The sequence below is a fragment of the Paenibacillus terricola genome (assembly GCF_014779765.1).
Classification (GTDB): domain Bacteria; phylum Bacillota; class Bacilli; order Paenibacillales; family Paenibacillaceae; genus Paenibacillus_T; species Paenibacillus_T terricola.
Window position 1 is genome coordinate 980,415 of the sequence record NZ_JACXZA010000002.1, and the last position, 102,054, is coordinate 1,082,468.

A 102,054-nucleotide genomic window follows, 5' to 3' on the forward strand; every position below is an offset into this window, starting at 1 on the left:
CTGTCTCGCCTGGCGAATTTGCATCTTCATTGACGGTCTCCGGCGTGTAGCCTATTGCACCTGACAGATCCATTCTGCCTGCTCCGCTCGTTGTGAGAGAATGCGCCGCCAATACGCCATTAGGCATTTTGAATGCATCAGATAGAATAACATCCTCCGCGAAGATGGACAGATGGCTCGTTGATATGAAGCTGCTTCCGATATCGCTGCCCGCACCAATCGCCAAGCTGTCTTCCACACTTATAATGACGGTATTATCGCCGATTGCACACTTTTGGAAGCTCTCGAGCGATTGAGATAGCAGGGTCGCATCAGCAATCGATGACGCTTTCAGCCCGCTGCTATTCATACCCGTTCACCACGTGCCCAATCATGTTTCTGACGCTCATGCAGCCGCTTCTCCGCTTCTGTCTTCTCGGTCGAGTTGTCGCCTCGCTCTTGCTCATTGTCTTTGCGATCCTTCTCCGCTGATGCCCGATCCTGCTCGGCCTCCTGCTGGTCCCTCACTAACTCAGCAATATCACCGTTCAACTTCGTCTGCTGATTCAGCAAATCCTGATCCTGCGGCTTCTCCTTCAGCGCTTGTTCTATCTGCTGCAAATCTTGCTGCTTCTTGCTGATTTCGGTTGACGTTTCGGTCACTCTCGTATCCGCTGCCGACAGCCGCGATTGGATGTTCGAGCTCTCCTCCGCAAGCCAATGTCTTTTCTTCTCGAGAATGGTGCTTCTTATAGCTGCTGTGAAATAAGTCTCGCCCGTGCTCGACACTTCCGTCAGTTTCTTATATTTCGGATCGGCAACGAGACTCGACAAGAGACTGCTCATTCCTTCAGCTCCGATCTCTTTCACTGCTGCAGTGTAGCGAACATCCGTCGAGGCCGACAGCGCAACATCGTTCTCGAGACTTTTCTTCATCTCTTCCAGGAACTCATAAGTTTCAATCTGCTTCACCAGGCTGTCGGTTTCGTTCTTGAACGGATGATCGATCGATTGGAGCGCATTAATCACCTCTTGATTAATTCGGCTATCCAATCCCTTCCCGACGTATTCCCAGTCCAGCTCGTTGTTGATGTTCTCGGCAAAATCAGTATAGGTGCGCAGATCATCCTGGATGACATTGTTCGGAGGCAGTTTCGGGTCTGTCGGCTCGAAGGTGTTGTTGTAGATCATATCGTCGACCGTGACTACGCCAATCGACTTCTTCGTGACCCCATCGATAAGGAACGTTGCACGTCCTTGCGGCTGCAGGAAATCAAGCGCGATGCCGGACTTGCCCGTAACGACCAGATTGATGCTCTTGTAATCGCGTACGGATGTCGCCTTGAATGCGCCATAAATTGTCGTCTCGAACAACGCATTGCCTATTGCTCGGTTGAAGCTCGCATCCTCCGAAGCAAAATAAAGATCCTTCAGCGTTACTCCTTTATCGAAAGCGTCAGGCACTTCTTGCTTCGCCTCGTTGAAGATTTGCATCAGGATAGAGTCTTGCCTATCATCGAACGAGAAATCAACTCCAAGCAGCGGTTTGTTCAGCGTGAAGAGAAACATCGAGCGCAGCTCGCTTGCCTTCGTGCTCTTCCATTCCGGCTTCTGACCTGATCGATACTCGAAATAATGGACGGTCTGATTCGGCGGTACGGAAGCATCCTGGTACTGCGATACCTCTGGAAATTTCGTATCGACCGGTCCATCTGCGTCGAGTGATAAATACAACCCTTGTGTTCCAGTCGACTGGCCATTCACATCGGTTCCCCGGCCGGTCCATCGATTCCAGATATCATCGTCAAGCTTAGTCCAAATCGTACGTCCGCCGTTCTCGAACTGCGGTTTTAGATTCCGATAATTAACGAACCGATACATCGGACTACCCGTATCGAGTTTGAATGAATACTTGTCGAGCAGAAACTTCTGGTTCTGGAATTTACGCTTGGCGACCGTACTCGTCACATCATATAGTTTGGGAAAGCCTAATTTGGGCATGCCAATAGCCTCCTATTATCGATCGGTTTCTGAAATGGATATCACCTGAAGTTCTTTTCCGTCAGCGACTACGCCTTCGACACAACGTTGCCTACAAGCAGAAAATCAAACGGCGTCTGCACGCCTGCCTTCGTGTCGAAGTTGATCACGGTCTGTCCTGGTGAGACGAGATTCGTTGTGCTGAAGAAATTCAAGCCGCTGAAGGCGATCTGAATCGATGGGATCGTCAGCGTCATATTGTCCGAATAGTACGGAGGTGCCGACTCCGAGCAATGGTTGACCGTTTCCCAGAAGCTGCAGCCATGGCTCTTCACCTCAATAGAGAAGTCACTTCGGCTAACCGACAGTTGACCGCCGATTTCATCATCGGTCGACAGCGTCAGCGCAGCAGGATCCTTATGCAGGGTGATGGTCAGCGTCACCTTGCCCCACGTCCCTCCGTTTGAGCCCATCGAATACTCGCTCCAGCTCGAATCCGCAGATCCCTGCCATTGAAGTGACAATTTATTGTCCTGAATCGCAAGGGTAAGTGGCCAATCATTGAGACTAATGCTTAGTCCGTCATAACTGTGTCCGCCGAAAATATAAGTACCGGAATCCCCATCCGACAAGACCGACGCATTCTTGCGAAGCTGCATCGAGATTCCGTCAGATACGGGAAGGAAGGTGACGCTGAAGCCATTGTTCGTAAGCTGCGGCTGTAGGAATACTTTGCGAAGGAGAGGTTGGGACAGGACAACACTAGCGGTATACCCTTCTGGGATCGGGTAAACGGTGCTGCCCCCTGGTTGGAAATTCGGGGATCGATCGCCAGGATCATTGCCGCTTTCAACCGTTTGGATATATAAGCTGAGTACACCATCCGAATTGTCATCTGCTGCTGTATGGAAGATGAACGATTGTGGCGTTAACACGCTCGCCCCATCTGTTGGCTTGCTGTTGTTCACAGCTGCGAGTGCATAATCGATCGCATTCACATTGTCTTGAAAATATTGCGAGATTGCAGGAAGAAAATACGTTTCCATTGGATCCTTATCACTTGGCTCTGGTACCGGTTGAATGAGGAAGTTGGCCCCTTTCTCATTGTTGAAGTGAATAATGACGTGGTTGTCATGGACATTGCCATCACTGAACGTCACGATATTGCCTGCCTCGACAACTTCGCCTGTCGTTCCATTGATTGCTGCGAGCGGAACATTCGCTTGAATGCTGTATTTGCCCCCGGGAATCGTTGTTGTTCGAACCGGAGGGCTCCCCTTCGGACCAACGGAATATGAGCTGCCGTCCAAGATCGGCATCGTCAGCGTTGCTTGTCCCGTCACGCCGCTCGTGAATGCTAGAATCGGTGTGCCGATCTGTATGTCGTAGCTAATCGTGATGTCGACACCATAGAGCGGGTCCTGCCGATCAATGCTTTGCTTGAAATGATTAACTAGGCTGCCAGCCTCATACTGCGATTTTAGAAAAGCATTCAGTTGAACCACGTTGTACGAGCACACGACATCCCACCCATTCGTCGATGGGCTGTTCTTCATCTGAGTGACCAGATCTGATAACTGTGGATAGTTCACGTAAGATTTCCTCCTTTATGAGTTAGAATTAGTAGTTACATGTAGTCGATGCTATATGTACGCAAGTCTAGGACACGCTATGACAGCCGTATAACGAAATAAGTCCTGTCGTTATGCATTTGGGATCAAGGACAAGTAAGGTTCAGCCAACTAGCAAAAAAAGAAGACATTTCCTCTCGTCTCGGAGGACATGTCTTCTTCTGTCTTCGTACAAAATGATGCCTGAAGCTGGTACTAGAGATGCTTCGTACAATTATACAATTGGCATTCCCACTCGTTATTCGTATACGTCAGAATCGTCAGAGCGGTATTGTCTATGTACGTCTTCGAGAACAGGCGAGGCAATAAATGCTGCAAGGTCATTCCGATTAATGCACCATGACTTACGAGCAGAACTCGTTGATCTGGATGCTGATTCACCATATGCTCGAGAAAAGAGATTCCCCGCTTGGCAACGCTCTGGCGTGTTTCCATCCCGAGATCCAGTTCATGATAGTGAGCGCCCCAACGAGCGATACGGTCTTCTTCCGTTGTACCTTCCATTAATCCGCAATCGATTTCACGAACACGTTCGTCCGTGATAACCGTAGCAACTCCTAACGACTGCTGCACGAACTCAGCTGTTTGCCTCGCACGAATCAGATCGCTTGAATAGAGTACGTCCCATTCACCATATGTGAACCGCATCGCTAATGCTTCAGCTTGCTTCATGCCATCATCATTTAACGGGATATCCGATACACCCTGCGCCCTGCCTTGACGATTCCACTCCGTAACACCATGCCGGATCAATCCGATCGTGGTTGCCATTCCTTCCCCTCCATACCGCCGATCAACCGAAGAACAAATCTAGAATGTTCGATGCTGCCGACGATTTCTTGTTATAGAATTCGGAATAACCGCAATTCGTACAATACACAACGACAAACTGATTGTGCTGAATGTCAAACATTTTGGAAAGCCCTGTACCGGTCATCGCAACCTCTTTCGTATTGGCTTCCTTGCCGCCACACTTAATACAGCCTTTGTCACTCATTATGCAATCCCTCCAATTCGATTGGTACAATTGCTCATGGTCTAACTATATTACCGTTCTTCTTGTTCTAACCCTTGCTGGCCCAATTCGGAATATGAGACCGGAAGTACGCATAAAATCCCAATCTGTTATTTCGACATGGCATTAATTCTGTCCTACATTACTCCACAAATTATCTTATAAGTTTAAAACCTTCTTAATTTTTTTGAGCCATTAAGGTGAAAAGTAAGTCCCTGTAGGTGTTCCATGATAATTCAGTTCATTAATTATTCGAATATCGATATAATTAGATTTTGTTACTCCGGTAGGTCTTCCCACTTATTTCCATCACCTGCACTCAAACCCGATACTTTCCAATTGGTACCATCATAACTCACGTAAAATCCTAAATCATCAGCTGTAAATCCCAGCACTGTATGGTTTTCTTGATTTATTCAGGGCCCTTATAATTGAATTCTGTGTTGTGTTCGCTGAATAATATATTTTTGTCCCTTATTGGAGAATGATAGATGTTCTTGTCTTTTACATCGACAATTATATCTATCATGAAAACAAAAAAACGCCGCAGTTATGCGGCATCGATATAAGTTATTTGTCATCCTGCCATTGTTCACGCTCGTGAATATCACGTCATGTCATGATGCTCAACCGATGAGCAGCGGCATCCCATTTCGCCTTGATCTCAAGAGATGCGAGCAGCTCATATGGAATTGTGATGCTGCCTGCTGAACTGCCGATGCTGCTCTTCAGCTTCAGCGGCTTACCGTTCAGATCGATCGTTACATTACCCGCATTCCGGTGAATGATTACAGTAGAATTGCCTCGCGCAAGCGTCACAGTTCCATCACTCTCAACGCTGAAACGAATACCCAGCTCCGCTGCGAGCAGCTTAATCGGGATTTGTACCGTCGAGTCGGATTCATACGCTGGCACAATCGTATCCACCAGTGTCCCGTTCAATTCGATATCGACACCTGAATGCAGCTGCGCTGGCTTATACACCATTCCGTCTTGCGCAGAAGTCGGACTGCCAGTCTCGAACCATTTGTTCGCGCCCCATCCCCACACATGACCTTGGCTATCCAACGCAAGCTGGTGATAGCCGCCGCGACTAATAGCAGCGACTGCGGGAAGTCCGTTCACCTTCACAAGCTTTCCATTGACGATATTGTACACCACACCCGCATCCGTTAGCAGCAGATTCGAACTGAAGCTGCGAGCTTTTACGCTTGTGAATACTCGCGCTGGTTTAGCTGCATACGTGATCGCAAGCTTGGAGGACTCGGTCAGCTTCCACGACCACATGGCACCCTTCGCATCTACCGCGTACCCTGTGTCCCATATCGAAGATACTTGCTTCACATGCGACAAGCCCTGCAGCTTCAATGGTTTACTGACCATCAAGTTACGTTTCTCATCAAGCTTCGCGTACCATGCGTAGACGCTACCGTCCTTCACGATCGCATAGTTGACCATACCTTGCGTGGAAATGGCGGTTACGTTCGTTAGTCCGGCTATCGACGTGCTCTTCACAGCGGCAAGATCGTCTCCGCCAAGCCGCGCCCATGAAACAACTGTCCCATTCTTCAATAAAGCGCTGGCTATTCCGCCATATGAAGAGACGGATGCCGCACCTGTAATACCCTGCACCTGCCTAGGAAGAATGGAACTCTGGTATACGAATGGGTCTCGCCCCCACTCCCATACGGTTCCGTCAGACTTGACGCCAAGCTGGTAGCCATCTTGGCCATCCAACGAAATATTAGTGACGTTAGTCAACTCTGGCAACCGAAGCGGGTACGGAAAGCTCGTAATCGTCGCCTTCTTCTCGATGCCCATCTCGCCCCACAGATTACGTCCCCACGTCCACACCGTTCCATCACTGCGCAAGCCAACGGAATAGTATGTACCCGCCTTCACTTGCTTGTAGCTTTGATTCAATAAGGATGAAGATGTGTTATCCGCCGCTGATGCTGCGTTGGTTGGTTGAACGATCATACACAGCATCGCGCATACAAGCACTAAGACAAGCATGGATTTGCGCTGTGACCGGTCGACTTGAACTGGATGAAAAATATGCTCTCACTCCTCTTCTTCTATTGTCCATGTAGACGAGTGATAGATTTATAAGGTTGCATCTTCTTCCGTTCCATACGGCGACAAAAAACGAAGAGACTGCTCGCTCACCGATTGTGAACGAAGCAGTCTCCTATATCGCTAACCTTATTTCATACGTTGGCGCTATCGCGCTCTCTCTATTGGTTCAACTGTTCCCGCCATCTATACTTCGGCTGCCAGCCAAGCAGTTGTTTCGCCTTCTCATTGTTCAGCAGCGTCTCGAATCCCTCGAGCGGCGTCCGGAAATCATTGACGTCCGGATATCTTGCCGCCATCAGATCACGGCTCTTCACATCCATGCTCGTCTCATCCGACGCCAAATTGATAGCTACGGAACCAAGCCCATCCGTCTCAATCGCCAATCGGCAAGCTTCTGCCGCATCACGCGTGTCGATATAACTCCACAGGATACGGTCGCGCTCCTCAGGTTTATTGATAAACGAAGGGAATCGCTCATACCATTCCGGCGGAATAACGTTACCGAGTCGAAGTGAAACAACTTGCATGCCCGTACGCCGATTGAACATATCAGCAGTCGCTTCATTCACAACCTTGGACAAGCCATAGCTGTCTTCCGGCAGCTGTGGATGTGCTTCATCCATTGGCACATACGTCGGACCAAGCGGATTCACGGCAAAGCAGATGCCATAGGAGGATTCGCTGGATGCGATAACCGCCTTACGAATGCCAAGACCTGCCGCTGCTTCGAGCACATTGTATGTTGACATGACGTTATTGCGGAACGTAACTTCCGGCGGCACCATGCCCGCTCTTGGAATCGCAGCCATGTGAACGACAGCATCCGCGCCTGCTAGCGCACCATACGTTTGTCCCAAATCCTCAAGATTGACGATCAAGGTAGGACATAGCTCCTCTTCTGGCAGACGGGTATCAACATTCAACACTTCATATCCTTGCTCGACAAAATGACGGACGACCCAGCGTCCGAGCATCCCGCTTCCACCTGTTACGACGACTTTCTTCTTCGCCATGCTGCTCTCTCCTTTATGCGCTCATGCTGTCTTCCAATTCATTATGCGAGAATTTCCTCAATCCGGGCAAGTACGTCTTCGCTCAGAACGATACCCGATGCTTTCGCATTCTCCGTTACTTGCTCTGGGCGGCTTGCGCCGATCAATGCGCTTGCCACGTTCTTCTGACGCAAAATCCATGCAAGAGCCAGATTGCCGACCGAAATCTCAAGCTCAGCCGCCACGCCTTCAAGCTGGCGAACCTTAGCGATACGCTCTTCCGTAATGCCTTTGCGCACCCACTCGAGTCTTGCCGCACGGCTATCTGTTGGAATATCCGATGCCGAACTGTATTTGCCCGTCAGCAAACCTTGTGCAAGCGGCGAGAATACGACCTGTCCGATGCCAGCACGTTCACCGAGCGGAATGACTTCTTTCTCAATATAACGTTCGAACATATTGTAGATTGGCTGATTTACGACAATACGATCCATTAGCTTGCGATCTGCAATGCCAACCGCTTCCGCCATCTGCGATGCTTGCCATTCGCTGACGCCGACATAAAGCACTTTGCCTTGGCGGACCAGATCGTCAAGCGCGCGCAGCGTCTCTTCAAGAGGCGTATCATTATCGTAACGGTGGCAGTAATACACATCGATATAATCGAGGCCAAGCCGCTGCAAGCTCGCATTCGCTTGCTCCGTAATATGTTTGCGGGACAAGCCGCGGTCATTCGGTCCATCGCCCATCTGGCCGAATACTTTGGTCGCCAGCACATACGATTCACGCGGATATTGGCGAAGCGCTTCGCCTACGACCTGCTCAGCCGCACCCCTTTCGTACACATTAGCTGTATCAAAAAAGTTAATGCCCAGCTCGTAAGCCGTCTTGATCGCATTGACTGCGTTCTCGCGTTCCACATAACCGCCATATGTAAGCCAGCTGCCCAGGCTGATTTCACTGACTTTCAGACCTGTACCGCCTAGTCTCCGATAGTTCATTGTTCGAATTCCTCCCATTGAACGATAATGTGTTTCTTCAAGCACTCTTATTCTAGAATAGTTCCGAGCCAATTGTAAGAACTGAAATAATGTTCATTAGGGGATGTAGAGGGTAGCAGCTATACTTCAGTATAGCTTGTTCCAGCTTTCGAAATTGGTCAGATGAGGACAACAAAAAAGCTGCCGGGCATATCCGACAGCTTTCTTTGTTAGATGAACTCTTGCGATTAACGGGAAACGTCTACAAGACGTTTGCGGTCCAGCATCACTTTAATATCTTTGACCATCTGAACAGATGCCTCGATCTCCACTTTACGCGTTGATACGCTCTCTACGCTGCAGCCGATCGGAATACCCTTCTCCAGGCCGAACTCGAACAACTCCTCGAAAATCTTGGTCGTCAGTTGAATCGACTTGTCCAGAACATCTGATGAATACTTCAATTCATTCTCCAACCAGCGCGGAATGCTGATGCCTAGCCACTTCATGAACTCCAGCGTCTTCGTCGAGCCGCATGGCGCAAGGTTGAACAGGATCGGAACCATCTCGATCTCATTCTCCTTGCAGTGATGGTAGTAGTCGGACAAGAAGTTCTTCGAAGCTTCAATGTTATAAGTTGCTTGCGAGATGAAGTAGTCGCAACCTTGCTTCACCTTGTTCACGACTCGCAGATGTTCGTCGTTCTTGACCATATGACGTTCCGGAATGATTACGCCGCCGAACGACAAATTGTCATTGTTCTGCTTGCTGATCCGATAAGCATCGGCAAGTTCGAGCTTCACATCTTGCTGACTGGACGATGCGCCAACATACACCGTGTAGCGCTGTTGGTCCGTATCCTTGCGCACCCATTGCGTCAATTCATTCTCTGAATATTTGCCGACGCAGCGGTAAATAATCTTAGGGACTTCCAACGCGTGAAGATATTGCTTGCTGTACAGCTCCGGATCAAGCATCGTCGAATAAGGGAACGGACGCTCTTGATCAATCCGATCCGACTCTTCTTGCACGTCATACAGAATCAATGCGTCTATATCAAGACCTTTCAGTCGATCGATCTGCTTCTGTGCGATCTCCGCAATCTTCTCTTCCGTATTATCTTCCTTCGGCGGTGACATGCCGTACGTCAAAATGCCGGACTGCTTGTTCAATATCATATCCTTCAGCATCTCTTCACATCCTTAGCCAATAATCGCTCGTATAGCAATCTATGATCCTATTATTTATTTAGTATATTATACACGATACGGAAAGGATGAGCCCGTTTTTTCTTTAATGCGATAAAATACAGTCCAAATTGAGAATAAGAACAGCAAACGACCGCCTATTGGCAGGCGGCCGTTCAGACAGGAATGATTATTCCCAGTTGACGTTATGATAAACTTGCTGGACATCCTCGAGGTCTTCGAGCGCGTTGATGAGCTTCTCGAACGCTGGAATCGACTCTTCCGGCAGATCCACATCGTTCTGCGCCATCATCGTAATCTCAGCTACGACGAACTCTGCAATACCTGCAGCTTTCAACGCTTCTTGAACAGCGTTGAATTGATCCGGCTCTGCGTACACCATGATCGTCTCATCTTCTTCAACGATATCGCGAACGTCTACGTCCGCTTCAAGCATAATCTCCATCACTTCATCCAGCGATTTGCCTTCAACGCCGATGACTGCCGTCTGATCGAACATATAAGCAACGGAGCCGCTTACGCCCATATTGCCGCCGCTTTTATTGAAAGCTGCACGGACAGCAGGTGCTGTACGGTTCACATTGTTCGTCAGTGCGTCAACGATAATCATCGAGCCGGAAGGACCAAATCCTTCATAACGAAGCTCTTCGTAAAGCTCGTCCGAGCTGCCTTTGGCTTTCTCAATTGCGCGGTCGATAATGGCACGAGGCACGTTATACGTCTTCGCACGCTCCAGCACGACTTTCAGTGCTCCGTTCGATTCGGGGTTAGGCTCACCCTTCTTCGCTGCTACATAAATTTCGAGACCGAACTTTGCATAAATTCGGCTTGTATTTGCGTCTGATTTTGCTTTCTTCTCTTTGATATTGTTCCACTTACGACCCATGCTGCTCCCACTTTCTTCAATGTTCTTTACTCAAATATAAGACTTTATAGGTTGTTTGACTATATATGAGCTAATATTTCTCCGGAATGAATCTTACTACGCCTGCTAAAAAGCGATAGTTGTTTCACCTTGTATTATAACGAAAAAAGCTTGATCTGGACAAGCCATACGTAATTCTCTTACCAGTCACGGCTAATTAAGCGTGGTGCTGCCACTCTTAATGTTCACTGCCTTACGGGAGCTGCTTGGATTGAGCGATCCATTCCGCAATTCGTTGTGCCGTCTGTTCTCCGTTCGCTACACAATCCGGAATGCCAACGCCATAATATGAGCAGCCGGCAAGCAGAATGCCAGGATAAAGCTCATCCATTCCTTGCTCCAGCTCGGCTACCAGTTGAGGATGGCGAATATGATAATTCGGCATCGTATTATTCCACTTCGTAACCGTCCAGTGCAGCGGCTCAGCATCGATACCTGTCGCACGCAGTACGTCTTGACGCGCAACATTCAGCAGTTCTTCCTCTGGTTGGTTGATCATCTTCGCATAGACCGAACCCGAGCTCTTATAGAAAAGCCTCATTAACAACTGACTGGATGCTGAGGTATGCGCCCATTTGCGGCTTGTCCATGTGCAGGCGTCGCATTGAAGCTCACGGTTATCGGCTGCAATGAAGCCTGTACCGTCTAGCGGCAGCTGGCCATCTGGCGCATCGAATGCAATATAGATGCTGATGAGCGAGCTGTTGCGCAGCTGATCAAAGCTGCGATCAAGGTCCGTGCTATGTAGTAGAGACTGGGCTGCCGGACTAAGCGTACTCAGTACGACGTAATCCGCATCAATCGTTTCTACGCCATCATTGAGCGTAATACGATACGCTTCTTGCTCGGAGCCCTTAGACATACGGTCGATACTCGATACCCTCGTGTTTTGGCGAAACTCAACCGCACCTGCAAGACGCTCTTCCATCCGATCTATGATCGTCGACAGGCCGTTTCGGAAGGAATAGAACTTCTTCCCCCCGCTCTGGAACTTGGCGCGGTTCGCATTCAGCCCTTGGATGATGCTTCCATATTCGTTCTTATAATCAAGCAAATAAGGCAATGTCGATGCCAGCGTCAGTTCGTAAAGGTCACCGGAATATACACCAGACAATACAGGAGCGATCTGCTTCTCCACAAGCTCCTTGCCTAGGAAAGCCTCGAGAAAATGACCGATCGAATCTTGTTTCGTGAAGCTCTCATTCGGCGTATATAGATCCTTCAATGCCTCAACCTTGCCTTCTGCCGATACGAGCGTACTTGTCGCCAGCGATTCCACCGACATCGGGATGCCGAAAATCGCATCCTGCGGGATGAGCTTGAGCTCGCCATCGGCAAATATATACGATTTGCCGGTCTCATTGTAGACGATTTCGTCCTGAAGTTCGAGCTCTTCGAGCAGCGGCGCCATATTCGTCTTACGAGCCACAACCGAGTCTGCCCCGCTTTCCATGATGTAGCCGTCACGATGAACCGTTCTTATTTTGCCACCCAACTGTTCACTTGCTTCGACAAGCATGATCCGGGCCGCAGATCCGTCCTGGTTCAATTGCTTATGCAAATAATAGGCTGTGGACAGCCCAGTAATGCCGCCGCCAACGATGACGATTGTCTTCAATGCAACCACCTCGAATGCTAATTCAGTTAAAACTATCATATCAGTTCAAGCATCCATTCGACAAATGAACCAATTGTTACAATTACTCAACGCAGAAGTTGATATAGGGTATTTGTGTAACTGAATAGCTGCTATTTCTGGATGTGGAACACAAAGGCATCCGATGAAGTTGGCTGTTTGCTGCCCCCTTCTGGCTCCACGGTTAGAACGATATGATGCGCTTTGCCTAGCGCTTCGCCTTTCAGATACAGATGGGCACGATCGGCCTCATCCTGCTGCAGCAAGCCAAGACTTGCATGGCCTTCTTCGTCCACAGCCCATGCCTGCACATCCTTCCCCTCGCTGGATAATACACCTTCAAGAAGCACTAACAGTTCTAGCGAGTTGTCGTTATAATACACATACCCTTCTCCCAGCTGTTCGTTGTAAGGATGTACCCGATAGCTTGCAGTGCTTGGATCCGACATGAACGATACGGCATTCGGCTCATAGTGCGCCACATATTGCGTCCGCTGATCTTCGGGCCGTTCATTCTCGAATCGGGTGATGCTCCACACACACAATAACAGCAAGATGCCTGCAGCTATGCCTGCCATCCATTTGCCCTTCGACTGAATGCCATTCCGCAGCCGCAAGCGTACACCTGTCGCTCGGACCTGGCGGCGAAGACGCTTATACACCTCGTTCGATGGCATGGATGCTTCTATCGGTGTCGACGATGACGTTAGATCCACTTGCATAAGCGGCGCCCATTGTTCGACGATTTCACGGCACTTGTGACAAGTGAGTAGATGCATCTGCATCGCATCTTGCTCCTCCGGCCGTTTGGAGCCAAGCAGCCAGTCGATCCAATCCTCTTCCCGATACATCCGTTTGCACATAGGTGATTCTGAATGCATGCCGCTCATCGACGTACCTCCTTCGGACCATTATCCGGCTCTCTCGCCCAGCCCCGCTTCTCCATCTGTTTGCGCAAATTGCTTATTCCATAACGGACCCATGATTTAACCGTTCCGAGCGGCACATTCCACGATTCAGACATTTGCCGCTGCGTATGTTCGCTGAAGTAGCTGCTTACGATCGCTTGCATTTGTTCGGAAGGCAGCGCCTCCAGCGCGCCATGCAAGTCCTGCTGCTGCAGCCGATGGATGACCAGCTCCTCCGTCAGCTCCGGTGATGTGATCCGTTCTTCCTCCGCCTCATCCGTATGCTGCCATCGACTTCGGACACGCATTCGATCCAAGCATCGACTTCTCGTAATAACCGCAATCCATGCCGTCATTGAGCCTCGACTTGGATCATAGCTGACACCTCGCCGCAGCACCTCGAGGAATACGTCGTGGCATATGTCCTCAGCCTCCATCCGATCTGCGAGCAGCCGAGCAGCGATCTGCATGACTAACGGCGCAAACTTCGCGTAGATGAGGTCGAACGCTTCTGTCGAACCTTCGCACATGGCGCGAAGTGCCTTGTATAAGTCATCATCTTGACCGCTCATGCTGATCCACCTTCCTTCTAATCCCGATTCATCTAGATCTATACATCGTTGTATCAGAAAACAGATCAATCGGAAACAGAAATATTTTTGTGAAAGAGTAGATCCAAATCGATGCCTCAACCGTACCGTCAATGAACGCTGCACAAGAGCAGCACTCATTCCATTAACACGCGGGAGGGATTCGCATGCTGCAAGCATGCCGTAAGTCGAGCTTTACAAGGATAGCTGCCGTATTTGCAGTCGGATTGGGGGTCATGTCATCTCCGTTAGTGGCCTTGCCAGTCCATGCAGCAGCGAATGTCGAGCTGTACACGCCGTACATGTCGCTATCCGCACCACCGGGAGACTCGATCTCTTATCAGATTGATCTGATCAACCATGGCAGTTCAACGCAGACGGTAGACTTGGGCTTTCAAGAGGTCGGCAACAACTGGAAATATGATCTCACCGCCGGCGGACGCAAGGTTAGCCGAATCGCTGTCAAAGGCGGTGAAACGCAATCCCTAAATCTAGAGCTCGATGTGCCGCTCGAAGTGAACAAAGGCGACTACAATTTCCAAGTGAACGCTGGCGGTGAGGTGCTGCCAATCTCGGTTCAAGTGTCTGAGCAAGGCACTTTCCGTTCCGATCTGACGCTCGATCAGCCGAACATGCAAGGTCACACGGACTCCACCTTCACATACAGCGCAACGCTCCGCAACCGCACAGCCGACAAACAAACCTACGCGCTGGCTGCTCAAGCCGAACCAGGCTGGGACATCACGTTCATCGATGGCAGCACGAACGTCACAAGCGTCGATGTTACTCCGAATGGAGAGAAGTCTGTCGAGATCAGCGTCAAGCCGCCAGAATCTGTCGCTGCGGGTACTTACAAGATCCCAATTGCCGCATCGAACAACAGCACGTCTGCGAATGCTACGATCGAAGCGGCGATTACCGGCACATACGGGCTGAAGCTCAGCACGCCGAATGATCTGCTCAGCACAGATGTAACAGCTGGTTCACAGCGCAAGCTCGATCTAATTGTAACGAACACAGGTTCTTCCGAGATGAAAAATGTAAGCCTGTCGGCCGATACCCCTTCCGGTTGGGAAGTTACGTTCACTCCTTCGAAGGTGGATACACTCGATGCCGGAGCAGTGACGCATGTGCAGGCAACGATCAAAGCGGATAAGAAGGCGCTCGCTGGCGATTACGTTGTAGGAATGACGGCTTCCTCTCCCGAGAAAACAGCAAACGCAGATTTCCGGGTAGCTGTCAAATCGTCAACGCTGTGGGGCTGGATTGGAATTCTCATCATCGTTGCGGTGGCAGGAGGTCTCTACTTCCTGTTCCGCAAATTCGGGAGGCGCTAAGCGTGGAGACATCTATCCAAGGGGCGGTATCGGTGACAGAACAGCTTGAGCCGATTATTGAGCTGAAGCGACTGACGAAACGTTACGATACGCAGGTCGCCGTTAACGGATTGAATCTCACGATTGGCAGAGGCGAAGTGTTCGGCTTGCTTGGTCCGAACGGCGCGGGTAAAACAACGACGATTCTGATGATGCTCGGATTGACGGAGCCTACAAGCGGAAGCGCTCGTATCTGCGGGCTGGACCCCGTCCGTCAAGCGCTGCAGATCAAGCGGCGTGTCGGCTATATGCCGGATGACGTTGGCTTCTATGACGATAGGACAGCAATCGATAATCTGATGTTGACTGCTAGATTAAATCGGATCCCCACTGCAGAATCATGGTCTCGCGCACAGGAGCTTCTCGAGCTGGTCGGCTTACAGGAAGTTGTTAATAAGAAGGTCGGTACCTTCTCTCGCGGCATGCGGCAGCGGCTTGGTATCGCAGACGTGCTAATTAAACGACCCGAGGTCGTCATTCTGGATGAACCAACGCTCGGGATCGACCCTGAAGGCGTGCGAGAGCTGCTGAATCTGATCTCCGATCTGAGCCGCAAAGAGAACATAACAGTCCTCCTCTCCTCGCATCATCTTCATCAGGTTCAGCAAATTTGCGACCGTGTCGGACTCTTCGTCCGCGGTGAACTTATCGCATGCGGCGATATTGAGTCGCTGGCTGAACAGTTGGACGATGAGGGAACGGTAACGGTGGAACTGGAAGCAGAAGGCTGGAACGAGGATCTCATTCATCGTCTGACATATCTCAGCGGCGTAATCGCCTATCACGGCCCGCAGCGCAATGAATTAGTAGGCGGCTCGACTTCTGCATCTGCTACACTGATCTGCAGCCGTGACCTTTCTTCCGAAGCAGCACTGGAAATTATACAGAGCGGAGCACGGTTGAATGCTATAAGTCGGAAGCAATATGGTCTTGATGATATTTATCACCGCTATTTCGAAGGAGGTGACCGAGGTGGGCGAAACAGCAGCAAGTCCTAATTTTCTAAGGCGCATATTCACAAGCAGCCAGCCGCCGCTGCAGAAGCATGCTCGATTGGAGAGGAATGCCACTCGAACAACATCACCATTCTGGGTAATGGTGCAGAAGGAGTTCGGCGATCATATGCGCAGCTGGCGGTTTATTATTCTGATTGCCATTATAGCTCTTGCTTGTATAGGCTCGATCTACACTGCGGTAACCGCGCTTCGAGATGGTGTCAAATCGGAACAAGCCGATAACAGCTTCCTGTTCCTGCAAATGTTCACCGTATCGGATGGCACGTTGCCTACATTCGTGACATTCGTCTCCTTCCTCGGTCCGCTTGTCGGTATCGCACTCGGATTCGATGCCGTCAATACGGAGCGGAATAAAGGGACGCTTAGCCGTCTACTGTCCCAGCCGATCTATCGTGACGATTTTATCCTTGCGAAATTTACGGCATCTCTGCTGCTTGTCGCCGTCGTCCTGTACTCGCTTGGTTTTCTCGTTATGGGATTGGGGTTATTCACGATTGGTTATCCCCCGACGCCTGAGGAAGTGATGCGGGTCGTCTTATTCCTGTTCGTAGCAACGGTTTATGTAGGCTTCTGGCTCAATCTGGCTATTTTGTTCTCTATTCGATTCCGACAGGCAGCAACTTCCGCTTTGTCAGGCATTGCGCTCTGGCTGTTCTTCACGATCTTCTACAGCATGCTGGTAGGCATCATTGACAAGGCGACAGCACCGGCAGATTCGTCTGCCCTGTCCATTCTGCTGCGACATGCTAATCGGATGCTGCTGCTCAATCGCCTGTCGCCTGCCTACCTGTTCTCAGAGGCGACCAGCACGCTGTTGACGCCAGGGGTCCGCTCCCTTGGTCCGCTAACGACGGCACAAGTAATCGGCGCGATCTCAAGTCCGCTCTCGCTCATGCAGAGCATCCTGCTCTCTTGGCCGCAGCTCGTTGGGCTGATTGCAGCAACGATGATCTGCTTCGGCATCTCGTACGTGCTGTTCATGCGGCAAGAGGTACGTTCGAAAGGATAACATTTAGATAAAAGCTCTATGAGCATCGTAGGTAAGGTGCCAACGATACTCATAGAGCTATATATTTACTGAACTGCCCCTCAACCGTTCATGGCAAGCAAGATAACCCCTGCCGTTATGAGAATCGATGTGCCAATTCTCCGCTTTCCTTGTGGTTCACGAAGCAGCATAATGCCCATCAGCGTTCCGAACACTGTGCCGATCTCCCGCATCGGAGCGAGTTGCGCTACTGGCGCAAGCGATAATGCATACAAGAACAGCATATAGCCGCCTGGCGCTATGATCCCGCCCAACAGGATCGTCTTCCAGTTGATGCGAAGTTCAGATTTCACAGCATGCGAACGAAATGCCGCCCATCCTAGCAGCAGCGCATTCCCGATATTCGTCGCTTGATTCAGCATAACGGCAGGCATATAATCCAGCGATATTTTGTCAACGATAATATAACTCGCTATGCATAGACCAACAGCTAACGCCAGCAGCGGTGCCTTGTAAGCGGCCTTCGTCGATCCCTTCATTAGCAAGCGCAAATTACTTGTCACGCCTACACCGAATAGGATGAGGACGACGCCGAACCAACCAAGTGCAGTCAGATGCTCACCAAGCAGCGCCGTTCCGAGAATCGGAACAACGAGCGGGCTGGTTCCCCTCATTATGGGATACACTTGCGAGAAATCACCAACGGTATAGGTACGTGCAAGCAGCAGAACATAGATGCCATGAAGAACCATCGACAGAAGAAGCATGAGCGCTCCCGTTCCTGTCATCCGGCTCGTATCCCACTCTATGATGGTAAGAGGAGTAAAGATTAGTACGGCAACTAATTGGGTCAGCCACAGGAATGACACTTTGTTCGAGCTGCGCTTCGTGTACAGGTTCCAGATGGCATGCAGCAAACCTGATAGCAGGACGAGCATAATCGCAATACCGTACATACGCGGACCCCTTTCGCCGCGAACACAACCAATCAGCTAATAATGGATGGTTTCAACAGCTGTTCATGAATATCGCCATACGATTTGCTTGAATCCGTTGGCGTGGCTTGAATAACGGTAATAAGATCAAGCTCAGGTACGACATTAATCTCTTGACCGCCGTACCCTCTAGCTCCGTATCCGTCGCGAAGAAGAACCCACAGAAATCCATAGTTAGGGTTCGAAGGTGCAGTTATTTCACGAATGAACTCCGGCGATATGATCGTTTGCCCATCAAAGATACCATTCCCATGCATGAGCAGGCCGAACTTAGCAAGATCACGCGCGGACAAATCCGATTGTACTTCGCCCTTCATCACATTGTAAGAAATGCCGCAGCTGCTCTCAGGCCATCTTCCGCTCTGGATCTGCAGCGGTTCGTACAAGTACTGCCTGGCAATCTCATAGGCAGGTGCACCTGTAGCACGACTGATAACCGCCGACAACAGGACGACATCGAACTCCTTGTATTGAAAGCTCATTCCCGGCACGCTAGCCATCTGAACATCAGCTAGATGCTCCACCCAATCCTTCGATCGGAGAAGCTGTGTCATCATCGGACAGTGATAATGCACGCCTCCGTTCCAGTAGATTCCCGACGTCATCGTCAATAAGTGTCTAATCGTCATAAGTTTATGATAAGGATGAATCGATCTTCCGAATGCAGGCAAATACAAGCTTACCGGATCATCGAGACTGCCAATCAGACCTCGATCTAGACAAATGCCAGTCGTCAGTGCCATGATACTCTTCCAGATCGACTTAATAGGGTTGCGGCTATCTGCATGGTACCGATTATAATAGCTCTCCCATACAATCTTCCCATTGCGCACAACCAATACGCAATTCACTAGCCGATAACGATGCTGCTTCAGGTAGTCATCCAACTGCATCAGCACTTGCCGATCCATACCTGCTGCTTCAGGCGAAACATGCTCCCACTCGAAGCTCATGCTCTCACCTTCCTTAAGTAGCTGCCGATGATCGATCGCTCATGGCTGATGAGCTCAATCGGCGTGCCCGTGGCAATGACGTTACCGCCCTCTCTGCCGCCGCCAGGACCAAGCTCAATCAGATAATCGCAATTCGACAGGACCGATGCATCATGCTCGGTAACGATAACCGTACTGCCCGCGTCAACCAGCTGCTGCATGAGTGAGATTAAATGCTCCGTATCCGCAAAGCTAAGACCTGTCGTTGGTTCATCTAGAATATATACAATATCTTTGCTGTTAGGCTTGCACAACTCCTTCGCCAGCTTGATCCGCTGCGCTTCGCCGCCCGATATCGTCGGCGTCTTCTGTCCCAGCGTCATATACCCCAATCCAACGCGTTCAAGTGTAGACAAGATAGCATGAATCGTTCGGTCATAAGCTTCGGATTGTTCATTACCGAAAAATAAAACTGCCTCAGATACACTCAGCTCTAGAATGTCTTTCACATTAAGGCCATCTAATCGAATGCTAAGCGCTTCTTCCACATAGCCTGTGCCGCTGCACAACTCACACTTGACGTCGATGAAATTGCCAAATCCGATATGAAAATGGGTAATTCCTTCCCCTTTGCAAGCTCGACATCCCCCATCGCTATTGACCGTAAACAATCCTGCTGAGTAACCGCTATCCGCCGCTTGCTCGGTTCGAGCGAGCAAGGCACGAATACGATCGGCAATGCCCGTATAGGTCGCAGGACAAGAGGTCTTGTTCCTCCCAATCGGCCGCTGATCCACAACGATACATCGCTTGATATGCTCCGTTCCACTGATCACCGTGTCATTCGTTTCGAAGATGAAATCGTTATCCTCTTCATACACCATTCGGCCGCGAAGCTGCCTCTTCAAGAGCGGCACTAACGTATCGTGAATCAGACTGGACTTGCCGCTTCCTGAAACGCCGGCAACGCCGACCATTACGCCAAGCGGAATGGAGACGGTAATATCACGAAGATTGTGCAAGCTGGCATTCGAGATGGTGAGCATTTTGTTCTCGTCAACCGGCTTATAGTGCTGCTTAACCATTAATGAGCGTTCTCCGGATAGAAAAGGCGCCGTGCGGGATGTTCCACAGGTCATGAACTGCTTCAACGTTCCTTGGAATATCCGCTCTCCTCCGTTCACACCCGCTCCTGGACCAATATCAATGATATAGTCGGCTGCTCGCATGAACTGCTCATCATGTTCAACTGCGACGACTGTGTTGCCGCGTTCAACCAGATTGCGAATGATACGTATCAGCAATGCTTTCTCTGTCTCATGTAAGCCAATTGTTGGCTCATCAAAGATGAAGATGATCGAATCCATCTCGGCGATAATATAAGATGCAAGAAAAAGTCGCTGAATCTCGCCGCCCGATAAGGTAGGAACTTGACGCGACAAGGACAAATGATGAAGCCCCACATCGGACATGCAGCTAAGCTTCACAATCATCTCGTTCAGTAACGAACGGGCTGAAGGCATCTCTTCTTTGAAGGATTGAAGTATGTACAGCAGTTCACCGATCTCCAGTTGCTCCAACTCGCTGATTGTCTTGCCCGCAATGGTCATATGGATTGCATGCTCGCTAATGCCATGACCGCTGCACTTCGGACAAGCTATACGGTCCGCTTGAACGCCCCACAGCACAACGGCTTTGTCCGCACCGTTATGCCGGCTGTACTTGCTTGTGACATGTTTGTACATATCATGAAAAATAACGACAGCTCCGCTGAACCCGCTTCTTCTGCAGCCATATTTGAATAACAGCAACACTTCGTCAGATAACGTACGGATTGTATCATTCACATCAATATCATGCAGCTCGCAAAACTTCTTGAAGCTGCTCCGATAAAGACGATGCCTCGCAATGAAACCGTCGAACAACGCCTTAATCGGCTTGTCCAGCGGAATAATCGCTTCTTCTTCCAGTTGATGATATTGGCCGGTGCCCAGACATTTCACGCACATGCCCTTCGGAGAATTCCGCAGAAAATATTCCATCGACAGCGGTTCTCCATCATCGAATGCGGGATCTCTATGCCCGTATGATGCGAACAGGACCGCGAGCAGATTCCCGATCTTTGTTCGCGTGCCGACTGTGCTCCGCGGATTGGATTGACGAATAATTCGCTGCTCGACAGCTACCGTAGGTGACATTCCCGTTATCGAGTCAAAATGAGCAGTCGCGTCCACCATAAACTGCGTACCTGAAAACATCAAATAACGCCGCTTGCCTTCTTCAAATAACGTATCAAATGCAAGCGATGACTTACCGCTACCGGAAACACCTGTAATAACCGTAAGCATGCCCCGAGGTATTCTAACGTTCATATTCTTCAAGTTATGAATTCTAGCGCCTTGTATCTCAATAAAAGTCTGCACAAGAATCCTCCCATCTCCGGTCTATCTTCCAGTTCTACCAATATATCGTACATACGTTCTCGTGTAAACCATAAATTAGCAGTAAGTGTTATAACGAATGTTGCAAATAGGCTTGTCAGTCAAATCACTACTGTGCTATTGTATTTGGAAATATTTGACGGAAGGTGAGCTTATGAGCCAACAGTCTACGAGTCCGATATTGTTGACGATTCCTGAGCAATTCGAGAGCAATCGATTAGTTATTCGCGCTCCGCAATGGGGAGATGGCGCAGCTGTGAATGAGGCGGTAGTCGAGAGTATTGAGGAGCTGCGATTATGGCTTCCTTTTGCCCAGAGCATCCCTACGTTGGAGGAGTCGGAAATTGTCATTCGGGAAGCTCGACTGCGGTACTTGGATCGTTCGGATCTAAGACTGCTCATCATCCATAGGGATACAGGCAAGCTGATTGGCAGCAGCGGACTGCATCGGATCGATTGGGCAGCGCGAAAGTTCGAGATCGGTTATTGGCTTCATTCGGCGTATACGAATCAAGGCTATATGACAGAAGCTGTGCATGCGATCACGCATTTTGCGATTCAGGAACTGGATGCCAATCGGATTGAAATCCGCTGCGATCGGAACAATGAACGAAGCGCCGCTGTTGCAAGGCGAGCAGGTTTCACGCTCGAGGGAATTCTTCGCAATGAAACGACAGATATGAATGGACAATTGCGAGATACGATGGTATTTGCCAAAGTGCGCGGCATCGAATATTAACGATCCAAGCATGAAAGCGCTTTTCCTTACCCAACGTTAACGTTCAAAATATGTTATACTGACGCTACTACATCACGACATTATTGCATCTTTAAAGGAGAAGGATCGCTTGAAATTTCAACAATGGGTTGCACCGGAACAATATAACATAAGCTCCGAAATCGACCGCCATAAATCGGACAAAATCGCGCTTCGATGGACGGATGATCATGGCAGCAACGGATCGATTACATACGCTGAGTTATTAAAGCAAGTTAATAAGTTGGCTGGCGGTCTCGACCGCATCGGTCTGGTCAAAGGCGACCGCGTGCTTGTTATGGTACCAAGACAAGTCGAAGCTTACGTCATCTATATTGCCTGCCTCAAGCTCGGTCTCGTGATCATCCCGTCCTCCGAGATGCTGAGAGCGAAAGATCTATCCTTCCGTCTGAATCACTCGGAAGCACGAGCAGTTATTGCGTGGGCTGACGGAACGCGCGAAGTGGATAACATTACGGAAGAACTTCCTTCTCTTCAATATCGGATTGACGCAAGCGGTCAACTGACAGATGGCTGGGTCTCCCTGCACGAACTGATGGACGGTCAGCCAGAAGAACGAGAAGCGGTGCCGACCCATCGCGATGATATGGCGATTCTCGCCTACACATCCGGTACGACGGGCAATCCCAAAGGTGTCGTTCACAGCCACGGCTGGGGTTATGCGCATCTTCGCATCACCTCTTCTTGGCTCGATATTCGCGATACGGATCTCGTATGGGCAACGGCAGCGCCGGGATGGCAGAAGTGGATCTGGACGCCTTTCCTATCAGTCCTTGGCAGTGGTGCTACTGGCTTCATCTACCAAGGCGCGTTCAGTGCTGAACGTTATCTGGAGCTTATCCAGACCTTCAAGGTAGGCGTTATGTGCTGCACCCCGACGGAATATCGAATTATGGCTAAGCTGGACACGCTGGGCAATTACGATCTTTCTTCACTCCGCAGCACTGTATCCGCGGGCGAACCGCTCAACCAAGCAGTCATCAATAAGTTCCAAGAGCTGTTCGGCTTTATTATCCGTGACGGCTATGGGCAGACCGAGAGCACGCTGCTCATAGGCAATTTGAAGGATGAACCGGTTAAGCTTGGCGCTATGGGCAAGTCCATTGCTCCGGGTCTCGTTGAGATTATTGACGAAGAAGGTGCGCCGCTGCCAACAGGCGAAGTTGGCAGCATTGCTGTGCACGGCGAGATGCCAGCTCTCTTCCATGCTTATTACCGTGATCCGCAGCGTAAAGGAAATAACATGGTTGGTTCGTATTTCATTACGGGTGACCGCGCGAAGCGTGATGAAGACGGCTACTTCTGGTTCCAAGGCCGCGGCGATGATATTATTATCAGCTCCGGCTACACGATTGGACCATTCGAGGTGGAGGAAGCGTTGCTGCGCCACCCTGCGGTGAAGGAATGCGCCGCAGTCGCTAGCCCCGACGAGATTCGTGGTCATGTCGTGAAGGCATTCATCGTTCTGAAGGATGAATCATCTGCGTCGGATGCGCTGGTGAAAGAATTGCAGGATCATGTGAAGTCGTGGACTGCTCCTTACAAATACCCGCGCCGGATCGAATTCGTCAGTGATCTGCCGAAGACGAACTCGGGCAAAATCCGCAGAATCGAGCTGCGCGAGCGTGAAACACGTAATCTCGGCCATTAAGATTGTCAAATAAACAGAACCGCCGTATCGCTGGGCTTTGGCGCTCAGCAAACGGCGGTTTTATAATTTTATAGACTAAGGAGTCGGTGTTATCTGAATGGTTCCGATATAGGATTGCTTCCGGTCTTCCTCGGATGTAAACAAAGCAAGAATGGTAGTCCCGTCAGGTGACCATTGTAAGCTAGAAATACGTGCATAGTTCTGCGTTACAAGCTTCGTACCGCTTCCGTCACTGTTTGCTAATGCAATTCGTGTGCCTTCTACCTTATCGTCTACACCTTCCCCTATTGCCCCGAGCAGATAAGATAGTTGTTTACCGTCTTGTGAAAAGCTAAGATTGGAAGGTCCGAAACGTGCGCTCTGTTCATCGCCAGCATAATAGACCTCTCTCACCGGTTCATCTGTTTGACTTGGCCTATCCGCTGCAAGTCGTTTATTCGTATATTCGTCGAAGCCCGTTGGCCATGGGATATTGGATTTCAACTCACCGTTCGGTCCGTACACTTTGAACGCTCCTTGATCGCTAATAAACAAATGATTCATTACCGGGATGATGCGGCTGGACAAGTAATCGAAATCGGACGTGTCAACGAGTTGATATTCCTTGCTTGTCTCCAGATTAACGATTTTCAGACCAACAACATCATCGAATCCATTGTGAGCGAGTATGGATACTCCAGGCTCTAGCCATTCGATATACCCCCAGAAACCAGACTCATAGGGTAGAATGGTTATCTTATTGGAAATTAAGTCGTACTTCGCCAGTTCATAACGCGGACCAGCTCCATCTCCTAGATTGTCACCTGTATCATGAAGGAATAGGAATCCGGAGGAATCTGGCAGCCATAATGGAATCGCATCCTTCGCTCCAGTTGTCCACTGCTTACGGTTACCGCTTGATAATTCCGTTCCCCAGATTCCTTGAATACTATCGTCACTCGTTGGTGTTGCCATCCAATTACCGTCGGGACTTTTCTCAATATCATCAACTCGAACAACCTTCTGCTGTTGCAGGTCCATCTGATACATATGGTCAATAGGCTCGTTCTTACTATAGGTACGCCATTGTACGCTGCCGTTGTCCAACTGGCTCAGACTATACCCAACAATCTGCTCGTCTACACTGCTTTCTTGCAGGACAGATATTTCCCCGCTCTTCAATTCAATGCGAACAAGCTTAATATCGTCATAGCCGTTGCTGCTGATCGCTGCTATCACTTCATGCGTGTTAATTGCAACGAAACCAGCGCAATACAAGCCGTTAAGTTCAAGTTTCGTGATCGTATCGAACCCTATGTCTGCTATCTTGTTACCCGAAGAGTCAGATGTTTGCATTGTTGGCTGGACTTGACTTTCTGCTTCTACGTTGGACTGTTCCGCTGTTTCGGATTCAGGCGCAGCATGGACTCGGGTTAATGGAATAGAGTCTGTGCTTGACACACCTGCTTCATCTTTCCTGCTGCTGCAAGCCGCCATCATGCACAATAACAAGAGTAGTAAAACTAGTCCAATTCTATTGCGATACATAAACGCCCACCCCATCAGTTAACATTTCGTTCCATATTGTTAAACGTATGGTGGTTCATAAGAGTTGCAGTGTTAATGTGAGATTCGAATTACAAACTGTGAACAATAGATCGATCGGTTAGGAAGTAATTTTATGCAGCAAGGATTTATCCATCCTGCAGCAAGTGCATCAGCAATGCCTTCTGCACATGCATCCGATTCTCCGCTTGCTGATAGATAATCGACTTGTCCGATTCGATCAGTTCTTCCTCTATCTCGTAATCCGGATGGATTGGCATGTCATGCATGATATACGGTGAATAGCCTTGCAGATTATCCCGATTGATCTGATATGGCATCATCATCTCTACTCTCCGTTTCTTCTCGTCCCCATACCGTCCCTCTTGGAAAAACTCCATGTCCACCCACGTATCCGTATAAACAAAATCAGTTACTGGTATCGCATCAGACAGTTTATTGACACTCTCTACGTAACCGCTGTTATATGCGTCTTGCATCAGTTGTTCATCCCATGAAGGCTCATTAATAATAGGCGTTACTAATAGCAACTTGATGCCAAGTGTTAAACATCCAGCGACTAGCGAATTGGCTACATTGTTATGGATTCCTACGTAGGTCACCGTTATATCCGAGAATGTTCCCGCCACTTCATAGATTGTCATCAAGTCCGCTAATGCCTGACACGGATGGTAGCGATCGCAGCAGCCATTGATAACGGGGACTTCCGCATATTTCGCTAGCTCAAGAAGATCCTCGTGTTTCTTCAATCGTGCCATAACCGCATCGCAATTCCTCGAGACATATCGAGCCTCGTATTGGATAGGCGAAATGCTGAAATTGCTCTGATTCCAATCCAGCGTTACCGCATAACCACCCAACTGCTGAATTCCCGATTGGAAGGATAAGTTGGTGCGTGTTGATGTTTTCTGAAAAAGCATCAGCAGCCCCTTCCGATCACATATATGTGCATATAGATGCGGGTTCCTCTTAATCTCGATCCCCTTCAGAATAATCGACTGCAGCGTATATTTGTCCAATTCTTTCAACGATAGCAAATGCTTCATCTTGTTAACCCTCTTTCGTATATTTATACACAATAATGAATATATATACGATAATAAGGGGCAAGGAGATAAGTGTCAACGACTTAAATCTTACGTTTCTGATTTCAGACTAAAAGAAACCGCCACATTGGGCGACTCATTGTGAACTAATGCTCCTCGTTACTATTACGATTATCGAGCACCTGTTGTAATTCATTATCATTGTCTTCACATGCCCAGAAACGATTTCCGTATGGATCAAAGAACATCATAATTCGGCCAGGTCCGCCATTGCGATGTATTTCTCCCACAGCTACCCCGCTGCGAATCAAATCGGACTGCAGCTGCTCGATGTTATCCGTTGTGAATTGTATCGAGTAATGTGGATTCAGCTTAACGTTTCCTGTGTACCATATACTGTTCTCGTCCTCTTCTTCTCCGAAGAGTCCAATCTTTTGCCCATTTGCTAGTTTAAGGCTGGCAATGCCCATCTTCCATATAAGCTCGAATCCTAGAACGTTCACATACCATTCAACTGCTTTCTCGTATTCTTCCATATTCCCCGACTTCGTAACCGGAATGCCTACGACAAATTCCTTCACAACGTTACCCACTGAAGTTCCTCCCTTGATAATAGAATTGTACAATTGTTTTAATAATGGTAAATTATCCAAACCTATAATACCGAATATATGTTCCCCTGTAAACCTTAATTCTCAGAGATGATCGTCATGAATTTACGCACCAAAATGTCTTTTCATTCGCAACTAATTTAAACCCGCTGGACATAGCTGTTTTAATTGAATTGGTATTCTTATTGTTGCAACAATACTTAACTACATGCCCATTGCTGATTAAATAATTAGACATTGCCGCAACATTCGAGAGAGCGTAACCTCTTTGTCTGTAATCCTCATGGGTTTCAAGACCAATGTCCACAACCGTAGGAGATTGTAATGGCGCGTTATTGCAGCCTACGATGGATACAATTTGGTTTCCGAATACAGTGCCATAATAAACGTTATCTGGCGCTAGTTCTTCATAGGAATGAGTAATGTTAGTATTTGCTGTATCGGACTTGAATGGAATGGTTGAATCTTGAATATTCGAGAATGGTATATTAACTTCTTCGCCTAAACCAAAGATAGACAAATATTTCTCTTTCGCCTGATTCCCCAAATAAGGAGTCAAATTGAATCTTTCAACTTTATCAGTCAAACAATCGAATAGGTAATCGAAAGCTTCTTCGCCGAAGAGCTTGTCTGCAAATCGGTGATAATAATCCCTCGCGAAGTCTATATAATCAGATATGGCTGAGAATACAACTTCCCCGTCTGCAAATTGAATATACTTTAGTGGAACATATGCATCTGACAATGAATAGTACATTCGTTCTTTGTCGTTTCCAATATCAATTTCATTAAATATGACCTTTGATTCCGTCAAATCGTCTAGTACATGGTAAGCATTCAAAATTTCTGATTTAATCTTTGTAACAGCTCCATCATTCGGAAAGTTATTTTCACTCATTTGATACGATCCCCCTGTTATCTCTCTAGGATTTGAGCAGCTGCCGCGGCATAGTACTTCACTAATTCATTCTCTCTGCTTCAATTGTTACTTAAAATAAGTTCTGCGACACATTGATGTACTCCAGCTGTTTCATACCGTAAAGGAATTTCGGCTTCCGCTTGATCATACACCTTCCCACATTCAACATTCGCAGCTGTTTCAGATTCTCTAGTTCGCGCGGCAGCTCTCGGATTGAGGAATATAGAATCGTAAGCTGCTCCAGTTGTTCCAGCTCTCCAATCTCAGGCGGAATACGGCTCAGGCTGATCTCTTCCTTCGGTTTTGGTTGAAACCCGGACCGATTCGAGCTCGCACAATGGATGCTAAGCTCCTTCAGGTTCTTCAGCTTGGCTATAGATGAAGGTATACACTCCAGATCAGCCGTCGAGATTCTCAAGCGTTCAAGCTTGCTTAATTCGAACAAACCTTCAGGTAGACGATAGAGATCTTGTTCAAAAACTTCTAAATCACATAACTCCGTAAGTTCCCGAATTCTATCTGGCAGCTCAGTTAGTCCATGTCCACTTATATACAGCCAGTCCGTTTTATGCTTGATAGCATCATCAAGTAGACGATCCAGGTCCCGGTGTACCTCTAATTTCAGAAAAACCCCTGTTACCCGATCCATTAATTCGATGGCTTCTTCCTCCGTTATATCCATACCATACATACGTTCATGAACAACTGAATAAAGGTAGTCTCCTCCGCCTTCCTTCACGAAACACAGGTCTTCCGGCAGTGCGGGATACGTCCATTCCGATAGACTGCTTGCCATTTGCTTTAATACATTCCCGCTTTCTTCGCAGCATCTATACAAATAGTAGGTTCCCGCGGTATAAAAGGCATGACTACGATAGTTTTTTCCCACTTGCATAACTTCATCAATGTCTTGGATAATAATGGTCTTCATCAGGTAAGGTTCCAACGCTCCAAGTACACTAGTATATTGGCGGGGTTGTGTCACATCAGCCGGAAGTTTCTCCCCAAGCACAAAACATTCCGAGTTCCGTATCGCCAGGTCGATTATCAGCTCGTAAGCTTCGCCCTTAGGGTCTGTATACATTCTCATCGCGTAAATCTCCATTTCCATTGGGTGTACATAATAGCCTTATTGGCATAGTACCATAAACTGGAACAAGACGGTCCTTTACTTCCCTAAAATATCACTAACGAACTTTATCAGAAACTAAAAAAGCTTACGAACATTCGCGTTCGCAAGCTTTCTTGTTATATCATGTAATCCGCTTCCCAGCTATCGATAATATCGCTCCAGAAACGAATCCTCTTGATGTTGTCGAACTCGATTTCCTCGTACTTCTTAAACCCGAACTCAACTAATAGGTACTCATACAAGTTCTCACCATAGTAGATGATGTCCGTTTGGTAGACTGACAAGATCGGATTTCCCGCTTCGGAAGGTGTCTCTGGGATATAGCGATGTGCATAGATAGGAATCAATCTCGGCGCTGTGTGGTACTCCACCTCGCATATGTTCTTCGCCTGTGCTAGATCAGCAGGCTTCGGTCCCCATTCATACATCCAGAATCGGTTGTTCTCCACATCGGTCAGCATGCCTTCGAGGCACCAATTCATACGTTCACGAATGCGTTCGGTATTTTGCGCACTGCTATCTCTCCAGTTAATAAACTTGTCTGAGATCGGCAATGCAAGGGATAAGAACTGTTTGAGGTCCGGTGGAAAATGAAACCCGAACCGCTGCTCGATCGCATCAAATTCATGCTTTGTCAGACCATCCGCAAACCGAACACCCGCCGTTTTCATCTGATTAATCAGTCCGATATAATCCATGATTATCCCACCTTCTTCATCTTGTTGTCCTGCCCCGGCTTAATCGCTAGCTACAGCGGCAGTAGTTGTTCCATGCGATATAAAGAACGGTAAAGCAGTCCTGCATTCTCTAAGTTCGTTCTGCCCGCTTCTTCCCGCTCGATAACACTTACAACCGACTCGACTTGCGCGCCATATTGTCGTAGATCCTCTGCGCTAAGTAAGACCTGTCCACCTGTCGTTACTACATCTTCTATCATACATACCCGCTTTCCTGCTATATCTGTCCCTTCTGCAAGTTTGCAGGTGCCATATTCCTTCGCTTTCTTCCTGACGAAAACAACCGGTAAGCCCGTTCGCAATGAGAGTGCCGTTGCCACAGGAATACCGCCCATCTCAAGTCCAGCCAATACCTCAGTACCATCCGGTATCATAGGTGTCAGTAGTTCTGCGATTGCCGCCAATAGGGTAGGATTGGACTCGAATAAGTATTTGTCAAAATATTGATCCGACGTCTTGCCCGAACGCAATTTGAATTCGCCAGTAAGGTGGGCCGCGTTATAAATCTCTACTGCCAGCTGTGCTCTATTCATTGATATCCCCCATTCGTTTATTCCAGTATTTGTGCCATTGAACAGAATACCGATTCCACTGAGGGATGTCTAACAAAAACATTTTTACGAGAGACATAGAATATTTTATTGCATCATTCTATTATTACGGGGGGTTCAATCGGATTAAACAAGAACGGATCTCCATTCAGAAAATCTCGGATGATCGCTTGCGCGTACGGCTGTTGCTCAAGAAGACCTGGGATTTCCCTTGGATCAGACACATGATTACAGTAGTTCTCGATCATGATCATGACGAAGAAGCAGGATAACGTCTCTTCTATATGATGCTGTGGACCTGCAACACCCTCATAGCCTTCCAATAGAATTCGGCGTTGATGCGGATACAAACCAACCATCGTGCCAGCGAGATCGTACAAGTAATAGCCATAACCGCATCGGCCCCAATCAATCGGGAATGGCACATCACCTTGGAAAACAACATTCCCAAGATGGAGATCAGCATGAATGAGTCCATAGTTGTCTTCGTTGGGTATCAACGCTGTTAATAGAGCTTGTATTCGAGCAGACGCCGACTGATACATCTCCCAGCCTTTAACCGACAGGAAACGATCATAGAATCGTTCCAGCTTCCCCATATCTTTGATGAAGCTGTCCTTCCCCCAAATAGGTCGTACACAATCAGCCGGAGGAGCAAAGTCTGCCGTCGCCTGATGCAGCCTCGCGATCATCATCCCCAAATTCCTGATCTGATCATCGGTCGATCCGCCGCTCAATAGCTCGCCATCCAACCAGCGCATGAGGGTCACATACAAAGTGCCTCCTTGCTCCGTTGTATAGTCCAACACATACGATCCTTGGCGTGAGGCGTGACCTGTAGGAACCGTAATGCCATCGCGAACTGCTATTGCATTCAGCAATAACAGCTCCGATTGAATCTCCTCTCGCGACATCCCATTGGTATGCACCCGCAACAAGAAGCGGTTATCGGTTTCCGTCTCGATCCGGAACGTTATCGTATCTGATTGTTGGATGAAATGAATTTGCGTCCATGCTAGTTCATATGCTTGCAGTGCAGACAATGCCGCTTGTCTAGCTTGTGCCAAGAGCACTTGCAGCTCTTCTTCCGTTCCCAATTGCGTAGAATGAATCATTTTATCGATCCCCTATTTTTCTTATTAATAGAGTCTTAACCAATCTATCGGCACTGTACGAGTGCAGCCCTTCGGACGCTTTCCTGCGTCCAAGGCGGAGCCTTCGGGTGATTCATAATTTCATCGTAAGTCAGCCAGTGTACTGCTTCTACCTCATCGGGGATGACGCTGTATGCAGTACCGCTCACATAATCACACAAGAACACCATATTAATGACGTTACGGCCATCCCCTGTAACGAAGGACGAGCTATACACGAACGTAACCTTATCGGCGATCTCAACGCCAACCTCTTCTAGTACTTCTCTCTTCACAGTCCGTTCCACTATTTCCATGCCCATATCCGACAAATCGACCTTGCCGCCAACGAGTGACAACGTCCCTCCAGCATGCTCTTCCTTGATGCTCCTAGTAATCATCAACCACTGATTGCCACGAAGGATCGCGGCTTCTACGTTTACGATGAAGATGGATATCACTCCTTAATATCTCATCAGAATCTTACTCCAAATCTCGCACATTCCTCTTCATAGACAACTTGTGTCTCTTCATATGTTGGCTGATCTAGGAACACTACGCGCCCCACTTCCATCTGTAGAAAATGTCTCGCCAGTATTTGAACATGCTCCGCAATGCTCTCCATATCCCAGGCTTCAGTGAGCTTGGACCAAACATAGATATAGGTTGGCTTGTGGCCTTGCTCATTCATAGGTCCAGAATGTTTCACCTGATACTCTGCATCCCCATCGTCTTTTGGATAAAGATAGCTGTAATCCATTTTCTTATCTCCATGGATGAACGCTTGGATATCCTCCAAATACTTGTTGTCTTCATAAGATTCATTGTCACTGAGTTCTTCGTTTAAATGATGAATTAAACAAGGCAGCGTCCATAAATCGAAATATGCAACTCGATTGGTTTTCTCCTGATCTGAATAAAGCGTGATCTCATCGTTGCAGCTTTTATTAGTAAACCCATGAACGCCCCACCAAAACGCCCAATGACGAATATGAACATAAATCGTGTTAATAAAAATCACCCTCTATATTTATTGAACAGATAATCGGAATCACATTGCGAATAGTCGGACAAAAGGTTAAACTGAGACATCCTTATTAATGAACATAAACAAATGGGTACATCCCACCACAAAGGAGCGTGCAACGATGAAATACCGTCGTCTGGGAAGCAGCGGACTAGAAGTTTCGGCTCTGGGTCTAGGAACGAATGCCTTCGGCAAACGCGCAGATCAAACCACTTCTATCCAAATTATACATCAAGCTATCGATAGTGGAATTAATTTCATTGATACCGCTAATATTTATGCAGGTACAGAATCCGAACGGATCATTGGCGAAGCGCTGGTTAACAAACGGCATCAAGTCGTGCTAGCTACCAAAGCTGGTTTAGTAAGGGGCACTGGGCCTAATGAAAGCGGCTCTTCCCGCATCCATATTCAACAGGAGCTCGAACAGAGCTTGCGCCGACTCAACACTGACTATATCGATCTGTACCAAATCCATACGTTTGATCCCTACACGCCGCTAGAAGAAACGTTGCGCGCACTGGATGATATGGTCCGCTCAGGCAAAGTGCGCTATATCGGCGCATCCAACTATGCCGCCTGGGAGCTCATGAAAGCACTGAGCATTAGTGAGTTCAAAGGATTAGCTCGATATACCTCCACCCAAGTCAGCTACTCTCTTGCCGATCGAACACCTGAGCTTGAGCTCGTGCCGATGTGTCTCGATCAAGGCGTTGGCATTATCCCTTACTTCCCTCTGGCTGGAGGCATTCTCAGCGGCAAGTATAGTGCAGTCGATGCCATCCCCGATGGTTCTAGAGCAAACACGGATCCAAGCTTCAGCAGATTTCTTAGCGAGCAGACGATTACATTAGCACGTGAAGTAGGTGAGGTCGCAGGAAATCTCGGAACCAGCACGAGCAGACTCTCCCTCGCTTGGCTTATGGATCAGCCGGCAGTCTCTACCGTTATTGTTGGTGCGACCCGCGTAGAGCAGCTGCAGGATAATTTGAAAAGTTTGGATCTGACGCTTACGGAAGCTACGATTCACCAATTAGATGCGATTAGCAGCCCGTTCGTGCATGGCAAACCGTTCGCCATCTATCGGTTGCCAGTGAGATAATCGTACATAGCATTAGCGAACCCACCTCCAAAGGTGGGTTTTGTATTGTAAAATCTATCGATCATATCCCTACCTCAACCGCAAGTTGAATCCGCACAAAACTCAATAATTCGGTTATTGTTCGTTCCATCTCGTTCCAATAAAATGAATGTACAAGAAGGAGCGTGAAGCATAATGAAAGATAAGCTGGCAAGGAACATCAGCATTTATCGCAAAGAACGGGGACTCACACAGGAGGAGCTCGCGCAGCACCTTGGTATCTCATTCCAAGCGATATCCAAATGGGAGAATTCGCAATCCATGCCTGACATTACGCTGCTCCCGGCACTTTCGAAGATTCTAGAGGTGAGCGTCGACAAGCTGCTGGGTTATGTCGTGCAGGATAAGAAAATTACGATTTATGAGGATGAATATCAGACCGAAGAATACTACTGGGGGACTGAACCGAACCGGGCGTGCTATCAGGTGCTGCAGCTTATGCCGCCTACCAAACCTCTTAAACTGCTCGATGTCGGCTGTGGCGAAGGCAAAGACGCTGTATTTTTCGCGCGGAATGGCTATGAAGTGAGTGCCTTTGACGTTACAGATGCAGGGATTGAGAAAACAAGAAGGCTTGCTGATCGAATTGGCGTTCACTTGAATGTCTTCAAGGCGGATCTATTAGAATATCGGTTGGATACGCATTATGACATCATTTTCTCCAGCGGCGATTTGCATTACATCAAACCGGAATATCGGACTGAGATTTTCGCTAACTATAAACGTTTTACGAACGAGAACGGCATGCATGTGTTTACTGTGTTCGTGAACAAACCTTTTATCGCCCCGCCTCCAGAGAAAGAAACGAACGCATATGCGTGGCACTCTGGTGAACTTCTGGCGCATTACCATGACTGGCTGATCAGGGATAGTGCGGAGATCGTCTTCGACTGCAACTCATCGGGTATCCCCCATCAACATGCAATGACGAATATGGCTGCGCAAAAAGTTCCATCGGTACTTAGACCATGAGTTTCCGAACCGTTATTTGTGATATTCCGTGTTTACAAGTAGATCCTTCAACGAAATCCAAAGGGACTATTTTGGGAAAGTCGTTATTCAAGGCGCTCAGGAAGCTGACTTACTCGTGTCTGAATTGGCTAGATCGGATGATCCTATTGGCATAGTTGGTCATTCAACAGGTGGGTTTATTTCAGCAGGAGCTTTCTCAAGTAACCCTCGTCTGCAAGCCTCGATCGTGATCAACGGTTCTTTTGCTTGGGTTAAAGCCGAAGAGTTATTTCGTGAGAAAGATGGAAGAAGCCCAATGACTTCAAGTGAAAGAAGTTCCTTAGAAGATCATGATCCTATGTCACACTTGAAACTTGATAATAGTAAAGGGCTCCTACTCCTTCATGGCAAAGAAGACGCAACCATTCCGATCGACAGCCAGAGATATTTTATGAACAAGATGTCACAATCCAATATACCTTCCGATACCTTGAAATTCGTTGAGTATTCGAATGTGAACCATCAGATTACGGTCGGAATGCTCGAGAAGTCTAAGGAATGGTTGGATAAAAATCTGTGCAACTAGATGTTCGAAATATACTTCATATTTTCTTTCATCCTTATATTGATTAGAAACGAGAATAGAAAGGACGACGATGACAACAAGAAACAGAAAAAATATATAGTAGTTATTTTTCTTCACTCAAAAAACCCCTTTTCAGGCGTCCAAAACATCCTCTACTTTTCATCTGAAGTTGCAGTTACATTCCAGGTGTTGAACAGAGTATAGAAATGCATAACCTTGTATCTATACTATCTTTCCCATCAATACGGCCATTCCGTCGACCATGAGCTCTTTATTTGCGCTTTGTAATACGTTTCCTATTCTGTCTTACCCAACGCTTCCCATACCTTTGCTCTAATCACAGGCAGCCTTTGCTCCTCGAATGCAGGGTGCTCCTTAAACCACCTTACATTAAGCGGTGAAGGATGCGGCATCACATAGGTCGGCTTGTCGCCCAGGATATGCTCATTAAACACTAGGTCGATGAAAGGGATGCCCGGGAACAAATAATTCGCAGCCTTCGCTCCAATGATGACGAAGATCTTGTTATCAACGAACGACATCTCCGTCGCCATCCACTTCTTCGCACATGATAATGGAGGTGGCTTGTCCCCTCCTTTGCCATTCTTGCCAGGGAAGCAATGCGCAATGGACGTAATATAGAAGTTGTCCTCATTGTAGAATTCATCGTCCGTTATTTGATACCATTGATATTTCAGCTTGTCGCCAGACGGATCGTTGAATGGCCGCTTCGTCAAATGTACGTTTTTGGAGGGCGCTTGACTGATCTGCATGATCTTCGAATGCTGTGTGCCATGAAAAATTGGACTAGGCGTATGCCCAAACTTCTCTGCGCAATCCCGACAGGCAAGAATACTTTCTTTCAGCTCATTAAATTCCATAACTTCGTTCCTCTACGATTGTCTCGCTTGAATGTTGGTGGTGAATTCGTATGATTTGAATCCGCCGTTATCCGATGAGTGTGTTAAGATATTCCCGTCCTCAGGTATTCCCTCAAAATACGCTCCGATACACCCCGTCGTACATCTGTGTCCAGAAATCAATATATTCAACTCTTCATTCCTGTGCTGTGCATCCAGCTCTCTCATGAAGTTAAACACTCTTGCGATGAATGCGCGAATATCTTCAACGCCATTATAGAAATTTGAATCGGGTACGACGCCGTCAAGCTTCACTTCGTTTCTCGTTAATCCGTCCGCATCACCGAGATCAAATACATCGAGCCGGTCATCCACGATTGCCTTCAAACCTGTTGCGATCTCTGCTGTTTCGATCGCTCTTGCTTGAGGCGAAGAGAAGACATAATCAAATTTAACATCTTGGAGCGTTACTCTCAAATGTTCGGCTTGGCTGATTCCGAGCTCATTCAACGGCAATCCCTGCCTGCCTTGCAGTTTGCCCTCACGGTTCCAATCCGTCTGTCCATGTCTGACGACGTAGATCATTTCGCTTCCTCCCCTTAGCCTGCGTTATCGTACAGATGAAAGGTCAACATCTCCAATGTATGAAGGTTCATCCCCTTAATTTTTTTAATCATAACATGAAACGATTTGATTAAAAGACCAAATGTAAATTTCTTCAATTCGAACCAAACAAATAATGCTCCTCAACGATTCCCATCGTCGAAGAGCATTGTAATTGTTAATGTATTAATTACCCGTATATTCAAACCAATCGAAGTCCGCTACATTATCGCTTACTTGTCCATTGCTGCTGGCATACATGCCAAGGCAAGCGCCTACGAAGCCGCCAGCCACGTCTGTGCTGAGAATTCGGCCGTCCACGTTCTCGGCAAGCGGCAGATACTCCTCTGCTTGCGCTCCATAGTAGAAGGAGTAATTCTGCTCATGTGCTTCGATTGTCAAATACAGCTTGTCCGCAGCGACTGCCTGTTCAGCCAGCACTTCGTCTTTGCCGTCCGTACATTTGGTCAAGCGAATAACCTTCTTGCCGCCCGATAGAAGAACCTCGCAGCGGAAATGGTATTTGCTGCTCTGCAGCAGCACGACACCAGCCGACTCATGCTCCGTGCGCGGCGAGAACTCCAACACAGTACGTGCGTTGAAATGAATGTGCTGTTGGCGTCTGCCTACGAAGCTCGGTTGAACATTCTCCTTGAGCGTCTGCGGACGCAGCTTCAGTCGAAGATGGCCAGGACGTTCTTCGAGACTCATGAATGGCTCTCTTGGCGTGCGAAGGAGCAGCCACTGCATGCCAAGCTCCGTTGCATCGAAGTTGTCGCAAGCCGGAGGCTGTATCCACCGCTGCTCCGGCAGGTTCGGACGCACCTCTTCCATCTCGACAATGGATTTGCCCGGTTTCACGACTGGCCAACCTTCCTCCCATGTGAATGGAACAAGGAATGTCTCGCGGCCAAGGTTGCGATAATATCCGCCATATGGACGGGAAGCAAGCAGAACCATCCACCACTCGCCATTCGGCGTCTCTACAATATCGGAGTGACCAACGTTGACGATCGGGTAGTCGTTGCCCAGATGACGGTGTGTGAGGACCGGATTTTTCTTATAACCGACATACGGTCCGAATATATTTTCGCTTCGAGCAACGGAAATGGCATGATCCGGTCCCGTGCCACCTTCCGAGATGAGCAGATAATAATAGCCGTTGATTTTGTAAGTATGCGGGCCTTCCGGCCATACGGCATCGCGCAGTGCACCACGCCATAACGAATGCGTCTCGCCGACGAGTTTCATCGTGTTCAAATCAAGCTCCTGGATCCATATCTCCCAGTTGCCGAAATATTGAGGACCCTCAGGTGCCGGGCGTGTACCAGTGTAGTACGCTTTGCCATCCTCATCGAAGAATAAGGATGGGTCGATCCCTTCGGATTCCAGCCAGTATGGATCGGACCAAGGCCCGGCAGGATCGGTAGCCGTAACGATGAAGTTACCTTTCTTGCCAACATTCGTATTAATGACATAGAATGTGCCCTCGTGGTACCGAATCGTTGGTGCAAACACACCTTCGGATGGCCTCAAGCCATCTAGATCAAGCTGAGACGGCCGGTCCAGCACATGGCCGATCTGTCTCCAGTTCACGAGATCCTTACTGTGAAAAATAGGAATTCCCGGGAAATATTCGAACGTCGAAGTGACCAAATAGTAATCATCGCCAACTCTGCACATGGACGGATCAGGATAAAACCCAGGTAAAATAGGATTTTTGAACGTTGTCATCCTCTATCACTCTTTCTGGTTTCAATTTATCCTTCGATGATAGACTGTTCAAGCTTCACCAACAACCTGCCAAACTCTAGTACATGCATGACGAATTATAGGTTATACCCTACGATCATTAGACATTGAAGGCAATAAGAGCACCTTCCCTTTCTGTCCTCGTTGTTCGGCCGCGCTTATCGCTGCGTGGTATTCGTCCAGCTCGAAACGTCCTCTTGCTTGTTGAATCTTTATCTGATTGTTCATCAGTAAGTGGAAGAGGTGTTCAAATGTGGAGTGCCACTGCGCATGCGAAGCTTCTTGCATCCACCTTTTAAGCCAGTATGGTTTTACATTAATGGAAGGAAGCTGCCTATTCACATTCATCCAATCAATCGAAATACCCGACAACAGACCAATGCTCAATACGGTTCCGCCAGGACGAATGCAGTTCATCAGATCTTCGGCATCCGCCCCGCCGATACTATCAATCCCCGCCGTTGCTCCCACCCCAGACGTAATCTCCATTACGCGATCTCTTATAGAACCTTGAGATGAGTCAAGCACCTGCCAAGCTCCGAGCGAATGCAACTCTTCGGCATGTGCGCTGTTGCGCACAATTGCAATTAACTTGAATCCGATGAGACGAGCGAATTGAGCAAATAATCGGCCAATCGCAGATCCGCAAGCATTAACGAGAAGCACGTCTTCATGCGTTAGCTTAAGTTCATCCGAACAAATCACCCACGTCGTAACGGGGTTGATATACATTTGACTTGCTGTCTCGTCATCAACAGAATCGGGAACCGGAATTGCATATTGCGCCTTAGTGGTGACATAAGCCTGCCAAGTGCCTTCACCCCGCAAGGGCAGCACCCGGCGGCCTAATAAAGAAACGTGATTTGGTGATCCAACCTCCTCGACAACCCCAACGCCCTCATATCCGGGTATTGCCGGCAGATGGATACGATGCTTGTAAGCGCCTCGTATCGGGATTAAGTCAGAGGGATTGATCGGACTGGCTAACATTCGAACCAACACCTCATCTTGATCAAGTGAAGCAGGTGCTCGATTCACAAGCTGGAGGACCTCCCGAGGATCGCCAAAAGAATCATAGCGTAAAGAAACAAAAGGATGAATGATTGCTCTCTCCTTGCTTAACGGTTCAATTCCATACCAGCACAACCGCCGCTTCTACTATACGCTGCTTGCTTCCTTGAACTTATCAAGACACGCCTTGCATATGCAAGATACATCAATTTGATCTTTCGGTACGAGCTTGAAGATCTCCTGCGGGAAGTACTCCTTGCTGCACCAACATGCATTCGGATTACCCGTGACATTCCCGCATCGATTGTCGCTGCTGCAGATTGGGCATTTGGCCGCCGTTTGATCGTTCATGTTTCACACCTGCTTTTATCATAATCTACTAATCCTATCATACTTGTACATTCAATTTGTTTCCAGCAGGCTCCAGTAATTTGACTGAATCTACCCGAGCGTCCTCCAGTCCCGCCACTCCCTGCGATCATTCACTTCATAAATTTCATTCTCGCGATTGACGAATCGGTGAATATACAGCTCTCTGCGAATCGTCGCGAAGTCTTCATTCAGCGGCTTAATGAACGCATTGATCTCCTTCTCTGTATAGATCTTATCGGCATCCAGTTGGTTCGTCAGATGCTCCAGTACGATCAACTTCTTCTTCAGCTGTGCCGGAAGATGTTTAATGCAGCACTGCTCGGTTATAAAACTTCGGAGCACCGAGCGCTGCAGCTTCTCGTTTGCGGTTATCCCATTAGCGGCTTGTTCTGTCATATTGATACCTCCAACTATCGAAATTCGATATTCGTCTAATTAGATGATATTCAAATTAGATTCGGGTGTCAACAATTGTATGCGTCGAGGTTTGACTTAATTGTATTTACAGAATGCAAACAAGCTATTATTATAGGATTACAACTTGTACACAAGTATACTTGTAGACTTAATAGAGGTGAACACGATGAAACTAGGCATGATAGGTCTTGGCAAAATGGGTTATAATCTCGTACAAAATATGCTCCTTCATCAGCATGAAGTCGTTGTTAACGACGTGAATCCTGATCCCGGCAAGCAATTAGCGGAGCAAGGCGCCGAATTTGCCGCATCGATCGAAGAACTCGTTGCGAAGCTGGCCTCCCCTCGTATTGTATGGATCATGGTCCCTGCGGGCTCAATCGTCGATCAAGTAATCGACAAGGTCATTCCGATGCTGGAGATTGGCGATATCATCATCGATGGCGGTAATTCGCACTATAAACAATCACTCGCTCGTGCTGAGAAGCTTGCCGCACACGGCATCCATTTCTTCGATGTAGGTACGTCGGGCGGTACGAATGGCGCAGCGCATGGCGGCTGCTTCATGATTGGCGGCGACCAAGCTGCGTTCGCGACAATCGAACCTATTTTCCAAGACATAGCGGTCGAACGTGGGTATCTGTATGCAGGCAAAAGCGGCAGCGGTCACTATCTGAAGATGGTTCATAACGGCATCGAATATGGCATGATGCAATCCATCGCAGAAGGCTTCGAGCTGCTGTCGAAGAGCGAATTTGACTTCAACTACGAGCAGGTTGCGCGTGTGGTCCAATGGCTCGGTTATTCGCAGCTGGCTGATGGAACTAACGGAGAACGCGTTCTCGAAAGATGCGAACTTGGACGGCATTCGCGGCGTCATGAAGAGCTCCGGCGAAGGCAAATGGACGGTTGAAGCCGCGCTTGATCTCGAAGTCAGCACGCCGGTCATTGCGCTGTCGCTCCTGATGAGATACCGCTCGCTTGAAGCGGATACGTTCCACGGCAAGGTTGTTGCTGCGCTTCGCAATGAGTTCGGCGGCCACGCTGTTGAGCGTGCAGAATAACAAACATCCGTTCTCCTCATAGAATCGTTATGCGAATCTGTGTTAAAATCGGTAAATACATACCGTTCTTAACCGTTCGAAAATGATCGATATAGGAGAGTTGACTTATATGCGTTATCCTACTGCTTGGCTGCAAGGGTCTTCCCTGGGGGAATCCATTGCTTGTGAATTAAGACTGCAGATCATCAATGGCACGATCAAACAAGGCGAGAAATTGTCCGAGAATCGGATTGCTGCAGATTTTAACACGAGCAGATCCCCAGTGCGGGAAGCGCTCAAGACATTGTCCAACGAAGGACTTATTCGTCTGGAACGGATGGGTGCCGTTGTACTCGGATTGAGCATACAAGATCTGCAGGAGCTTTATGATGTCCGATATCTGATTGAGAGCTTCGCCCAGCAGCGTCTGGCTAATGGAAACCATGATTCACTGCTTGCGAACCTGAAGCAAATCATTGATAAAATGGAGCTTGCCATCAAATACAATGATGCTGTCGAGTTCTCGCATCTGGATTTCCGTTTTCATGAGGCGATGGTTGTAGAGGCTCAACATACACGTATCCACCATCTATGGAGAAGCATCCGTCATATTGTGCTGACTGTCATGCTTATTACGACGGACGTTGTTTTCGCTGAAGGGGAACGTAAACTTCTTCAAGTGATCGAGAAGCATCGAGGCATTATCCAAGCATTAGAGTCAAGAGATGTGAATGTGATTCAGAAGGTTGTGCAAGACTACTTCGCAGATTCCAACATAACGCTTCATAGCAGCATATCGTAATCGTTGTTGGCGCGGTAAAAAAGGAAAGCGCTTGAATTAAAGCGTTCGTCCACGTTGTCGACAAGTATACAATATGCGACTCATTTATTTTGTTGAAAGCGTTCTATGATGGAAATGCTGAAAGTGATATCGATCTGGATAATAACAGGAGGCAGCATCATGAACACGATATTTGGCTTCAGTCACAATGTTACCTTGTTAATATGGGCATTGGTTTCCATCGTATTTCTGGTTGTGCTTATCGCGAAATACAAGTGGAATCCATTCGTCACTCTGCTTATCTCCTCCCTGCTGTTAGGTTTCCTTGCGGGGATGAAGCCGGATGAAGTCATCAAATCCATAACCGGCGGGTTAGGCGGCACTTTAGGAACGATCGCCATCGTCATCGGTCTTGGTACCATGCTTGGCAAAATGATGGCGGAATCAGGCGGCGCCGAACGGATCGCGACCACAATGGTCGATCGATTCGGGGAGAAGCGCGTACACTGGGCGATGATGATCGTCGGTTTCATTGTCGGTATCCCGGTATTCTTCGAAGTCGGGGTCATTCTTCTTATCCCGATTGTATTCATCGTAGCTCGCAAGACGAGAATGTCTCTGCTGCAGATCGGCATTCCTGTTCTCGCTGGTCTTTCCACTGTACACGGGCTCGTTCCGCCCCATCCGGCACCAATGATCGCAATTGATGCGTATCAAGCGGATCTTGGCAAGACGATTCTGTATTCGATCATCATCGGTCTCCCTACTGCTATTATCGCGGGACCTGTGTTTGGTAAATTCATTGGCCGAAGAATTCAAGTCGAGCCGCCAGCCAACTTGGCTGAGCAATTCACGACCAAAGAAAATCGCAATCTGCCTGGCTTCGGCATTACGTTGTTCACGATTCTGCTCCCTGTTATCTTGATGCTAATTGGCTCCATTGCCAACATCATCGATCCAGATGCAACCAGCCAATTCACGGTATTCTGTGAATTTATCGGCCATGAGATTATCGCTCTGCTGATCGCTGTCGTGTTCGCCTTCTTCTCGCTTGGATTCGCAAGAGGCTTCTCGAAGGAAGATGTTTCCCGCTTCACAAGCGAATGCTTGGCTCCTACGGCGACTATCATTCTGATCATCGGTGCAGGCGGTGCGTTCAAGCAAGTATTGATTAACAGCGGTGTCGGTGGTGCGATTGCGGATATTGCAACGCAAGCGAACGTGAACATTATCTTCTTCGCTTGGTTCGTTGCTGCGCTCATCCGTGTGGCAACAGGTTCAGCAACTGTAGCAATGACGACGGCAGCGGGCATTATTGCACCTGTACTCGGTCAGAACCCAGACACGAACGTTGAGCTTGTAGTGCTTGCAACGGGCGCTGGCTCCCTCGTGCTCTCCCATGTCAACGACGCCGGTTTCTGGATGGTGAAAGAATTCTTCAATATGACCGTTCCGCAAACGTTGAAATCGTGGACGGTGATGGAGACGCTGCTATCGGTTGTTGGCCTAGTATTGATTCTTCTGCTTAGTACGGTAGTATAAGAAGAGGAACTGGGCAATTTTCACAGGAAAGAGGGTTCATCCATTGAGTCAGCCTTACTATATGATTGGCGTTGATATCGGAACAACTAGCACCAAAGCTGTGATGTTCGAAGAAAACGGGAAGGTTGTAACCAAGGCGGACGAGGGTTATCCCTTGTTTACTCCTTCTTCTTCTGTAGCGGAGCAAGATCCGGATCAGATCTTCGGCGCTGTCGTCCACGTATTGAAGATGGTTATGGCGCAAAGCGGCGCGAAGCCGGAACAAGTGATGTTCGTCTCCTTCAGCTCGGCGATGCATAGCGTCATCGTCGTCGATGCGGATGGCAAACCGCTGACGAACTGCATCACTTGGGGCGATAACCGAAGTGCTGCTTGGACGGAGCGTCTGAAGCGTGAGATGAACGGGCACGAGATCTACCTGCGGACAGGGACACCGATTCACCCGATGTCCCCTCTCTCCAAGTTGATGTGGCTTCGCCACGATCAATCGGACTTATTCGAGAAGGCTTATAAATTCATTTCGATCAAAGAGTATGTATTCGCGAAGCTGTTCAACGAATACGTCATCGACCATTCCATCGCTTCCGCAACGGGGATGATGAATCTCGAGAAGCTGGATTGGGATGAAGAAGCGCTGTCGCTGGCAGGTGTTACGAGCGAGAAGTTGTCTAAGCTTGTGCCAACGACTCATACGCTAAGCGGGATGTCTGCTGTCTACGCTGAAGAAATGGGACTTGCTCCTTCCACTCCATTCGTTATAGGAGCCAGCGATGGGGTTCTTTCCAACCTCGGAGTGAATGCGATCAAGCCAGGTGTTGTCGCGGCGACGATCGGGACGAGCGGTGCCATTCGCACGGTTGTGAATAAGCCAGTTACCGATCCGAAGGGCAGATTTTTCTGTTATGCGTTAACGGAAGATCTGTGGGTCATTGGCGGTCCGGTCAACAATGGCGGCATGCTGCTCCGCTGGGCAAGAGATGAATTCGCGGCATCGGAAGTCGAGACGGCTAAGCGGCTCGGGATGGATTCTTATGATCTCATCATGCAGATCGTAGAGAAAGTAGGACCAGGAGCAGACGGTCTTCTATTCCACCCTTATCTGACCGGCGAACGTGCGCCGCTGTGGAATCCAAACGCGAGAGGGTCTTTCTTTGGTCTTAACATGCACCATAAGAAGGAGCATATGATCCGCGCTGTACTGGAAGGGGTTATTTTCAACCTGTACACGGTATTGCTTGCCATGGAGGAACAGATCGGACGCCCGACTCGAATCCATGCAACAGGCGGGTTCGCCCGCTCGTACCTGTGGCGTCAGATGATGTCGGACATTTTCGACCAAGAAGTCGTCGTGCCCGAGAGCTTCGAAAGCTCGTGCCTTGGCGCTGTTGTCCTTGGCCTCAAGGCCATCGGCCGAGCTGATTCGCTTGAGATCGTGGCTAGCATGGTCGGCTCCACTCATCAGCATCAACCGATCAAGGAGCATGCCGATATCTACCACCAGCTTCTGCCGATCTACATTCAGATTCCTCGCAAGCTCGAAGCCGAATACGAGGCAATCGCGAAGTTTCAGGAACGGGTTGTGAAATAGCTAGTGTGAATGCAGAACAGTCCACCAGTAGGAGGTGGACTGTTTTTTTTACGTATTGACAATATGATGGTTGGTAATCTTAGGATTACGTAAGAAGTTCGTTCGCATGCCTACTCTTCTCAGATCCTTTGCTTTCGATCCCAAGCAGCTGCAGTTGACTGCCTAGCATTGTTCTGATGCCATTCGATTTATCTAATAAAGTTAAATAAAGTAACAAAAAATTTGCATTGTTGAGCGTTTCCAACGTTTTAGCGACCATCTTGATTATTAGCCCCTTGTAGATGTTATTGTTTGTTGTTGCGGTTTGTTTCAACAGCTTCATTATCGCAGCTAATTTTAAACTCAGTTAAAACCATTCACGACCATCCTCAATTACACGGCAAAGAGCAGTCCACATCGAATGTGGACTGCTCTGCAGTTTACGGTTGTTCCTCAATAACCGTTTACCTATTTAACCAGAGATGCAAGAATGACTGCCAATTCTTTTCTCGTTAGCGCATGAGCTTCGCTCTCATTGCTTGCACTGCTATAAGTAATGCCTGTGAATGCAGCATATCGAGTCAGAATCAAATCCATTTGTTTCGATGTAATGCTCGAATTCGGCAGGAAATGTCCGGCCCCATCACCCAACACAATCGCGTTCGTAGACGCCCATCCGACGTATCCGCTGTACCAGCTGCCCTGCTTCACATCCTGGAATGTTGAAGTATCTGCTTGATCAACACCGAGCAAGCGTCCAAGGGCTGTAACGGCTGCTGCACGTGTAACGCTTGCTGAAGGGGAAAAAGTCGTACTGCTCGTGCCAGTCAGAATACCTTTGTCATACAACGTCTTCACGGCCGCATAGGCACTGTCAGTTGGATTGATATCCGTGAACGGCAATCCGCCAATCGTAAAGGAATATTGCGATGTACCTGTATATTCCGCATTATCAGACACGACTGCAACCGTAAGCTGGTACGTACCATCTTCCGTTGGGAGCGTCAACGCATCAATGCCTTCCGATAAGCGAATCGAAGACGAGAAGCTCTCCGATGGAACATCCGTAATGGTAAGCTGAATATCTTCGGATGGAACATCGGCACTAGCTGTTATTTTATTCAGCACAAGCTTCCCGTCTGATGCAACATTCTTAACGCCGCTCCCATCATTCACGCTGAAGGTAACGCGTTTCTTACCGGAAGCTTCAGTAGAAGCCGAAATTCCTGAGAAGCTGTGGACCGTATTCGTAATCGTGAACGCTGTAGAGCCTTCTGCGTTAGCTTGATCTCCTGTTGATGGTTGCGGATTGAAGCCGCCTGTGCCATTCGATGAGCCATCGCCTGTCGGAGGTGTTTCGCCCGTTGGCAGCGTTCCGTTGTTTGTACGATCCGGAGGTGTGAAATTACCGTCCCCCGGAGCAGCGACATCTCCTCTGCCGCCAGGTCCCATACCGCCGAAACCGCCGCCTCCCATCATGCCGAAGCTGTTTCCTGTATATTGCTGTTCAACACCATCGATAAACACATGGTATTCCTTATTCTTGGCAAGTTCAGATGATGAGAAGGTAACACTTTGGAACGCTTTCTCTGCCGTGTGGTTTAGCAGCTCGTTGCCTTCGGCATTCTTCAGCGTGATCACGCTGCCGGCTTTCTGCGTGGAAGCGAATGCGAGCTCAATAAAGGTCTGCTTCGAATTCGTACCTGTAGCATCGTTGCGAGTACCAAGGGCAACGACGGTCCCGCCATTAATCGCGATGTCACTATCGGCATCGATGCCCCCGTCTGGACTGCGATCGTTCGCCATTGTGACGATGGAGCCGCCGTTGATCGTCAAGTAACCATTAGAATCGATGCCATCGCCTTCTGCACCTAAACCGGCATTCACATGAAGATAACCGCCGTTGATCGTCGTAACCGAGATTCCGTCTTCGTTCGTATTAATACCATCATCCTGTGACTCAATGTAGATCTGGCCGCCATTGATGGTCAGATGCAGTTCAGAGTCTAGACCTTCATTCTCACCTGTAATATGCAGCTCGCCTGTCCCTTTCGTCTGACCGGAAATATTCATCGACATGCGGGAGTAGAACGCGCCATCGTACTTATGAAGCTTCTTAGTCGTACCTTCCTTATAGATACGAGCGACATAAGAGCCATTCACTTCATTCACGGAGCCATCGGCAAGCACAACCTGTGCTCCTGCATTCGTCAGATCGGTAATACCTTTCGTATCTTGATCATCGCTGTATGGATCATACACATTGTAGAAAATAACCGCAGGAGCGACAGTTGACGTAATATCAACGCCATCCATAATTAGCGTTACTTTCGCTGTAGGATCAGTCTCTGCTTCTTTACCTAGGTCGACAGCGATTTGTCCAGCAGACAGCGTACCGGATAGACGATATGTACCTGGCTCCGTTATCGTAACAACCGTATGCTTGTCCGCTTCACTGCTCTCATGTGCGTCAGCCGCGGTTCCTTCCCCATAAGATGAGTCATGTCCAGCTTCATAATAAACAATATCTGCACCGGTATAGACGGCAGCTGTAGAGGACGTCGAAGCAGCCTGACCATCTACTGTTACCCCATTATCGGATAATGATATGCTCGTTACGTCACCAGTAGCATCAGCTGCTGCAGCTATATAAGCCGTGGATGAGAGTGTGAGCGCTAGCGCAAGTGTGGTTGAAGTTAATTGCTTAATCATAAACTTAGGACACTTCCTTTCGGATTTGATGTCCCAAGTGTAAATGCGTTTACTTAAACGAAACTTAAATATTTGTAAAGACCGCTATTCGGCGTAAAATACGAAAGACTCCTAACATCCATGTCATTCAACATGAGGAGTAGGAGTCTTTATCACATAGGTGTTTATTAACGACAATCCACTGCGAATTCGATTACTAGCTTTCTGTAATATAGCTCTGGTCTGAATTAGTGTCAGTATGGCTACACGGCATATCAGTCATTAACTTTTCCCGACATAATACGATTCCGTTGGTCCCAAGTAGCTCGCAGCAGGCTTCTTGCCTACCGGATAGATTACAAGCTTCTCGAGTACGAAGCCAGGACTTACCGCATAAATCCGAAGCTGATTTCGTCCTTCCTGGCAGACGATCTGGCTTATGTGGCGTCGAATATTGTCCAGCACGCCAGTAGCCCAATCCCGATTGTATTCGCTCACCTGTTGTCCCCTGACAATCGTGTTCCACACTTGAATTTCGCCTTCGTTCGCTTGAATGCCATAGTGCAGCGTATTGTCTGTCGTTACCGGATTCGAAGGCTGCATATACAACTTGACCTCATAATCGCCAGCTTCTTGCACAACGAATTGGTATTCCAGATAAGGGGCATCTTCGCCCGCTGTGAAATATCGCGTAGTCGGGAACACCTTCATCGCGGATAATGTTCTGCCATACTCCTCGATGAGCTGGAAGCCGGCCGAGTCTTCCTCATACTGTCCCGCATCTTGCTTGATGCAATAGTGCTCAGCCTCGATAGATATATATCCTTCTGTATCGACGAAAATTCCATCCGGTAAGCCGCTCAGATCTGGCAGTTGGGCATCCACGATAATCGTGCAGACGCCGCTAGGAAGCTTTACCTCGATCTCCGCTGCCGATTCGTCATTCATGGCATTCCGGTCGAGCCGAACCGTTATCGTCTCCGATGTTGTATGGATGCCGTCTAATTTTCCCGCATAACTTGAGCATGTCACCCATGACGATTCACAAGTAATTTCGTATGAAGCATCCTGATCGCTGAGACTATAGATCGTGAAGGTTGCCTCCGTTGCATCCGGGCGCTTGAAATCTCTCATATAAAGCTTGTTCAGATGCCAGCCGCTGCCCTCGGATTGCAAGGTACTGCCGTCCAAGGACACACTTAATCTTGGCTTTCGGGCAGGAATGACCTGCATCAGAATCGGATAACGGCATTCGTCTTCATTCCACTTGGTGAAGCCAATATGCTCGGACAAGCCCATGCCATACCACCGCGCTCCATCAATTGCATGGAATTCATCCACGAGTTCCTCATCCCTCTGCATGCAAGCACGGATTTGCTCAGCCAATTGGTTCGCTTCCATCCGATTCAGCCTAGCCGCGTAATGATTCTTACCTGCCAACAGATGCATTCGCTGCAAATTCAAATTTCCCATCGCCGGATAATAGACTAAGGAGAAGAAAGCTGGCATTGCCTCTTCGTTCATCTTCGCATGCAGCGCATTGGCTTCAGCCATAAGCTTATCAATCTCAGACAACAATCTGTCTGTCTCCTGATAATGGACCGGATGGTAGACGTCCGCGTTCATCGCCTCGGCTTTGCGATTATGCGTAATCCGCGTATACCCGTCAATAATTCGATGAATGGCCTTCAGTTCTTCTAAATCGCAGAATGCACCGAATTGCTGCTCGATCCACACACGGGTATAGTCATGAGTCTTATTGATTGCATCCGTTCCCCAACGGTCAAAGTCGTACGCCAGATCCAGGAAATACGCGAGCGGAAACTCTTGCGTGGCGATATCGCCTACATTGACGACCCACAGCTCGCGGACGCCAAAATCATAGGCCATGCTCATCTGCTCCCACACCTTCGGCAGATAGCTGCTATTGATCCATTCATAGGAGATCGGGCCGCCATGGTAATCGAAATGATAATACATGCCATATCCGCCGGGATGTGAGCGCATAGCTTCCGTCGGCAGCGTTCGAAGATTGCCGAAGTTGTCATCGCAGAGCATCAGGATAACATCCTCCAGCTCTTTCGATCCGATCAGGCCCGGCGTCTGCTCATCTCCATAGAAGAACGGCTCTACCTCTTTGTACAGCGCCAGCATTCGCGGCACTTGATCCAGGTTCGGGTTCACATGCTCTTTGATCAAATGATTCTGGGTCCGCAGCACGTCTCGCAGCAGTTCGATATTATCGGCAAAAGTAGCTTCCTTCCCCATGATCGCAGTATCGGCTTCGCCACGCATCCCGACTGTAATGACGTTATCGAACTTACCGCTCCGCTTCAGACCGTCTGCCCAGAACCTGGTGATCCCTTCTTCATTCGTTCTGAAGTTCCACGCATCGCCATAGATCGAATCCTTGCCTCTTACATATTTATACTCTTCGCCTTGGCGCAAGCACGGCTCATGATGGGAAGCCCCAACCACTACACCGTACTCGTCCGCTAGCTCCGCATTGGCAAGACCCGGTCCGTCATCGTAAAATCGTGCCGACCACATGGCTGGCCAAATATAGTTGCCCTTCAGGCGCAGCAGCAATTCGAACACATGATCATACGCCTCCGCATTAAACCCGCCGAAACGCTTATGTACCCAAGTGCCGAATGCCGGCCATTCATCATTAATGAAGAATCCTCTATAGCGCACCGACGGCTCTTTGGAAACATATTTGTATCCATTGTCCAGCGACCATTCTTCTAGACGCTTAGGCGGCACATTACTCCAATTCACATAGGGTGATACGCCAAGCATTTCAGACAGACGGAATAAGCCATATATCGTCCCCCGCTTATCACTGCCAGCAATGACGAGCGCACGATCCACTCCATTACCCGGAGCTTCTACAACTTGTAATAAATAAACCTCATTCTTCCCGCGAAGTTCGTGGATATCAATCTTGCCACTTTCGGACAGGCTGTCCAAGATTGGGCTTTTGTCGATTGTTCCATAGATGACCGCACAGGAAGCTAATTGACTCCATTCGTCTGTTGATGTAGGTCGAACGCCAAAGACCAGATCTATATCTTTCTTGATCTTCTCTGCAATGCTGCGAACACCAGCGTACGCTTCCTTTTCCTCAAAAATGAATATGCTTTCATTAATTACATTCTGATTTATTGTAAAATTCATTATTGTTCTCCTTGTATTCAGTTGGGCGGTTTATTCCGCGTATTTATTCCTAATTATACAATCAATTGCGTCATTTTCATTTGTGATAATTAAACATTTATATCGATAAATTAAAGAAGATTGATTTGGATTTATTGGTCGGCAATTGGAAATAACAAGATTATCTTTATTGGAAATAACAAAACGGCTGCCCTGCTTAAGGAAGGGCAACCGCTTCTATTATTTACGACTGTTATCGCATGCCTCTGCCGCCACCGGCACCACCGCGTCCTCCGCCGCCTCCGCGCGACACGGTAATTTCCGTGATTTTCTCGCCATTGACCGTAACGTCGCCGCCATTAAGCTGCGCAGTACCATCCGCATCGAAGGCCGAAGCTCCCTGCACCGTAATGGTGCCTCCATTAATATAGATATCGCCGTTGGCATCGAATGCATCCGTATCGCCGCTTGCCATGTTCACATCAATCGTACCGCCATTGACTTCAATCACGACATTGGAATCCACCTTCTGCGAGGCATTAATGCCATCATCCTGTGCGTTTATCGTAATCTTGCCATCATTGATCTTGATATAGTTGCCTTCGATGCCTTCTTGGCATGTCTCGATGTTAATGGTGCCTCCATCAATTTGAACGATGCTGTTGCCGCGAATGCCATCATCGGCAGCGTTAATATTCAATGATCCGCCATCCATATAGATATACCCGAGGGAAGCATCTTCTTCGTTCTCGCTATGCAGCGCATCCTTGCCGGAATCGATTGTGATCGTTCCATCGTGAATACGAATGGAGTCGTTGGCTTCCAATGAATCTGCAGCGGACTGGATGCTGTATTCCCCTCCAGTGATTATGAGATCATCCTTCGACGAAATCCCGTTTCCTTGACTAGACACGATGTCCAAGCTTCCGGTTCCGTTCATGGTCAGATCGGCTCTTGAGAAAATTACCGCATCCAGATTGGTCTCACCATCTGCCGTGTAAGTACCGGTTACCTGCATATCGTTCTCGCTGTCTGTAGAGGTCACGAACACTTTATCCGCTTCCTTCACATAGATGGCAGGCGAATCATCATTCATAATGCTTACGCCATCTAGAACGATTTGAACCTTCGCATCCTCAGGTGCATCAACCACTACCGTTGCATTCTGCGCCTCGCCGCTTAAGACGTAGACACCCTCTTGATCCAACGTGATATCTTGACCGCTTGTTAGCTTAATCTGCTTAGCAGCTGTTAAATCCGCCGTCTGCTCCAGATCACGATCGCTGAACATATCCGTTGTATCAAGAGCAGAAGTTTCCGTTGGTGCTGCTGTTGTTGCCGGCGTTTCGCTGGTTGATGCAGCAGATTGTGTTGTTGCAACAGAAGTTGTCTCACCGCCGCTGTTAACTTCTGTCTTCGAGCACCCCGCAACAGCTACCGCAACCAAAGCGGCCAATGTAAGCGCGCTTAGTTTTATTATCTTATTGGATTTCATCAATCAACACTCCTTGTATATTCTTAGTGATTCATATGATCTTTACTGGGCTATCGCTTTGATGACTTGCTTCAATCCTAATAGAGCTCACTTAAATCAAACTTAAATGAAAAGAGGAAAGATTCTATTGTGGAGTAAAATAAGCCAAAGCAAAAAAACCTCAGACCTGTTGTCTGAGGGAAACACAATTCATTTTTCAAAATATATGTTTTTAGACTTTGAGTGCTACCTGAATAAAAACACTATAGTCGAAACGATACATTAATCTCTGTTACTCTTCCTTCAATCTGTATAGTCGTGTCATCTCCTTAATTCTTGTACAAAGTTCCGTCCTGATCGCAGTCGGCTCCTGCACTTCAACCAGCGGGCCATAGCTCAATATATTCTGAATCGCTTTCTCTTCCGATGAAAAATACGCTTCGAGCGTCAAGGTACCGTCCGGATTGTTGATCGCTTGCTGGAAGCCGAATTCGTCTAAAACTCGGCTTCGGGCAGCCGGTTGAAACAGCAGCATAGCCCTTACCTTGGAGAAATCCGCCCGCCCCATGAACTCGCGTTCGATATCGTGCAGCGTATAGTCCCTACGCTCGAATAATTCCTCAAGCTCCGTCATCCGAAGAATTCGGCTCAGACGGAATACGCGGAAAGCTCCTCTTGTTCGGCAATATCCGTAGAGATACCACGTATATGCCTTGAGGAAGAGACCCATCGGTTCAATCGTTCGATCCGATTCATTCCCCTTGTTATCTAAGTAACACATATGAATCAAATGCCTATCTTTGATCACCCGTCGCAGCGGCCCAATCTTTGCCTTATCATTCGGATTGGGCTGAAAATCAAGATTGACATGATTATCTGGAACGCTGCTCGGTCGCTCGGGCATCATCGCTCCTATTCGTTCGAGAAGACCATCAAGATCCGAGCCGTCTGTAGCAGAACGTGCCCCGCGCAAAGCCGTCACGATGGCCGCGAAGTCGTCCAAAGATAGCAGTTGCTTATCGATTCGGTAGCCGGACATAATCTCGTAACCTCCATCAGAACCAGCGAAGGACACAATGGGGATGCCCGCGAGATTGATCGCTTCCATATCGCGATATATCGTACGGAGGGAAACCTCGAACCGCTGAGACAGCTCCGTTGCGCTGACACGTGTTTGATTGAGCAAAGCCATCGTTATCGCGAGCAAGCGGTCCAGTTTCATTCCGGGGTCCCCCCTTAATTCATCCCTATCTTTCGATTCGACCAGTTTTTATCTTTCGCCGTACGTCCCCATAAACCCTTCTTAGCGGAAACGACGGAAAAACGATCGGATATCCGAAGTAAGCGTCTCAGGCTCATCGATTGCTGCAAAATGAGTCCCGCGCTCATGTTCCGTCCAGAACACGATGTTCGTATTGTCTCTTTCTGCAAAACGACGGATCGTTCGGAAGTCATTACCGAAGACGGAGATGCCTGTCAGAGCGGCATTCTTCTCCCCTGCTAATGGATTCGTTACATGGGCGTTCTCATAATAGAGACGGGACGACGACTCTGCTGTATTCGTCAGCCAGTAAATCATGACGTTCGTAAGCAGCGCATCTTGGTCTATAAAACCTTCATGATCGCCGAAACCATCGAACATATCGAGAATCCATGATAGCTGACCCACAGGCGAGTCGGACAACGCATATGCTAATGTCTGAGGACGCGTGGATTGAATGACGTTAAAGCCGGCTCGATCTTGAAAAGCTCCAAGAAATTGTAGTCGCGCCCAATCGTCTTGCGACAAACCTTCCATCTCTGCCGGATCGCCGGACGGGAAAGAAAACAGCTGCAGAACATGGATGCCTAGCAGCCCTTCCGTACGCTGAACGCCCAGTTCCCGCGAGACTAATGTACCAACGTCACTGCCATGTGATCCATATTCCATGTAACCGAGCCGCTTCATTAACGTATCCCAAGCTTTGGCTATTCGTGGTATATCCCAACCTTCACCTAGATCAGAGCCGGAGAAACCGAAACCCGGAACCGATGGAATGACTAAGTGGAAAGCATCCTTCGGATTACCGCCATAAGCACTCGGGTTGGAAAGCGGACCAATAACATCAAGGAACTCCGCGATCGAACTTGGCCAAGCATGCGTTAACAGTAACGGAATGGCATCCGGTTCTGGCGATACGATATGCATGAAGTGGATGTTCGCGCCATCGATCGTCGTTGTGAACTGCGGCCAGCTATTCAATCTCGATTCGTGTTTGCGCCAATCGTATTGTTGATTCCAATAAGCAATCAGCTCTTGTACACGCGACAGCTTCGATCCGTATTTCCAGTCTGCAGATTTCGATGCATGCGGCAGACGGCTTAGCGATAAGCGTTGACGTAGATCATCGAGGTCGCTTTGCGGTACGGCGATGTGGAACGGACGAATTTCGGAATCAACCGTTTGCGTCATTTGATTTACATTTGTCATTTTGAACATCCTCCTTATTTTGAGAAGCGTCGTATTTGTTCTCTACTCTTCTCACTATAAAGCTGCGACCCTGACAACATAGTGTCAGGGTGGTTGGAGGAAATTAAGTTTTTTACAGACTTTGGGACAATCTTTGCAGGATTGACTGGATTGCCTGCAACTATCTGTTATCGATTGAGCGTCATTGTATACAAAGACAGGCTGAAAGGAGATGGTCAAATGGACTCCCTAAAACCAGTGAGAAGAAGTTCGCTCCGTGTTTATTTAGGCAAAAAGTATTATCGATTGAGACGTTATTGGGATTGGCACTTCAGCAGTAAATCCTATGCATCCCAGCAAAAGGATTCAATCTTACCGTATCTTATCTTTACACACCAGACTCCTCTGCTTCGGCAGCTCAAAGACGTGGATATGTGGTTGCAGCACAATAAGGTAAAGAACCTTACAATCGCTTCCAATAGGATCAACGGGGTCGTCATTAAACCGGGCGAAACGTTCTCCTACTGGCGTTCAATCGGAAACACAACCAAGCGTAAAGGGTATGTGGATGGTATGATCCTATTTTATGGGAAGGTCACGACAGGTGTAGGCGGAGGATTGTGTCAATTATCAAACCTGATATATTGGATGACATTACACTCGCCACTAACGGTGACTGAACGATACCGGCATAGCTATGATGTGTTCCCTGATTCCAAGCGAAGTCAGCCATTCGGCAGCGGTGCGACATGCGCTTATAATTATCTCGATCTTCAGATCCAGAACGAAACCAATCAGAACTACCAGCTTATCGTTTATTTGACGGACACCCACCTAATTGGCGAATGGAGAGCCGTCCATCCACCAACAGCTAGGTATGAGGTTTATGAACAGGAACACTGGATTACCCGAGCTCATTGGGGCGGTTATGTACGGCATAATACCATTTACAGAAAAATGTACAATTTGGACAACCAGCTTATTGCCGACGAATTCATCACTGACAATCATGCAATTATGATGTATGAACCTCTGCTGCCAGAACATACGACTAAAGCTGAGAATCTGTGACTCATTGGTCATTAATGATTATCAAACCATTTATGAGGCTGAGTTGATTAAATAGGATAAGACTGATGGCCTCTACCATTGCCGCAAGCTGCTTATTTATTTCCGAGTTGTTCCGCCAAACCGATTAGAAGCCCTTCAGTTCCACGAATGTAGCAGAGCTTATACGAGTTCTCGTACTGAACCACTTCGCCAACGATCTGGGCACCATGCTTCGTGAGTCTGGATACCAATTCGTCAATGTCTTCAACGGTGAACATGACGCGTAGATAACCAAGGGCATTAACAGGAGCAGTTCGGTGATCGGATATAGTAGGCGGGTCGATAAATCGCGAAAGCTCAAGTCGGCTGTGGCCATCTGGGGTGATCATCATAGCAATCTCTACTTTCTGTGAACCTAGCCCAGTTACGCGACCAGCCCATTCACCTTCGACGGTAGCTCGCCCTTCAAGCTTCAATCCAATTTCCTCGAAGAAAGATATTGCGTGATCAAGGGATTCTACAACAATTCCAACATTATCCATCCTTAGTAATTTGTTTTGTGTCATCGATTTATCTCCTTATGTAGACGATTATTGAACCGGCCCGACTATAAACAAGTCGGGCCAGTTCTTCTAAAGACATAAATTTATAACTCAGCGATTCTTAGTTTCTCACGAATTAGATCAGATACAAGCCGATCAGGGGATCGCTTCCCCCTTCCGCCCTTCATTCGATTACACAGTACCGCAACGGCAAGGCCATTCGATGCATCGGCATATCCAATCATGCCGCCCAAACCGGCGTAACCGAAAGCTGTCGGGCTACCACCCATGGTATCGCCATCTTGACTAAGGCTATAGCCTAGCCCCAATTTAATGGGAGCGAGCGCAACTTCGTCGACGCCTTCAAAATGCAGTGACGTCGCCTCCATTACGGAGGCTGGCTCGAGCAGACGTCTGCCACTATCCACACCGTGGCCAATCAATGATGCATACATGCACGCTAACGCCTGAGCCGTAGCAACGACATTCACGGCAGGTACTGCCGCTGCATGGAACCACGGCGAATTCCATTCAGGATTTGCAACTGGGACCAGGGCTGGAGGCAGAACTCGTTTGAAAAGCATATCGTCCGGCATGGAAGCAATCGGAACGGCGTCACCGCTAATCTCGGCGATACGGGATTCTGCCTCCGAGGAAGCGCCTAAGTACATACCCTTTTCAATACCTAATGGCTTGCATATCTCGTCGTGAACAATTTGAGCAAAAGTCCGCCCATCTGCTCGGGATGCGGTCTCCCCCAAAATCCAACCAAAAGTCAGACCATGGTAACCAGACTTGCTGCCAGGTTCCCAGATGGGCTCCAGCTTCTCCATTTCACTGACCATCGCTCTCCAGTCCGTGATGAGCCGCATATCCGCGTACGTGGGCATCAAGGGAACTCCTGCCGTATGGGTAAGCACTTGACGGAGAGTAATCTTGTCCTTGCCATTCGCTCCGAATTCAGGCCAGTAACGGGAAATCCGTTCATCATAATCCAATTTGCCCTGTTGGACGAGAATATGAATGGCAGTTGAAACAATGCCTTTGGAACAAGATTGCACAATGAATAAGGTATCGGAGTCAACGGATCGTAGTCCTGCGGAATCCGCACTGCCTGAACAAGCATTCAGAACCAACTCTCCATGCCAATAGGCTGCTGCTTGAAATCCTGCGCCGATATCGTTGTCCGCAAGATCATCTAATAATTGCTGCACATCATTCTGAAGATCTACGAGATTTTGACGTTTTCTATTAAATCGATTGGTCAATGCACTCAACTCCCTTATATGGATTGAACAATAAGGTGCAGAGCCTACCCTTAGAAACGTCATGCTGGCGAACTAAAGATGCATATGTCCGCCCATGCAAAGGCTCGCCCTAAGAATAGGCTTTGCATGAGCCGCGCAGCATGCTGGCAAAGTGATTTGCCATCAAATACGACCACCCTTCATTGGGAATTTATGTTATTGTAATCTTTCCTTTTGTAAAATTCAAATGTTTGGTGCCCATTTTCAATAACATCAACGTAAGAATCGCTATTAGTCCAGCCTCTTAAGACGATTGATGATGATCCATTCCGAAATCGTGAAATTGATAACCAGCCTGCCCAAATATTGACTTCAAACATGATCAAGTATCACCGGAACACCTTGGAACGGCTCGTTCCGATGCCCTGCGATATACACCAAAATGCAGATCGGCGTCACAAGTCGTGTGGTAGCTGCGACCAGAGTCAGGGCATAATTACGGATCATCCACGCGCCGTGTGTACCGAATTGCCTACGCCGGGCGGCCGAATATCCTCTCCATCCGGTAAATAGCCACAGCGCCACCAAGGTCAAAAAGGTCATTTGACGAACATAGCTTTCCGTGTACATGCCGAAGACGAGCCCGGAAACGCTGCCGACGGCCACGAAGCCAAGATAGAACCGTCCGACCATGCGGTGTATGTGCGGCCGTATGGACCGTAGGCCGGGAATTGTCGAATGCGGACTACAATTATAGCATTATTACAAATAAGCCTCAGAGACGATGCTCTGAGGCTTATTTGTCAATTAATTAGGTCAACACGTTTGAGTATTACATAGTTGCCCCTAATTGTCGAAGAAGCTCCACCACTCTATTATTGCCTTGCTGAACTGCCAATGCCAATGCTGAATCTCCACCTTCAACTTTAGCGTTAACGTCGGCGCCATGGTCAACTAACAAACGAATGATGTCTAGGTTATCGTCATGAAATGCAGCGGTGTGTACACAGGTATGACCGTTGCTATCGAATATATTCGTCTGCGCCTGATGAGCCAGGAACAGCTTGATCACATCTATATTACGTGCCCCTGCTAATGAAGAATGCAATGCCGTATTCGATGGAATGAATGATAGTTTCGAATGAGACACTGCATTTACATCGGCATTATGATTGATCAGAATCTGTACAGCGTCTATATTGCCATAATGCGCCGCGAATCCCAGAGGCGTAAGTCCATCTTTACTCTCAGCGTTCGCAAGACTAGCATTCGTTTCTATCAGTTGCTGCAGCGTTGAAATTGTGCCTGTCTGAATGGCATCGAAAACATCGTCAATCTTTGGATTATACTCCACTTCGTTTACCTCCGATAAATTCGATATTCTTTCTTCATTTGTTACAGGTTAACTTGAAGTTCAAGTGTACCAAAATATCCCTGAAAACGTCCATCTTTCGTATTGTTTAAACAAAATGAAGGACGAAGAACCCCGATATTTCGGGGGATCTTCGTCCTCCTTCCACTTATTTGTTCGATTGGTCGTGTGGAACAGTCACGTTAACGGACGCTGTGGCCGCATTGCCGGCCAAATCCTTCGCCGTATAGGTGATGGTATAAACACGGCCGTCTCCATCGCCCGAACGATCCGCACGCACCTCGAATGAATCGGAAGAATCAATCAGCGGAACATTGTAGTTTGCTTTTTGAATATCCGTTGGCTGAAGCTTTTCATTGCTCGTAATCGAAGTTAATACGACGGATTCCAGACCGGATACGGAATCCGACGATGCTACGGCGACATGGATCGGAACCATCTTTTTGTTGGCCGGCCATATCATCGTTTGGTCCAATGAAATTGCTAATTGTGGTGCAGTACGGTCAATATTCACTTCGAAGGTTTTGAACGGCTCTACGTTGCCTGAATGGTCTACGCTGCGGTAGTCGATTTGATAACGTCCATCGGCCGACAGTGTGAACGGCGCTTGATAAGAAATCCATTCTCCGTTATTCATTCGGTATTCCGTTCCGGAAACACCGGAACCGTTCGCATTATCCTCGGCATGCAGTGATATCGTCACGTCCTTGTTATACCACCCGTTCGTTCCGCTAGGCGTCTCGGGGTCGATCGTATACGTAGTTGTCGGAGGCGCTTGATCCCCGCCCGTATCACTCGGGATATCCTGTACCAGTAGAGCGGTTCCAAGATTGGAGCTGTTCTGCCACTGTTGGCCGGTGACATCGCACCACACCGCTACGCTGTCGCGCATTCCTTTATCGTTATCCGAGTTGTTGACGGAAACATCAAATCCGACCAATGTGCCGATTTGCGGGGCAATCCGATCCAGCTTAATTCTAGCAAAGACGTTATATCCCGCAGTCTGACCGCCTGCGTCGGAGACTGTGCTCGTGACGGTGTCGAAGGTCGATCCGCTTGAACGATGGTCAACGGTTTGCTCGTTTGCGAAGTTGATGCGATACTGGCCGTCGTCACTCTCGATATTGCTTGTTCGCTTATGATCCTGATCCACGAAAATTTCAATGGAATCTTGCTCCCAGGGGTTGCGTGAATCTTTTCGCAAGATCGGATCATGGATTTCAGCGCGAACATATAAATATTGATCGTCCCACATCGTCTTCGCCGTGCCGGTTGCTCCGCTCGTTCCTTGAACGAATTGATCCATGACGATCTGATCGGCATTGTTCCACTGCGGATCGTCGAAGCCTGTCGGCGTACCATGGATAACATAGGTTAATCGGAGCGGTCCGCCCCATGTTAGTGCAGCGAAGTGACTGAGGTCGGTATCCGCATTGTCCGGATCGTTCCAAGCAACGGGTCCTGCTGCATGCCCGTCGGTAACGCGAAGGTCAAACTTCGAATTCTGGCCGCCTGAAGCATGATCCAATGGAACGGCCGCTTCCAGACGATAACCTCCGCTTGTCTCTGCGATCTTATAGTTGGTCCCTTGAACGGTGCTGTTGTCGCGAGACAACGTATAAGGATTCGTTCCGTTGATATAAACCTGTACTTTGTCCGCTGCATCCTTGGTTGTGTCGTGGACATTGGCGAATAGATAGAGATAGGAATCGTCATAGGTTGTACGGAAGTCTGCTATTGCCGTATCATTGGCGTCTTTGATTTCATTCGCCGCGACGGCCTTCAAGATCGCATCCATGGATCCATCGACGGACAAGGATGTTTTCCCGACAGTTAACGGCTTCGAGACCACTTGACCGGTTCCATGCAAGGCGTATCTTACCACCGATTGCGATGGAGCAGAGGGATTGCCCTGTGCGTTTACAACATAGAGATGATAGGTCCCGGCAGTCTGTGGAACCGCTATAGAAGCAGCATCTCCATTAGCCTTCGTCATGCTCGGACCTTCGATGAAATTCGTTGTGCCCACAGGCGCAAGCCATACGGTATTGGCGGCATCTCCCGCAGGCTGTATAGGGATCGAAACTGTCGGCGGATTGATATAAACACTCGCTGGGAGCGCAGCATCTTGTACTGGAGTATGGGATGGCGACGCCAGATGCCGATACGGACCTTCCAGACCAGCATTCAATGCGATGTTATAGCCTGCCAACGGCCATACGCTGTCCTGATAATATAGGATGTCTTCAACGACGCTGCTCGGCAGATTTTTATTGGATATTTTGTTGACGTTGCTATAGGTTTGAGTGATGCTCAGATCATGCTTTCTTCCCCAGTCGTCGGAATTGATCGTATACATGATATTCGGGTCGATATCCAATACGTTATTGCTAAAGTTGATATAAGCCGAACCTTCGTCAGGATGCAGCCCGTATTTATGGCCTGCCGGAACGCCTTTCAAGTAGTTATTGCTAATCATGGTTGTCGGCTGGTTGCCTAACGTATAGATCGGCGCGCCGTCGTCCAATTTCTGCATGGTGTCAATAATTTGGTTGTAGCTGATATCGTTGTTTTGGGCTGTAGTGGTAGGTACTCCCGGCACGATGGATCCTGACGAACCATCGAAGTTCCACCATCCCCAACCGAGCGAGATGCCGACATATGGCGTTTTCTCGATCCGATTATGCTGTATCGATAGGGAGTCGACAAAAAAAGCTTGGATAGCGGCGGAACCGTTGAACAGCACTCCGCTGTCATAGAGATAGTTATTCTTGATCTCAATGTTCTTGCAAACGCCCTCTCGGTCCACTGCATATTTCTCATGATTCGTAGACGTATAATCGCCGATATACACGTGCTGAGGATGTCCGATCGAAATAGCGGCTCCACCGATATCGTTCGCAGCGTTTCCTATCAGCTTCGAGTTCGAAACGTCGTTCACCATGCTGATGCCGTCTGCTCCGGTATGCTCCACCTTACTATTAAGAAGCATGATTCCATCGGCATTCTCAATATCAATGGCACTAGGCTCCGTATCGACATTGCGATAATTGTAAGCGTGAAAGTTTTGTTTCGCATAAGCGATTGCGCTGAGATTGCCTTGCTGCACTTGTTTGAATACCGAACCGTCTATTTCGGATAGGTTCCAATCGGAATGCTCCACCGTGATCCCATCGAAAGTCAGATTGCGCACGTGATCGCTTGTTGAGGCGCCTGCCACTTTAAGAATCGTTGCTACATTGTTCGGAGCGTAGACTTGCGCCGCGGTCATATCCTCGTTATCGGCCTTGTAGTAATATACGGTTTTATTCGTTCTATCGTAATAAAATTCGCCCGGCGCATCCAGAAATTCATAAGCGTTCATGATTTTGTGGCTGCCTCCGATCTGGAAGTTGCCATTGAAGGAGCCTTGAGCGATAGCCGCTCCCGGCTCTTGGAACAAGGCCACGCGATTAGCTCCGTCAGGGGTAGTCGTCACTTGGCGAACCCCTACGATCGCCGTGTTCCAGGTCGTCCTCGTTTCGATTTCGACATCGGCTTGATTCGATTGGATGTTAGGAAAATCCGTCAGGTTGTATTTGGCTCCATCACATTGAGAGCCTGATTCCCATGCCCAATCGGCTTGACCGGCCGTTATGGCATACGTGCCGTAGCAGCCTAACGAATTAATCGTCTTCGAGGCCATGAGCGCCCTCTTGTCATTCACATATAGCGCGCGAAGTTTATTGCTTCGATCCAACGGCGCCTTCCATATATTCCCCGCATGCTGAGTCCAACCGGTAACTTGGACGCCTCCATTCAGCACCGGAGTCTCATTCGGGTAAGCTTGATAAATAATATGATAGCCATTAGTGCCAGAATCGCTTGGCGTAAATTCGATCGTGCTCGATACTTGATAGTTTCCGCCACGTAGATACACATAGATATCCCCCGTCATGCTTGCATTGACGGAACGAACAATATCCCTTGCATGCTGGATGGTTCTGAAAGGTTCGTCGATCGTTCCCGGATTGGCATCATTCCCGCTGGGCGATACGAAATATTGTGCCTGCACTGCCGGCGTCTCCGCAGCCGAAGCAGCCTGGGGAACTGTAAAATTGGCCATGACAAGAACGACGATCAAGACCATCATAAGGATAGACCGCCATTCCCTTTTGAACGAAATGCTTAACATCATATGCATCCCCTTTCATTCATCACTTCAAAATAGCCCCTGCCGTCAATGCGTCTTCAATCTTCTCGTTGCCGATCATATAGACGATAATCGTAGGTAAACTAGAGAGAATCATAGATGCGCCGATAAGTCCCCAGTCCGAAACGCCGACGCTTACGAAGAAGCTGAACAAGCCGACGGTGAGCGGACGGAATTGGTCTTTGGAGGCAATAATGAAGGAAAGCGGAAACTCGTTCCAAATTCGCATGAATATCAAGACGCATTGGGTCACCAGCGCAGGCATGACGATCGGAAATATTATTGAAAAAAAAGTCTGGTAGACGTTGGCCCCGTCAATGCAAGAGGCTTCTTCCAATTCCTTGGGCAGCGTGCGGAGAAAGGCGTACAGCATCAGTACACAGGAAGCGATAGAAAATCCGGAATAAGGAAGAATGAGAGCAAAGTAGCTGTCCTTAAGATGCAGTAGCTTGACCAATTGAAAAAGCGGAATCACGACGACTTCAATAGGTACAATCAGACCCAAGGACACATAAAACAACGTTACTCCGCTGAATTTCCAATTCATGCGGCTTAAACAGTAAGCGAGCATGCTCCCAGCGATGAGCGTAATGACAATCGTGCCTACGGTATAAATTAGGCTGTTCTCGAAGTAGGTAAAGAAATGATACTTGGACAGCGATTCGCGGAAGTTCAGCCAGTCCCAAGCATGCGGGATGCCGAACGGATTGTTATACGCTTCGCTTTTAGATTTCAATGAAATCGTTATCATCCAATACAAGGGAAACAGAAATGTGCAGCTGACGACCAGCCAAAAGACGCGGCTCAATACTTTCAAGTTAACCACCTCCTAGAACTCTATCTTTTCTCTTGCGACGAACCGCTGAATGAGAAAGGAAATCAAGAGACATTCTAGGATAAAGATAACCGCAATGGCCGTTCCTTTGCCGAATTCAGACGTGTCGAATGCCGTGTAATACATTTGGTAGACGACCGTTCTGGACAAATCGCCGGGGCCGCCGGATGTCATCACGCGGACTTGCGCATAAAAGGCCATCGAACCAAGCGTGGAAAGGATCAATACGTATTTGACGATATCTTGCAATAAGGGAATCGTGATCCGCAAGCTGACTTGTACAAAGTTGGCGCCGTCAATCAACGCCGCTTCGTAATAATTTCTAGGAATCGACTTGATGCCCGCATAGAAGAGCATGCCATTCAGACCGATATATTGCCAGAGAAAGGCCAGCCCGATGCTAGGCATCACCGTCGCCCGTTCCGTAAGCCAAGAATGGGTCCAGGATGATAGACCGACGGATTGCAGCATGCTGTTGAACAAACCCCAGTTCGGTTCGTAGAAGGCCACCCACATCTCCGAGACGACCGTCACGGACAAAATAGCGGGAAACATGGCCGATGTCTTGAAGAAACGACGCAGCCTCGGGGTCTGCACATCCATGAACAGCGCCAGCATAAGGGAAAGCGGCAGCCCGATCAATACGGAAATCCCTACAATCAGATACGTGTTCTTATGCGCAGTCCAGAAAGAAGAAGAGAACAAAGCGTCCTTGTAATTATCCAGTCCAACGAAGCCCAAATTCTGAAAGCCGTTATTATTATGCAAACTCATCCATAATTCGGGCAGCAAAGGATAAACGCAGAATACGGTAAACAGCAGCAATGCGGGTACGGCAAACACGAATAGGGACAACTTGGTGCTGTAATACTTGTTCATGGCTCTCTCCATCTTTTGGTTTATTTATTTGTCATATCCCCCCGGAGATTTAGCTGTCTCCCCGGGGGAATATGAACTTATTCTGTTGTCAGCACTTACTTACTGCTTAAACCATGTATTCTCGCTCCAAGCCTTTTGCAGCGCTGCCGCAAACTGATCGGCAGCGTATTCGCCTGTCAGCAAATTCGCTCCTTGAGTAGCCAGCTCTGCCGAGGTTTTCGCATCCAACGAGTTTAATGCAAGAGAAGGGATTTTCGTAGGAATCGGATTATACCAATCAATGAACTTCTTCATGAGCGGAGACGGCTCCGGCAAATTCGCGCCCGTCTTCAATGACACTGGCGCACCATTGGATTGGAAGTATTCGGCATCCATCGTAGCCAAGAATTCGGCCAGCTTGACTGCTTCGTCCGGATGCTTTGTCTTCGCGCTAACCGCGTATCCGTTCAGAGGAGAACCCCAGAACTGTACGTATTTGGTCGGGTCGTATTTGTCGCTTGCGCTTGGGAACGGGAAGAAATCGACCGTATCGTCCTTTGCCAGATTAGGCAATTCCCACGTAAACATCATCAACATGGCCGCTTTCTTCGATGTAAACATTTCCATCGCCGGACCGTAATCCAGATTGGCGATCCCTTTCGGGAAGAAGCCTGCTTTGACCAATTGAACAATGCGGTCCACCCCTGCCTTGACCGAAGGATTGTTGAAATCCGTTTTATTGGCAACAAGGTCCTGCATTGCTTGCGGGTCGCCGATTTGAATCATCTGTTGAAGCATGTAAAGCTGAGGCCCCCATCCATCCTTACCAGGCGTAACGGCTGGCACGATGTCCTTGCTCGTCAGCTTCTTCGTTGCATCAAGCAATTCGTCGAACGTCTTCGGAACTTGCACGCCGGCTTGCTCGAACATATCCTTATGATAGAAAATGACAGGCGTGAAATACGTATCCGATCCGGATGACAAGCTATAGATCTTGCCGTCGACATGCTTCAGCGCATCAGGGACATCGTATTTATTCAGAAATCCATCCTTGGTGATGTATGACGTCAAATCCAGAATGCTGCCCGTGCTCTTCAAAGGAATAAAGAAACCTGCATCATCCCAGAATACGTCGGGCATATCGCCGGAAGCATTGTACGTTTTCAATTTGTTCGCCATATCTTCGCCGCCGCCGCCCGGCTCGAACTCGATTTCTACATTAGGGAACTCTTTGGCAACGTTAGGTTTGATGTACTTTTCCATGATGTTATTGCGATTCTCGTCGGTCGTGATCGTTACCACTCTCAGTTTAATTTTCTCCCCATTGTCTTTGTTGCCTGCGGTCTGCCCCGCTGGGGAATCCGATTGGCCTGAAGACTGAGTATCGTCCTTCGAACTGCTGCAAGCCGTTACCGAAACAAGCATCGCAGAAAGAAGAAGAACGCTCAGCATCTTCGTTTTCTTACTCATGTTCTGACCTCCTATTTCGTTCATCCACTTTTTTGGGGATCGCTTATTCTAGTCGGTCATGTAAGCGTTATCAATCGATCCTGCTTTAAATTGTACGGATTTCGCCCTTTGGATGGCAGAGAATATTCTCGGGCCGATAGCAATATTGTCAGCTCTATTGGATGTGGTTGATGTACTTGCTGGGTGTAATCCCTATATATTTTTTGAAACATTTGCTGAAATAATTGGCATCCGCGTAACCGACCTGACTAGCGACATATTGTACGACTTTCACGCCTTGGTCGAACAGCTCCTTCGCTTTGGCGATGCGCAGTTCGGTCAAATAATCGTTGATCGTGATCGAGGTTTCCTTTTTAAACACATAGCACAGGTGATTGTAGTTCATATGCACGCTCTTCGCCATTTCTTCGATCCTCAACTCCTCGTTGCCGTAGTGATTCAGAATATACGATTTCACCTCTTCAACGATTTTGACCGCTCTCGTTTGCTTCCCCTCATGGACATGAGCCATAACGTTTAGAATCAAGTTGCGAATCCAGCTTTCCAGCTGGCTGAAGGCATTCATCTCTTGGAAGGTTTGCAAAATGTCCGATCGAATCGCATCCTGATAGATCTGATCCGTTTGAGACATTTCATCGAGAAATTCCAAGCAAGTGGATACCATCTCTAGCCCGGAAACAAGCAACATCTCCATGGAAGCTTTCTTGGCGAGCGCATCCTGGAAAAAGTCTGTAATCCATGTCTCCGTCTCGGATTGATTGCCAATCCGCAAACACATTAATAGGCTGCTTCTCCTCTCGATGGAAAACAAGCTGGCTTTCATCCCCGATTGCGTTAGTCTCGAATGAACGATCACTTGATTGCCGCCTCCTATAAAACGGTGTTTCAAAGCGTAAAGCGCTTCTTTGTACGAGATGGCGATCGACTCCATGCCCAAGTACCCATTGCCAACGCCGATCGTAACCGTGCAGGGCAAATTCGTCTGAACCGATGTTCGAACCGTTTCACAAATCGTCTCCATTTGTTCGAAGGAATCCGATGCGGAACCTATAATCATCACAAAACGCCCATCCGGATCATAACAACTGGCACTGGAATAGAGGCTCGGAATCATTGGTTGGACGATATCCTGAACGGCGTGCTTGTAGACCTGCTTGTTGTTCTCTCCGGATACGAAATTAGTGATCGGATCAATGTCGATTACGATTACCCGATAACAGGGACCATACAATTCAATGCCCCAATCATGCAGTCGTTCCATGAAGGATGAGGAGTCAATGGCGGTACCATGGCCTTGCAGCCATTCGTGCAGCAATCGATCCTTCAAAACAGGCACATTCTCTATGGCCTGCTGCTGCAAGCGAAGCAGCTCGAGTCTCTCGGCCCGTTCCTTCTCGATCAGATGCTTGATGTCAAGCAATGATCCTCTAAGCTCCTCCTCATCAATCGGTTTAAGCACGTAATTAAACACGCCGAGCTGTACGGCTTGTTTGGCATAGGCGAATTCGCTCTGCCCCGTCAGTACGATAAATCTCGTGCTCAGCCCGCTTCGATTGACATGCTGTATAAACGCCAAACCGTCCATAATAGGCATGTTGATATCAACCAAGACGACATCCGGCGATAATTGGGTCATTAGGGCAAGCGCTTCTTCCCCGTTCTTGGCCTCGCCAGCGATCTCATAACCCAGTTCCCCCCAAGGCAGCGAGATTTTCAACGCTTGTCTGAAGTAGTATTCATCATCGACGATCATCACCTTGTACATTTTATCCCTCCTGTGATGGCTTGAACGGCAAACGGATTGTAATTTGGGTATAAGTGCCGGGCTCACTCTCGACTTCCAAGCCATATCTGTCTCCGTACAGCATGCGAATGCGATTATGTACGCTTCTGGCACCAAAACTCACGTTTTCCCCAGTACCTTCGGCTTCCAATAACATGGTTGCGATTTGCGAATCGCTCATTCCCGCACCGTTATCGTAGATTTCGATGATCACATTCTCGCCGCAACGTCTTCCGGTAATCCGCAAGAAGCCCTTTTCCGTTTTCATCTTCAATCCGTGATAGATGGCGTTTTCTACGATCGGCTGCAGCGTCAATTTCGGAATCACGCATTTGTTGATTTCATCGTCGATGTGCATCGTATATTCCATATACTCCACGTATCGCAGCTGCTGGATTTCCAAGTAGCTTTCCGTCAATCGAAATTCTTCTTCTATCGATATGATATCGTTGCCTTTGCTTAACGAAATTTTATAGAAATCGGCCATATATTTCGCTGCGGCAATGGCTTCCTTCTGCATATTCAACTTGATCAGCGAGATGATCGTTTCCACCGTGTTGTACAAGAAATGAGGCTTAACCTGGGATTGCAGCAGCTTGAATTTAATTTCCGACTTCATTTTCTGTTCCTCTACGTTCTCAACCATAAACGCTTCTATTCGGTCCATCAAATTATTGAAGCCATCGCTTAAATAGCCGATCTCGTCCGTTGATTGGTACGAGCTTCTAACGTCCAACTTGCCGTTGCGAATCTCCCTCATCGTTTTGGAGAGTCGGAATATGGGCCTTGTGATGGAACGAGACAGCGAGAACGAGACCATTAATGCGAGCAGCAAGCAAGTAACGCCGGTGAGCATAATCAATTTATTAATTTCTTTGCGCTCCACCGTGATTTCATCCAACGGTACAGCACTTACAATCGACCATTGCAGAGGCTCAAAACGACGAATGGATACCAGCATCCGTTCTTTCCCCACGCTTGTGACAAGGCTGGCATCGCTATTCGAAACGGGAAGCGAGATCGAGGTGACTTCGTGAAAGTCGCGATACAAGAGCGCTTTATTTTGACTGGAGATGATTTCTCCGTTGCGATCGAGAATGTAGAACTCGCCGCCCTTGTAGTTTGGATTTTTTTCGTAGATGGAGGAGATTACCGTTTCTTTGATATATAAAGCAACCAAACCAATGACTTTGCCAGTATCTTTGTGAATGACAGTCTTAGATACGGCAAAAACGTTATCGTCGCCTGCATAGCGGAACTTAAATTTGATCAGCCCCGTCCAGACTGGCATATTAGAATGGTCTCCTTTGCTGGGATTCGTCCCAAATATGCTGGCTGCAGATTCGTTGTCTGCATATCCTACATCGACCCATTGTCGGTTGGCGGTGAGGATGCTTGCCGCTTTAATATTCGTATTAGGCTCCACAATGTTGCTGATGACTTCAGAGAGCGTCTTCTTCATCGATAGGTTATCTAGTCCCTTATCCGACCCAGATTGGGATATGGCTTTATTGACCAATAGATCATTGTACAGCTCATTCTGCAGTCGGAAATCCGTCGCCAAAATTTTCGAATAATCTTCTACCGTCGAAATTAAAGTCTGCAGATTATTATCAATGAGAATAAGCTCCCGCAACGAATCATTGACCGCCTTCTCCCTAATTACTTTCTGTGAAACAACGTTGGCGAAAAACGCAAGTATCGAAATCGAAATGATAATGATGAACACATTCGAAGTGAATATTTTATTTTTAATAGAGATCCCTCGGAGATACACTGAAAGCCTTTTCATTTTATGAGCCTCCCAACCGATATCTATCATGGAAGAATAACGCGATAATCCAAGTCGATTAACCTCCCTTCAGCACAAAGAGACTGCCGTACATATTCTCGGCAACCTCTTTAACTTCCTTTTGTTTAGTATAAAATGTCCGTTGAAAAACAGGCTGCCGTATATCGGCAGCCTGTTTTCATTGCGTACTCGTTTTCCTTTGGTTCAACCTAGCCATTGTGATCGTCATTTTCGTGTTCACGTTCCATTGCGATAGGCTTCCTTCTGTCGGCCTTCGCAGGTGTTAGCCGTAACCGTCGTTCTTTCTGCAGGAACAAGGGTATCTCATCCCTTTCGACGAGTCCCTACTTCATTGTTTTACGACCTAGCGTTACCGTCTATCTTCTTGAAGTACGGGGCTAGCTTAGCGGTGATCTGCACCCACTGCTTCTGTTCTTCGTCGGTTAGCTTCTCTTCATGACTGACCCCATTGTCATCGGTGATCTTCAGTTTCAGTTGCATCAACTGCTTGGTCAGTTCCATATACGCCTTGAATTCGTCTTCCGTTAGCTTGCCTTTTGCCGCTTGTAGTAATCCCTCAATCTCTTGATAATCTTCCTGCGTTCCCCCGTGTTGTTCGATAGTCGAGGAAGAACCGAATATCTCATCGGCTAGATTATAAGAAGAAGCAAAAACGGCGGAAGGAATAAGGATAGCTGCTGCAACAATGCCTGCGAGCATACGTTTTTTCATGCGAGATCTACCTCTCTTTTCTTTTACATAGTGTAGATAGGTCTGTCGGACGTGTCCGTACAACTCTGGTGGGCAATCCATTGAGTCTGCCGCCTGGCGAAGCTCTTCGCGCAACTCCTTGTCAATTGACATACACATCTCCTCCCGTCATTTGGAATTGTTTGCGGAGTTCTTTCAGCGCCAGGTGATGCCTGGATTTCACTGTGCCTACGGGGATCTGCAGAATGTCTGCGATTTCTTCCAAAGCATAGTCATGGTAATAGCGAAGGATGACGACAACGCGCAGTTTGTACGACAACTGACGAACACGGTCGAACAGGTCATGCTGCATCTCGGAATGCAGGACAGCTTTGTCCGTCCAATCGAACTGTTCGCGAGTCATCTGGCGGTTTCGTTCAAAGAGACGAATTCGCCGCCAGGCCTTTCTTTTCCAATCCTGAACCTGGCGTACGATAATACCGTGCAGCCAATACCGGAACGGCCGATGGGAGTCGTACGTGTGAAAAGAGCTCCACATGCGCAGGTAAACTTCATTCACGATATCCTCAATGTCCGGTTTGTTGTAGACGAGAAATGCAACCGTCCGATAGACGTCTTGGTGAGTCGCCTTATAGACAAGTTGAAAGGCTGATTCGTCGCCCAACGTTGCTTGTTCAAGCCATGGCAGTAACTCTTTATCATTCATGGGGGGCCCCTCCCTGACGTGTTACAACCCTTAATTCGCTCCCACGACAAAAAAGGTTCAGTAAGGGTTACCAATTAATAGAGCGATCTAACCGCCAACTAGCTAGGAATCATACTGTCTTATTCAAATGAATAAAATTCGGTTGACAAACAAGCCGTAATAATTAAATAGTAACCCAATATATGTATGTAATAAAATTCACAAAATAAAAACTAACCGAATGCTCGATGTGGATCTCATATTATTGAAAGTGCTGCTCTAAAACCAAGATCGTCGATTTTGAAATCAGGCATGCTTTTCCGTCTAACCGTAGAGCCGCAGTTGTTTGCGACTTCGGCCCAGCTGCCTCCCCGAAAAACCCGATAGTCCCCGTATCGCTGAGTATCGTATAGATCCCAGCACCATTCCCAAACATTTCCGATCATATCGTAAAGCCCCCATGGATTAGGAAGCAGCTGTCCGACTGATTGAGCAGATCCATTGGCGTTTTCTTGATACCAAGCAATCCTCTCTATGTTCGCATACCGATATCCCTTGGTGCCCGCTTTGCACGCATACTGCCATTCAGCATCAGTTAGCAGTCGGAAGCCATTGGCTTTGTTGTTATATATCGTATTAACACATTCATCAGTGATTGTGTAGCACTCCGTCCTGCCCGATAGTCTGGACAATTCGTTACAGAAGACAATTGAATCTAACCACGAAACTTCTGTAATCGGCAGGTTACTCCTAGTCGACTCTAATGCTTCTCCATGCATGACTCCATGATACAAATGCTGCGTCACCGGATATTTCATGACATGGAGAGGTTCGATCGTTTCACTCCACGTTATAACCTTTCTATCGCTCCCTTTACCAGGGTCTGATAACGTGTAATTCGAGCTAAGCCATTTATTCTCATTAACATAATCGCGTAATTCAACGGTTCCGCCTTCAATTGGTATCATTAACTCCATTAGGCTTTCTAGAAAACGAGCCTTCTCACTTTCGTCCTTTCCGATTGTCATTCGGACCCCCCTATATCGTTACGACTCATCTATTTCCGAGACTTGCACTGACGGGACAAGTAGTTCGGAGAACCTTAAAACGTCCGGCATACGGGATGTATTGTCCTCACTAGCGTTCGCTGAATCTCGATCGCCCGCGAACACGAGAGTACCATCACTCTTCAGTCCAATTGCATATGAGGTCGAGGCATCGATCTCCACAATATCACGCCAATTGTTTATGCTGCCTATTTCATGTAGTTTGTTGCCTGTGACGACGACGGTGCCATCACGTTTCAATCCGATCGTATAATACCAATCTGCAGCGACTGCGATGATATCTTTCCATTCCTCGACGCGGCATTCTCCGAACTTATTTATTCCTGCAGCAACGACAGTGCCGTCCCGCTTCAAGCCAACAATATGGCTATCACTGGCGGAAATGGTCGCGATGTTCGTCCATTGTCTCGCTTCGTCCAGCGCCGCCTTCATTTCGAAAATCAAGTCGTCGCCTCCAGCGATAACTACAGTGCCATCTTCCTTCACCCCGGCGATATAGGAACGTGATTCCGCAATGGAGACGATCTTCTGCCAACTCTTGACGGCGTCTACTTCATCGTTGGTCATGAGCGAGCTAGCTGCACGTACAGTGCCATCCTCGAACAATGCAACCGCGCTCTGCGGATAATGACCCTCGAATGTAGTCACGTGTCTCCATTCTTGTGTTTCCTTAATAGTCGGAATCATCGCCCAACACGAATTCGTCGTACAAGCTTCGAGCTCCGCAATATCGACAGGATTGGTCGTGACAACAGTACCGAACTCATCAATGCCAGTCAAATATCCATCAGACGCAGAGAGAGACCTAATGGAACGCCAATCGTTCGTCCCTGTCGCATTTTCCATCGCATCGATTTCCATGATCGTACCGTCACTCTTGATCGCTGCAATATTAGAATCGGCCGCTATCGTTTTCCCGTTCATAATATCGTACAACTGCGACCTAATGCTGACGCTATCTCTATAATTCCCGAGTTCGGATAATACGCCGACAGCTTGTGGGTAACTATGCTTCTCGATCAAGGCCAGCGCATCGCGATAAGCTTTCTCTTCCTTGTCTACTCCTCCACATCCAGCTATTATGACGAGTGTCATAAAGATGCCGATTCGCATGCTTCTAATCACGGGTCCATCTCCACTATTCAATTGGCATTCTATCAAAGAGTTGCCTAAAGTCAGTTTATTTCATGAGCCTTGCCTTTAATCAACAACTACCAATTCACCCTACCATTAACGCAAGAAGAACCGTACACACATACCACTTCGGTTGGCTAATGCATACGGCAGACTATATCAACTCTCGTTATCTCACTACAGTTCCGAATGTGATTTTCATATTGGAAGCATAAGTTAAATATGATTCCAGATTGAAATACTCTGATAGAAATAGTTCATTCTCATACTGAATCTCTGCATCTTGAACAGTGGCTCCACGTTCAATTAATTTGTTAACGAAGCCGTCTTTATCCTCACTAGGAGCATTCGCATATCCGCTCTCAATAAAACGGGTATACAACCTATTCTGGCTGTCGACTTCCATATTCGGATGAAGGAAGTTCACTTTATCGGAAACTCTGCATTCGATATCCTTCAAACCTAATTGACTGAGATAAATCGGTATCTTCATCCCTATGTTCCCGTCCTTGCCGCTGCGAGCAGCATCTTGTTCGAAGAGATTCTGGAGGAAGCCTAAATGGGTAAACCTAGATTGGTCATGTCCATGCAAATAGAAATTGGACGTGCTTGCAATCCAGTGAGGTTCAAAAGTAATAACTTTTCCATTATCAACAACACTATCAGTCATTTTCTTCAGTATGGTCATCGGATTCGGTACATGAAGTAAGAAGGAATGGCATATTGCAATGTCGTATTCCCTTTCCAGAGCGACCTCCTGAATATCTCCTTGAAGAAACGCTGTCTTGTAAGGGAGTGACGCGAACAGTTCCCGCGCCTCACTAAGCATCTTATCCCCTAAGTCGACCCCAGTATAAGTTGAACCCTCGGGCAACATTGGAAGCAGCTTCAAGCCTAAATAACCGTAACCGCAACCGAAATCAATTAGATGTACAGGAGCTTCGATTTTCCAGACCCTGCCAACCAAAAATTCGATATAATCATCATTGTAAAATAAGTCTCTCGATTGGCGAAGGTATTCAATCTGAGTATCCCAATAATATTCACTCATATAAACGGCACTCCTTATTTGGAATTATCTATTCTCGTCGAACTTGGAATGTCTGAGTCAGGAATCGAGATCGTCTCGCATCCATTGAACTTCGCAAACTTTTTGAGACAATCGTCAAGGGCTGTCTGCAGTTTCTTTGATTGCTTCACACCGTGTTCATACCAGATGTTTTTAACGACAAGCATCCCGGTTTTTCGCTCAGCGATTACCTCGACACGTCCGATGAAGCTGTCTCCATATAATAAAGGGAGAACATAATATCCGAATTTCCGTTTAGTAACGGGTGTGTAAATCTCCCAGGTGTAATCAAAGCCGAACAATTGGTTAATAAGCTTCCTGTCCCATAACATATTATCCAATGGTGCGACCAACTCGCAGCGATATTTTAGCTCTGGATTCGAAAGGACGGCTTCAATAAGCGGCAAGTCTTCCGTGCAGCAATATAGCATTTCCTTCAAATGTTCAACGGAAACCGCTGCAATTTTATCTTCAATCAATAATTGCTGGAATACCTCTTTACGTTCTTCTGATTTCAGTCCCCAAATGTTCAACCAAGCATCGGATGCACGATTCCACAAAAGTCCGACAGCGCCAATCCGACGCAATACCCGCCATTTTTGATGTTCGAGTTCGCTAACTAGTGGATCTGGGGTATTCAGCAAATTTGCCTCAATATGCTTCTCGGCGATATCGTAATATTTGCGTGTGCGATTCTTGTGATGGATAATCAAATCGCCTGTCGAATACATCTGTTCGAGTACGGAACGGGTAACATTATTTCCACCGCTCCAATGGATTGCCGATCGCCAAGTGAATTCCGCATCCAATTGCAAATCATCCGAACCTATCGGACCGTGATTCAGGATATGAGTCCGCACTTGCTCAGTCAAAGCTTGCATTTCAGGATAGTGTTCCGCATGTCGTCGAGCGGCCTGCCTATACCTCTCAAAATAAGGCCAGTCCTCGACAGGGATAATTGCCAGTTGCTTATCGGGATAATCGACTAAACGTCTTTCTACATACAGCAGCTCGTCGAGCATTCCCTTGCTAAACCCCTTGACTCTCGACTGCAACACCAATTCGGAGTTTTTACCGCATACATCGATGGGATCATATTGGACGCAGCCTGCCTGTCGAACAAAATCCAATACGCCCTGTTTTCCTATAAATTTGTATTCTCCCAGCAGACCATGCTTCAACAACATAAATTGTCGTGCTTGACGGTTTGTTAAGTTGATCATTCGCGCACCTTTCTTCTTCAATATAGTTATTATAGGATCGATTCTCCTTCAGCCACTTGGCTGCAAAAGGAATAGCATGTTGAAGCTCCAGCAGCTTGCTGTTAGCTTGACCGATCTTTCCTCGAATCGTTCCGGGGTAGGTTACGTTTATCCACCATCAATAAAAGAAGAGAACCAGCAATGCAGCAGCAAGGCTGATTCTCTTATCCTTCCTCTCCTCTAGACCACAGGCACCTCGCGCAGCTCGCCCCGCTCCTTCAGGTATGCCTTCAAACAAGCACCTGTATGCGATGATGGCTCCTCCATCACCTGCTCCGGCGTCCCTTGCGCAACGACTAGTCCGCCGCCGCGGCCTGCCTCAGGACCAAGATCAATGATATGATCGGCGACCTTGATGACATCGAGGTTATGTTCGATCACAAGTACCGTATGTCCCGCATCTACAAGGCGATTCAAGCAGTCGAGAAGCTTCTGGATATCTGCGAGATGCAAGCCTGTCGTTGGCTCGTCAAGAATGTACAAGTTATGCGCGCCGCGTTTGATCTTGCCAAGCTCAGCCGCCAACTTAATCCGCTGCGCTTCCCCTCCGGACATGATCGTCGCCGATTGTCCCAGCTGCAGGTAACCAAGACCAAGCTGATTCAGAATGTTCAACTTGTGTACGATGAGCTTCTCGTCTTGGAAGAACACCTCCGCATCTTCAATAGACATGTTCAAGATGTCGTTGATCGTCTTGTCTTTATACTTAATCTCAAGCGTATCCGCTGTATATCGTGCGCCTTTGCAAGAAGGGCACACGGTCTCAACGTCCGGCATGAACTGCAATGCCGTCGTTATCGTACCGTAGCCTTTGCACTCCTCGCATCGGCCGCCCTTCGCATTGAAGCTGAACTGCGTTTCCGTATAGCCCCGCTCAACCGATTCCGGCAACGATGCATACAACGAACGAATGCGGTCGAACAAGCCAACATAGGTCGCAGGGTTCGACGTCGGCATACGACCGATCGGCGATTGGTCGATGCTGATGACGTTATTGATCTGCTCGTGCCCTTCAAGTGCGTCGTGCTCACCAGGTATGATCCGCACGTCTTGGAACAAGTGAGCTAGCTTCTTGTACAACACTTGGTTGACGAGACTGCTCTTACCGGATCCCGACACACCTGTCGCACAGACGAACATCCCAAGCGGGATCTCCACATCGATGTTACGCAAGGTATTCTCCCGAGCACCAACAATCCGCAGTACACGTCCATCGCATTGCCGACGCTTAGCTGGCAGCGGAATCGTACGTCGTCCGCTCAAGTACTGCCCCGTCAGCGAATCCGGATGTTTCCTAAGATCCTTGATCGTTCCTTGCGCGACGATATTGCCGCCATGAATACCAGGTCCTGGCCCGATTTCAATCACATGGTCAGCCTCTGCTATCGTCTCGACATCGTGCTCAACGACGATGACCGTGTTGCCCGTATCTCGCAGCTTCTTCAATGTCTCAATGACACGTCGTCCATCTCGCGGATGGAGTCCGATGCTCGGCTCATCCAGTACGTACAACATGCCCATCAGGCCAGAACCAATCTGCGTAGACAATCGTATCCGCTGTGCTTCTCCACCCGATATCGAATCCGACCGACGGTTCAAGCTGAGATAGCCAATGCCGATATCGATCAGCAGCTTGATTCGACTCGTCAGCTCGTGCAGAATCGGTACTCCTACGGATTGCAGCCGTTCTGGAACAACAAGATGGCCCAACCGAGGCAGCAGCTCGTCAATCGGCATCGTACAAGCCTCATGTACGGTCAAACCACCGATTGTTACAAGAAGCCGCTCAGACTTCAGCCTTGTACCTCTGCATTCCGGACAAGTATGCTCAACCATAACCTTCTTGAACATACTCTCTTCGTAGCCTTTCACATCCTGCTTCTTCCGCGAGTTCCGGTACCAGCGATCGATCTCGCCGACGATTCCATCGAACGTGAACATCTTGCCGACATGCTGCTGTATCCATGGTGCCTGATCATTCGTTTCCGTACCAAGGAACGGGAAACGCGCTCCCTTCGTGCCATAGAACAGCAGATCATAATCCCGCTTCGGCATACCGCGCAGCGGAACATCAAGATCAATGCCGAAGTGCTGTGCCATGCTATAGATGACCATGTTGCGCCATGCCTTCGGATTGTTCATTTTATAGATTCGCTCATTGAGTGCGCCCTTGCGAATGCTTCGATCCGGGTTATCGATCATCAGCTCCGGCTTCGCGTACTTGTATACACCAAGTCCAAGGCAAGTACGGCATGCGCTGTCAGCATCATTGAAGGAGAAGTAATGCGGCAGCAGCTCACCAACGACCAATTGATGCTCCACACATCCGAATCCACGGTAGAACGGTGCCATCACATGAACGTGAGCGTCACTCTCCGTCTCAACCCCAGCCGAGTCGCCCGCTATTGCAATGTGCAGAAACCCTTCTCCCAGCTTTAGTCCATCCTCCACCGATCGAACAAGCGACTTGTACACTTCGCGGCTGACCAAGAACTTGTCGACCAGCACCTTCATATCATACGGCGTATGCTCGTCAAGCTCGATGTTCTCACTCGCATCATGCATAACACCGTCAATTCGATACATCCGATAGCCCTTCTCACGAATCTCATCGAACAGCACCGAATAATCTTCGCCGTACAGCTTCTTCACTGGCGCATAGATTTCAACCCTTTGCCCTTCCAGCTTCGTAACGATATGTTCAGCAATCTGGGCGGGCGTCTTCACGGTCAACTCATCCCGACAGTGCGGGCAATGGGGTGTGCCAACTGTCGCAAACAGTAAGCGAACGTAGTCATAGATATCCGACATTGTGCCAACCGTCGAACGCGGATTGGGAACGCCGGTCTTCTGCTCAATCGAGACAACAGGCGATAAGCCGGTTATGTAGTCAATATCAGGTTTCTTCAATTGCGGGATATAGCGCTTCGCATAACTTGATGACAGCGATTCCAAGAATCTACGCTGCCCCTCACCATAGATGACATCAAATGCCAGCGTTGATTTGCCAGAGCCGCTGACGCCGGTAATAACCGTAATCTGATCACGCGGGATATCGACAGAGATGTTGTTCAGGTTGTTCTGCCGCGCACCTTTAATCGAGATCGATTTGTGCATCGTATCGTCTACATCCTTTCATCCAACATGAAATAGGCAAGCTCGTCCACTTCAATACGGCTCTTCGGCGTTAGCTTGATTGGCGAGGAAGCTTTGTCGATCAAACCTTTCTCAGCCAGCCACTCCGTCCCGTGTACGATCAGAGCGTCCTCCATACGATGCTTCTGTTTCATATATTGCATGATTTCAGAGAAAGGCCGCACATCCTGTTCCTCTTTCAAGTACTGGAACAATAGGCGGAACAGCTCGTCCTTGTGCCGCAGCAAATAACCGTCCGCGCGCCGGACAGCTTCCATTAACGTCGCTTCATCTTTGGGACCGTGAATCAGATCGTTGTACATCCAGTTGAAGAAGTCAGGATTATAACGAAGCGCTTGATGAATGACCTCTCGGGTCGGAATGTCGCGATTCAATAATACTTCGATCTGCGCCAATGAATCTACGATTCGTATGAGATACACGAACGAATAGGTCGGATCCTTCTTCACCGTCGCCCATTTCTCTGCTTTCTCTAAGAAGAGGATCGTCTGAGACGCGATCATCAGCAGTTGGATTTCACGGTCGCGATCACCGACCTTGCTCATCCGCTCGTGGATATCTCGCACTGCTTCGTCTTTACAATAGACAAGCGTGCTTTTGAACAGAAAGGAATGAATGAAACTTCCTTGAACGACCCGCTCTTGCTGCTTCCGGAACTCGGTACGCGATAACAGATTCACACTGAATACGATGCCATTCTCTACGAGATGAAACGGCGCATAGGCTCGCTTCTCATCATCGCTTACAAGATAAACATCAATATCCGACTTCTCCCATACCTCATCATAGGAGAGGCTTCCTCCAATGAAGATGGCTAGGATATGGCTGTCCTGTCGGACCCGCTCGACGAACGTCTCCATCGCCGTACGGTACTTCAGTTGTAGTGCATCGTTCATGAATGTCCTTCACTCCCTTAGGTTCAATTCCATTCAGTCGAATGTTTGTTCTCACATTCTACCAGAGAACCCCTTAAAAAAGGAAGTGTTGATTTGGAACAATTTTACGTTAATCGGAAACCGCTTCCTTGCAGCATATAGTCCAAATACGCCTCGCGCAAACCATCATCGAAATGAACCGTTGGCCGCCAGAATAACTCCGATGACGCCTTCTCATTATCAAGACAGCTGTGCAACGTATCACCTGCACGCGGTGACTCGGTATGCACAATAGGATGAGGCGCTCCATGAATTGCAATAAGACGGCTAGCAAGTTCGTTTACTGATATGCTTGCCCCTGTGCTCACATGGTACGTGCCATTTCGACCGAGCAACGTCGCGGACAGCAGCGCTTTCACCACATCACCGACGTTAACGAAATCTCTTGTCTGATTGCCATCCCCGTGGATCGTAATTGGCTGTCCTTTGCGCAGTTGATTCATAAACAGCGGAATGACATTACCTTCCCCTTGCGGCTGCTGCCTCGGTCCATACACATTGGAGAACCGCAGAATGGTGTAGGACAATTGATGTACCTCCGAGAATAACCGGATATATTGCTCGGAGAAACATTTGGACAATGCGTAGAAAGATACGGGTTGAATAGGGTCACTCTCCAGCAGTCGATCCCGAACCGTTGAACCATAAACAGCAGCAGTTGATGCGAAAATAAACTTGGAAACAGAAGCTCGCATACACGCGGTCAGCAGCTTAAGCGTCCCCAATACATTAACTTTCACGTCTGCTACCGGATCTGTCATTGATTTCAGTACATTCGCCTGCCCCGCCAAATGAAAGACGATGTCCGGACGCTCTCGCATAACCAATTCATAAGCTTGATCCGAACCAATATCCATCTGATGCAATACTGCACCTTCAGGGACATTACTCAGTCGACCAGTACTAAGGTCATCAATTATCTGGACATATGCACCTCTGGACAATAATGTTTCGACTAGATGCGAACCGATGAATCCAGCGCCGCCTGTAACGATCGCCCTCAATAGGTCTCACCTCTCTCGCGAATGATACTCTTCCTCTATTCTATGGTTCATAGATAGATGTTGGCTCAATGTTTGTCCCCCGTAATTCGTATATTCTGACCCTCAGCCCGATGCTTGCAGGTATAGAGATGTAACCTTTATCAATATTTCGCGTCTACTAGATATCTGCAACTAAAGGGGAATGTGGTATGAAATTAAAGTTATTGATTGGCTTCCTCGCAATAATTGTCATTCTTTCTGGATGTTCCAATGGAGATGAGAGTGGAGAGAAAGCTAGTAGCAGGGTTAAGCTGGAGGACGTAACACAAGCGCTCGAAACCGGAGGATTAAAGCTGCTGCAAATTCACCCCAAGGGCGGCACATCGCCATTCGCTCAGATTAATGATGTGGGTGAGACATTTGCCATTGATACATATCGAATGGGCGATGTCACGGATGAGATCAGCTCGTCGATTACATCGTATGTGAATCTATACATTTATGTTTTCGACTCCGATAAAGCTCGGATTGAGGGACGAAGCGCTCTAAATGATAAATTAGCAAGAGTCAATATGGTAGCTCCGCCTAGTGTGTTTGAGAATAAGAATATCCTTCTCATTCATTTCAATGGCAATGACGAGAAGGATAAACAATATGACCAAATGATTCAATCGGTCATTAGTGGGCTGTAATAGTTGATGATCTCGGATGAGTTCCGTTCGAGGGACAACCTGTATAGACTGCAAAGGACAGCCAGGCGGCTGTCCTTCTATATTTTACAACAATTAATGATTTAGAAACGCTTGAAGCTGCTTGATATGATGCTCATCATGCGCAATAAAGTCCGGCACATAATGATCGATCGCGAATGGATGCCCATCCCCATCTTGGCGTACCTCGATCCATTCCTCATCTGATAGTTGCCGTATATGCTCAATAATCTCCTTACGATAACGAACCGCTAAATCAATGATCTCGGCCCGCTCTTTCGTCTTCGCATATTCCACGGCGTTACGGTTGAATTCATCGAAGTCCATATGCCTCACAGTAAGCGGCTGACGAACAGCAACCTTAGCAATCGCGCCTTCCAGGAAGTACTTGTCCCACAGCATCATATGAGCGATAACGTCACGGGTTGTCCATTTGCCTCGTGCGATGGGCATTGCCCACGTCTCTTCATCCAACTGCCTTAAACCTTCAACGAAAGGGATGAAACGCGCAAACTCCTCGATTAGCTGATCTTTACTGTTCATGTACAAGCTTCCCATCTGCATGTTTAATGCGATTTGTTAAATGCTGTACCGGTCCTTTATCATCAGCACGTCTTGTCTCGACAATAGGCTCGCTCGAATACTCCTGTATAACTCGCCGCCAGAACTGCTGCGCAGGCACATTCCAATCAAACTGACTGACACGCCATTGTCCGATATAGCGGTCAAATGCCATAACAGCAGCTTTCCTGCCAACGCCCTGTCTACGATATTTCCGCAGGATGAAGAAGTGATTCAAGTAATAGCTGCTTTCCTCGACTAAATATTTAATGACGACGAACCCTGCCAATGCGTCGTCAGCTCGAATAAAGTACAAGTCGTGATTCGGATCTTCATACCAACTTTGTATATCTAAATGGGTCACATAGAGGCCGTTCTCGTTGATGTTCGCGCCGCTTAGCTCAGACAAATCATAAGCGACCAGCTCGAGTAGACGCGATAATGCAGCTAAGCCATCTTCTGTTACGTGCTCTAACGAAACGGAAACAGTCACGCAGCCACTTCCTTCACGGTTCGGTTAGTATGAAGGTGCTCCGACTAACTACCGGAACGCTTCACCTCTTTGACCTTCTATCTTCTATGTTCGGAAATACCCATTCGCCGCTGGCGTAACATCCTTGTGAAGCCCTGCACCCTCGGGATTCCGTACAGCAACATCAAGCAGCCACTGTGTAAAACCGGCAACCTGCATCGATTTCAGCTCCTCCAACGTGAAGAAACCCGCTGCATCCACCTCTACCCCATCTGGAATTGGTTCTCCTCCGATATATTCCATCTCGTACGCAATGTATACGTTATGAACCGCGGCACGAGGCAAATCCCGCAGCGCCACGATGCTGACAACGCGCGCCTCGACACCTGTCTCCTCCTGCACCTCGCGAACGACCGTCTCCTCGATTGGCTCCAATTGCTCAATGTATCCGCCTGGATTCGTCCAGTTGCCCTTGCCCGGCTCCTGCGCTCTGCGAACGAGCAGCACACGGTCATCCCGCATCACTAATGCGCCAACACCGATGCTGTAACTTCCCCAATGGACATAATTGCAAGCTTCAGACGAGCATGCCCGCCGCTCCACACCATCCATCACGCGTGTCTCCATCGGATGGCCGCATTCCACACAATAATTGATCGCCATCAGTTCATCCACCCCTATCAAGTTCGCTTGCAATCTAGTTGTTTTGTATTTTCCTATGATAGCTTGTCTGAGACGATCCTGCTACCCTTCCCGAGAAAAATAAGGCCGCTTGCGCGGCCCCGCCCTACTAACAATTACGTTGTGCTAACCCATAAGTCGACGAACTGCGGAACCGGCATCGCCTCGAGTGCCTCCGGCTCTTCGAACAGCTCCAGAATCGGCTTCGCCTGCTCCTCCGCCAGCCGGCAGCGCAGATTTGCTTCGAACTTCCGCTTCAGCAGCGGTGTTCCTTCCGCACGCCTGCGACGATGACCTGGCGGATACTCGACTTCGATCCTCTCCGTCGCCGTACCGTCCGTGAACCAGATCTGCACCGCGTTTGCGATCGAACGTTTCGCCGCATCCATATAATCTGCAGAGTAACGCGGTTCCTCGGTTACTGACATCCGATCGCGGAGGAGATCGATCCGCGGATCACGCGATGCTTGTTCCTCATAGTGATCCGCAGTCAGGTCGCCATGCAGCAGACCAACCGCAACCATATATTGCAGACAATGATCGCGGTCAGCAGGGTTGTGAAGCGGGCCCTTCTTATCGATAATGCGAATAGCAGACTCGTGAGTCGTCAGTTCGATATGATCGATTTCATGGATGCGATCCTTCACTTGCGGATGAAGGGTGATCGCTGCTTCCACCGCCGTCTGCGCGTGGAACTCGGCTGGGTAGCAGATTTTGAACAGCACATGCTCCATTACATAACTGCCGAGCTCGCGGCTGAGCGACAAAGAACGTCCCTTGAACAATACGTCCTGGAACCCCCACAACGGAGCACTAAGCGCCGACGGATATCCCATCTCACCTTGTAAAGTCATCATCGCCAGCCGCACGGCGCGGCTTGTCGCATCGCCGGCTGCCCACGATTTGCGCGAGCCGGTATTCGGCGCGTGGCGATAGGTTCTCAGCGAATGCCCATCGATCCAAGCCTGCGAGAGAGCAGCAATAATAGCTTCGCGATTGCCGCCGAGCAGCCGCGTTACGACGGCGGTTGATGCGATTTTGACCAGGAGAACATGATCAAGCCCAACCCGGTTGAAGCTGTTGTCGAGCGCTAGCACCCCTTGAATTTCATGTGCTTGAATCATTGCGGTCAGCACATCGCGCATCGTATAAGGTGCAAGGCCACTCGCCTCCCGCACTCGGCTGACATAGTCCGCAACCGCAAGTATGCCGCCGAGATTGTCAGAAGGATGCCCCCATTCCGCAGCCAACCACGTATCGTTGTAATCCAGCCAGCGGATCATGCAGCCGATGTTGAAAGCAGCAGTCACAGGATCAAGCACATAAGGAGTGCCGGGGACACGCGCGCCGTTCGGTACGACAGTGCCAGGAACGACTGGACCAAGCAGCTTCGTGCAGGCCGGGTAATTCAGCGCCAGCAGGCCGCAGCCGAGCGTATCCATAAGACAATGCCGCGCCGTCTCGTACGCCTCGCTGCTTAAATGGCTGTCCCCCGCATCGCTGGCATACTCGGCGAGCTGCGCGAGAAGCGAGTCTGGCTCCTGCCGCCCTTGAACGTAGGACGATGTCATCGCGTCACCACTCCCATCCTACAGCTCGACCCTTACACCCGCTCATGCAAAGGGACCCATGACCGGCGCTCCGGACCGGTATATTCAGCGTTCGGACGAATGAGTCGATTCGAAGCGCGCTGCTCGATAATATGCGCCGACCAGCCGCTCAGGCGGGAGACGACGAACAACGGCGTGAACAGATTCGTCGGAATGCCAAGCATACGGTAGGCGGATGCGCTGTAGAAGTCGAGATTGGGGAACAGTTTCTTTTTGCGCATCATAACCGATTCAACCCGTTCCGAAATTTCGTATAGCAGCCAATCATCCTCATGCTCAGCCAATCGGGCAGAAACCGCCTTGATAATATCCGAACGCGGATCCGAGACGGTGTAGACGCGATGGCCGAATCCCATGATGAGGCGCTTCTGGAGCAGCATCTGCTGAACGCCGGCTTCCGCTTCGTCTGGACTGGAGAATGCCTCAATAAGCTCCATCGCCGCTTCATTCGCACCGCCGTGCAGATTGCCCCGCAGCGTTCCGATCCCCGTCGTTACCGCCGAATAGAAATCAGACATCGTCGAAGTCGTCACGCGCGCCGCGAATGTCGATGCGTTGAACTCATGCTCCGCATAGAGCGTAAGGGACACATCAAGCGCTTTGGTGTGTATCGGATCAGGCTTACGACCATGCAGAAGCATGAGAAAATGCTCCGCAATCCCATCCTCTGTCCGTGTATCAATCCGAATGCCGCTGCGATGGTAATGATGCCAATACATCAGAATGGAAGAGCTGCACGCAAGTAACCGCTCAGCTATTGCAGTACCGCCTCGATCAAAGCCTTCCGGTTCGAAGGAGGCTAGCGCTGACACGCCTGTTCGAAGCACATCCATCGGATGCGCATCCGATGGCAGCTGCTCAAGGATGGTGCAGAGAGCCGCGGGCAGCCTTCGGTACTCGATCAATCTGCTGCAGTAGTCCGTCAATTCAACTTCCGTCGGAAGCTTGCCATGAAGCAGCAGAAACGACGTTTCCTCGAAGGAGCACAGCCGGGCCAGTTCATGAATCGAGTATCCCCGATACGTTAGATCCCGTCCCTTCTTCCCGACGGTGGAGATTGCTGTTTGACCGGCGATGACGTCGACTAAGCCACCTACTCTTTTGTCAGCCATTATTAGGCTCGCTCCTTTCAGTACCGAACAATCGATCCAGACGCTGCTCATAGTCCAGATAATTCAAGAACTCATACAACTCCGCCCTCGTCTGCATCCGATCAACGACCTGCTGCTGGGTCCCGTCCTGCCGAATGGTGCGGAACACCTGTAACGCCGCTGCGCTCATCGCGCGAAAAGCCGACAAAGGATAGAGCGCTAACCCGACACCAGCAGTCCGCAACTCCTCAAGTGTAAACAGCGGCGTCTTGCCGAACTCGGTCAAATTCGCGAGCACCGGCACTTTCACCGCTTCTGCGAATGTCCGGTATACTTCTAATCGGTCCACCGCTTCGGGAAAAATCATATCCGCACCCGCTTCGACACAAGCTCGCGCACGCTCTATCGCCGCATCGAGGCCTTCCACCGCAATGGCATCGGTTCGGGCCATAATAACGAAATGTTCATCCTCGCGGGCGTCGACGGCTGCTTTGATGCGGTCAACCATTTCGTCTTGGCTGACGATCGCTTTGTTCGGCCGATGACCGCAACGCTTAGCGGCGACTTGGTCCTCGATATGAACGCCCGCAGCCCCTGCTCGCGTTAGTTGCTTGATCGTCCGTGCGATCTGAAAAGCACTGCCGAAGCCGGTATCCGCATCCACCAGCACGGGCAGATCAACTGCGCTCGTAATACGGCTTACATCCTCGACAACATCGTTTAACGTCGTGATGCCGAGGTCCGGCAGTCCGAACGAAGCATTCGCGACACCTGCGCCAGAGACGTACAACGCTCGAAATCCTGCGCTCGCCGCGAGCATCGCGGAATAAGCGTTGATAACGCCTGGCAGCTGCAACGGCTGCTCCGATTGCACCGCTTCACGCAGTCGAAGTCCAGGAGATGCTCTCATGGACACTCACCACCTTTAACGTAACAGCTGATTGCCGATCACGATCCGATGAATCTCGTTAGTGCCTTCATAGATCTGCGTAACCTTCGCATCTCGGAAGAGACGCTCTGCTGTGTACGGCTTCGCGAACCCATGCTCGCCGCACCATCGCACAGCCGCCGACGCAGCCTGCACCGCCGTGTCGGATGCGAACAGCTTCGCCATCGAAGCCTCCTTCGTGCAGTTGCTCCCCTGTTGGCGAATAGACGCCGCGCGGTACACGAGCAGCCGCGCGGCTTCAACACGCGCGGACAGCTCATCGAGCGCCGCTCGCGCTGCCGGCGGTGATGCTGAGCGCTTCTTCACCGCCGCTGCCAGCAGCGCAAGCGCTGACTCCGCGATGCCAAGCGCCTGCGCGCCGATGCCGATGCGGCCGCCGTCCAGCGCGCCCATCGCAATCGCGAACCCTTCGCCTTCGCCGCCTAGCCGCTTATCCACTGACCGTTGCACCCCATCGTACAGAAGCTCGCACGTGCTGGAGCCGTGCAGCCCCATTTTGCGCTCGCGCCGACCGATCTGGAACCCTGGTGTATCTCGGTCAACAAGGAAAGCGGTAATCCCCCGCGTGCCGCGACTTGCATCCGTCACTGCAAAAGTAAGATAAACATTGGCTGCGCCTGCATTCGTAATAAACAGCTTCGCACCGTCCAGCCGGTATCCATCTCCTTCACGAATTGCAGCTGTACGAATCGAAGCCGCGTCCGAGCCCGCCTGCGGTTCAGTCAGCGCGAACGCCCCAAGCCATTCCCCAGAAGCAAGTTTGCTCACATAGTGGTGTCGCTGTTCCTCTGTCCCATGCCGCAGAATCGGCAGCGTGCCGACCGATGTGTGCACGGAGAGGATAACGCCTACTGTTGCGCTCACTTTGGACAGCTCATGAATCGCGATAATATACGAAATGAAGTCTGCGCCTGCGCCACCCCATTCTGATGCAATCGGGATGCCCATCAACCCGAGCTCCGCCATTCGTACGATTAGTTGCGCAGGAAACGAATGCTCATCATCCTTCTCCATCTGCGGGATGGCGTCTGCCACTTCCGTCTGCGCGAAATTCCTCACTTTCGATCGAATAGCTTCCTGCTCTTCTGTCCATCGGAGGTCCATCGCTGATTCCCTCCCGGTGCCGTGATGTCCGTCTTGTTAGCTTGAGTTGTAGCTATAAAACCCGCGCCCGCTCTTGCGTCCCAGCCACCCTGCTTGCACATATTGGCGAAGCAGCGGACACGGTCGGTATTTGCTGTCTCCGAATCCTTCATAGAGCGTCTCCATGATCGCCAGACACGTATCGAGTCCGATAAAATCCGCCAGTGTCAACGGGCCCATCGGATGATTCATGCCAAGCTTCAGCACCGTATCGATTGCTTCCGGTTCCGCAACGCCTTCATATACGGCATAAACAGCTTCGTTAATCATAGGCATCAGCACCCGATTGGACACGAAGCCAGGGAAGTCTTTCACTTCTACGGCTGTTTTGCCAAGGGATTCTGCTAATGCGCGAACTGTGTCGCATGTCTCATCCGACGTAGCGAGACCTCGAATGATTTCAACCAACGGCATAATCGGCACCGGGTTCATAAAATGCATCCCGATCACGCGGTCCGCCCGCTGCGTGACCGATGCAATTGATGTAATCGGCAACGAAGACGTGTTCGTCGCAAGAATCGTATGGGACGGGCAGCTCGCGTCCAGCTTCTTGAAAGTCGCCTGCTTGGTCGCAATATGCTCCGGCGCCGCTTCAATGACAATGTCGCTGTCACGGACAGCTAAGGGTAAGTCTGTTGTGGTAGTGAACCGCTGCAGCGCTTCCGTCTGCGCCGTCTCGGTCAATCGTCCCTTGGCAGTCAGTCTGGCTAATCCCGCTTCGATCGCACTTCGGCCCCGTTCGAGCGGGGCGTCAGCAATATCAACCAATGCGACGTTATAGCCATATTGGAGAAGCGTCTGCGCAATGCCGCTTCCCATCTGTCCTGCCCCGATGACGACTGCGTTCTGGATTGGCATGGTCTAGCACCTCGCCTTGTTCATCCTTCAACTCGTATCAGCATCGCGTCTCCTTGCCCGCCGCCGCTGCAAATCGCAGCGATGCCAAGTCCTCCGCCTCGCCGCTTCAGCTCATAGGCTAGCGTCAATACAATTCGAGTACCGCTCGCACCAAGCGGATGCCCGATCGCAATGGCTCCGCCGTTCACATTCACTTTGTTCTCATCCCAGCTCAGCAGCCGTCCGCATGTTAGTACAACGGCAGCGAACGCCTCATTAACCTCAAACAAATCAATGTCAGCGAGCGAAACGCCAGTCTGCTGCAGCAGCTTGCGTATGGCGCGGGCAGGCGCTTCTGCCAATTCATGCGGCGCCATGCTGACGGACGCGTGCCCCAGGATTGTTGCAAGCGTGATATGACTGCCGTTATGTGCAGCCTTCTCCGACATGACCAATACCGCGGCTGCGCCGTCGTTCACACCTGGCGCATTGCCTGCCGTTATCGTCCCGACGCCATTGCTCGGACCCGCGAGAGGACGAAGGTTAGCCAGCTTCGCAGCGCTAGTATCCGTTCGAGGACATTCGTCTGTATCGACTGGGCCTGAATCCGTTGGGACGGGGACGATTTCATCCGCGAGGCGCCCTTTCCATATCGCGGATACAGCGAGCGAATGGCTGCGAAGCGCCCACTCGTCCTGTTCCTCGCGGGTAATGCCGTAGATAGACGCCGTGCGATTGCCATGCATCGCCATCGGGACCCCATCGAATGCGCAAAGAAGCCCATCGTGCATCATAAGGTCTGTCATCTCCGAATTGCCCATTCGGATGCCCCATCTAGCGGAATGTACGGCAAAAGGCGCATTCGTCATGCTCTCCATTCCGCCTGCCACAATTATGTCTCCATCGCTTGCACGGATGCACTGATCGGCGAGTGCAATCGCGCGCATGCCAGAAGCACACACTTTATTAATCGTTTCGGAGGGCACACTACCGGGCAGCCCCGCTGCGATCGCCGCTTGCCGGGACGGGATTTGACCCGTGCCGGCTTGGATTGCCATTCCCATAATGACCTGCTCCACTTGCGAAGGTGCAATGCCGCTCCGTTCAACCGCCCCGCGCAATGCGGCTGCGCCGAGGTCTGTTGCTTTTACATTACGATACATACCGCCGAATTTGCCGAATGCCGTCCGTGCCCCACTAACAATGACCGCTCCGCGCAGTTGGCTCCCTCCTCACGTCATTTGCTATTGGATGTGTATCTCTGCAATGCTCGCTTCCGCTCAACGCTTGGAGAGTCCTCCGACTCCAACCGCCGTCTCAAGTGTCATCGCATCGCGGAGCATCCGCTCTACCTGATACTCTTCGATGTAGCCGTAGCCGCCGTGAATCTGCACCGCTTCTCGGGCGACCATCGTAGCAGTTCGAACTGCGTAGGTATGCGCTAACTTCACTTGCTTTGATGCCGCTGCTGAGTTTATGTGTTCATCGAGCTGCCATGCCGCTTGACGAACAAGCAGTCTTGAGGCCTCCGTTGCAATCGACATGTCGGACAGCTTGAACAGAATGCCCTGTTGTCTGCCAATTGGCGTTCCGAACTGCTTACGCGTCTTCGCATAACTTGCGGCAGCTTCAAGGGCGCCTTGTGCGATGCCAACTGATTGCGCAGCCGCGCTAAGTGCGAGCATTGTGCGGATTTCCCGAGCCATTCCGCTCACTCGTCTGCCTTGAACGATAATGTTTTTTTTCAGATTAGCTGCATTTGGGACTAGTGTTAGCTCCCCTGTTGGGAATGAGCGCAGTCCGAGCTTACTAATTAAGTTGGTGGTTACTTCGACGGTTGGATCGGGCTGCGTCCAAACAACGGCAGGCTTTTGTATCCCCTCGCCCCACTGCTCCTCCGTGAATAACAAATAGCCATCCGCCACCCCGGCGTTCAGCACGAATGAATGTGTCCCCAACAATGATGTCGCTTTACGCCCTGTCACACCGGTTCCAGCAAGTTTGGCACCAGAAGCAAGCGGGACGAGCAGCTCCTCTCGTACCGCTTCGTCTCCATAATGAAACAGTGGCCATACGACACCGGCTGTATGCGCAGCCAGTACGGATGCCGAAGACGCACATACCTTCGCGAGTTCCTCCATTACGACCACATAGGTGAGCCAACCGACACCTGCACCACCGTACATTTCAGGGACGGGGATACCTGTTAGTCCAAGCTCCGCCATTTGATTAAATACAGATCGATCAAACCGCCCGTTGGCATCCCGTTCTACCGCACCTGAAGCTAACTCAGATTGCGCAAAATCACTTACGACCGACCGCAGCATCTCTAACTCCTCCGGCAGTTCGAAACGCATGCCCCTCCCTCCCCGACGAGGCTCTCGCAGCACCTGCCAGCCCTCTCCTCGCACAACGGACAAGACCGGACGGTATCCGTGGATACCCATGTATATGAGCTGCAATTTGTCCGACATACATTAGCGTCGTACGGTACTGACAAACAAAAAGAGCCCACGAATGGGCTCTTGCTTAAGAGGCGCTAGATTATCTGATTAACGCACCTGGCTTTCTGAAATTTATAAATATCCTATACTTACTCTTTTTAATATTTCATTAACTTGATTCTTTATTTCAATATTACTTTTTGAGCTAAATGTGAATAATGGGTTTTGCCAATTCTCTATCTGTGTATCCTCATCCTCATTCATCTCAATTAGAACCAATAATTTACCTTCTGGTTATCCTGAGGGATACCAACCTAAGTCAAGCAATCTCCGTCTTGATTCGTTAATGAAATAAAAGATATCCATATGGGAATGAATCATCAACGAATTCATTTGTATTTATTTCGTAAAAATGGTTCCATTTCACTGTCCAGTCTTCAGGTATATCAAGAGGAACTAATTTAATCTCCATTTTTTCATCCTTATAATTTTCTATAAAAGTCGGTCTGAAGTTCTGTGTCATATCATATTTGTAAATAATAGTTTATTCAGTAGCCGGATCTTCAATATTGCACGAGTCATTATATAAGCAAAAGTAGCTCCAAAACTATTCAATATCACATCATCAATATCTGCACTTCCAAGATAAAGATAGTACTGGGCGATCTCGATTAACAAATTGATTGTTATAAGTACTACTATGAAATTCCATAACTTTCTAAAGGTATTAAACAGGATCGGCATTAACACTCCAAGAGGAATGAGCATCACTAAATTACCCATTAAATTCATAAACCATGTATTATAATTATAATGTTCTCTATTATTTATATATTGTTTGATAGAACTAAAAGGGACCAGATTATAGGAACGATAATAATGTCCTCCGAAGTGCATTCTATCTAAAACTAAGTATTTAACTAAAACAAGAATGTAAATAATAAATAGAATCCATAAACTTGATCTAACTACTAATTTCATTGTAATGATGTAACTCCTTTGGCTCTTTCTTTGATTTAAACCAAGGGCCGAATGGGCCATCCGGGGCAAATGGCTCGATACGTGAATATAGTGTTAGGTGAAGTACTTACCTTCCCGAAACCACTATTTCTTCATTGAACTCTTCTTTATTAATTTCTTCTATTCGAATTGTGAATATGAAAATGGCAATAAATCACTTATCTCTACCTTATTCATTTTTTGTTCATCGTTATTTAAAATGACTTTGATACCGGGGCTATATTCTAATAACATTTGACGGCAATTTCCACACGGAGACAATAGATGATTCGGGGCATCTTTACAAACAGCTACTATGGTTTCAAACTCTCTTTCTCCTGCTGCTCTTGCCACTCCCATAGTGATAAACTAAGCACATGATCCATGAATTCCATAACAATTAATCCCGACATAGATTTTCCCGTTTTTACAACGGATCGCGGAGCCTACTGTATGCGTATATGACTTATTGTCGAAGTTCTTTTAATTACTTCTTTCGCTCTTTCAATTAGTTCATAATCTTCATCTGTCAGCTCATAAAATCTCATCAAGGTTACCTCGATTTCTAATTATTTAGTACGGTGGGTATTAATATCAGCCCTAAAGCTGTAATTATTGAAATTCTTGTTGCAAATCTATTGAGTTTTCTGTTTTCTTCGGATTTATACCATCCCTTGAACTGAAAATAATTTCGATATAGCACAAAAAATAGAACGAAATTTCCTACTGACATAAACCAATTATACAAAGGTTCTCCATAAATCAACGAATAAAGATATCGTTCAACTCCACCAAACACGAGCATTATCAACATAAGTAAAATAAGTATTCTCAATATTTCAAAGAAAGCCGAAAACGCTTTAGACATAAAATCATTCCATCCCTTCAACATACTGCATGGATTTCCACTAACGTTTTTGTCTCCCTAACCCTCACTAGCTTTTGCGAGTAAGCAAACGTTTTACTGTTCATCTACTGATCTCTTTTTCGTTTCAGTTTCCATAAACTATACCGAATCAAATAATAAATTATAGAAATAATCAAAAATATTAATATGTATTCTAACCAACCAAAAGGTTCTTTCCACCAAACAAACGAAACTTGATTAGATACTTCAGCTGTTTCAAGATAATAGTTAAAAACCTTTGTATTATTATCCTTAATCGTCAAGTAACCCTGAAGAAAAAACAATTCAAATGAGATTAATAAAATTAAAGGTACAAAAATTGATTCAATAAAAATCTTACTTTCTTTCTTCATAGAAACACCTTCTTATAGGCTTTGGCTTTGTTAAATATATCTTTTAGACGGTTTCAGATAACGTCTTTGAATTCACGAACCCTCACTGGCTTAAGGGCGCCAGCCCGGGTACGACGGACTCAGCCAGTGCAGGGTTGTCCGGCTGTCTTCACTTCCTCGAAATTCCTCGATCCGGACCGAGGGCCGTATGGCCCGATGCGTGAATATGATGTTATATGAAGGAACCGCCCGCATCATCGAATAACAAGCAAGATGACTTTTCTCTTCTCCTATTCTGTTATTAATTCAAATGTTTTTGCCTCTATTTTTATTATGTCTCCTGATATCATTTCAATTTCATATGTATTTGTTTTTTCATTCGTTTTATACATATGACTTGCACCGTTTATGTATAATGATTCTCCCCAAGGTGCGCTGTGTGGTACTACAAACAGTTTGTCTGTAAGGTTTATCTGGACCTTCGATAAAAACATTCAATCTAAGAACCAAGGTATGTAAATTCCACAAGTAATTTATTTCTTTAAGCTCTGAATCATGAAAATAGATTGAATTAAAATCCATAATAATCACCTGCTTTGATCTTCAAATTCATTTCATTGATCTTCGGTTCTTTCATATAACGTTGTTGTGTTCCTACTTTGAATTACTTACTTACACTTATTCTCTTATTCAACTTCTTAAAAGCAGTGGATTCGTTATTAGATCTTATAAAGTTTAATATCTCATTGGCACACTCACTCGATCTCATTATTTCAGTATTGAGTTCAAGATCATATTCATTAAAGCAGTATACTCTATCGTATTGTGCACTTGCTAAGCCAACCATCCTGTCTCCCCTAAGCATTTCTCTTCTAGCAAGTTCTTCCCTTGTGCATTTAACTGATACGAAAATGACAGGGTGATCAGATAATAATTCAAGGCAAGTATTGTACCATTGGTCGTTATCTATAACAGTATCTACAACTACATTATTACCCATCGCTGAAAATAGCTTTATTGTCGAATAGTACAATGAAATCAACGGATTTGTAAGAATTTGATTTGCTAATTGTCCATCGTCTGCACCATTTGTTTCAATATTCGGATATGTAGTGTTAATGAAATCAATGTAACTATGAAATATCCCATTACAAAAATTATCAATTGATAAATGTTGAAATGGGATTTCAATTTGAGTCAATAGTTCATTCGATATGCTTGTCTTTCCAGAACTTGAAGTGCCATTAAGAAGAACTATAATCCCTTGCTTCAATAGAATCCGCCTTTCAAAATATAATTTTTGCGTATCTTTCACCTAACGTCTTTGTATTCACGAACCCTCACTGGCTTAAGCACGTAAGCGCGGGTCCGATGGACTTAGCCAGTGCAGGGTTGTCCGGCTGCTCCCTCTTCCCCGAAATTCCCCTGTAGGACCGCGGGCCGGATGGCCCGATGCGTGAATATAGTGTTATCGGATGTTCTTGACCTTCTGAAATACTCACACATTCTCTTCTATTAGTTTTTTTAGTTTATTATTTCGATATTCTAAAAAGCTCTTTATATATTTCTTCAATATGAGTTGCTCTATGATCTTGCCTACTATTCCTAATGGAGCTTCAAATCTTAATATATCAATCATCAATGTTTTCTCATCTTGTTCAATAAATTCATGTCGATGTCTTAAGCTCTTAAATATTCCTCTTTGCATTACATCAGTGAATAACTCAGGTTCTTGATATTCTATTATTTTCGAAGTTAGTCGTTGTCTTACAAATAGATGTTTTGCTTCAAATGTGACCGAATCTCCAGGTCCTATTCGTCCTTCCCTAACACCATCAACAGCTAATTCTCTCGTATGCGGCCAAACAGTTTTTGTATGTACTTCAATATCTCTGGCATAATCAAAACAAATCTGAATCGGCGCATTAATAATGATTTCGGTCCTAAGAGTAATCAAAGAACTACCGCCTTTCCTATAGCTCTTCACGAATTTCCGATAACGCCTTTGTATTCACGAACCCTAACTGGCTTAAGGGAGCCAGCCCGGGTCCGACGGACTTTGCCAGCGCAGGGTTGTCAGCTGCGCTAACTTCCTGACTGCCGGACCGAGGGGGGGATGGCCCGACGCGTGATTATGGTGTTATCAGAAATTTGTGCCTTCTCTGTAAATACTAATAAGATTAGTCATGAAACATTATTGTAATCCTAAAATGAGATGGATCTTCTCTATAAGCTATGTTCTCCATCACCTCTAAAAAACTTTTACTAGTCTCTCGATAATCCACTACTTCTATTACTGGTTTATCATCCCAGGTATAGTCCGTATACTCAATTATTTGATCCCAGTTATAATTAAAAATTTCATCCAATGTATACCAAGTACAAGTATGATACTCACCACATTCATATTCTTGCCTGATCTCTTCTGACACATTATTGGGCAAACCTCTTGGTACACTTATATATGGTATGTTTTCAGAGTTCCGTTGGTTTGCTAGAATGGCTTGTAGGTCATACAATTTACCGTGAAAAACCAAATCGTTCCACTCCACATGCCAGAGCGCATTCTTCTTCTCTGGATACAACAATGCATAATCGCTCTTCTTCCATTTATCTAAAGATACCCAAATTCCATTTTGTTTTTCTACATCATCTCTTCTAAAGAATTTTCTTTCAGTGAAGCAAAGCATTATTGTTCCCATTTTTTCTCCTTTTGTTTATACATAAATTTCTGATAACGTCTTTGTATTCACTAACCATCACTGGCTTAAGGGGGCTGGCCCTGGTCCGACGGACTTAGCCAATGCAGGGTTGTCCGGCTGCTCCCACTCCCCCGATATGCCTCTGCCGGACCGAGGGCCGGATGGCCCGATGCGTTTATATGGTGTTATATGAAGTTATTTACTTCCTTCATTCTCCTTACAGAATCATTCTCCTTACAGAATTATTCTTCTTGATAATATCTATTTAATACGTCCTTCAGTTCAGTCTTTTGGGGTACCAAAATAAATCTAGAAAAAACTTCTGTACCTGATTCTATTGTTTCATCTATGATTTCATAGACATCAACAACCTTAATAAATTTCCATTTAACTTCTTCACTACATAGATTTTTATAGGCTATTTCAGCTTCTTTACCCTTCTTTTCTGCAATTAATACTGCAACGTCTTTTGTTTCCGCTTTGATTAATATAATAGATTCTTCGTATGTATCCGTATCTTCATTTTCTTCTAATTCTTTGAACGATTTAAACAGCATTTGAACAGTAAACCACATTTTTTTATACCTCCCATATATAGATTGGGATGATCTTCAGGTTTAAACTTGTTGCAATAATTTCATCTAACGTCTTTGTATTCACGAATTCTCACTGGTTTAAGGGGCGCATGACCCGGGTCCGACGAACTTAGCCAGTGCAGGGTTGTTCTGTTGCTCACGTGTCCCCGAAATCCTTCTGTCGGTCCGAGGGCCGAATGGCCCGATGCGTGAATATGGTGTTATGCGAAGTCCTTGTCTTCATCGAGTTCCTCTAGATTCAAAGGTCTTGTAGCTTTTTCTAACTCCCCTTGAGAATCTAAATATCTTAATGTCTGTTCGACATCATCTTTCTCTAAAGTTTTCATAATAATCAATTTGTCCATGAATAGTCCTAGTGGATGTGTCATTGGATTTTTAAAATGTTCAACAAGCTTTTCTGGTGTCGTCATATTACACCAACGACTAGACCCATCATTAAAAACTATTGTTACCTCTATGATATTCCAACTCAATATATCATCATCAAATTTCCAATCCATCATCTGTAATACGAACACTTCCCCCAAATCAAAATACGCTTGGTTTATCCATACTCGTTTACCATGATCTCCTTTTATTCGATACTTTGCATTCTCTTGATTGATTACTTTGTATTTATTCCCTCTTGTAAGTGCATGCTCATACACGCCAATACTAGTACAAGTTACTATCATTTCTTCCAAGTAATCACCTTCATTGATGTTTATATTAATACAGGGGTTTCGCATAACGTCTTTGTATTCACGCACCCTCGCTGGCTTAAGGCGCGAATGCGCTGGGTCCGACGGACTTAGCCAGTGCAGGGTTGTCCGGTTGCTTCCACTTCCCCGAAATCCCTCTGCCGGACCGAGGGCCGTATGGCCCGAGGCGTGAATATCGTCTTAGGTGAAGTCCTCACTTCTTAGATTCCGCTTAATCTCTATGATCTTCTCTATATAATTTTCGAATTTTTTCTAGTATCAGATTTAGTTTCTTATTAAAAGACTCTTTATATTCATCTCTAATATCATCATGATTGAATCCATACCAACTATAAGATTCAATGATTTACTCTCTAACTTCTTCAATCTTCTTATCTATAATTAGTCCCAGGATATTAGCCGTTAAGGTATCATGTTCATCTTTTGGAGCTCCACTCGCAATCAATCCTGTTGGATCTAGCTCATTCACAATGTCTCTTATCTTTAAGAATTGCTCAAAATGATTCTTCCTCAATTCATTTCTTTCTTCTTTACTTAATCGTTTTGTAATATGCTTTCCTCCTTTATTATCTTTCATCTGTGATTCCATCTTTGTTTACATCATTTGTTCATTCCATCTTGAAGATTTCACCTAACGTCTTTGTATTCACGAGCCCTCACTGGCTTAAGGGCGCCAGCCCGGGTCGTCAGATTTAGCCAGTGCAGGGTTGTCCGAGCTGCTCCCGCTTCCCCGAAATGCCCCTGCCGGACCGATGCGTGAATATGGTGTTAGACGATGCCTCGACTTCCTGTATATGCTACCAATGTATTCATTTATTAACTTCTTCCTTCGTAATCAAAAAACTTCAATCCGTGATTTCGCGAACCGCTTTTAATCTCATCTATCGTCCATAAATGATCACTTAACTCATCGAGTGCAAATCCATTAAACCTAGATAAAATATTAATTACGACATAAGATACTTCTTTGTTTCCTAAATGTCTCCCCGAAATATCAATCTGAAGTATATGGTGTGATTCAATAATCTTATTTAACTTAATGTTGTTATCATTAACCTCTATTTCCTTTAAGAGAGATCTCTCAAGATCGAACTCGATATATAGTACAGGATCTCCTCCCTCAAGATAAATCCATTGTTTTTCTTCAACATTGTTATAAATCAGTTCTAGTGAATTGAGAGCTTTGACTAGAGGAGCTCTATCGTACAAATCAATTAGAACAAAAACAGATCTAATAAGGAATCACCCATTCGCTTTAGACTTTGTATTTGGCTAATATATTGTTCATATTCTCGGGGTTTCGTCTAACGTCTTTGTATTCACGAACCCTCACTGGCTTAAGGGCGCCAGCCCGGGTCCGACGGACTTACCCATTGCAGGGTTGTCCGGCTGCCGCCTACTTCTCCGAAATCCCGCTGCCGGACCGAGGGCCGAATGGCTCGATGCGTGAATATGGTGTTATCCGAAGGAACCGACTTCTACGAAATACTAACAAACTGTTCTTAGTTCATTTCCTATTTTATTAATTATTTCACTTATTGGAGTTTTGTTCATTCTGACCTGTTGTAAGATGTCTAATTCAAACCATCTTCGACCTATCACGACTGCTTCAGGGTAATCTATGCTGTAATTAAATAAGAATCGTTCTATCTGATCTTTAGTCAAGGTTCTCAATACGTGATCAGTCCTTAAAACACGTTGAATTTCGCCTAAATATTTCTCTTCTTTCTTGATATTAATTTTCCTTGACTTAATAAATGTGTTTTCGGAACTGTTAAGAGAGGTACCTCCAGCCACCGGATCAGTTGCAGCATATCTTACCGTTCTAACTCCAGACATAACTATTGCTCCGAAACAAAGAATACATGGTTCAGTTGTTGTATAAAGAATACAATCTTTTAGAATGTCAGAATCTACAGAATTCATTTGCATTAATACATTTATTTCTGCGTGGGCAAGTCTATTTGAGCAAATTTGTTTCTCTGGTGCAGTTATCTCATGTATTCTATTTCTCCCTCGACTAATTATTTCTCCCCTTTGATCAACCAGTACTGCACCAATTGGAATGGAACCATTACAATATGCCTCCCATGCTTCTTCGAAACAAGCCTTCCAAGGTTCTGTGAGATATTCCCACATATTTTACACCACCAAGATATATATTTTTGGGTTCTTTCAGATAACGTCTTTGTATTCACGAACCCTCACTGGCTTAAGGGGCGCATGCCCCGGGTACGATGGACTTAGCCAGTGCAGGGTTGTCCGGCTGCCACCACTCCCCCGAAATTCCCCTGCCGGACCGAGGGCCGGATGGCCCGATGCGTGAATATGGTGTTATATGATGTCAGCGTCTTCTTTGAACAGCATACAATAATTGGTTCTAATCCTTGATTATTATTGTAACCTTATGTTCCTCAAGCACTTGAAGGATAGTCTTAATAGACTTTGGTTTGTTAGCATATCCGCTAATCTCTATGGTAAAAGGGGGTAGTGCGCCAAACCCACCACAAAAACAATCCAATAAACTATCAATACACCCTCCATAGTAGCCACCTGGTCCGTTAATAGCCTCGCCTAGTGCAAAATAAAAAGAAACCTCATCTGTTATATGTCGACCATCAAGACAATACGATTGACAAGCTAGATTATGGCTCTCTGCAAACTTATGGTAAATTCTTATTATCTCCAACCATATATCGCGCTGTTTCTTTGTAAGGTGTAACCAAATACCATATTCTCTGTGAGTAGGATTCCTTAAAAGATCCCAAAGCTCAAGGGTTTCCATTGAAAGACCAGTTGGCAGGTGACCCTCAAGAGTAAAATCTCGACCATCTATTAAATCAGAAGATGAAAGTACTTTCGGAGAACTCAAGGCAAAATAATAACTCCCGATAGTGCAACCATCATTATCTAATATATTTATATATAAATTACTGATAGACTGTTTTCGGCCTAAACAACTCTGTCTAAAACCATCACTGAAATGAAAATTAATATATCCGAGTTGAAAGTAATCTTCAGTATGTTCTTCTGCAATATATGTATGTGAATTTGATATCTCAATATACTCGAAATGTCCGAGTATTATATTGTTACTTTCATCTTCTAAACTATACTTATAAAACATCATGACCTCCTTAATTAAGTTATTAATTCTTCAAACTCATTACGCCGATTTCTTATAACGTCTTTGTATTCACGAACCCTCACTGGCTTAAGGGGCGCATGCCCCGGGTCCGACGGACTTAGCCAGTGCAGGGTTGTCCGGCTGCTTCCTCTTCCCCGAAATGCCTCTGCCGGACCGAGGGCCGTTAGGCCTGAAGCGTGAATACGTTGTTATATGAAGTCTGTGTCGCCTTGAGTTTACTTTCACATATGCTTTTCCTATGTTTTTCTTCTTTGAGGCATCCTTCGCATAAAACGTTCTGAATCTTTCTCATAACCATATTGTTCATATAATCCATGGGCATCTAGTGTCCCTAATATTCCTGTCATCCATTCATATTCTTCTGACTTAGTAATGATTTCAATCAGTTTCTTTCCTATGCCTTGCCCCTGATACTCTTTTATTACAAACACATCACACAAGTAATATACTGTTGCTTCATCTGTGACCAGCCGTGCAAATCCTATCTGCTTATCATTATGGTAAACTCCATAGCAATGGGAATTTTCAATGGATTTTAATATACGCTCTGGTGGTCTCCTGTTAGCCCAGTAACTTTGGGCCAAGTAGTCCAGAACTACTTGCCTATTTATTCTCTCTTTGTCATCCGTTATTAGATATTCTTTGTACAAGACCTCCACGTAAATCCCCCTGAACAATTGTTTTAAAACTCTTACACAGATTTCATATAACGTCTTTGTATTCACGAACCCTCACTGGCTTAAGGGCGTTAGCCCGGGTCGTCAGACTTAGCCAGTGCAGGGTTGTCCGGCTGCTCCCGCTTCCTCGAAATCCCTCTGTCGGACCGAG

General features: G+C 47.8%; 90 protein-coding genes and 1 pseudogene (1 of these 91 cut by a window edge). 14 read left to right on the forward strand and 77 right to left on the reverse strand.

The genetic code is table 11. The features are described 5' to 3' along the window. From H8B09_RS11785 to H8B09_RS11845, 13 genes are all read right to left on the reverse strand, one after another. On the reverse strand, positions 1–349 hold the 5' portion of the coding sequence (locus tag H8B09_RS11785) for a BAR domain-containing protein (RefSeq protein WP_191203671.1). The gene continues 2,501 nt to the left of window position 1, outside the view; 349 of the gene's 2,850 nt are visible here — the first part of the coding sequence; the start codon lies at positions 347–349; the stop codon falls past the left edge of the window. After that, a complete protein-coding gene (locus H8B09_RS11790) occupies positions 346–1,980 on the reverse strand; it encodes a hypothetical protein (protein ID WP_191203672.1) in 1,635 nt (544 codons plus the stop codon). The genes H8B09_RS11785 and H8B09_RS11790 overlap by 4 nt, the downstream gene beginning before the upstream one ends. A 68-nt stretch (positions 1,981–2,048) precedes the next feature. Continuing rightward, entirely contained in the window at positions 2,049–3,551 is a 1,503-nt protein-coding gene (locus tag H8B09_RS11795; RefSeq protein ID WP_191203673.1) for a hypothetical protein, read from the reverse strand. Positions 3,552–3,785: 234 nt separating this feature from the next. Continuing rightward, positions 3,786–4,361 (reverse strand): histidine phosphatase family protein, encoded by a 576-nt coding sequence (locus H8B09_RS11800; RefSeq protein ID WP_191203674.1) that lies wholly within the window; start codon positions 4,359–4,361, stop codon positions 3,786–3,788. A gap of 22 nt (positions 4,362–4,383) precedes the next feature. Next, complete coding sequence (locus tag H8B09_RS11805) at positions 4,384–4,587, reverse strand: zinc ribbon domain-containing protein (RefSeq protein ID WP_191203675.1); 204 nt, start codon at positions 4,585–4,587, stop codon at positions 4,384–4,386. Positions 4,588–5,217: 630 nt separating this feature from the next. After that, positions 5,218–6,585: a stalk domain-containing protein gene (locus H8B09_RS11810; protein WP_191203676.1), complete on the reverse strand. Its 1,368-nt coding sequence runs from the start codon at positions 6,583–6,585 to the stop codon at positions 5,218–5,220. 257 nt (positions 6,586–6,842) lie between these two features. Beyond that, positions 6,843–7,697, reverse strand: coding sequence for an NAD-dependent epimerase/dehydratase family protein (locus H8B09_RS11815; RefSeq protein WP_191203677.1), 855 nt, complete (start codon positions 7,695–7,697; stop codon positions 6,843–6,845). 41 nt (positions 7,698–7,738) lie between these two features. Then, positions 7,739–8,677: an aldo/keto reductase family protein gene (locus H8B09_RS11820; RefSeq protein WP_191203678.1), complete on the reverse strand. Its 939-nt coding sequence runs from the start codon at positions 8,675–8,677 to the stop codon at positions 7,739–7,741. 227 nt (positions 8,678–8,904) lie between these two features. Further along, on the reverse strand, positions 8,905–9,846 hold the full coding sequence (locus H8B09_RS11825) for a methylenetetrahydrofolate reductase (protein ID WP_191203679.1): 942 nt from the start codon (positions 9,844–9,846) through the stop codon (positions 8,905–8,907). 187 nt (positions 9,847–10,033) lie between these two features. Further along, positions 10,034–10,750, reverse strand: coding sequence for a YebC/PmpR family DNA-binding transcriptional regulator (locus tag H8B09_RS11830; RefSeq protein WP_191203680.1), 717 nt, complete (start codon positions 10,748–10,750; stop codon positions 10,034–10,036). 232 nt (positions 10,751–10,982) lie between these two features. Continuing rightward, a complete protein-coding gene (gene hemG, locus H8B09_RS11835; RefSeq protein WP_191203819.1) occupies positions 10,983–12,407 on the reverse strand; it encodes a protoporphyrinogen oxidase in 1,425 nt (474 codons plus the stop codon). 131 nt (positions 12,408–12,538) lie between these two features. Continuing rightward, on the reverse strand, positions 12,539–13,315 hold the full coding sequence (locus H8B09_RS11840; RefSeq protein WP_191203681.1) for an anti-sigma factor: 777 nt from the start codon (positions 13,313–13,315) through the stop codon (positions 12,539–12,541). Next, the gene (locus H8B09_RS11845; protein WP_191203682.1) at positions 13,312–13,905 is read right to left on the reverse strand and encodes a sigma-70 family RNA polymerase sigma factor; all 594 of its coding nucleotides are present in this window, start codon (positions 13,903–13,905) and stop codon (positions 13,312–13,314) included. Before H8B09_RS11845 ends, H8B09_RS11840 begins: the two co-directional genes overlap by 4 nt. Before the next feature lie 185 nt (positions 13,906–14,090). Between H8B09_RS11845 and H8B09_RS11850 the strand changes: the two genes are divergently transcribed. The 3 genes from H8B09_RS11850 to H8B09_RS11860 all read left to right on the forward strand — a co-directional run bounded on the left by H8B09_RS11850 (position 14,091) and on the right by H8B09_RS11860 (position 17,324). Continuing rightward, positions 14,091–15,260 (forward strand): COG1470 family protein, encoded by a 1,170-nt coding sequence (locus H8B09_RS11850; protein ID WP_224753477.1) that lies wholly within the window; start codon positions 14,091–14,093, stop codon positions 15,258–15,260. A gap of 2 nt (positions 15,261–15,262) precedes the next feature. Then, a complete protein-coding gene (locus H8B09_RS11855; protein ID WP_318152592.1) occupies positions 15,263–16,297 on the forward strand; it encodes an ABC transporter ATP-binding protein in 1,035 nt (344 codons plus the stop codon). A 97-nt stretch (positions 16,298–16,394) separates the two neighbouring features. Continuing rightward, on the forward strand, positions 16,395–17,324 hold the full coding sequence (locus tag H8B09_RS11860) for an ABC transporter permease (RefSeq protein ID WP_224753544.1): 930 nt from the start codon (positions 16,395–16,397) through the stop codon (positions 17,322–17,324). Positions 17,325–17,404: 80 nt separating this feature from the next. Here the strand turns inward: H8B09_RS11860 and H8B09_RS11865 are convergent, their stop codons facing one another. From H8B09_RS11865 to H8B09_RS31015, 3 genes are read right to left on the reverse strand one after another with little or no spacing between them, the layout of a single operon-like run. Next, complete coding sequence (locus H8B09_RS11865) at positions 17,405–18,259, reverse strand: DMT family transporter (protein ID WP_191203684.1); 855 nt, start codon at positions 18,257–18,259, stop codon at positions 17,405–17,407. Between the two features lie 32 nt (positions 18,260–18,291). After that, positions 18,292–19,251 carry a serine hydrolase domain-containing protein gene (locus H8B09_RS11870; protein WP_224753478.1) on the reverse strand — a complete coding sequence of 320 codons (960 nt, stop codon included), beginning with the start codon at positions 19,249–19,251 and terminating at the stop codon, positions 18,292–18,294. Further along, positions 19,248–21,653 carry an ATP-binding cassette domain-containing protein gene (locus tag H8B09_RS31015; RefSeq protein WP_191203685.1) on the reverse strand — a complete coding sequence of 802 codons (2,406 nt, stop codon included), beginning with the start codon at positions 21,651–21,653 and terminating at the stop codon, positions 19,248–19,250. Before H8B09_RS31015 ends, H8B09_RS11870 begins: the two co-directional genes overlap by 4 nt. Before the next feature lie 172 nt (positions 21,654–21,825). On the opposite strand from H8B09_RS31015, the gene H8B09_RS11880 reads away from it, so the two are divergent. Next, positions 21,826–22,410 (forward strand): GNAT family N-acetyltransferase, encoded by a 585-nt coding sequence (locus H8B09_RS11880; protein WP_191203686.1) that lies wholly within the window; start codon positions 21,826–21,828, stop codon positions 22,408–22,410. Between the two features lie 109 nt (positions 22,411–22,519). After that, a complete protein-coding gene (locus H8B09_RS11885; RefSeq protein WP_191203687.1) occupies positions 22,520–24,100 on the forward strand; it encodes an acetate--CoA ligase in 1,581 nt (526 codons plus the stop codon). A 75-nt stretch (positions 24,101–24,175) separates the two neighbouring features. Here the strand turns inward: H8B09_RS11885 and H8B09_RS11890 are convergent, their stop codons facing one another. The 10 genes from H8B09_RS11890 to H8B09_RS11935 form a co-directional block, all read right to left on the reverse strand. Then, positions 24,176–25,627 carry a TolB-like translocation protein gene (locus tag H8B09_RS11890; RefSeq protein WP_224753479.1) on the reverse strand — a complete coding sequence of 484 codons (1,452 nt, stop codon included), beginning with the start codon at positions 25,625–25,627 and terminating at the stop codon, positions 24,176–24,178. 146 nt (positions 25,628–25,773) lie between these two features. Beyond that, positions 25,774–26,691 carry a Rossmann-fold NAD(P)-binding domain-containing protein gene (locus H8B09_RS11895; protein WP_191203689.1) on the reverse strand — a complete coding sequence of 306 codons (918 nt, stop codon included), beginning with the start codon at positions 26,689–26,691 and terminating at the stop codon, positions 25,774–25,776. A 146-nt stretch (positions 26,692–26,837) separates the two neighbouring features. Continuing rightward, positions 26,838–27,284 (reverse strand): VOC family protein, encoded by a 447-nt coding sequence (locus H8B09_RS11900; RefSeq protein WP_191203690.1) that lies wholly within the window; start codon positions 27,282–27,284, stop codon positions 26,838–26,840. 115 nt (positions 27,285–27,399) lie between these two features. Continuing rightward, on the reverse strand, positions 27,400–28,200 hold the full coding sequence (locus tag H8B09_RS11905; protein ID WP_191203691.1) for a GNAT family N-acetyltransferase: 801 nt from the start codon (positions 28,198–28,200) through the stop codon (positions 27,400–27,402). Between the two features lie 91 nt (positions 28,201–28,291). Further along, complete coding sequence (locus tag H8B09_RS11910) at positions 28,292–29,311, reverse strand: leucine-rich repeat domain-containing protein (protein WP_191203692.1); 1,020 nt, start codon at positions 29,309–29,311, stop codon at positions 28,292–28,294. Positions 29,312–29,469: 158 nt separating this feature from the next. Continuing rightward, entirely contained in the window at positions 29,470–30,051 is a 582-nt protein-coding gene (locus H8B09_RS11915) for an SMI1/KNR4 family protein (protein WP_191203693.1), read from the reverse strand. 50 nt (positions 30,052–30,101) lie between these two features. Continuing rightward, positions 30,102–30,623: an orotate phosphoribosyltransferase gene (gene pyrE / locus H8B09_RS11920; RefSeq protein ID WP_191203694.1), complete on the reverse strand. Its 522-nt coding sequence runs from the start codon at positions 30,621–30,623 to the stop codon at positions 30,102–30,104. A gap of 113 nt (positions 30,624–30,736) precedes the next feature. Then, entirely contained in the window at positions 30,737–31,756 is a 1,020-nt protein-coding gene (locus H8B09_RS11925; protein WP_191203695.1) for a phosphotransferase enzyme family protein, read from the reverse strand. A gap of 44 nt (positions 31,757–31,800) precedes the next feature. Next, complete coding sequence (locus H8B09_RS11930; protein ID WP_191203823.1) at positions 31,801–32,226, reverse strand: NUDIX hydrolase; 426 nt, start codon at positions 32,224–32,226, stop codon at positions 31,801–31,803. 23 nt (positions 32,227–32,249) lie between these two features. After that, positions 32,250–32,795 (reverse strand): hypothetical protein, encoded by a 546-nt coding sequence (locus tag H8B09_RS11935; RefSeq protein ID WP_191203696.1) that lies wholly within the window; start codon positions 32,793–32,795, stop codon positions 32,250–32,252. Positions 32,796–32,922: 127 nt separating this feature from the next. Here H8B09_RS11935 and H8B09_RS11940 point away from each other — a divergent pair, with 127 nt between their 5' ends. The 3 genes from H8B09_RS11940 to H8B09_RS11950 all read left to right on the forward strand — a co-directional run bounded on the left by H8B09_RS11940 (position 32,923) and on the right by H8B09_RS11950 (position 35,479). Then, positions 32,923–33,903 carry an aldo/keto reductase gene (locus H8B09_RS11940; RefSeq protein ID WP_191203697.1) on the forward strand — a complete coding sequence of 327 codons (981 nt, stop codon included), beginning with the start codon at positions 32,923–32,925 and terminating at the stop codon, positions 33,901–33,903. A gap of 174 nt (positions 33,904–34,077) precedes the next feature. After that, positions 34,078–34,914, forward strand: a complete 837-nt coding sequence (locus H8B09_RS11945; RefSeq protein ID WP_191203698.1) for a helix-turn-helix domain-containing protein — start codon at positions 34,078–34,080, stop codon at positions 34,912–34,914. A 28-nt stretch (positions 34,915–34,942) separates the two neighbouring features. After that, entirely contained in the window at positions 34,943–35,479 is a 537-nt protein-coding gene (locus tag H8B09_RS11950; protein WP_318152593.1) for an alpha/beta hydrolase family protein, read from the forward strand. A 296-nt stretch (positions 35,480–35,775) separates the two neighbouring features. Here H8B09_RS11950 and H8B09_RS11955 read toward each other — a convergent pair whose 3' ends face one another. The 6 genes from H8B09_RS11955 to H8B09_RS11980 form a co-directional block, all read right to left on the reverse strand. Further along, positions 35,776–36,360: a uracil-DNA glycosylase family protein gene (locus tag H8B09_RS11955; protein WP_191203700.1), complete on the reverse strand. Its 585-nt coding sequence runs from the start codon at positions 36,358–36,360 to the stop codon at positions 35,776–35,778. 12 nt (positions 36,361–36,372) lie between these two features. After that, positions 36,373–36,924, reverse strand: a complete 552-nt coding sequence (locus tag H8B09_RS11960; RefSeq protein WP_191203701.1) for a histidine phosphatase family protein — start codon at positions 36,922–36,924, stop codon at positions 36,373–36,375. Between the two features lie 204 nt (positions 36,925–37,128). After that, complete coding sequence (locus H8B09_RS11965) at positions 37,129–38,676, reverse strand: glycoside hydrolase family 43 protein (RefSeq protein WP_191203702.1); 1,548 nt, start codon at positions 38,674–38,676, stop codon at positions 37,129–37,131. Between the two features lie 102 nt (positions 38,677–38,778). Then, positions 38,779–39,732 (reverse strand): zinc-dependent alcohol dehydrogenase family protein, encoded by a 954-nt coding sequence (locus tag H8B09_RS11970; RefSeq protein ID WP_318152594.1) that lies wholly within the window; start codon positions 39,730–39,732, stop codon positions 38,779–38,781. A 120-nt stretch (positions 39,733–39,852) separates the two neighbouring features. After that, positions 39,853–40,056: a cysteine-rich CWC family protein gene (locus H8B09_RS11975; RefSeq protein ID WP_191203703.1), complete on the reverse strand. Its 204-nt coding sequence runs from the start codon at positions 40,054–40,056 to the stop codon at positions 39,853–39,855. 90 nt (positions 40,057–40,146) lie between these two features. Further along, positions 40,147–40,473 (reverse strand): DUF2087 domain-containing protein, encoded by a 327-nt coding sequence (locus H8B09_RS11980; RefSeq protein ID WP_191203704.1) that lies wholly within the window; start codon positions 40,471–40,473, stop codon positions 40,147–40,149. A gap of 187 nt (positions 40,474–40,660) precedes the next feature. Here H8B09_RS11980 and gnd point away from each other — a divergent pair. From gnd to gntK, 4 genes and pseudogenes are all read left to right on the forward strand, one after another. Beyond that, positions 40,661–41,558: pseudogene (gene gnd / locus H8B09_RS11985) on the forward strand (phosphogluconate dehydrogenase (NAD(+)-dependent, decarboxylating)). A 109-nt stretch (positions 41,559–41,667) separates the two neighbouring features. Beyond that, positions 41,668–42,339, forward strand: coding sequence for a GntR family transcriptional regulator (locus H8B09_RS11990; RefSeq protein ID WP_191203705.1), 672 nt, complete (start codon positions 41,668–41,670; stop codon positions 42,337–42,339). 159 nt (positions 42,340–42,498) lie between these two features. Continuing rightward, a complete protein-coding gene (locus H8B09_RS11995; protein ID WP_191203706.1) occupies positions 42,499–43,860 on the forward strand; it encodes a GntP family permease in 1,362 nt (453 codons plus the stop codon). Between the two features lie 43 nt (positions 43,861–43,903). Further along, complete coding sequence (gene gntK, locus H8B09_RS12000; RefSeq protein WP_224753481.1) at positions 43,904–45,448, forward strand: gluconokinase; 1,545 nt, start codon at positions 43,904–43,906, stop codon at positions 45,446–45,448. A gap of 447 nt (positions 45,449–45,895) precedes the next feature. Here gntK and H8B09_RS12005 read toward each other — a convergent pair whose 3' ends face one another. From H8B09_RS12005 to H8B09_RS12025, 5 genes are all read right to left on the reverse strand, one after another. Further along, positions 45,896–48,139 carry a carbohydrate-binding domain-containing protein gene (locus H8B09_RS12005; RefSeq protein WP_191203707.1) on the reverse strand — a complete coding sequence of 748 codons (2,244 nt, stop codon included), beginning with the start codon at positions 48,137–48,139 and terminating at the stop codon, positions 45,896–45,898. 261 nt (positions 48,140–48,400) lie between these two features. Further along, entirely contained in the window at positions 48,401–51,298 is a 2,898-nt protein-coding gene (locus H8B09_RS12010) for a glycosyl hydrolase 115 family protein (RefSeq protein ID WP_191203708.1), read from the reverse strand. 232 nt (positions 51,299–51,530) lie between these two features. Continuing rightward, positions 51,531–52,772 (reverse strand): carbohydrate-binding domain-containing protein, encoded by a 1,242-nt coding sequence (locus H8B09_RS12015; protein ID WP_224753482.1) that lies wholly within the window; start codon positions 52,770–52,772, stop codon positions 51,531–51,533. Between the two features lie 271 nt (positions 52,773–53,043). Then, a complete protein-coding gene (locus H8B09_RS12020) occupies positions 53,044–53,973 on the reverse strand; it encodes a helix-turn-helix transcriptional regulator (RefSeq protein ID WP_191203709.1) in 930 nt (309 codons plus the stop codon). A gap of 81 nt (positions 53,974–54,054) precedes the next feature. After that, the gene (locus H8B09_RS12025) at positions 54,055–55,221 is read right to left on the reverse strand and encodes an epoxide hydrolase family protein (protein ID WP_191203710.1); all 1,167 of its coding nucleotides are present in this window, start codon (positions 55,219–55,221) and stop codon (positions 54,055–54,057) included. Between the two features lie 219 nt (positions 55,222–55,440). On the opposite strand from H8B09_RS12025, the gene H8B09_RS12030 reads away from it, so the two are divergent. Continuing rightward, a complete protein-coding gene (locus H8B09_RS12030) occupies positions 55,441–56,271 on the forward strand; it encodes a VanW family protein (RefSeq protein ID WP_191203827.1) in 831 nt (276 codons plus the stop codon). Between the two features lie 92 nt (positions 56,272–56,363). Here the strand turns inward: H8B09_RS12030 and H8B09_RS12035 are convergent, their stop codons facing one another. From H8B09_RS12035 to H8B09_RS12125, 19 genes are all read right to left on the reverse strand, one after another. After that, entirely contained in the window at positions 56,364–56,816 is a 453-nt protein-coding gene (locus H8B09_RS12035) for a VOC family protein (RefSeq protein ID WP_191203711.1), read from the reverse strand. 80 nt (positions 56,817–56,896) lie between these two features. Beyond that, complete coding sequence (locus H8B09_RS12040) at positions 56,897–58,060, reverse strand: serine hydrolase domain-containing protein (protein WP_224753483.1); 1,164 nt, start codon at positions 58,058–58,060, stop codon at positions 56,897–56,899. A 351-nt stretch (positions 58,061–58,411) separates the two neighbouring features. Beyond that, positions 58,412–58,771 carry a DUF2306 domain-containing protein gene (locus H8B09_RS31240; RefSeq protein ID WP_397376066.1) on the reverse strand — a complete coding sequence of 120 codons (360 nt, stop codon included), beginning with the start codon at positions 58,769–58,771 and terminating at the stop codon, positions 58,412–58,414. Positions 58,772–58,871: 100 nt separating this feature from the next. After that, complete coding sequence (locus H8B09_RS12050) at positions 58,872–59,393, reverse strand: ankyrin repeat domain-containing protein (RefSeq protein ID WP_191203714.1); 522 nt, start codon at positions 59,391–59,393, stop codon at positions 58,872–58,874. 166 nt (positions 59,394–59,559) lie between these two features. Beyond that, the gene (locus H8B09_RS12055) at positions 59,560–63,588 is read right to left on the reverse strand and encodes a sugar-binding protein (RefSeq protein WP_224753484.1); all 4,029 of its coding nucleotides are present in this window, start codon (positions 63,586–63,588) and stop codon (positions 59,560–59,562) included. A 19-nt stretch (positions 63,589–63,607) separates the two neighbouring features. After that, positions 63,608–64,420 (reverse strand): carbohydrate ABC transporter permease, encoded by an 813-nt coding sequence (locus H8B09_RS12060; protein WP_224753485.1) that lies wholly within the window; start codon positions 64,418–64,420, stop codon positions 63,608–63,610. Between the two features lie 12 nt (positions 64,421–64,432). Further along, entirely contained in the window at positions 64,433–65,317 is an 885-nt protein-coding gene (locus tag H8B09_RS12065; RefSeq protein WP_191203716.1) for a carbohydrate ABC transporter permease, read from the reverse strand. Between the two features lie 99 nt (positions 65,318–65,416). Further along, entirely contained in the window at positions 65,417–66,766 is a 1,350-nt protein-coding gene (locus tag H8B09_RS12070) for an ABC transporter substrate-binding protein (protein ID WP_191203717.1), read from the reverse strand. A gap of 154 nt (positions 66,767–66,920) precedes the next feature. Next, complete coding sequence (locus H8B09_RS12075; protein ID WP_191203718.1) at positions 66,921–68,531, reverse strand: response regulator; 1,611 nt, start codon at positions 68,529–68,531, stop codon at positions 66,921–66,923. 1 nt (position 68,532) lies between these two features. After that, on the reverse strand, positions 68,533–70,341 hold the full coding sequence (locus tag H8B09_RS12080) for a sensor histidine kinase (protein ID WP_191203719.1): 1,809 nt from the start codon (positions 70,339–70,341) through the stop codon (positions 68,533–68,535). 357 nt (positions 70,342–70,698) lie between these two features. Next, positions 70,699–71,205, reverse strand: a complete 507-nt coding sequence (locus tag H8B09_RS12085) for a DUF3600 domain-containing protein (protein ID WP_191203720.1) — start codon at positions 71,203–71,205, stop codon at positions 70,699–70,701. Next, a complete protein-coding gene (locus H8B09_RS12090; protein ID WP_191203721.1) occupies positions 71,195–71,758 on the reverse strand; it encodes a sigma-70 family RNA polymerase sigma factor in 564 nt (187 codons plus the stop codon). Before H8B09_RS12090 ends, H8B09_RS12085 begins: the two co-directional genes overlap by 11 nt. A gap of 236 nt (positions 71,759–71,994) precedes the next feature. Continuing rightward, on the reverse strand, positions 71,995–72,765 hold the full coding sequence (locus H8B09_RS12095) for a formylglycine-generating enzyme family protein (protein WP_191203722.1): 771 nt from the start codon (positions 72,763–72,765) through the stop codon (positions 71,995–71,997). 18 nt (positions 72,766–72,783) lie between these two features. After that, complete coding sequence (locus H8B09_RS12100) at positions 72,784–73,929, reverse strand: RCC1 domain-containing protein (protein ID WP_191203723.1); 1,146 nt, start codon at positions 73,927–73,929, stop codon at positions 72,784–72,786. Between the two features lie 178 nt (positions 73,930–74,107). After that, positions 74,108–74,989: a class I SAM-dependent methyltransferase gene (locus H8B09_RS12105; RefSeq protein WP_191203724.1), complete on the reverse strand. Its 882-nt coding sequence runs from the start codon at positions 74,987–74,989 to the stop codon at positions 74,108–74,110. A gap of 14 nt (positions 74,990–75,003) precedes the next feature. Beyond that, positions 75,004–76,230, reverse strand: a complete 1,227-nt coding sequence (locus H8B09_RS12110; protein WP_191203829.1) for a winged helix-turn-helix domain-containing protein — start codon at positions 76,228–76,230, stop codon at positions 75,004–75,006. Positions 76,231–76,449: 219 nt separating this feature from the next. Beyond that, positions 76,450–79,386 carry an excinuclease ABC subunit UvrA gene (gene uvrA, locus H8B09_RS12115; protein ID WP_191203725.1) on the reverse strand — a complete coding sequence of 979 codons (2,937 nt, stop codon included), beginning with the start codon at positions 79,384–79,386 and terminating at the stop codon, positions 76,450–76,452. An 8-nt stretch (positions 79,387–79,394) separates the two neighbouring features. After that, positions 79,395–80,321, reverse strand: coding sequence for a hypothetical protein (locus tag H8B09_RS12120; RefSeq protein WP_191203726.1), 927 nt, complete (start codon positions 80,319–80,321; stop codon positions 79,395–79,397). A gap of 104 nt (positions 80,322–80,425) precedes the next feature. After that, entirely contained in the window at positions 80,426–81,364 is a 939-nt protein-coding gene (locus H8B09_RS12125; RefSeq protein WP_191203727.1) for an NAD-dependent epimerase/dehydratase family protein, read from the reverse strand. 188 nt (positions 81,365–81,552) lie between these two features. Here H8B09_RS12125 and H8B09_RS12130 point away from each other — a divergent pair, with 188 nt between their 5' ends. Then, a complete protein-coding gene (locus tag H8B09_RS12130) occupies positions 81,553–82,035 on the forward strand; it encodes a hypothetical protein (RefSeq protein ID WP_191203728.1) in 483 nt (160 codons plus the stop codon). Positions 82,036–82,128: 93 nt separating this feature from the next. On the opposite strand, the gene H8B09_RS12135 is transcribed toward H8B09_RS12130, so the two are convergent. From H8B09_RS12135 to H8B09_RS12240, 21 genes are all read right to left on the reverse strand, one after another. After that, positions 82,129–82,596 (reverse strand): DinB family protein, encoded by a 468-nt coding sequence (locus H8B09_RS12135; RefSeq protein WP_191203729.1) that lies wholly within the window; start codon positions 82,594–82,596, stop codon positions 82,129–82,131. Continuing rightward, positions 82,586–83,107, reverse strand: coding sequence for a GNAT family N-acetyltransferase (locus H8B09_RS12140; protein WP_191203730.1), 522 nt, complete (start codon positions 83,105–83,107; stop codon positions 82,586–82,588). The genes H8B09_RS12135 and H8B09_RS12140 overlap by 11 nt, the downstream gene beginning before the upstream one ends. Positions 83,108–83,191: 84 nt before the next feature. Next, on the reverse strand, positions 83,192–83,749 hold the full coding sequence (locus H8B09_RS12145) for an NUDIX domain-containing protein (RefSeq protein ID WP_191203731.1): 558 nt from the start codon (positions 83,747–83,749) through the stop codon (positions 83,192–83,194). A gap of 134 nt (positions 83,750–83,883) precedes the next feature. Continuing rightward, positions 83,884–85,338, reverse strand: a complete 1,455-nt coding sequence (locus tag H8B09_RS12150; RefSeq protein ID WP_191203732.1) for a bifunctional 2-methylcitrate dehydratase/aconitate hydratase — start codon at positions 85,336–85,338, stop codon at positions 83,884–83,886. A 32-nt stretch (positions 85,339–85,370) separates the two neighbouring features. Further along, entirely contained in the window at positions 85,371–86,489 is a 1,119-nt protein-coding gene (locus H8B09_RS12155; RefSeq protein WP_191203733.1) for a citrate/2-methylcitrate synthase, read from the reverse strand. Then, on the reverse strand, positions 86,482–87,378 hold the full coding sequence (gene prpB, locus H8B09_RS12160) for a methylisocitrate lyase (RefSeq protein WP_191203734.1): 897 nt from the start codon (positions 87,376–87,378) through the stop codon (positions 86,482–86,484). Before prpB ends, H8B09_RS12155 begins: the two co-directional genes overlap by 8 nt. A 15-nt stretch (positions 87,379–87,393) precedes the next feature. Then, positions 87,394–88,521 carry an acyl-CoA dehydrogenase family protein gene (locus H8B09_RS12165; protein WP_191203735.1) on the reverse strand — a complete coding sequence of 376 codons (1,128 nt, stop codon included), beginning with the start codon at positions 88,519–88,521 and terminating at the stop codon, positions 87,394–87,396. 36 nt (positions 88,522–88,557) lie between these two features. After that, positions 88,558–89,418, reverse strand: a complete 861-nt coding sequence (locus tag H8B09_RS12170) for a 3-hydroxybutyryl-CoA dehydrogenase (RefSeq protein ID WP_191203736.1) — start codon at positions 89,416–89,418, stop codon at positions 88,558–88,560. A 20-nt stretch (positions 89,419–89,438) separates the two neighbouring features. Next, entirely contained in the window at positions 89,439–90,617 is a 1,179-nt protein-coding gene (locus tag H8B09_RS12175) for an acetyl-CoA C-acetyltransferase (RefSeq protein WP_191203830.1), read from the reverse strand. 60 nt (positions 90,618–90,677) lie between these two features. Beyond that, positions 90,678–91,754 (reverse strand): acyl-CoA dehydrogenase family protein, encoded by a 1,077-nt coding sequence (locus H8B09_RS12180; protein WP_191203737.1) that lies wholly within the window; start codon positions 91,752–91,754, stop codon positions 90,678–90,680. 606 nt (positions 91,755–92,360) lie between these two features. Then, on the reverse strand, positions 92,361–92,882 hold the full coding sequence (locus H8B09_RS31245; protein WP_397376060.1) for a VanZ family protein: 522 nt from the start codon (positions 92,880–92,882) through the stop codon (positions 92,361–92,363). A 930-nt stretch (positions 92,883–93,812) separates the two neighbouring features. Further along, a complete protein-coding gene (locus H8B09_RS12190; RefSeq protein ID WP_191203739.1) occupies positions 93,813–94,100 on the reverse strand; it encodes a hypothetical protein in 288 nt (95 codons plus the stop codon). Between the two features lie 643 nt (positions 94,101–94,743). Beyond that, complete coding sequence (locus tag H8B09_RS12195) at positions 94,744–95,352, reverse strand: chloramphenicol phosphotransferase CPT family protein (RefSeq protein ID WP_191203831.1); 609 nt, start codon at positions 95,350–95,352, stop codon at positions 94,744–94,746. Between the two features lie 225 nt (positions 95,353–95,577). Next, entirely contained in the window at positions 95,578–96,066 is a 489-nt protein-coding gene (locus H8B09_RS12200) for an SRPBCC family protein (RefSeq protein ID WP_318152596.1), read from the reverse strand. A gap of 193 nt (positions 96,067–96,259) precedes the next feature. Then, positions 96,260–96,781 (reverse strand): hypothetical protein, encoded by a 522-nt coding sequence (locus H8B09_RS12205; RefSeq protein ID WP_191203740.1) that lies wholly within the window; start codon positions 96,779–96,781, stop codon positions 96,260–96,262. A 242-nt stretch (positions 96,782–97,023) separates the two neighbouring features. Next, a complete protein-coding gene (locus tag H8B09_RS12210) occupies positions 97,024–97,356 on the reverse strand; it encodes a DUF4288 domain-containing protein (RefSeq protein ID WP_191203741.1) in 333 nt (110 codons plus the stop codon). A 221-nt stretch (positions 97,357–97,577) separates the two neighbouring features. Further along, the gene (locus H8B09_RS12215) at positions 97,578–98,051 is read right to left on the reverse strand and encodes a hypothetical protein (protein ID WP_224753551.1); all 474 of its coding nucleotides are present in this window, start codon (positions 98,049–98,051) and stop codon (positions 97,578–97,580) included. A gap of 373 nt (positions 98,052–98,424) precedes the next feature. Beyond that, positions 98,425–98,655: a hypothetical protein gene (locus H8B09_RS12220; protein ID WP_191203743.1), complete on the reverse strand. Its 231-nt coding sequence runs from the start codon at positions 98,653–98,655 to the stop codon at positions 98,425–98,427. Between the two features lie 911 nt (positions 98,656–99,566). Beyond that, complete coding sequence (locus H8B09_RS12230; RefSeq protein ID WP_191203745.1) at positions 99,567–100,217, reverse strand: nucleoside deaminase; 651 nt, start codon at positions 100,215–100,217, stop codon at positions 99,567–99,569. Between the two features lie 241 nt (positions 100,218–100,458). Beyond that, positions 100,459–101,208, reverse strand: a complete 750-nt coding sequence (locus H8B09_RS12235) for a barstar family protein (protein WP_224753486.1) — start codon at positions 101,206–101,208, stop codon at positions 100,459–100,461. A gap of 254 nt (positions 101,209–101,462) precedes the next feature. Further along, positions 101,463–101,885, reverse strand: a complete 423-nt coding sequence (locus H8B09_RS12240) for a GNAT family N-acetyltransferase (protein WP_191203833.1) — start codon at positions 101,883–101,885, stop codon at positions 101,463–101,465. Between the last annotated feature and the right edge of the window lie 169 nt (positions 101,886–102,054).

What these genes read in the sequence shown, in the direction of transcription:
- H8B09_RS12095 (WP_191203722.1), bottom strand. Translation starts at nt 72,765, where the DNA reads ATGACAATCGGAAAGGACGAAAGTGAGAAGGCTCGTTTTCTAGAAAGC.
- H8B09_RS12220 (WP_191203743.1), bottom strand. Translation starts at nt 98,655, where the DNA reads ATGAAAGATAATAAAGGAGGAAAGCATATTACAAAACGATTAAGTAAA.
- H8B09_RS11890 (WP_224753479.1), bottom strand. Translation starts at nt 25,627, where the DNA reads ATGTATCGCAATAGAATTGGACTAGTTTTACTACTCTTGTTATTGTGC.
- H8B09_RS12090 (WP_191203721.1), bottom strand. Translation starts at nt 71,758, where the DNA reads ATGAATGATAAAGAGTTACTGCCATGGCTTGAACAAGCAACGTTGGGC.
- H8B09_RS12205 (WP_191203740.1), bottom strand. Translation starts at nt 96,781, where the DNA reads ATGGGAACAATAATGCTTTGCTTCACTGAAAGAAAATTCTTTAGAAGA.
- uvrA (WP_191203725.1), bottom strand. Translation starts at nt 79,386, where the DNA reads ATGCACAAATCGATCTCGATTAAAGGTGCGCGGCAGAACAACCTGAAC.
- H8B09_RS12080 (WP_191203719.1), bottom strand. Translation starts at nt 70,341, where the DNA reads ATGAAAAGGCTTTCAGTGTATCTCCGAGGGATCTCTATTAAAAATAAA.
- H8B09_RS11925 (WP_191203695.1), bottom strand. Translation starts at nt 31,756, where the DNA reads ATGATTCATTCTACGCAATTGGGAACGGAAGAAGAGCTGCAAGTGCTC.
- H8B09_RS11995 (WP_191203706.1), top strand. Translation starts at nt 42,499, where the DNA reads ATGAACACGATATTTGGCTTCAGTCACAATGTTACCTTGTTAATATGG.
- H8B09_RS12120 (WP_191203726.1), bottom strand. Translation starts at nt 80,321, where the DNA reads ATGAACGATGCACTACAACTGAAGTACCGTACGGCGATGGAGACGTTC.
- H8B09_RS12020 (WP_191203709.1), bottom strand. Translation starts at nt 53,973, where the DNA reads ATGAAACTGGACCGCTTGCTCGCGATAACGATGGCTTTGCTCAATCAA.
- H8B09_RS12085 (WP_191203720.1), bottom strand. Translation starts at nt 71,205, where the DNA reads ATGTCAATTGACAAGGAGTTGCGCGAAGAGCTTCGCCAGGCGGCAGAC.
- H8B09_RS12030 (WP_191203827.1), top strand. Translation starts at nt 55,441, where the DNA reads ATGGACTCCCTAAAACCAGTGAGAAGAAGTTCGCTCCGTGTTTATTTA.
- H8B09_RS12145 (WP_191203731.1), bottom strand. Translation starts at nt 83,749, where the DNA reads ATGGCGATCAATTATTGTGTGGAATGCGGCCATCCGATGGAGACACGC.
- H8B09_RS12055 (WP_224753484.1), bottom strand. Translation starts at nt 63,588, where the DNA reads ATGATGTTAAGCATTTCGTTCAAAAGGGAATGGCGGTCTATCCTTATG.
- H8B09_RS12005 (WP_191203707.1), bottom strand. Translation starts at nt 48,139, where the DNA reads ATGATTAAGCAATTAACTTCAACCACACTTGCGCTAGCGCTCACACTC.
- H8B09_RS11825 (WP_191203679.1), bottom strand. Translation starts at nt 9,846, where the DNA reads ATGCTGAAGGATATGATATTGAACAAGCAGTCCGGCATTTTGACGTAC.
- H8B09_RS11905 (WP_191203691.1), bottom strand. Translation starts at nt 28,200, where the DNA reads ATGAGTGAAAATAACTTTCCGAATGATGGAGCTGTTACAAAGATTAAA.
- H8B09_RS12235 (WP_224753486.1), bottom strand. Translation starts at nt 101,208, where the DNA reads ATGATGTTTTATAAGTATAGTTTAGAAGATGAAAGTAACAATATAATA.
- H8B09_RS11960 (WP_191203701.1), bottom strand. Translation starts at nt 36,924, where the DNA reads ATGATCTACGTCGTCAGACATGGACAGACGGATTGGAACCGTGAGGGC.
- H8B09_RS11880 (WP_191203686.1), top strand. Translation starts at nt 21,826, where the DNA reads ATGAGCCAACAGTCTACGAGTCCGATATTGTTGACGATTCCTGAGCAA.
- H8B09_RS11895 (WP_191203689.1), bottom strand. Translation starts at nt 26,691, where the DNA reads ATGAAGCATTTGCTATCGTTGAAAGAATTGGACAAATATACGCTGCAG.
- H8B09_RS11805 (WP_191203675.1), bottom strand. Translation starts at nt 4,587, where the DNA reads ATGAGTGACAAAGGCTGTATTAAGTGTGGCGGCAAGGAAGCCAATACG.
- H8B09_RS11955 (WP_191203700.1), bottom strand. Translation starts at nt 36,360, where the DNA reads ATGGAATTTAATGAGCTGAAAGAAAGTATTCTTGCCTGTCGGGATTGC.
- H8B09_RS11790 (WP_191203672.1), bottom strand. Translation starts at nt 1,980, where the DNA reads ATGCCCAAATTAGGCTTTCCCAAACTATATGATGTGACGAGTACGGTC.
- H8B09_RS12215 (WP_224753551.1), bottom strand. Translation starts at nt 98,051, where the DNA reads ATGATAGTAACTTGTACTAGTATTGGCGTGTATGAGCATGCACTTACA.
- H8B09_RS12130 (WP_191203728.1), top strand. Translation starts at nt 81,553, where the DNA reads ATGAAATTAAAGTTATTGATTGGCTTCCTCGCAATAATTGTCATTCTT.
- H8B09_RS12075 (WP_191203718.1), bottom strand. Translation starts at nt 68,531, where the DNA reads ATGTACAAGGTGATGATCGTCGATGATGAATACTACTTCAGACAAGCG.
- H8B09_RS12165 (WP_191203735.1), bottom strand. Translation starts at nt 88,521, where the DNA reads ATGGACCTCCGATGGACAGAAGAGCAGGAAGCTATTCGATCGAAAGTG.
- H8B09_RS11980 (WP_191203704.1), bottom strand. Translation starts at nt 40,473, where the DNA reads ATGACAGAACAAGCCGCTAATGGGATAACCGCAAACGAGAAGCTGCAG.
- H8B09_RS11810 (WP_191203676.1), bottom strand. Translation starts at nt 6,585, where the DNA reads ATGATCGTTCAACCAACCAACGCAGCATCAGCGGCGGATAACACATCT.
- H8B09_RS12010 (WP_191203708.1), bottom strand. Translation starts at nt 51,298, where the DNA reads ATGAATTTTACAATAAATCAGAATGTAATTAATGAAAGCATATTCATT.
- H8B09_RS12015 (WP_224753482.1), bottom strand. Translation starts at nt 52,772, where the DNA reads ATGAAATCCAATAAGATAATAAAACTAAGCGCGCTTACATTGGCCGCT.
- H8B09_RS11800 (WP_191203674.1), bottom strand. Translation starts at nt 4,361, where the DNA reads ATGGCAACCACGATCGGATTGATCCGGCATGGTGTTACGGAGTGGAAT.
- H8B09_RS12065 (WP_191203716.1), bottom strand. Translation starts at nt 65,317, where the DNA reads ATGAACAAGTATTACAGCACCAAGTTGTCCCTATTCGTGTTTGCCGTA.
- H8B09_RS11990 (WP_191203705.1), top strand. Translation starts at nt 41,668, where the DNA reads ATGCGTTATCCTACTGCTTGGCTGCAAGGGTCTTCCCTGGGGGAATCC.
- H8B09_RS11915 (WP_191203693.1), bottom strand. Translation starts at nt 30,051, where the DNA reads ATGGATTATATCGGACTGATTAATCAGATGAAAACGGCGGGTGTTCGG.
- H8B09_RS12170 (WP_191203736.1), bottom strand. Translation starts at nt 89,418, where the DNA reads ATGCCAATCCAGAACGCAGTCGTCATCGGGGCAGGACAGATGGGAAGC.
- H8B09_RS12105 (WP_191203724.1), bottom strand. Translation starts at nt 74,989, where the DNA reads ATGAGTGAATATTATTGGGATACTCAGATTGAATACCTTCGCCAATCG.
- H8B09_RS12150 (WP_191203732.1), bottom strand. Translation starts at nt 85,338, where the DNA reads ATGACATCGTCCTACGTTCAAGGGCGGCAGGAGCCAGACTCGCTTCTC.
- H8B09_RS12135 (WP_191203729.1), bottom strand. Translation starts at nt 82,596, where the DNA reads ATGAACAGTAAAGATCAGCTAATCGAGGAGTTTGCGCGTTTCATCCCT.
- H8B09_RS11940 (WP_191203697.1), top strand. Translation starts at nt 32,923, where the DNA reads ATGAAATACCGTCGTCTGGGAAGCAGCGGACTAGAAGTTTCGGCTCTG.
- H8B09_RS11830 (WP_191203680.1), bottom strand. Translation starts at nt 10,750, where the DNA reads ATGGGTCGTAAGTGGAACAATATCAAAGAGAAGAAAGCAAAATCAGAC.
- H8B09_RS12035 (WP_191203711.1), bottom strand. Translation starts at nt 56,816, where the DNA reads ATGACACAAAACAAATTACTAAGGATGGATAATGTTGGAATTGTTGTA.
- H8B09_RS12155 (WP_191203733.1), bottom strand. Translation starts at nt 86,489, where the DNA reads ATGGCTGACAAAAGAGTAGGTGGCTTAGTCGACGTCATCGCCGGTCAA.
- H8B09_RS12190 (WP_191203739.1), bottom strand. Translation starts at nt 94,100, where the DNA reads ATGAAGAAAGAAAGTAAGATTTTTATTGAATCAATTTTTGTACCTTTA.
- H8B09_RS12230 (WP_191203745.1), bottom strand. Translation starts at nt 100,217, where the DNA reads ATGTGGGAATATCTCACAGAACCTTGGAAGGCTTGTTTCGAAGAAGCA.
- H8B09_RS12070 (WP_191203717.1), bottom strand. Translation starts at nt 66,766, where the DNA reads ATGAGTAAGAAAACGAAGATGCTGAGCGTTCTTCTTCTTTCTGCGATG.
- H8B09_RS11845 (WP_191203682.1), bottom strand. Translation starts at nt 13,905, where the DNA reads ATGAGCGGTCAAGATGATGACTTATACAAGGCACTTCGCGCCATGTGC.
- H8B09_RS12210 (WP_191203741.1), bottom strand. Translation starts at nt 97,356, where the DNA reads ATGTGGTTTACTGTTCAAATGCTGTTTAAATCGTTCAAAGAATTAGAA.
- H8B09_RS11910 (WP_191203692.1), bottom strand. Translation starts at nt 29,311, where the DNA reads ATGAGAATGTATACAGACCCTAAGGGCGAAGCTTACGAGCTGATAATC.
- H8B09_RS11840 (WP_191203681.1), bottom strand. Translation starts at nt 13,315, where the DNA reads ATGAGCGGCATGCATTCAGAATCACCTATGTGCAAACGGATGTATCGG.
- H8B09_RS11860 (WP_224753544.1), top strand. Translation starts at nt 16,395, where the DNA reads ATGGTGCAGAAGGAGTTCGGCGATCATATGCGCAGCTGGCGGTTTATT.
- H8B09_RS12110 (WP_191203829.1), bottom strand. Translation starts at nt 76,230, where the DNA reads ATGATCAACTTAACAAACCGTCAAGCACGACAATTTATGTTGTTGAAG.
- H8B09_RS31245 (WP_397376060.1), bottom strand. Translation starts at nt 92,882, where the DNA reads ATGGCCCATTCGGCCCTTGGTTTAAATCAAAGAAAGAGCCAAAGGAGT.
- H8B09_RS12180 (WP_191203737.1), bottom strand. Translation starts at nt 91,754, where the DNA reads ATGCGTTTCGAACTGCCGGAGGAGTTAGAGATGCTGCGGTCGGTCGTA.
- H8B09_RS11865 (WP_191203684.1), bottom strand. Translation starts at nt 18,259, where the DNA reads ATGTACGGTATTGCGATTATGCTCGTCCTGCTATCAGGTTTGCTGCAT.
- pyrE (WP_191203694.1), bottom strand. Translation starts at nt 30,623, where the DNA reads ATGAATAGAGCACAGCTGGCAGTAGAGATTTATAACGCGGCCCACCTT.
- H8B09_RS11870 (WP_224753478.1), bottom strand. Translation starts at nt 19,251, where the DNA reads ATGAGCTTCGAGTGGGAGCATGTTTCGCCTGAAGCAGCAGGTATGGAT.
- H8B09_RS11815 (WP_191203677.1), bottom strand. Translation starts at nt 7,697, where the DNA reads ATGGCGAAGAAGAAAGTCGTCGTAACAGGTGGAAGCGGGATGCTCGGA.
- H8B09_RS11975 (WP_191203703.1), bottom strand. Translation starts at nt 40,056, where the DNA reads ATGAACGATCAAACGGCGGCCAAATGCCCAATCTGCAGCAGCGACAAT.
- H8B09_RS11850 (WP_224753477.1), top strand. Translation starts at nt 14,091, where the DNA reads ATGCTGCAAGCATGCCGTAAGTCGAGCTTTACAAGGATAGCTGCCGTA.
- H8B09_RS11945 (WP_191203698.1), top strand. Translation starts at nt 34,078, where the DNA reads ATGAAAGATAAGCTGGCAAGGAACATCAGCATTTATCGCAAAGAACGG.
- H8B09_RS12025 (WP_191203710.1), bottom strand. Translation starts at nt 55,221, where the DNA reads ATGACAAATGTAAATCAAATGACGCAAACGGTTGATTCCGAAATTCGT.
- prpB (WP_191203734.1), bottom strand. Translation starts at nt 87,378, where the DNA reads ATGAGAGCATCTCCTGGACTTCGACTGCGTGAAGCGGTGCAATCGGAG.
- H8B09_RS11820 (WP_191203678.1), bottom strand. Translation starts at nt 8,677, where the DNA reads ATGAACTATCGGAGACTAGGCGGTACAGGTCTGAAAGTCAGTGAAATC.
- H8B09_RS11965 (WP_191203702.1), bottom strand. Translation starts at nt 38,676, where the DNA reads ATGACAACGTTCAAAAATCCTATTTTACCTGGGTTTTATCCTGATCCG.